The sequence below is a fragment of the Pseudomonas sp. 22526 genome (assembly GCF_052044735.1).
GTDB lineage: Bacteria > Pseudomonadota > Gammaproteobacteria > Pseudomonadales > Pseudomonadaceae > Aquipseudomonas > Aquipseudomonas piscium.
On sequence record NZ_JBQENK010000018.1, the window covers coordinates 30,290 to 129,226 of the forward strand.

The 98,937-nt window shown below is 63.6% G+C and carries 93 protein-coding genes, 1 tRNA gene and 1 pseudogene; 43 read left to right on the forward strand and 52 right to left on the reverse strand.

Annotation, left to right across the window (positions count from 1 at the left end):
• Window positions 1-27 precede the first annotated feature (27 nt).
• Window positions 28-720: a uracil-DNA glycosylase gene (gene ung, locus ACTJKT_RS23875; RefSeq protein ID WP_097302327.1), complete on the reverse strand. Its 693-nt coding sequence runs from the start codon at window positions 718-720 to the stop codon at window positions 28-30.
• Window positions 721-851: 131 nt separating this feature from the next.
• On the opposite strand from ung, the gene ACTJKT_RS23880 reads away from it, so the two are divergent.
• Entirely contained in the window at window positions 852-1,964 is a 1,113-nt protein-coding gene (locus ACTJKT_RS23880; RefSeq protein ID WP_440788800.1) for an enoyl-CoA hydratase/isomerase family protein, read from the forward strand.
• A gap of 54 nt (window positions 1,965-2,018) precedes the next feature.
• On the opposite strand, the gene ACTJKT_RS23885 is transcribed toward ACTJKT_RS23880, so the two are convergent.
• Entirely contained in the window at window positions 2,019-2,465 is a 447-nt protein-coding gene (locus tag ACTJKT_RS23885) for a hypothetical protein (RefSeq protein ID WP_440788801.1), read from the reverse strand.
• 272 nt (window positions 2,466-2,737) lie between these two features.
• On the opposite strand from ACTJKT_RS23885, the gene ACTJKT_RS23890 reads away from it, so the two are divergent.
• From ACTJKT_RS23890 to ACTJKT_RS23930, 9 genes and pseudogenes are all read left to right on the forward strand, one after another.
• Window positions 2,738-4,225, forward strand: coding sequence for a sensor domain-containing diguanylate cyclase (locus ACTJKT_RS23890; protein ID WP_440788802.1), 1,488 nt, complete (start codon window positions 2,738-2,740; stop codon window positions 4,223-4,225).
• Between the two features lie 7 nt (window positions 4,226-4,232).
• Complete coding sequence (locus ACTJKT_RS23895; RefSeq protein WP_440788864.1) at window positions 4,233-4,451, forward strand: cysteine-rich CWC family protein; 219 nt, start codon at window positions 4,233-4,235, stop codon at window positions 4,449-4,451.
• 33 nt (window positions 4,452-4,484) lie between these two features.
• Window positions 4,485-5,177, forward strand: a complete 693-nt coding sequence (locus tag ACTJKT_RS23900; RefSeq protein ID WP_440788803.1) for a pseudouridine synthase — start codon at window positions 4,485-4,487, stop codon at window positions 5,175-5,177.
• 351 nt (window positions 5,178-5,528) lie between these two features.
• Complete coding sequence (locus ACTJKT_RS23905; RefSeq protein WP_440788804.1) at window positions 5,529-6,413, forward strand: alpha/beta fold hydrolase; 885 nt, start codon at window positions 5,529-5,531, stop codon at window positions 6,411-6,413.
• Window positions 6,414-6,615: 202 nt separating this feature from the next.
• Window positions 6,616-6,689, forward strand: a tRNA-Gly gene (locus tag ACTJKT_RS23910).
• Window positions 6,690-7,132: 443 nt separating this feature from the next.
• Window positions 7,133-7,316, forward strand: a pseudogene (locus ACTJKT_RS23915) (type II toxin-antitoxin system HicA family toxin).
• Window positions 7,317-7,348: 32 nt separating this feature from the next.
• Window positions 7,349-7,756: a type II toxin-antitoxin system HicB family antitoxin gene (locus tag ACTJKT_RS23920; protein WP_063429381.1), complete on the forward strand. Its 408-nt coding sequence runs from the start codon at window positions 7,349-7,351 to the stop codon at window positions 7,754-7,756.
• A gap of 244 nt (window positions 7,757-8,000) precedes the next feature.
• On the forward strand, window positions 8,001-8,468 hold the full coding sequence (locus ACTJKT_RS23925) for a GAF domain-containing protein (protein ID WP_440788805.1): 468 nt from the start codon (window positions 8,001-8,003) through the stop codon (window positions 8,466-8,468).
• Window positions 8,469-8,597: 129 nt separating this feature from the next.
• Window positions 8,598-9,512, forward strand: coding sequence for an SGNH/GDSL hydrolase family protein (locus ACTJKT_RS23930; RefSeq protein ID WP_440788806.1), 915 nt, complete (start codon window positions 8,598-8,600; stop codon window positions 9,510-9,512).
• A gap of 33 nt (window positions 9,513-9,545) precedes the next feature.
• Here ACTJKT_RS23930 and ACTJKT_RS23935 read toward each other — a convergent pair whose 3' ends face one another.
• Window positions 9,546-11,324 (reverse strand): putative bifunctional diguanylate cyclase/phosphodiesterase, encoded by a 1,779-nt coding sequence (locus ACTJKT_RS23935; RefSeq protein WP_440788807.1) that lies wholly within the window; start codon window positions 11,322-11,324, stop codon window positions 9,546-9,548.
• 235 nt (window positions 11,325-11,559) lie between these two features.
• Window positions 11,560-12,453 (reverse strand): LysR family transcriptional regulator, encoded by an 894-nt coding sequence (locus ACTJKT_RS23940; RefSeq protein WP_440788808.1) that lies wholly within the window; start codon window positions 12,451-12,453, stop codon window positions 11,560-11,562.
• Window positions 12,454-12,552: 99 nt separating this feature from the next.
• Between ACTJKT_RS23940 and ACTJKT_RS23945 the strand changes: the two genes are divergently transcribed.
• On the forward strand, window positions 12,553-13,215 hold the full coding sequence (locus ACTJKT_RS23945; protein ID WP_440788809.1) for an NADPH-dependent F420 reductase: 663 nt from the start codon (window positions 12,553-12,555) through the stop codon (window positions 13,213-13,215).
• A gap of 163 nt (window positions 13,216-13,378) precedes the next feature.
• Here ACTJKT_RS23945 and ACTJKT_RS23950 read toward each other — a convergent pair whose 3' ends face one another.
• The 6 genes from ACTJKT_RS23950 to ACTJKT_RS23975 form a co-directional block, all read right to left on the reverse strand.
• Window positions 13,379-13,720: a YXWGXW repeat-containing protein gene (locus tag ACTJKT_RS23950; RefSeq protein ID WP_440788810.1), complete on the reverse strand. Its 342-nt coding sequence runs from the start codon at window positions 13,718-13,720 to the stop codon at window positions 13,379-13,381.
• Window positions 13,721-13,902: 182 nt separating this feature from the next.
• The gene (locus ACTJKT_RS23955) at window positions 13,903-14,433 is read right to left on the reverse strand and encodes a GNAT family N-acetyltransferase (RefSeq protein WP_440788865.1); all 531 of its coding nucleotides are present in this window, start codon (window positions 14,431-14,433) and stop codon (window positions 13,903-13,905) included.
• A 234-nt stretch (window positions 14,434-14,667) separates the two neighbouring features.
• Entirely contained in the window at window positions 14,668-15,684 is a 1,017-nt protein-coding gene (locus ACTJKT_RS23960) for an Ldh family oxidoreductase (RefSeq protein WP_440788811.1), read from the reverse strand.
• A 133-nt stretch (window positions 15,685-15,817) separates the two neighbouring features.
• Entirely contained in the window at window positions 15,818-17,392 is a 1,575-nt protein-coding gene (locus ACTJKT_RS23965; protein ID WP_440788812.1) for an aldehyde dehydrogenase (NADP(+)), read from the reverse strand.
• Window positions 17,393-17,427: 35 nt separating this feature from the next.
• Window positions 17,428-18,996 carry an APC family permease gene (locus ACTJKT_RS23970; RefSeq protein WP_440788813.1) on the reverse strand — a complete coding sequence of 523 codons (1,569 nt, stop codon included), beginning with the start codon at window positions 18,994-18,996 and terminating at the stop codon, window positions 17,428-17,430.
• A 151-nt stretch (window positions 18,997-19,147) separates the two neighbouring features.
• Window positions 19,148-20,068, reverse strand: a complete 921-nt coding sequence (locus ACTJKT_RS23975; protein WP_123410971.1) for a dihydrodipicolinate synthase family protein — start codon at window positions 20,066-20,068, stop codon at window positions 19,148-19,150.
• A gap of 495 nt (window positions 20,069-20,563) precedes the next feature.
• Between ACTJKT_RS23975 and ACTJKT_RS23980 the strand changes: the two genes are divergently transcribed.
• The 8 genes from ACTJKT_RS23980 to ACTJKT_RS24015 all read left to right on the forward strand — a co-directional run bounded on the left by ACTJKT_RS23980 (window position 20,564) and on the right by ACTJKT_RS24015 (window position 27,566).
• Window positions 20,564-21,496 carry a 4-hydroxyproline epimerase gene (locus tag ACTJKT_RS23980; RefSeq protein ID WP_440788814.1) on the forward strand — a complete coding sequence of 311 codons (933 nt, stop codon included), beginning with the start codon at window positions 20,564-20,566 and terminating at the stop codon, window positions 21,494-21,496.
• Window positions 21,493-22,626: an NAD(P)/FAD-dependent oxidoreductase gene (locus tag ACTJKT_RS23985; protein ID WP_440788815.1), complete on the forward strand. Its 1,134-nt coding sequence runs from the start codon at window positions 21,493-21,495 to the stop codon at window positions 22,624-22,626. The genes ACTJKT_RS23980 and ACTJKT_RS23985 overlap by 4 nt, the downstream gene beginning before the upstream one ends.
• Window positions 22,623-22,856, forward strand: a complete 234-nt coding sequence (locus tag ACTJKT_RS23990; RefSeq protein WP_440788816.1) for a 2Fe-2S iron-sulfur cluster-binding protein — start codon at window positions 22,623-22,625, stop codon at window positions 22,854-22,856. Before ACTJKT_RS23985 ends, ACTJKT_RS23990 begins: the two co-directional genes overlap by 4 nt.
• Window positions 22,853-24,118, forward strand: a complete 1,266-nt coding sequence (locus ACTJKT_RS23995; RefSeq protein ID WP_440788817.1) for an FAD-dependent oxidoreductase — start codon at window positions 22,853-22,855, stop codon at window positions 24,116-24,118. Before ACTJKT_RS23990 ends, ACTJKT_RS23995 begins: the two co-directional genes overlap by 4 nt.
• Window positions 24,119-24,235: 117 nt before the next feature.
• On the forward strand, window positions 24,236-25,012 hold the full coding sequence (locus ACTJKT_RS24000) for an AraC family transcriptional regulator (RefSeq protein ID WP_025803970.1): 777 nt from the start codon (window positions 24,236-24,238) through the stop codon (window positions 25,010-25,012).
• 222 nt (window positions 25,013-25,234) lie between these two features.
• A complete protein-coding gene (locus tag ACTJKT_RS24005) occupies window positions 25,235-26,134 on the forward strand; it encodes an AarF/UbiB family protein (RefSeq protein ID WP_440788818.1) in 900 nt (299 codons plus the stop codon).
• A 281-nt stretch (window positions 26,135-26,415) separates the two neighbouring features.
• Entirely contained in the window at window positions 26,416-26,919 is a 504-nt protein-coding gene (locus ACTJKT_RS24010; protein ID WP_025803965.1) for an inclusion body family protein, read from the forward strand.
• Window positions 26,920-27,038: 119 nt separating this feature from the next.
• Window positions 27,039-27,566, forward strand: a complete 528-nt coding sequence (locus ACTJKT_RS24015; protein WP_440788819.1) for an AidA/PixA family protein — start codon at window positions 27,039-27,041, stop codon at window positions 27,564-27,566.
• Window positions 27,567-27,628: 62 nt separating this feature from the next.
• Here the strand turns inward: ACTJKT_RS24015 and ACTJKT_RS24020 are convergent, their stop codons facing one another.
• The 8 genes from ACTJKT_RS24020 to yiaY all read right to left on the reverse strand — a co-directional run bounded on the left by ACTJKT_RS24020 (window position 27,629) and on the right by yiaY (window position 35,176).
• Window positions 27,629-28,714 carry a type I restriction endonuclease gene (locus tag ACTJKT_RS24020; RefSeq protein WP_440788820.1) on the reverse strand — a complete coding sequence of 362 codons (1,086 nt, stop codon included), beginning with the start codon at window positions 28,712-28,714 and terminating at the stop codon, window positions 27,629-27,631.
• 164 nt (window positions 28,715-28,878) lie between these two features.
• The gene (locus ACTJKT_RS24025; RefSeq protein WP_440788821.1) at window positions 28,879-29,403 is read right to left on the reverse strand and encodes a DUF4142 domain-containing protein; all 525 of its coding nucleotides are present in this window, start codon (window positions 29,401-29,403) and stop codon (window positions 28,879-28,881) included.
• A gap of 137 nt (window positions 29,404-29,540) precedes the next feature.
• A complete protein-coding gene (locus tag ACTJKT_RS24030) occupies window positions 29,541-30,890 on the reverse strand; it encodes a diguanylate cyclase domain-containing protein (protein ID WP_440788822.1) in 1,350 nt (449 codons plus the stop codon).
• 111 nt (window positions 30,891-31,001) lie between these two features.
• Complete coding sequence (locus ACTJKT_RS24035; protein ID WP_097302288.1) at window positions 31,002-31,640, reverse strand: LysE family translocator; 639 nt, start codon at window positions 31,638-31,640, stop codon at window positions 31,002-31,004.
• A 127-nt stretch (window positions 31,641-31,767) separates the two neighbouring features.
• Window positions 31,768-32,184, reverse strand: a complete 417-nt coding sequence (gene fos / locus ACTJKT_RS24040; protein ID WP_440788823.1) for a fosfomycin resistance glutathione transferase — start codon at window positions 32,182-32,184, stop codon at window positions 31,768-31,770.
• A gap of 183 nt (window positions 32,185-32,367) precedes the next feature.
• The gene (locus ACTJKT_RS24045) at window positions 32,368-33,039 is read right to left on the reverse strand and encodes an epimerase (protein WP_440788824.1); all 672 of its coding nucleotides are present in this window, start codon (window positions 33,037-33,039) and stop codon (window positions 32,368-32,370) included.
• Between the two features lie 218 nt (window positions 33,040-33,257).
• On the reverse strand, window positions 33,258-33,830 hold the full coding sequence (locus ACTJKT_RS24050) for a TetR/AcrR family transcriptional regulator (RefSeq protein ID WP_097302281.1): 573 nt from the start codon (window positions 33,828-33,830) through the stop codon (window positions 33,258-33,260).
• A gap of 197 nt (window positions 33,831-34,027) precedes the next feature.
• Window positions 34,028-35,176, reverse strand: a complete 1,149-nt coding sequence (yiaY, locus tag ACTJKT_RS24055; RefSeq protein WP_440788825.1) for an L-threonine dehydrogenase — start codon at window positions 35,174-35,176, stop codon at window positions 34,028-34,030.
• Between the two features lie 157 nt (window positions 35,177-35,333).
• Here yiaY and ACTJKT_RS24060 point away from each other — a divergent pair, with 157 nt between their 5' ends.
• Complete coding sequence (locus ACTJKT_RS24060) at window positions 35,334-36,353, forward strand: DUF4917 family protein (protein ID WP_440788826.1); 1,020 nt, start codon at window positions 35,334-35,336, stop codon at window positions 36,351-36,353.
• A 274-nt stretch (window positions 36,354-36,627) separates the two neighbouring features.
• Here ACTJKT_RS24060 and ACTJKT_RS24065 read toward each other — a convergent pair whose 3' ends face one another.
• The gene (locus ACTJKT_RS24065; RefSeq protein ID WP_097302275.1) at window positions 36,628-37,170 is read right to left on the reverse strand and encodes a helix-turn-helix domain-containing protein; all 543 of its coding nucleotides are present in this window, start codon (window positions 37,168-37,170) and stop codon (window positions 36,628-36,630) included.
• Between the two features lie 159 nt (window positions 37,171-37,329).
• On the opposite strand from ACTJKT_RS24065, the gene ACTJKT_RS24070 reads away from it, so the two are divergent.
• A complete protein-coding gene (locus ACTJKT_RS24070; protein WP_440788827.1) occupies window positions 37,330-38,112 on the forward strand; it encodes an aldolase in 783 nt (260 codons plus the stop codon).
• Window positions 38,113-38,142: 30 nt separating this feature from the next.
• On the forward strand, window positions 38,143-39,030 hold the full coding sequence (locus tag ACTJKT_RS24075; RefSeq protein WP_440788828.1) for a dihydrodipicolinate synthase family protein: 888 nt from the start codon (window positions 38,143-38,145) through the stop codon (window positions 39,028-39,030).
• A gap of 213 nt (window positions 39,031-39,243) precedes the next feature.
• Here the strand turns inward: ACTJKT_RS24075 and ACTJKT_RS24080 are convergent, their stop codons facing one another.
• A complete protein-coding gene (locus ACTJKT_RS24080) occupies window positions 39,244-39,579 on the reverse strand; it encodes a YegP family protein (protein WP_025803954.1) in 336 nt (111 codons plus the stop codon).
• 216 nt (window positions 39,580-39,795) lie between these two features.
• Between ACTJKT_RS24080 and ACTJKT_RS24085 the strand changes: the two genes are divergently transcribed.
• The 4 genes from ACTJKT_RS24085 (at window position 39,796) to ACTJKT_RS24100 (ending at window position 44,954) form a co-directional block, all read left to right on the forward strand.
• Entirely contained in the window at window positions 39,796-40,335 is a 540-nt protein-coding gene (locus ACTJKT_RS24085) for an RNA polymerase sigma factor (protein ID WP_097302271.1), read from the forward strand.
• Complete coding sequence (locus ACTJKT_RS24090; protein ID WP_440788829.1) at window positions 40,332-41,291, forward strand: FecR family protein; 960 nt, start codon at window positions 40,332-40,334, stop codon at window positions 41,289-41,291. Before ACTJKT_RS24085 ends, ACTJKT_RS24090 begins: the two co-directional genes overlap by 4 nt.
• A 119-nt stretch (window positions 41,292-41,410) precedes the next feature.
• Window positions 41,411-43,984 carry a TonB-dependent hemoglobin/transferrin/lactoferrin family receptor gene (locus ACTJKT_RS24095; protein WP_440788830.1) on the forward strand — a complete coding sequence of 858 codons (2,574 nt, stop codon included), beginning with the start codon at window positions 41,411-41,413 and terminating at the stop codon, window positions 43,982-43,984.
• A 616-nt stretch (window positions 43,985-44,600) separates the two neighbouring features.
• Complete coding sequence (locus ACTJKT_RS24100) at window positions 44,601-44,954, forward strand: DUF6124 family protein (RefSeq protein WP_440788831.1); 354 nt, start codon at window positions 44,601-44,603, stop codon at window positions 44,952-44,954.
• 220 nt (window positions 44,955-45,174) lie between these two features.
• On the opposite strand, the gene ACTJKT_RS24105 is transcribed toward ACTJKT_RS24100, so the two are convergent.
• Together ACTJKT_RS24105 and ACTJKT_RS24110 are read right to left on the reverse strand one after the other, a co-directional pair.
• On the reverse strand, window positions 45,175-45,480 hold the full coding sequence (locus ACTJKT_RS24105; protein WP_038581558.1) for a ribbon-helix-helix domain-containing protein: 306 nt from the start codon (window positions 45,478-45,480) through the stop codon (window positions 45,175-45,177).
• Between the two features lie 71 nt (window positions 45,481-45,551).
• Window positions 45,552-46,133: a DJ-1/PfpI family protein gene (locus ACTJKT_RS24110; RefSeq protein ID WP_009047437.1), complete on the reverse strand. Its 582-nt coding sequence runs from the start codon at window positions 46,131-46,133 to the stop codon at window positions 45,552-45,554.
• A 351-nt stretch (window positions 46,134-46,484) separates the two neighbouring features.
• On the opposite strand from ACTJKT_RS24110, the gene ACTJKT_RS24115 reads away from it, so the two are divergent.
• Window positions 46,485-47,378, forward strand: coding sequence for a DMT family transporter (locus tag ACTJKT_RS24115; RefSeq protein WP_124310513.1), 894 nt, complete (start codon window positions 46,485-46,487; stop codon window positions 47,376-47,378).
• A gap of 132 nt (window positions 47,379-47,510) precedes the next feature.
• Here ACTJKT_RS24115 and ACTJKT_RS24120 read toward each other — a convergent pair whose 3' ends face one another.
• From ACTJKT_RS24120 to ACTJKT_RS24135, 4 genes are all read right to left on the reverse strand, one after another.
• Entirely contained in the window at window positions 47,511-48,728 is a 1,218-nt protein-coding gene (locus tag ACTJKT_RS24120) for a class I SAM-dependent methyltransferase (RefSeq protein WP_440788832.1), read from the reverse strand.
• A 238-nt stretch (window positions 48,729-48,966) separates the two neighbouring features.
• Window positions 48,967-49,584 (reverse strand): TPM domain-containing protein, encoded by a 618-nt coding sequence (locus ACTJKT_RS24125; protein ID WP_025806785.1) that lies wholly within the window; start codon window positions 49,582-49,584, stop codon window positions 48,967-48,969.
• 29 nt (window positions 49,585-49,613) lie between these two features.
• Window positions 49,614-50,378: a TPM domain-containing protein gene (locus ACTJKT_RS24130; RefSeq protein ID WP_440788833.1), complete on the reverse strand. Its 765-nt coding sequence runs from the start codon at window positions 50,376-50,378 to the stop codon at window positions 49,614-49,616.
• 73 nt (window positions 50,379-50,451) lie between these two features.
• Entirely contained in the window at window positions 50,452-51,060 is a 609-nt protein-coding gene (locus tag ACTJKT_RS24135; RefSeq protein WP_440788834.1) for a LemA family protein, read from the reverse strand.
• 252 nt (window positions 51,061-51,312) lie between these two features.
• Here ACTJKT_RS24135 and bglX point away from each other — a divergent pair, with 252 nt between their 5' ends.
• Complete coding sequence (gene bglX, locus ACTJKT_RS24140) at window positions 51,313-53,634, forward strand: beta-glucosidase BglX (RefSeq protein WP_440788835.1); 2,322 nt, start codon at window positions 51,313-51,315, stop codon at window positions 53,632-53,634.
• A gap of 323 nt (window positions 53,635-53,957) precedes the next feature.
• Here the strand turns inward: bglX and ACTJKT_RS24145 are convergent, their stop codons facing one another.
• The 9 genes from ACTJKT_RS24145 to ACTJKT_RS24185 form a co-directional block, all read right to left on the reverse strand.
• Entirely contained in the window at window positions 53,958-55,115 is a 1,158-nt protein-coding gene (locus ACTJKT_RS24145) for a phospholipase D-like domain-containing protein (RefSeq protein ID WP_440788836.1), read from the reverse strand.
• Between the two features lies 1 nt (window position 55,116).
• Window positions 55,117-55,707 carry a YceI family protein gene (locus tag ACTJKT_RS24150; RefSeq protein ID WP_124304605.1) on the reverse strand — a complete coding sequence of 197 codons (591 nt, stop codon included), beginning with the start codon at window positions 55,705-55,707 and terminating at the stop codon, window positions 55,117-55,119.
• A gap of 230 nt (window positions 55,708-55,937) precedes the next feature.
• Complete coding sequence (locus tag ACTJKT_RS24155; protein WP_440788837.1) at window positions 55,938-56,708, reverse strand: IclR family transcriptional regulator; 771 nt, start codon at window positions 56,706-56,708, stop codon at window positions 55,938-55,940.
• Window positions 56,709-56,794: 86 nt separating this feature from the next.
• A complete protein-coding gene (locus ACTJKT_RS24160) occupies window positions 56,795-58,252 on the reverse strand; it encodes an amidase (protein ID WP_440788838.1) in 1,458 nt (485 codons plus the stop codon).
• The gene (locus tag ACTJKT_RS24165) at window positions 58,252-59,562 is read right to left on the reverse strand and encodes a citrate-proton symporter (RefSeq protein WP_440788839.1); all 1,311 of its coding nucleotides are present in this window, start codon (window positions 59,560-59,562) and stop codon (window positions 58,252-58,254) included. Before ACTJKT_RS24165 ends, ACTJKT_RS24160 begins: the two co-directional genes overlap by 1 nt.
• A 104-nt stretch (window positions 59,563-59,666) precedes the next feature.
• A complete protein-coding gene (locus ACTJKT_RS24170; protein WP_440788840.1) occupies window positions 59,667-60,842 on the reverse strand; it encodes a M20 aminoacylase family protein in 1,176 nt (391 codons plus the stop codon).
• A 212-nt stretch (window positions 60,843-61,054) separates the two neighbouring features.
• On the reverse strand, window positions 61,055-61,384 hold the full coding sequence (locus tag ACTJKT_RS24175) for an amidase (protein ID WP_440788841.1): 330 nt from the start codon (window positions 61,382-61,384) through the stop codon (window positions 61,055-61,057).
• Window positions 61,381-62,478, reverse strand: coding sequence for a serine hydrolase domain-containing protein (locus tag ACTJKT_RS24180; protein WP_440788842.1), 1,098 nt, complete (start codon window positions 62,476-62,478; stop codon window positions 61,381-61,383). The genes ACTJKT_RS24175 and ACTJKT_RS24180 overlap by 4 nt, the downstream gene beginning before the upstream one ends.
• A gap of 116 nt (window positions 62,479-62,594) precedes the next feature.
• Entirely contained in the window at window positions 62,595-63,470 is an 876-nt protein-coding gene (locus ACTJKT_RS24185) for an acyl-CoA dehydrogenase (RefSeq protein ID WP_440788843.1), read from the reverse strand.
• A gap of 140 nt (window positions 63,471-63,610) precedes the next feature.
• Here ACTJKT_RS24185 and olsB point away from each other — a divergent pair, with 140 nt between their 5' ends.
• Together olsB and ACTJKT_RS24195 are read left to right on the forward strand one after the other, a co-directional pair.
• Window positions 63,611-64,366, forward strand: coding sequence for an L-ornithine N(alpha)-acyltransferase (olsB, locus tag ACTJKT_RS24190; RefSeq protein ID WP_007926556.1), 756 nt, complete (start codon window positions 63,611-63,613; stop codon window positions 64,364-64,366).
• Window positions 64,366-65,160 (forward strand): lysophospholipid acyltransferase family protein, encoded by a 795-nt coding sequence (locus tag ACTJKT_RS24195; protein ID WP_440788844.1) that lies wholly within the window; start codon window positions 64,366-64,368, stop codon window positions 65,158-65,160. Before olsB ends, ACTJKT_RS24195 begins: the two co-directional genes overlap by 1 nt.
• An 87-nt stretch (window positions 65,161-65,247) precedes the next feature.
• Here the strand turns inward: ACTJKT_RS24195 and ACTJKT_RS24200 are convergent, their stop codons facing one another.
• Complete coding sequence (locus tag ACTJKT_RS24200) at window positions 65,248-65,829, reverse strand: ACP phosphodiesterase (protein ID WP_440788845.1); 582 nt, start codon at window positions 65,827-65,829, stop codon at window positions 65,248-65,250.
• A 153-nt stretch (window positions 65,830-65,982) separates the two neighbouring features.
• Here ACTJKT_RS24200 and ACTJKT_RS24205 point away from each other — a divergent pair, with 153 nt between their 5' ends.
• Genes ACTJKT_RS24205 through ACTJKT_RS24215 form a run of 3 tightly spaced genes read left to right on the forward strand, consistent with a single transcriptional unit; the run spans window position 65,983 to window position 68,557 of the window.
• Window positions 65,983-66,297 carry an ArsR/SmtB family transcription factor gene (locus tag ACTJKT_RS24205; RefSeq protein ID WP_169915185.1) on the forward strand — a complete coding sequence of 105 codons (315 nt, stop codon included), beginning with the start codon at window positions 65,983-65,985 and terminating at the stop codon, window positions 66,295-66,297.
• A 15-nt stretch (window positions 66,298-66,312) separates the two neighbouring features.
• On the forward strand, window positions 66,313-67,479 hold the full coding sequence (locus ACTJKT_RS24210; RefSeq protein ID WP_440788846.1) for an MFS transporter: 1,167 nt from the start codon (window positions 66,313-66,315) through the stop codon (window positions 67,477-67,479).
• Window positions 67,480-67,507: 28 nt separating this feature from the next.
• Complete coding sequence (locus tag ACTJKT_RS24215) at window positions 67,508-68,557, forward strand: alkene reductase (RefSeq protein ID WP_440788847.1); 1,050 nt, start codon at window positions 67,508-67,510, stop codon at window positions 68,555-68,557.
• A 166-nt stretch (window positions 68,558-68,723) separates the two neighbouring features.
• Here the strand turns inward: ACTJKT_RS24215 and ACTJKT_RS24220 are convergent, their stop codons facing one another.
• Both ACTJKT_RS24220 and emhR read right to left on the reverse strand, forming a co-directional pair.
• A complete protein-coding gene (locus tag ACTJKT_RS24220) occupies window positions 68,724-69,611 on the reverse strand; it encodes a DMT family transporter (protein ID WP_081362489.1) in 888 nt (295 codons plus the stop codon).
• A 162-nt stretch (window positions 69,612-69,773) separates the two neighbouring features.
• Window positions 69,774-70,406 carry an efflux system transcriptional repressor EmhR gene (gene emhR / locus ACTJKT_RS24225; RefSeq protein WP_025806766.1) on the reverse strand — a complete coding sequence of 211 codons (633 nt, stop codon included), beginning with the start codon at window positions 70,404-70,406 and terminating at the stop codon, window positions 69,774-69,776.
• A gap of 264 nt (window positions 70,407-70,670) precedes the next feature.
• On the opposite strand from emhR, the gene emhA reads away from it, so the two are divergent.
• From emhA to ACTJKT_RS24245, 4 genes are all read left to right on the forward strand, one after another.
• A complete protein-coding gene (gene emhA / locus ACTJKT_RS24230; RefSeq protein WP_440788848.1) occupies window positions 70,671-71,828 on the forward strand; it encodes an efflux RND transporter periplasmic adaptor subunit EmhA in 1,158 nt (385 codons plus the stop codon).
• Between the two features lie 3 nt (window positions 71,829-71,831).
• A complete protein-coding gene (gene emhB, locus ACTJKT_RS24235; RefSeq protein WP_169915186.1) occupies window positions 71,832-74,978 on the forward strand; it encodes an efflux RND transporter permease subunit EmhB in 3,147 nt (1,048 codons plus the stop codon).
• The gene (gene adeC, locus ACTJKT_RS24240; RefSeq protein ID WP_025806764.1) at window positions 74,975-76,435 is read left to right on the forward strand and encodes an AdeC/AdeK/OprM family multidrug efflux complex outer membrane factor; all 1,461 of its coding nucleotides are present in this window, start codon (window positions 74,975-74,977) and stop codon (window positions 76,433-76,435) included. Before emhB ends, adeC begins: the two co-directional genes overlap by 4 nt.
• A gap of 299 nt (window positions 76,436-76,734) precedes the next feature.
• Window positions 76,735-78,000: an OprD family porin gene (locus ACTJKT_RS24245; protein ID WP_440788849.1), complete on the forward strand. Its 1,266-nt coding sequence runs from the start codon at window positions 76,735-76,737 to the stop codon at window positions 77,998-78,000.
• 175 nt (window positions 78,001-78,175) lie between these two features.
• Here the strand turns inward: ACTJKT_RS24245 and pcaC are convergent, their stop codons facing one another.
• The 11 genes from pcaC to pcaR form a co-directional block, all read right to left on the reverse strand.
• A complete protein-coding gene (pcaC, locus tag ACTJKT_RS24250; protein WP_025806762.1) occupies window positions 78,176-78,568 on the reverse strand; it encodes a 4-carboxymuconolactone decarboxylase in 393 nt (130 codons plus the stop codon).
• A gap of 11 nt (window positions 78,569-78,579) precedes the next feature.
• Entirely contained in the window at window positions 78,580-79,380 is an 801-nt protein-coding gene (gene pcaD / locus ACTJKT_RS24255; RefSeq protein WP_440788850.1) for a 3-oxoadipate enol-lactonase, read from the reverse strand.
• A gap of 11 nt (window positions 79,381-79,391) precedes the next feature.
• Window positions 79,392-80,756, reverse strand: a complete 1,365-nt coding sequence (locus ACTJKT_RS24260; RefSeq protein WP_440788851.1) for a 3-carboxy-cis,cis-muconate cycloisomerase — start codon at window positions 80,754-80,756, stop codon at window positions 79,392-79,394.
• Window positions 80,757-80,803: 47 nt separating this feature from the next.
• Entirely contained in the window at window positions 80,804-82,099 is a 1,296-nt protein-coding gene (locus tag ACTJKT_RS24265; protein ID WP_440788852.1) for an MFS family transporter, read from the reverse strand.
• Between the two features lie 202 nt (window positions 82,100-82,301).
• Window positions 82,302-82,868, reverse strand: a complete 567-nt coding sequence (gene pcaG, locus ACTJKT_RS24270) for a protocatechuate 3,4-dioxygenase subunit alpha (RefSeq protein WP_440788853.1) — start codon at window positions 82,866-82,868, stop codon at window positions 82,302-82,304.
• Window position 82,869: 1 nt separating this feature from the next.
• Complete coding sequence (gene pcaH / locus ACTJKT_RS24275; protein WP_440788854.1) at window positions 82,870-83,574, reverse strand: protocatechuate 3,4-dioxygenase subunit beta; 705 nt, start codon at window positions 83,572-83,574, stop codon at window positions 82,870-82,872.
• A 29-nt stretch (window positions 83,575-83,603) separates the two neighbouring features.
• Window positions 83,604-84,809 carry a 3-oxoadipyl-CoA thiolase gene (pcaF, locus tag ACTJKT_RS24280; protein ID WP_440788866.1) on the reverse strand — a complete coding sequence of 402 codons (1,206 nt, stop codon included), beginning with the start codon at window positions 84,807-84,809 and terminating at the stop codon, window positions 83,604-83,606.
• Window positions 84,806-85,588, reverse strand: coding sequence for a CoA-transferase subunit beta (locus ACTJKT_RS24285; RefSeq protein WP_173678536.1), 783 nt, complete (start codon window positions 85,586-85,588; stop codon window positions 84,806-84,808). The genes pcaF and ACTJKT_RS24285 overlap by 4 nt, the downstream gene beginning before the upstream one ends.
• Window positions 85,585-86,442: a CoA transferase subunit A gene (locus ACTJKT_RS24290; protein ID WP_440788855.1), complete on the reverse strand. Its 858-nt coding sequence runs from the start codon at window positions 86,440-86,442 to the stop codon at window positions 85,585-85,587. The genes ACTJKT_RS24285 and ACTJKT_RS24290 overlap by 4 nt, the downstream gene beginning before the upstream one ends.
• A gap of 313 nt (window positions 86,443-86,755) precedes the next feature.
• Entirely contained in the window at window positions 86,756-88,102 is a 1,347-nt protein-coding gene (locus ACTJKT_RS24295; protein ID WP_440788856.1) for an MFS transporter, read from the reverse strand.
• 309 nt (window positions 88,103-88,411) lie between these two features.
• Complete coding sequence (pcaR, locus tag ACTJKT_RS24300) at window positions 88,412-89,254, reverse strand: pca regulon transcriptional regulator PcaR (RefSeq protein WP_009047398.1); 843 nt, start codon at window positions 89,252-89,254, stop codon at window positions 88,412-88,414.
• 641 nt (window positions 89,255-89,895) lie between these two features.
• On the opposite strand from pcaR, the gene ACTJKT_RS24305 reads away from it, so the two are divergent.
• Together ACTJKT_RS24305 and ACTJKT_RS24310 are read left to right on the forward strand one after the other, a co-directional pair.
• The gene (locus tag ACTJKT_RS24305) at window positions 89,896-90,096 is read left to right on the forward strand and encodes a hypothetical protein (protein WP_009047397.1); all 201 of its coding nucleotides are present in this window, start codon (window positions 89,896-89,898) and stop codon (window positions 90,094-90,096) included.
• A 353-nt stretch (window positions 90,097-90,449) separates the two neighbouring features.
• Window positions 90,450-91,925, forward strand: a complete 1,476-nt coding sequence (locus ACTJKT_RS24310) for an inorganic phosphate transporter (protein WP_440788857.1) — start codon at window positions 90,450-90,452, stop codon at window positions 91,923-91,925.
• A 267-nt stretch (window positions 91,926-92,192) separates the two neighbouring features.
• On the opposite strand, the gene ccoM is transcribed toward ACTJKT_RS24310, so the two are convergent.
• Both ccoM and ACTJKT_RS24320 read right to left on the reverse strand, forming a co-directional pair.
• Window positions 92,193-92,309, reverse strand: coding sequence for a cytochrome c oxidase subunit CcoM (gene ccoM, locus ACTJKT_RS24315; RefSeq protein ID WP_015634423.1), 117 nt, complete (start codon window positions 92,307-92,309; stop codon window positions 92,193-92,195).
• A gap of 145 nt (window positions 92,310-92,454) precedes the next feature.
• Window positions 92,455-92,613: a hypothetical protein gene (locus ACTJKT_RS24320; protein WP_097305301.1), complete on the reverse strand. Its 159-nt coding sequence runs from the start codon at window positions 92,611-92,613 to the stop codon at window positions 92,455-92,457.
• 208 nt (window positions 92,614-92,821) lie between these two features.
• Here ACTJKT_RS24320 and ACTJKT_RS24325 point away from each other — a divergent pair, with 208 nt between their 5' ends.
• The 3 genes from ACTJKT_RS24325 (at window position 92,822) to ACTJKT_RS24335 (ending at window position 95,456) form a co-directional block, all read left to right on the forward strand.
• Window positions 92,822-93,706 (forward strand): LysR substrate-binding domain-containing protein, encoded by an 885-nt coding sequence (locus ACTJKT_RS24325; RefSeq protein ID WP_440788858.1) that lies wholly within the window; start codon window positions 92,822-92,824, stop codon window positions 93,704-93,706.
• A gap of 89 nt (window positions 93,707-93,795) precedes the next feature.
• Complete coding sequence (locus ACTJKT_RS24330) at window positions 93,796-94,266, forward strand: RidA family protein (protein WP_440788859.1); 471 nt, start codon at window positions 93,796-93,798, stop codon at window positions 94,264-94,266.
• Window positions 94,263-95,456: an aminotransferase class V-fold PLP-dependent enzyme gene (locus ACTJKT_RS24335; protein ID WP_440788860.1), complete on the forward strand. Its 1,194-nt coding sequence runs from the start codon at window positions 94,263-94,265 to the stop codon at window positions 95,454-95,456. The genes ACTJKT_RS24330 and ACTJKT_RS24335 overlap by 4 nt, the downstream gene beginning before the upstream one ends.
• Here ACTJKT_RS24335 and ACTJKT_RS24340 read toward each other — a convergent pair.
• Window positions 95,453-95,800 (reverse strand): hypothetical protein, encoded by a 348-nt coding sequence (locus ACTJKT_RS24340; protein ID WP_025806750.1) that lies wholly within the window; start codon window positions 95,798-95,800, stop codon window positions 95,453-95,455. The genes ACTJKT_RS24335 and ACTJKT_RS24340 overlap by 4 nt on opposite strands.
• Before the next feature lie 219 nt (window positions 95,801-96,019).
• On the opposite strand from ACTJKT_RS24340, the gene rapA reads away from it, so the two are divergent.
• Complete coding sequence (rapA, locus tag ACTJKT_RS24345; protein ID WP_440788861.1) at window positions 96,020-98,866, forward strand: RNA polymerase-associated protein RapA; 2,847 nt, start codon at window positions 96,020-96,022, stop codon at window positions 98,864-98,866.
• Window positions 98,867-98,937: the final 71 nt, after the last annotated feature.

The window sequence follows — 98,937 nt, forward strand, 5'->3', positions numbered from 1 at the left end:
CCCGCGATGACGTTCCTCAAACCCCCATCAAACCGGCGGCAACCGCCATTCGATCGGCGTCTCGCCATTCTGCTCGAGGTATTTGTTGGTCCGGCTGAAATGCCCGCAACCGATAAAGCCGCGGTACGCCGACAGGGGCGACGGGTGCACCGAGGTCAGCACCAGGTGCTTGGTGGCATCGATCAGCTTCTGCTTGCTCTGGGCATGGGAGCCCCACAGCAGGAACACCAGATGCGGCTGGTGCTGGCTCACCACTTCGATGATCCGGTCGGTGAAATGCTGCCAGCCCCTGCCCGCGTGGGAAGCGGCGTTGGCTCGTTGCACGGTCATGGTGGTGTTGAGCATCAGCACACCCTGGTCGGCCCAGCTCTGCAGGTAACCGTGGTTGGGCATGTCGATGTTCAAGTCGCGCTTGAGCTCTTTATAGATGTTCACCAGAGACGGCGGCGCCGGTACGCCCGGCTGCACCGAGAAGCACAGGCCGTGGGCCTGGCCCGGGCCGTGGTAAGGGTCCTGGCCGAGGATCACCACCTTGACCTTGTCCAGCGGCGTGGAATTCAGCGCATTGAAAATCAACGGGCCCGGCGGGTAGATCTCCTTGCCAGAGGCATGTTCCTGACGCAGGAACTCGCGTAACTCCGCCATGTAAGGCTGGTCGAATTCGGCACGCAGTGCCTGCTTCCAGCTGGGTTCGAGTTTGATACGGTCGTCATCGGTCATGGTTGCACCCGGTAAAATCAATGGGCGCACCCTAGGAAAGCCCACCACGCTTGTCAATTGATCTGACGCAGAACCGCCACTTTCGCCTATAGCGATCATACTGAACGCTCAAATTCCCGATCGAGGTCACGATGAATCTGCACTTCGAAGAACTCACCGGCACCGACGGCGCGCGCATCGCAATTGCCAGCCTGGATGCCGAACAATCCCTCAACGCTTTGTCCCTGCCGATGATCCATCTGTTGAGCGACCGTTTGGAAGCCTGGGCCAGGGATCCACAAGTGGTCTGTGTGCTGTTGCGCGGCAACGGCGCCAAGGCCTTTTGCGCCGGCGGCGAAGTACGCAGCCTGGTCCAGGCCTGCCTGGCCAACCCCGGCGAAGTGCCGCCACTGGCCGCGCAATTCTTCGCCGCGGAATACCGTCTCGACTACCACCTGCACACCTACCCGAAACCGCTGATCTGCTGGGGCCACGGCTATGTGCTCGGTGGCGGCCTGGGCCTGCTGCAGGGCGCCAACATTCGTATCGTCACGCCGAGCAGCCGCCTGGCGATGCCGGAAATCAGCATCGGCCTGTACCCGGATGTCGGCGCCAGCTGGTTCCTCTCGCGCCTGCCGGGCAAGCTCGGGCTGTTCCTCGGCCTGACCGGCGCACATATGAACGGCCGCGATGCCATCGACCTGGACCTGGCCGACCGCTTCCTGCGGGACGACCAGCAGGAAGCGCTGATCGACGGGTTGCTGCAACTCAACTGGCAGGAACAGACGCCGATGCAGCTCAACAGCCTGCTCAAGGCCCTGCAACAGGAGGCCGTTGAGCAAATGCCCGCGGCCCAATGGCTGCCACGGCGCCAGCAGATCGACGAGTGGCTGGACGTCAGCGACGTACGCTGTGCCTGGCGAGCCATCAGCCAGCTGCACAATCACTCGGATGCCCTGCTGGCCCGGGCGGCGAAAACCCTCAGCGAAGGCTGCCCACTGACCGCCTGCCTGATCTGGGAACAGATCCAGCGGGCCCGGCACCTGTCCCTGGCCCAGGTGTTCCAGATGGAATACACCCTGAGCCTGAACTGCTGCCGGCATCCCGAATTCAGCGAAGGGGTGCGGGCGCGCTTGATCGACAAGGACCACAAACCCCGCTGGCACTGGCTGGACATCAACAGCATCCCCGACGCCGTGGTACAGGCGCATTTCCACAAGGCCTGGGAAGGCCGTCACCCCTTGGCCGATCTGTCGGACTTCTGAAAGCCGGCCATGAAAAAGCGGCGCTCCTGGCGCCGCTTGTTGGTTGTGGGCAGATCAGCGGTTGTGATGACGGTCACGACGGTGATCGTCGCGACCGCGATCGCTCCAGTCCCGATCGCCGCGCCGGCCATCATGGTCGCGGCGGCCGTCGTGGCGCCGGTAGTCGTTGTTCCAGCCCTGGCGGTGGCCATCCCAGCCACGGTTCGGGTAGGCGCGGTAAACGGCCCGCGGCGCCGACTGGTAGTAACGCGGTGCCGGTTGGTAATACCGCGGCTGGTAGTACCGGGGAGCTGGTTGGTAGTACCGAGGCGCAGATTGGTAATAACGCGGCGCGTAATAGCCGCGGCCGGAAGAATAATAGGAGCCGCCGTAATAGACCGGCGCCGGCGTCGTATAGACCTCAGAGCGGTAGTAAGTGGAACCTCCGTCGTAGTCGTAATAGGGAACGCAGGCAGAAAGAGCCAAACCCAGGAACGCAGTGAGAAGAATTCGACGATACATGGCGGCCTCCTGGACCGCTGATGGGCCATGCCAGCGACGCTGACCGGCGGCAGCCAAGGTTGTTCTGGCTGACGGAATATCTGACCGTGAAAACGGGGTCTGGTGCGTTTTTCGTTACACCTTGATACAAGTCGCCACGCAAGGATTTTGGATCCGAAAATGCCCGGTTTTCGCGGGCTGTGAGCCATTAGTGGCGAGCTATCAAATGACGCAGCTACTCACCGGCACTGCCACTAGAATGCTTGCATCGGGTCACTGCCACGGAGTCGCCCATGCCGCTTAGTTCCCCGCTGTATTCGCAACGCTGGTTGATCATCACGCTCATCGCGTTGCTGGGCTGCGGTTTTATGGCCACGTCCTTGCTCAGCTATTACGCCTCGCGGACCTCGATCCGCGACAACATCGTCAACACCGAGCTGCCGCTGACCTCCGACACCCTGTATTCGGAGATCCAGAAAGACCTGGTACGACCGATCCTGATTTCTTCGATGATGTCCCGCGATACCTTCATGCGCGACTGGGTGCTGGGGGGCGAACGCGACCCCGAGCAGATGACCCGCTACCTCAACGAGGTGATGACCCACTACGGCGCCTACACCGCCTTCTTCGTCTCCAACAGCACCTTGACCTACTACCACGCCAAGGGCGTGCTGAAGAAAATCAGTCCTGATACCCCCCTCGACGCCTGGTATTTTCGCGTCCGCGACATGGCCACCCCGTACGAGATCAACGTCGATCCGGACCAGGCCAACCAGAACAACCTGACGTTTTTCATCAACTACAAGGTCTACGACTACCAGGACAATTTCATCGGCGTCGCCGGTGTCGGCCTCAAGGTAGATACGGTGATCAAGCTGATCGACCGCTACCAGCAGCGTTATCAGCGCAGTGTGTATTTCGTCGATACCCAGGGCCGGATCGCCCTCACCGGGGCCGAAGGCGGTCCGCAGGGCGCGCGGGCCGGCCAGTCGCTGCTCGAACTGGAAAACCTGCACGACCTGCAGGCCAAGCTGCCCACCCCCCACAGCGGCAGCTATGAATACAACGCCCAGGGCCAGCGGCACTTTCTCAATGTGCGTTTCATTCCCGAGCTGAACTGGTACCTGTTCGTCGACAAGAACGAGGGCAGCGCCCTGGGCGATATCCGCCGCTCGCTGTACCTCAACCTGCTGATCTGCCTGGTGATCACCCTGATCGTACTGGCCCTGCTCAACGGCGTGATCAGGCGCTTCCAGCGCAAGATCGAAACCCAGGCCACCCTCGACAGCCTCACCGGCCTGCCCAACCGTCGCGGCTTCGACCTGCTGGCCCTCCAGGCCATGCATGAAGCCCAGCGCGAACCCAAGCCGCTGACCGCCCTGCTGCTGGACCTGGATCACTTCAAACGCCTCAACGACACCCACGGCCACCTCGCCGGCGACCAGGTGTTGAGCGGCTTCGCCCGGCACCTGGAAAGCTGCCTGCGCCAGTCCGATATCGTTTGCCGCTGGGGTGGCGAAGAGTTCATCGTGCTGCTCAAGGACACCGACAGCGCCACGGCGCTGAAGATTGCCGAGAAGATCCGCCTGCTGATCGAACAACAGAGCTATGCCTATGAGGGCAAGAATCTGCACCTGACCGTCAGTATCGGCGTGACCACGCTGCAGGCGGACGATACCCTGCACAGCCTGCTGTCGCGCGCCGACCATGCGATGTACCGTGCCAAGCAGAGCGGCCGTAACCGAACCTGCGTGGAAATGCCTCACTCCAGTTATGAATGAACCGACCCTGAACAGCCCCAGCCTCTGCCCGGCCTGCGGCGCCCGCAACGACTGCAGCCTGGCCAACCCGCGTACCGCCGACCAGGCCTGCTGGTGCTACAGCGTGAGCATCGACCCGGCGGTGCTCCAAGCCCTGCCGCCGGAGCTGCGCGATCGCGCCTGCCTGTGTCCGCGCTGCGCCCAGGTCGAGGCGCAACTGCAAGCGGCCGCCAGGCCGATCCCGTAAGATGCGCAGCCTTTTGCCAGCCTGCCGATAGCCATGCGCGTTGACCGTTTCCTCAGTAACCTGCCCCGCTTCAACCGCCAGCAGGTGCGCCTGTTGCTGGTGGCAAAGCGCATCCGTATCGACGGTCAGGTGGTCAACGATCCCCACGCCGAGGTGCGGGAATTCAGCCGGGTCGAACTCGACGACGAAGTGCTGCAGGCCGGCAAGCCGCCGCGCTATTTCATGCTGCACAAACCCATGGGCTGCGTCAGTGCCACCCGCGATCCCGAACACCGCACCGTGCTCGACCTGCTGGACGAACCGGACAAGCACGAGCTGCACATCGCCGGGCGCCTGGACTACAACACCACCGGCCTGCTGATCCTCACCAACGACGGCAGTTGGTCGCGGCGCCTGACCCAGCCGCAGACCAAACTGCCGAAGCGCTATTACGTCGAGACGGAACAGGACATAGGCCCGGAGTACGCCGAGACCTTCGCCCGGGGCCTGTACTTCGCTTTCGAGGACCTCACCACCCTGCCCGCCGAGTTGCAGATCCTCGGCCCCCGGTGCGCGCGGCTGAGCATCGTCGAAGGCCGCTATCACCAGGTCAAGCGCATGTTCGGCCATTTCGACAACAAGGTCTTGCGCCTGCACCGCGAACGCATGGGGCCGCTGGTTCTCGACGAAAACCTGGCGCCTGGCGAGTACCGACCGCTGACCGATGAAGAAATCCGCCTGATCTGATTGCCTGCAATTTCTCTAGCCGCTGTAAGCCATCGACGACGGTCGTCACCATTCAGCCGAAATTGTCGAACAATTTACCAAACGGCACTTGCGGGACGGCGTTCTCCCTGCTTGAATCAGTCCGTCGGCCGAAATGTGACCGATGAGTCACCAACATATTCTAAGAAATCCTTTGCCGTCCGAGCCGCCTGTGCTCATTCCTGTTGTCCGGCAAATTGCCCGCCTATAACAACACCCGTCGACCATCTGTGCGGATCGACATGGGCTAACAATTCCAGGCGAATGCCTACCTGTCACAAATCTCGTGCACCCTCGGTTGCGCGCATACCCGCTTGCCAGGAGTCTTATGACATGAGGCCAGAAATCGCTGTGCTGGATATACAAGGTCAGTATCGGGTTTACACGGAGTTCTATCGCGCAGATGCCGCAGAAAAGACCATCATTCTGGTCAACGGCTCAATGGCCACCACTGCGTCTTTTGCGCAGACCGTGAAGAATCTGCATCCGCAATTCAACGTGGTGCTCTACGACCAGCCCTACGCCGGTCGTTCGAAAGCCCACAACAGACACGAGAAAATGCTCACCAAGGAAGTCGAAGGGCAGATCCTGCTGGAGCTGATCGACCACTTTGCCGCCGAGCACGTGATGTCGTTCTCCTGGGGCGGCGCGCCAACGCTGGTCGCCCTGGCGCAGCGCCCGCGGCGCATCGAGAAGGCGGTGATCAGCTCGTTCTCGCCGGTGATCAACGAACCGATGCGAGACTACCTCGAACGCGGTGTCGATTACCTTGGCAACCTGGACCGCAACCGTGTCGGGCACCTGGTCAACGAGACCATCGGCAAGCACCTGCCGTCGCTGTTCAAGCGTTTCAACTATCGCCACGTCAGCACCCTGGCCGAGCATGAGTACGGGCAGATGCACTTCCACATCAGCCATGTCCTCAACAGCGACCGCCAGTGCTACCTGAAAGCGGCGAAGAACATCGACGTACCGGTGCTGTTCATGAACGGCGAATGGGACGAATACACCGCCGCCAATGACGCCCGGCTGTTCGGCAACCATGTCCGGCACTCGACGTTCAGCACCATCCAGGCCGCCGGGCACTTCCTCGACATGGAACACAAGGCCGCCTGCCGGGACAGCCGTAACGCGCTGATGGGGTTCCTCAAACCGACCCAGCACACCAGCCGTCCGCGTTATCACTATCTGCAGGACCACCATGCCCTGGCTATCTGAAGTGGCGTCATCGCGAGCAACTCGTCCCCTGCCGCAGGAGCGAGCTTGCCCGCGATAGACCACAAGACGCTCTTCGCCCCGTCGCCGCGATGACGGCGTAGAACCGTGCCTGCGTGCATCTCCCGCCGCCTCGCAAACACAGGCCCGGTAAAGAAAAACTTCAAATCCGCGCGCACTTCTGGTACAAAGTCAGCCGCTCCGAGCGGGTGTCGTATAATGGCATTACTCCAGCTTCCCAAGCTGATAACGAGGGTTCGATTCCCTTCACCCGCTCCACTTCATTCGAGTCCCTCGTCAGGCCCTGCCGACGAGAGATGCAGAAACAAAAAACCGGTCCTTGAGTGACCGGTTTTTTTATGGGCGCTTCATGGGTGCGCTATCCACCCATTGCCAGGACAAACGAGCGCGGAAATGGCAACGGCCCCGTGCTGTCCTCCAGCGCCTCGACCGGGTTCGCTCATCTTCAAGGAGGACGTATTCCGCTCATCGGGTATTCCTGTCGATCCTCAACGAAATCGGCTTGGTCAGCATTTCTGCAGATATCACGGTTCAGGAAGGATCCTGCAACACAGCCGGCGCTCTTATCCGCCACCTCCCAAACGCTATCTTTCTACACTTCAGCCTGCAGAGTGCCCCTGCCAACGACCGTCGGGCGGGCAAGGTGTTGATCACCTTTATTTGGTAGGTATAGTAACCACCAGACATCACAAGGAGGTGATGTGAACAGTCGGTATTTGATCGGCCAAATCGTCGCAGACGGTTGGTATCTGGTCAGGGTCAGAGGCAGTCACCACCATTTTCAGGCCCCCCAGTAAACCGGGGCTGGTGACAGTTCCACATCCCAAAAAGGACCTGCTGAGAAAAACCGCCATCAGCATTCTGAAACAGGCGCTGCTCATGTGAAGGTGATTCACCGCGCCCTGGAGGTTCCGCACATGCTTTACCCGATTGCAATTTCAATGGGCGATGACGAACACGCCTGGGGCGTGGAAGTCCCCGACATTCCTGGCTGTTTCTCGGCCGGCGACGACCTCGACGACGCCATGGCCATGGCCCGCGAAGCCATCGAAGGGCACTTCGAGATTCTCGCCGAAGACGGTGCCGCCATCCCGCCCGCCAACAAGGTCACCCTGCACGCGGCCAACCCTCAGTACGCAGGCTGCACCTGGGCACTGATCGACATCGATGTCACCAAGTACCTGGGCAAGGCGCAGAAGCTCAACATCACCCTGCCCGGCTACCTGCTGAACCGCATCGACGAATACGTGCTGCATCACCCGGAAGCAAAAAGCCGCTCGGGTTTTCTCGCTTCGGCTGCATTGAAAGTATTGCAGCAGGACTGAACACGCCGCTCTGGTCGAAGAGCGCGGGCGGCCAATGATGCGGTGGGTGGCCGCTCAAGGCTGAACCGGCTAGCGCTCGGGCAAAAGAAAAACCGGCCCGGCGTGGCCGATTTTTTATCCCCCTGCGATGCCCCGGCAAACGACCTGCAAACGAATATAAGCAAGGACCCATTCGGTATTTAAAACCGCCCTGCCCGTCCCGTTATAGTCGGCCCTCCCCAGGCTAAACAGACAGGAGGCCCAGGTGGCCAAATCTTCTCCATTGTTCGACTCGCTGCAGGCCGATATCGATGCCCTGGCCAGGCAGTTGGGCGTCAGTTCCATCCTGATCATGCGTTCGCTGCCCCAGCACATGCAGGTCGAGGCCTCGGGCGGGCGGCATGAGGATACTTATCCGATTGGCGCCCAGGGCCAGAAAAGCAGCCTCGCACACAACGGCCAGGCGCTGTATTGCGAGCAAGTGGTGGACAGCGGCCAGCCGCTGTACGTCAAGGATTCAAGGCTGGAAGCCGAGTGGGCGGGCAACGAGGACGAGGTGGAATTCGGCCTGAGCAACTACCTGGGTTACCCGGTACGCGATGCCGATGGCAAGGTGTTCGGCACCGTCTGCGCGCTGCATGAAAGCGCCAAGCAATACAGCGCCGAAGAACAGGCCGCGCTGGAGGCGTTTCGGCAAAAAGTCGAGGCCCTGCTCGCCCGTTCGTCGCGATGAAACTTTAGTCGTACAGGTCGTCCATAGGCACGTGCGGACGAGTACGGCTACGCCCAGGTCGCATCCGGTGCATCGGCAGCGCTCGAAACTTCTAGGATGAGCCCTCGCCTTTCACCCTAGAGACCGCCCATGCGCCAGATCCTGCTCGCTCCCTTGCTCGCACTTTCGTTGGCCGCCGGCAACTGCCTGGCCGGCCCTTCGTTCGATCATCTGTACGCCTTCGGCGACAGCTACTCCGACAACGGCGCCAGCGACCGCTTGACCCGGGACATGCTCGCCCGCCAGCTCAAGGATGCTCAGCAACTGCCCGGCGAGCTGTACTGGCAAGGCCGCTGGAGCAACGGCCCGACCGCCGTGGAAGTGCTCGCCAAAAGCCTGCGGCTGCCCCTCGCCGACCACGCCGTTGGCGGCGCGAAAAGCGGGCAGAACAACTACTACGCCTGGATGACCGCGTACCGCGACACAGGAGTGAGCGGGCAAATCGACGACTACCTGGCCAACGCCAAAGGCCAGGCCGACCCTCGCGCGCTGTACTTCATCTTCATCAGCGCCAACGACTTTTTCGAACACGCCGACTTCGGTCACAAGGAGCCGATCGACGAATTGGCCGCCAGCAGCATCGGCCATATCCAGAATGCCGTCGGCCGCCTGGCCAAGGCCGGCGCCAGGCATTTCCTGGTGGTCGGCAGCACCGACCTGCGCCATGCCCCGGCGGTGGTGGCCAGCAGGCAGAGCGAACCGGCGTTGCACTATCAACAGATACTTGAACGGCAACTGCCGTCGCTGCTGGTGGCCGAGAGCAAAAAGCTCGATGTGCAGATCACCTACTTCGACCACATCGCCTTCAGCGACCAACTGCGCCGCCAGCCTGCCAAACATGGCCTGGCCCAGCTCGACCAGCCGTGCCAGCCGACCTACCCCGAGGTGAAGCCGGCATGCGCCCATCCAGACGAATATTTCTATTGGGATGAATGGCACCCGACCCGCAAGGTCCATGCCCTGGCGGGCGAAGCCATGGCCAAGGCCCTCGGCCAGGCCCGCTAAGGCACAGCCTCGCCAGCGAGCAGCAGGCCTGTCCTAGATGCTGGGCTGCAACGGAAAGCGGTTCTCCCCGCTCCAGGCCAGGAAGCGCTCCTGCAGCATCGGCCTGGCAAGGAAATAACCCTGGGCTTCATCGCAGCCGAACGCGTACAGCATCTGCAGGCATTTGAAACTCTCGATGCCCTCAGCCACGGTGCGATAGCCCAGTTCGCGGGCGAGGCTGATGATCGAGCGGGTGATCTTCTGGTGCTGGGTGTTGCGCTCCAGGTCGGTGATCATCGACTTGTCGAGCTTCACCACGTTGGCCGGGATCTGATGCAGGTAGGCGAAGTTGCTGTAGCCGGTGCCGAAATCATCGATGGCCACGTCCATGCCCAGCTCGCGAATGCGCGTCAGTTGCGCCAGGACATTCGGGTTGGAACGCAGCCACTCGCCTTCGGTGATTTCCACTTCGAGGCGCCGCGGGTCGATGCGGTGCCGCTCACAGGCGCGGCGGATCAGCTCGGCGATATCCTGGTCCTCGAAATCCTTGGGCGACAGATTGATCGACAGCTTGCTGCTCTCGGGCAGGCCCCAACTGTGCAACTTGCTCAACACCGTGTCGATGACCCAGCGGGTCACCTGATGAATCAGGCCGTTGCGCTCCATCACCGGAATGAATTCGGCGGGCGAGATCGGCCCCAGCCACGGATGTTCCCAGCGCAGCAAGGCTTCGGCACTGACCTGGGCCCCATCGGGCAGGGCGAAGCGCGGCTGGAACATCAGGTAGATCTGGCCACTGCGCAAGGCATCGTTGAGGTCCGAGGCCAGGTTGAACGCACGGCGCTGGGCGTGATCGCGCCCGGCATCGTAATGCGCCCAGAAACTGCGTCTGGCCATGGCCAGCTCCAGGGCGAACATGGCCTTGCGCAAGGCATCGTCCACCGACTGGGTATCGACCTCGAATTCCACGGTCCCGGCGCAGACCGTGGGAATCATGGGAAACCCCAGCCCGGGCGGCTGGCGACGCAGGCGGCTGACCAGGGCATCGAGCAGCTTATCGAGCCCCTGGGCCGGCACCGGCAGCAGGAAGCCGAAGCGTTTGACCGACACGTGATAGACCCGCACATGCCGCCCCAGGTACTCCTGCAGGCGCAGCGCGAGAAACCGGATGATGGTCTCGAAGGGCGCCAGCCCCAAGGCCAGGGTCAGTTCGTGCGCCACTTTCATGTCCAGGGCATCGATCAGCACCAGCACGCGCTTTTCACCGAGGTGGTGCTCGGCCAGGTCCCGCAGGTCGCCCTGGAACTGCTCGCGATTGGCCAGGCCGCTGACCGGGTCGCGACGGCGCAGGCGCTGGCGCTGCTCGACCTGCTCCATGACCATCGCCGCCATGTCCCGCAACTGCTGGCGTTCGACGATGCTCAGCTGCTGCTCGACCTTGTCGATGATGCACAGGCTGCCGATGGCATAACCGGACGCGGTCAACAGCGGCGCCCCGGCGTAGAAGCGGATGCCCTGGTCCCGGGTCACCAAGGGGTTGTCGTGGAAGCGCGGATCGCGCGCCGCGTTGCGCACCTCCAGCACCTCGCGGCCTTGCACCGTGAAGGCACAGAACGACTGGCTGATGGGGGTCTGCGGCTCATCGAAGCCCACCCGCGACTTGAACCACTGGCGATCGCGATCCACCAGGCTGATCAAGGCGGTCGGCACCTTGAAGTACTCAGCCGCCATGCGGCAGATCCGGTCGAAGTTCTCGCAACTGGCGGTGTCCAGCAACTCCAGGGCATGCAGGGCGGCCAGGCGCCGCTCCTCGGCAATCGCCTTATCGGGCATACACAACCTCGGGCCGGGATAACGCGATCATCACAATAAACAACCTATTCGCAGGGAGGCTGGGGGACGCGACAGCCATGAATGCAGTAGTGGCACTAGGACATCTCGCCCACCAGAATGACTGACGGGCAGGCGCTTGCCAAACCCATCCGTCGGACGAACGGTATCGGTTACAAAAAAGCGTGGTTCTCAAGAGCTTTGGTCTAGAGCGCTGCGAGGGTTTCAGGCCGTGATTTCAGGCGCCAAAACGAGCGATAGCCGCATCGACGAAGTGCCGCAGCTTGGCGGTCATCTGCCGGTCCGGCCGGTACAACAGATGCATGGCACGACTCGGCGCCTCATAGCCGGGTAGCAACTGCACCAGCTCCCCCGCGGCCCGCGCCGGCTCGAGAAAATCCGCCGGCCCCAGCACTATGCCGAAGCCATCCACGGCCGCCGACAGCAGCGCCTTGCTCTCGTTGACCTGCAAGCGGCTGCGCACCTGAACCTCATGCACCTGGCCGTCGCGGCGGAACTGCCATTGGTTGTCCGCCGGCCGTGACCAGTAGGCGTACCCCAGGCACTCGTGCTGCTCGAGATCGGCCGGCACCCGTGGCGTGCCCCGGACAGCGAGGTAGGCAGGCGCCGCGCAGGCGATCAGCCGATAGGGCGCCAGCGGCCTGGCGGTGAGGCTGGAATCGGCCAGTGGTCCGATACGAAAGGCCGCCTCGTAGCCCTCCTCCACCAGGTCGATGTAGCGATCGGTGAGGTGCAGGTCTATTTCCACCTCCGGATGCTCGCGCAAAAAACCTGTCACGAAGGGCATGAGGCTGTAGGAACCGAAGGTGACCGGCGCGCTGATGCGCAACTTGCCCCGGGGCGTGGCGTTCATGATCTGCGCCAGGGAATCGGCGGCCCGGGCTTCGCCGAGGATGTGCTTGCAGCGCTCGAGGTAGGCACTGCCCAACTCGGTCAGGCTTTGCCGGCGCGTGGTGCGGTTGAGCAGGCGCGCCCCCAGCCGCAGCTCCAACGCCGCGACATGCTTGGCGACCATCTGCGGCGACAACCCCAGGCGAGTCGCCGCACGGGCATAGGAACCGCTTTCGGCGGCCGCGACAAAGGCTTCCATGCTGGTCAGGCGATCCACCATTCAACACTCCCAGTAACAAGACCAAGTACCAGACGCTTATTTATCGCAATCTGGTGGCGAATCATCATAGCCGCTCGATCCCTTCAACGGAGCATGGACATGCGTATCGGCATTATCGGAGCAGGTTTTATCGGGCGCGCCGTGGCGCAACTGGCCCTGGCGGCAGGACATGAGGTGATGCTCAGCAACTCCCGCGGCCCGCAGACCATGAGCAGCGTGGCCAGCGGCATTCGCGGCAGCCGCATCGGCACTGTGGAAGACGCCGTGCAGTTCGGCGAACGGGTGCTGGTGGCCATCCCGCTGGCCCATTACCGCAGCCTCCCCGCGACACTTTTGGCCGGCAAGACGGTGCTGGACGCCAACAACTATTACCCGGCCCGCGACGGCCATATCGAAGCCCTGGACCGCTTCGAAACCACCACCAGCCAACTGCTCGCCGAGCACCTCGAAGGCGCCAGGGTGGTGAAGGTGTTCAATGCCATCCTCGCCCAGGACCTGCTGACCGACGGCCGTCCCAACGGCGCCCCTGATCGTCGTGCCCTGCCGATTGCCGGCGACGATCCGCAGGCCAAGGCGCAGGTCGTGCAATTGCTCGACGAGCTGGGTTTCGACGCTGTCGATGGCGGCGGCCTGGCGGACAGCTGGCGCTTCGAACGGGCCAAACCGGCCTACTGCATCCCGCTGGATAAGCCGGGGCTGCGCGCGGCCCTGGCGGAGGCGCAACGGGAGGTCGAACTGCCCGAAGGTTCGTGGCGCTCCTGACGCCAGCAGCATTTGATGCCAATCAGTCAGAGAAAGGGTAGGAGCGAAGCTTGCTCGCGATGGAGGCTAACGATAACGCGCATCCATTGGGTAAACGCGGCGCTCTCAAGTCCATCGCGGGCAAGCCTCGCTCCTACAATGGATTATCTTCGCTTTTTCTCGCTCAACTGGCCCAGCCACCCGCATGCAGGTGCCGGCCATCGCCGCGAGGCTCCCAGAACGGGTGCACATAATGGTACCCGGGACGCAACGGCTCCCAGTGACCATGGACCGCCGCATACTGCCGGCCATCCCAGTGCCAGTAAGCCCGGGACCAGACATAACCCGGGCGATGCATGGGCTCGACTTCGATGACCCGCACCGGCGGTGGCTGCGGCGCAACCACCTCGGTGTACTCCACCGGCGCCGCGCGTTCGACCACCCGCCGCTCATGCACCACCCGTTCCTGCACACACCCGGAGGCCACTACGACCACCGCCACCAGAGCCGTGTAACGTAACAACATGCTGCCTCCCCGGCGCTTGACGCCGACGTTTGAACTGCTGACAACGCCCCCTGCAACTACCCGGCTCCTGCCAGGCGTACGGAGTGTTTTAGCAGCTCGAAACTGTCTGCTTGCTGAACCTGGTAGCGGCAGGCAGATAGCGACAGCGCAGTGGCGACAAACGGCCAGTCAGCGGCGGCAGATCAAGGTCGTCGAGCGTCGAAATCCGCCCGGGTCATCTCGAAAAACTTGCTCGGCAAGCCTTCGAACTCACCGTCGCGCACAAAACGAAAACCCAGCTTGCGCGCCACCGCCAGAGACGCTTCGTTCAAGGCATGGGCATCGGCCACGATGCGCTCGACTCCAGCGCCAAGAAACGCATGCTCGACAATGCGCCCCGCCGCCTCGGACGCAATCCCCTTGCCCCACGCCCGCCGCACCAGGCGCCAGCCCATTTCCAGCTCGGGGCCGACAGCCTCGTAGGGAATGAACGACACCCAGCCGAGAAACTCCTCCGGCGCGGACTTGGCAAAGATCGCCCAGTAACCGCAGGACTCGCCGAAATCGCCTTCTATCCGCGAACGCAAAAAGTCCCGGTGCCACTCACCACCGTCCCAAGGACCGGGGATGTAGCGGGTGACTTCCGGGTTCAGGTCCATGGCGATGCAGGCCTCGAAGTGTTCGAGGGTGCGTGGGCGCAGTAATAGATTGGGGGTTTCGAAGTGGAGGTTCATCAACTGGATATCCGTATTCGCCGATGGAAAGATGCCGCAGAGAAAGTAGCAGGTTGGCGTCGGCATCGCCGGATATCCGTAGCAGAACTTCCCCCTGACACGCAGACACCTGTAGGAGCGAAGCTTGCTCGCGATAAAGCCACCACAGGCACCCACCCTGTTCCAGGCAGCAACCTCTTTCTGAAGGCCACCGACGCTATCGCGGGCAAGCCTCGCTCCTACAGGGGACTGCGGCTATTGCTGCAACAGCGCCTGGATATCGTTGAACAGCGCGAGTGGGATCTGCACGCCATGTTGTTCGCTGCGCGCCCTGGCTTCGAAGCGCCGCTGCGACGGCAGCCGGGCACCCTGCCCCGTGATCGCTTCAAACAGCCCTTCGGCGCGTGCCAGGCCTTGCGGGTAGTCCTCGCCCAGGAACACTTTGGGGTCGAACGCGAGGACCAGTTCGCCATGGCAGGGCGCGGCGCCGACGCCGTCGTCGAGGGCCATGGACTCGGCGCTGGTGAGGTCGCCGATCAGCGCGCCGGCCAGCAGTTCGATCATCGCCGCCAGGGCTGAACCCTTGTGCCCGCCGAAGGTTTGCATGGCGCCTTGCAGGGCCGCCTTGGCATCTGTCGTGGGCAAGCCCTGGGCATCGATGGCCCAGTGTTCGGGAATGGCCTTGCCTTGGCGCGCGTGCAGTTCGATATCGCCGCGGGCGATGGCGCTGGTGGCGAAGTCGAACACGAACGGCTGGCCCGACGGCCGTGGCCAGGCAAAGGCCAAGGGGTTGGTGCCGAACACCGGTTTGCTGCCACCGGCTGGCGCCACCCAGCTGTGGCTGGGGTTCATGGCGATGCCCACCAGCCCCTCGGCGGCGATGGCTTCGACCTCCGGCCACAGCGCCGAGAAGTGGAAGCAGCGCTTGATCGCCATGGCCGCGAGCCCTTGGCTACGGGCCTTTTCCGCCAGCAATGGCAAGCCGGTCTGGAACGCCAGCAAGGAATAACCGTAGTGCGCATCCACCTCCAGCACGCCCGCGGAAATATGCCGCAGGCTCGGCTCGGCCAACGGGTCGACCTTGCCCTCGCGCACGGAGCGCACACAGCCCAGCAGGCGATACACCCCGTGGGAGTGGCACTCGTCGCGCTGCCCCTGGGTGATGACCTCGGCAATGGCCCGGGCATGGGCATCGGACAGGCCGTGGCAGGTCAGAACTTTGAGGGATAGTGCCTGGACTTCGGCAAGGGAAAGGGTAACGAGATCGGACATAGGGACTCCTGGTCCGGTGGCGATAGTCAAGGCCGGGGAAACCCGACCCTATTGGGTTGAGGGTAAGATCGCCGAAGGCCTGCGGCCTTATCGTCCGAACGCGGCCCGAACCTTCGGCAGCGGCTACAGACTTTCAACGCGGACGTTCACCGTTGAGGCGCTGCGGAACCTGCCAGGGGTTGTCGCTGCACAAGGCCTGCGGCAACAGCGCTTGCGGCACGTCCTGATAGGACACCGGGCGCAGGAAACGCTGGATCGCCAGGCTGCCCACCGAGGTGGTGCGCGTGTCCGAGGTGGCCGGGAATGGCCCGCCATGGACCATGGCATGGCCGACTTCGACACCGCTGCCAAAACCGTTGACCAGCAGGCGGCCGGCCTTGCGCTCCAGCAACGGCAGCAGTTCCCGGGCTTGCGGATGGTCGTCGTCACTCAGGTGCAGGGCGATGGTCAACTGACCTTCCAGGCTCGCCAGCAGCGCTTTCATCTGGGCGGCATCGGTGCAGCGCACGATCAACGAGGTCGGGCCGAAGACTTCTTCCCGCAACTCCGTCCTGGCCATAAAGGCCTCCGCCGAAGTGGCGAACAGCGCGGCGCGGGCCTGATAACGCTCGCCGTCGCCGCCCTGCCCCAGGGTCTCCACCTCGTCATGCCGCAGCAGCCGCTCGACACCCTGGCAATAGCTGGCGTGGATGCCTGGCGTCAGCATGGCCTGCGCGGGCGCGTCCTTGAGCACCTCTGCCGCCGCGGCTTCAAATGCCCGCAGCGCCGGGCTGTCGACGGCGAGAATCAACCCCGGGTTGGTGCAGAACTGGCCGGCACCCAGGGTCAGGGAACCGACAAAGGCCTTGGCGATGGCTTCGCCCCGCTCGGCCAGCGCATGGGTCAACAACAGCACCGGGTTGATCGAACTCATCTCGGCATAGACCGGGATCGGCTCCTCGCGGGCCGCGGCGATCTTCATCAGCGCCACACCGCCGCTGCGTGAGCCGGTAAAGCCCACTGCCTTGATCCGTCCATCCGCCACCAGCCCCTGGCCAATGCTACGGCCGGAATCGAACAACAGCGAGAACACCCCTTCCGGCAAGCCGTGACTGTGCACCGCCTGCTGGATCGTCTGCCCTACCAGTTCCGAGGTGCCGGGGTGCGCCGAATGTGCCTTGACCACCACCGGGCAACCGGCGGCCAACGCCGAGGCGGTGTCGCCACCAGCCACGGAAAACGCCAGGGGAAAGTTCGAGGCACCGAACACCGCCACCGGCCCGATGGCAATCTGGCGCAGGCGCAGGTCCACCTTGGGCAGAGGCTGGCGCTCCGACTGAGCCGGGTCGATGCGCGCCTCCAGGAAACTGCCGTCGCGCACCACCGCCGCGAACAAACGTAGTTGGCCCACCGTGCGCCCCCGCTCACCTTCCAGGCGGGCGCGAGGCAGGCCAGTCTCGCTCATGCAGCGCTCGATCAGCTCGTCGCCCAGGGCAAGGATGTTGCTGGCGATACTCTCCAGGAACGCCGCCCGTTGTTCCAGGCTGGTTTCCCGATAGCGGTCGAACGCCGCCTCGGCCAGGGCGCAGGCGCGCTCCAGGTCATGCGGGCCGGCACCGCCAAAACTCGGCACCAGAATCTCGCCGGTGGCGGCGACCAGCGCGTGCACTTCGCCGTGGCCGCCACGCACGCGGGATTGGCCGATCAGCAGTTGTCCTGTTACAGGCATGGGTTACCTCTCTTGATAAATGGCGGGAACAGCGGTCATTCGTCTTCCCCTTCCAGCACCAGCTTGCTGCCCGGCACCCCGGTGTTGGCGCCCCAGTAGTAGATGCACAGGGCCATGAGAGTGACGGCCAGGGTGTCGTAGGGGTGAATAAGCGTGCCGATACCGCCGAAGCTGCCCAGGTAGGAAATGACCATGGTCAAGGCGTAAAAGGCGATCAGCCACAGGGACGAGCGCACCTGTTCACTGAGGCTCAGGTGGTCGGTGGGCACCAGGCGCTTGCAGCCCAGATAGATGACGAACATCAGGATCTGCAGGCCCAGCAGCCAGGACACCGTGCTCCAGCCGGACCAGTAGACGATCAGCGCGGCGATGACAAAGGACACCGGCCCCAACAGGCCGAAGCCGCTGACCCGGAACGGCCGCGGCAGGTCCGGCGCGCTCTTGCGCAGCGCCGCCACGCTGATCGGGGCAATCGCATAACTCAGCACCAGGGCCGCCGACACCACATTGATCAGGGCTTCCCAGGACGGGAACGGCAAGGTCCAGAACACCGACAGGCCGAAGGTCAGCCACAGCGCCGGGCGCGGGATGCCGGACTGCTCGTCGATACGGGTGAAGATCTTGAAAAAGGTCCCGGTCTTCGCCCAGCCGTACACCACCCGTGGCGTGGCGTTCATGTAGATGTTGCCGCAGCCGCTGGGGGAGATGACCGCGTCCGCCACCACCAGATAAGCCAGCCAGCCGACGCCCAGGGTCAGGGCGATGTCGCGGTACGGCAGGGAGAATTCCTTGCTGATGCTGCTCCAGCCGTTGGCCAGCATGTCGGTGGGAATACTGCCGAGGAACGCCAGTTGCAACAGGCCGTAGATCAGGGTCGAGAGCAGGACCGAAAGGATCAGGGCGATGGGAATAGTGCGCTGTGGATTGCGCACTTCGCTGGCCACCGAAATGATCGGCGTCAGGCCCAGGTAGGCGAAGATGATGCCGCCGGCGGAGACCGCCATTTCGATGCCGGACAGACCGAAGGGGGCAAAGCCCTGGACGTGGAAATTATCCGGTTTGAAGAAGGTGAACAGCACGCCGATGACCAGCAGCGGCACGACGAACTTGAACAGGCTGATGAGGTTGTTGGACTTGGCGAAGGTCTTGACGCTGGAATAGTTGAGCCAGAAAAACAGGCACAACAGGGCGAACTGCACCAGCCAGCCGAGGATGGTCGGGTTGCTGTTGCCGGCATGGGTCAGCCCCGGAAACCAGGCCGCCGCGTATTGCCGCGCCGCTACCACTTCAATGGCCACCAGGCTGGAAAACGCGATCAGGGTGATGAAGCCCATCAGGTAACCCAGCAGCGGCCCGTGGGAAAACACCGGATAACGCACCACCCCGCCGGCCCGCGGCAAGGCCGCGCCCAGTTCGCAATAGACGATGCCCAGCAGCAGGACGGCAAAACCGCCGAGCAGCCAGGAGAAGATCCCCGCCGGCCCGGCGATGGCCGAGACATGGCTGGCGGCGAACAACCAGCCGGAACCGAAGATCGCCCCCAGGCCGATGAATGTGAGGTCAACCAGAGAGAGCTGTTTCTTGAATTTGCCTTGGCCTGACATAGGCGCGCCTTCTTATTGAGTTATTGGAATAGGCAGCTCGCGTCGGCCTCCTGCGCACAGGGCGCCGACGTGGTGAAACACGGTGATTGTTCTTCTCGTGGACCAGGACGCCCCCAACGACACAGGGAGCGGGAGCGTCCTGTCGGCTGGCTTACAGACCGACGTCGGGCAATTGCGGACGCTCGGCCAGGGCCTTGGCGACTATCGCCTTGACCTCGGCCAGGGTCTCGCCCTGCAGGGCCAGGCGCGGTGGGCGGGTGATCGAGGAACCGCGACCGACCAGTTCCTCGCAGAGCTTGATGCACTGCACCAGGTCGGGACGGGCATCCAGGTGCAGCAGCGGCATGAACCAGCGGTACAGCGCCAGGGCTTCCTCGAAGCGTTTTTCCTTGGCCAGGCGGAACAGGGTCTCGCCCTCTTTCGGGAAGGCGTTGGACATGCCGGAGACCCAGCCCTCGGCGCCGACGGCGATGCTTTCCACCACCACGTCATCCAGGCCGGCGAACAGCACGAAGCGGTCGCCCACGGCATTGCGCAGGTCGATGAAGCGTCGGGTATCGCCGGAGGAGTCCTTGAAGCAGACGATGTTTTCGCAATCCTGCAGAGCGATCAGCACATCCGGGGTGACGTCGTTTTTGTAGATCGGCGGGTTGTTGTAGACCATCACCGGCAGGTCGGTGCCGGTGGCAATGGCCCGAAAGTGCGCGGCGGTTTCATGGGACTTGGCCGAATACACCAGGGCCGGCATCACCATCACCCCATCGACCCCGACCTTGGCCGCTTCGCGCACGGTGTTGCGGGCGAACTCGGTGGTGAACTCGGCGATCCCGGCAATCACCGGCACGCGGCCGCCGGCAGCGTCCTTGGCGACCTCGATCACCGAGAGTTTTTCCGCGGTGCTCAGCGAGGTGTTTTCGCCCACGGTGCCGCACACCACCAGGCCCGACACACCGTCGGCCACCAGGTTGCGCATGACGCTGTGGGTGGCGTCCAGGTCCAGGGAAAAGTCAGCTTTGAACTGGGTGCTGACAGCAGGGAACACACCGCTCCAGTGGATGGCTTTACGGCTCATGGTCTTGTCCTTGTTAGTTGAGTCGGTCGGGGCCGACAGGCGTTGGAAACGAAAAACAGATTCCGCCTTTCGCCGCCTTGGAGCTTGAGACTTTTCCCGCCTAAGCAAGACGAAATCGGCATATTTGCCCAATCGCCTACAGACCTTTTCTGTCCATTGCGCCTGCGCACTACCCTCCTTCGACCCGCCTGAAATCCCCTGCGCCAGCAGCCGCACCGCACACCTGTAGCCGCTGCCGAGGCACGAGGCTGCGATCGGGTTGGGCGGCATTCCGACGAAGCGGCCGCCAGCCCTGTGTCCTCGGTCTCTCTGACAAACCGAGTTGCCGGGTTTACGACTGCTGCGCAGCCGATCGCAGCCTCGTGCCTCGGCAGCGGCTACAGGATTGGCGGAAAGCCCCACTGTGCCGATTTCGTCATCCGCCGCAGAGAAAACCCACAAGCGATACAGCCCTTTCCCGAGCCAATCTGTAGGCCTTTTCCGTCAGGTGATGCCATGAAAAAAATAACCGTCATCGATTCACATACGGGGGGCGAGCCGACTCGCCTGGTTGTCGACGGCTTTCCCGATCTGGGCAGCGGTTCGATGGCCGAACGGCTGGCGATCCTGCAAGAGCGCCACGATCGCTGGCGCACTGCCTGCGTGCTGGAACCGCGGGGCAGCGACGTGCTGGTGGGGGCCTTGCTGTGCGAACCCCAGGCGGCGGATGCCTGTGCCGGGGTGATCTTCTTCAACAACAGCGGCTACCTGGGCATGTGCGGCCACGGCACCATCGGCCTGGTGCGTTCCCTATATCACCTGGGCCGTATCGAACCCGGCGTGCACCGTATCGAAACCCCGGTGGGCACCGTCAGCGCCACCCTGCACGACGACCTCTCGGTCAGCGTGCGCAACGTGCCGGCCTACCGTTACCGCAGCGCCGTCGAGCTGCAGCTGCCCGGCCACGGCACCGTCCGCGGCGATATCGCCTGGGGCGGCAACTGGTTCTTCCTGATCAGCGAGCATGGCCAGCGCATCGCCCTGGACAACGTCGAAGCCCTGACCCACTACAGCAGGGCCGTGCGCGAAGCCTTGGAGGCTGCCGGCATCAGCGGTGCCGACGGCGGTGTGATCGACCATATCGAGCTGTTCGCCGACGACGAGAATGCTGACAGCCGCAACTTCGTGCTGTGCCCCGGCAAGGCCTACGACCGCTCCCCCTGCGGCACCGGTACCAGCGCCAAGCTGGCCTGCCTGGCCGCCGACGGCAAACTGGCGCCCGGGGCGACCTGGCGTCAGGCCAGCGTGATCGGCAGCCAGTTCAGCGCCCACTACGAGCAGGCGGGCGAGCAGATCATCCCGACCATTCGCGGCACCGCCCATATCAGCGCCGAAGCCAGCTTGCTGATCGAAGACAGCGATCCCTTCGCCTGGGGCATCCTCTCGTGAGCGAGCCGGCCGAAGCCGATGTACTGGTGATTGGCGGCGGCATAGTCGGGGCCGCCTGCGCCCACGAAATGGCTCGCCGTGGCCTGCGGGTGCGGGTGCTCGACAACGCCAGCGGCGGCGCCACCGGCGCGGGCATGGGCCACCTGGTGGCGATGGACGACAACCCCGCCGAACTGGCGCTGAGTCACTACTCCATCGGCCTGTGGAACCAGCTGCGCGCGCACCTGCCAGCCGCCTGTGCCTACCGCAATTGCGGCACCCTGTGGCTGGCCGCGGCCCCGGCGGAAATGGACCTGGCCCGGGCCAAGCAGGCGACCCTGGCCCAACACGGCGTGGCAGGCGAATTGCTCGACAGCACGACCCTGGCCGAACTCGAACCCATGTTGCGCAAAGGTCTTGGCGGCGCCCTGAAAATCCCCGGCGACGGCATTCTCTACGCCCCGGCCACGGCCCATTGGCTGTTGCACAACACACCGGGGATCAGCTGCGAGCGGGCCAGGGTCAGCGCCATCGCCGCCCAGCGCGTGGAGCTGGATGACGGACGTGTGCTGCGCGCCGAGTACCTGGTGCTGGCCAACGGTCTGGCGGCGCGGAACCTACTGCCGGAGTTGCCGCTGCGGCCGAAGAAGGGCCATCTGCTGATCACCGATCGTTACCCGCAACAGGTGTCCCACCAACTGGTGGAGCTGGGCTATGCCGCCAGCGCCCACGCCAGCAACGGCACCTCGGTGGCGTTCAATGTGCAGCCACGGCCGACCGGGCAATTGCTGATCGGCTCGTCCCGGCAGTTCGATACTCTCGACCCGGCCATCGAACCCGAGGTGCTGCGGCCGATGCTGCAACGGGCCGTGACCTATCTGCCGGGTCTGGCGCAACTGAATGGCATCCGCGCCTGGACCGGCTTTCGCGCTGCCACCCCGGACGGCCTGCCGATCCTTGGTGAACATCCACGATACAAAGGCCTGTGGCTGGCGGTCGGTCATGAAGGCCTGGGTGTCACCACCGCCCCCGGCAGCGGCCGTCTGCTGACCCATCTGATGCTCGGCGAACGGCCGGATATCGACGCCCAGGCCTATCGCCCCGAACGCTTCGCCGAGCTGACCGCCACCCCGACAGGAAGCGCCCCATGATCATCTACCTGGACCATCAGGCGCTGACCGTGGGCGATGGCCTCAGCGTCGCCGCCGCCATCGCCAACAGCGGCGACCCACGTACCCGAACCTCCTGCACCGGCCAGCCCCGGGCGCCCTTCTGCGGCATGGGCATCTGCCAGGAATGCCGCATGACCATCGACGGCCGGCGCCAACTGGCCTGCCAGACCCTGTGCCGCGAAGGCATGCACGTGGAGCGCACGCCATGAAGCAACAGCGCCTGAACTGCGACATCCTTATCGTCGGCAGTGGCCCGGCGGGCCTTGCTGCGGCCCGGGCGGCGAGCCGCAGCGAGCTCTACATCGTCCTGCTCGACGACAACCCGCGCCCCGGCGGCCAGATCTGGCGCAACGGGCCCGGCGTCACACTCAACGGTATCGCCCGCGAAGCCTTGCAGGTGCTGGAGCATCCACGGCTGCGCTATCTGCCCGGCACCCGAGTGGTGGCCGGCGCCGGTGCCAATGCCCTGCTGCTGGAAAATGCCGAGCAGGCTTTGCTCGTCCACTACCAGAGCCTGATTCTGTGCTGCGGCGCCCGCGAACTGCTGCTGCCCTTCCCCGGCTGGACCTTGCCCGGAGTGACAGGCGCCGGGGCCTTGCAGGCGCTACTGAAAAACGGCCTGGCCATGGCCGGCGAGCGGGTGGTCATCGCCGGCAGCGGGCCCTTGCTGCTGGCCAGCGCCGCCACCGCCCGCCAGGCCGGCGCCCGGGTCGAGGCGGTCCTGGAACAAGCCCCGCTGGCCGCGCTGGCGACATTCGCCGCCGGGCTCTGGCGCTGGCCGGCCAAGCTCGGCCAGGCCGCCGGGCTGGTCACCACGGCCTATCGCTACAACGCCCATGTGCTCGAAGCCCTGGGCGACGATCGCCTGGAAGCGGTGCGCATCCAACAGGGCGAGCAGGTTCGGGAAATATCCTGCGAGCGCCTCGCCTGCGGTTTCGGCCTGGTGCCCAACACCACCCTGGCCAGCCACCTGGGTTGCCAGCTACAGGCCAACGCCATCGCGGTGGACCGTTACCAGACCACCAGCCTCGCCCAGGTGTACGCGGCCGGCGAATGCACCGGGGTCGGCGGCAGCGAACTGGCGAGGGTCGAAGGCGAGATCGCCGGGCTGGCCGCCAGCGGGCAGACCCAGGAGGCCATGGCGCTGATCCAGCGTCGGGCCCATTGGCAGGCGTTCGCCGAGCGAGTGAGTGAAACCTTCGCTCTGCAACCCGCGCTTCTGCGCCTGGCACGACCTGATACGCTGCTGTGCCGCTGCGAGGATGTGCCTTACGCCGCCGTGGCTGGCGAAGCGGGCTGGAGCGAGGCCAAACTGCACAGTCGCTGCGGCATGGGCGCCTGCCAGGGACGGGTCTGCGCCACGGCGGCACAGGCCCTGTTCGGCTGGGCCGCGCCGACACCACGATCGCCCCTGGTGCCGGCGCGGATCGAGACCTTGCTGATGGAGTCATCGACGCCCGGCGTGAAGTGAACAGCAGACCCTTGCCGCAGGCCGCACACCAGCGGCCAAGACGCCTCGGGATTCAAGGATGAGCCAGTAGACCCAAAGTCGCGGGGCGCGCCCCGCCCCTAACAAGAGCAGCCCTTGATGATCGACACCGCTCAGCTGCACCGTCTGCCCGAAGCCATCGCCAGCCAGGCGCCCGAGGATATTCACAGCCTCCTGGGCAGCATGGCCCTGGTGATCCCGCTGCTCGACACCCTGCCCAACGCGGTGTTTTTCATCAAGGACCTGCAAGCCCGCTACCTCACCGCCAACCTGACCCTGGCCCAGCGTTGCGGTTTCAAGAACGTCGCGCCGCTACTGGGCAAGACCTCGGCCGAGGTGTTTCCCGCCGTGCTCGGCCCGGTCTATACCGAGCAGGACCAGCGCGTGCTGCGCCAGGGCATCACCATCAAGGGCCAACTGGAACTGCACCTGTACGGCAGCCGCGAACCCGGCTGGTGCCTGACCCACAAGCTGCCGCTGCACGGGCGCGACGGGCGGATCATCGGCATGGCCGGCATCTCCCTCGACCTGCAGGCCGCCCGTGACGCGCACCCGGCCTACGAACGCCTGGCCGCGGTGGACCGGCATATCCGCGAGCACTACAACGAAGCCATCCGCCTCGACGACCTGACCCACATCGCCGACCTGTCCATCGCCCAACTGGAGCGCTACTGCAAACGCATCTTCCACCTCACCCCGCGGCAGATGATCCACAAAGTGCGCCTGGAACACGCCTCGCGCCTGCTGCTCGGCGAACTGCCGATCACCGACGTCGCCCTGCAATGCGGCTACACCGACCACAGCGCCTTCAGCCGCCAGTTCAAGGCCCTGACCGGCGTCAGCCCACGGCAGTTCCGGCAGAACGCCGCGCACTGAAGCATTCCACGAGCCGACTCAACCCCAGCCAACACAATCTGCGGTCGGACAAATCGTTGCATGGTTTTTTCCATCGCCAGGGCATACAAGGCCGCAGAACCCGGATGAATTTCGTGAACGCCAGGACCTGCGATGAATTATGATGCGCGCCCTTTCGGCTCGCGTATCAGCGCAGGCTCACAGCGCCACCCCTCGTTCGCCATCCAAGGCCAGGAACCCTACATGCTTCACCTCAGGAGCTTCACCCGAACGCTGCATCGGCAGCAGATCAATGGCGTGACCTTCCATTTCGATCCATCCCATAGGCACGAACTGGACAGGCTGATACGGCGTTTTTTTGCCAAGCCTGAGCAGTACCTCACGCTGGATATTCCGGAAGACACCCGGGGCGTCTTCCTGCTCGAAGGCGAACGCCAATGGGTGCTCAAGCGCAACCGCCTGACTCACTGGAAAAAGCAGCTGCAGAACTTCCTCGGGCTCAAGCGCAGCTTCGGCCTGCACGACCTGACCAATGAATTCATCAACCTGTCGGTGGTGTCGGGCAAATCCGCCCTCTCGCCCCAGGTCTCGGCGTTTGGCTACAAGGGGCGTTTTCCGTTCCTGCGCGAAGAGTACTTGCTGGTGGGTTTCTGGGCGGATCATTGCAGTGTCGACGACCGCCTGCTGGCCCATCCCGAGCAGGCCGAAACCCTGTTGCCGGCGATCTTCCGGTTGTTCGGCCAGATGCTCGACGACGACTTCGTGCACATGGACCCCCACCCGAAAAACATTCTGGTCGCCGCCGATGGCCGACTGCGCCTGATCGACTTCGAGTGCTGCGCCCACTCGGTACTCGACCGCGACTTCAGCCTGGGTTTCCTGCTGGGTTACTTCTACCGCTTCTGGTTCCGACGCTTCATCTCACAGCAGGATTACGACCGGCTTTGCGAGGCCTACCTGAACGCGGCGCAACCCAACCTGGATCGCGCCATCTTCCAGCCGGTGTACCAGCGCTTCCGTGACCAAAACGTCTCACGCAGCACGCGTTACCGCATCCTTACCTGTGCCCGGGCACAAGCGGCGTTCCAGCGTGAAATCGGCGGCCCCCGAGGCCAATCCGCTACCCCGCTCAAGCGCTCTTGATAAGCGTTTTTTTATCGCCAAGTAGCAGGTGCTTAGTCCAAAAACAACCGTCCGTCGCCATCAAGGCTGTCCTTTTTGACAGCCCCTTTGGTGGTTCTATAGTGCAGACGCGGCCTGTTGGAAGGAACCCGGGTCGTCAGACAGTAGGCAGGGAGCCAGGCCAGCTCGTATCCGTGACAGACGGGTTCCGCAAAGAAGTGCGCACGTACAACGGCCGCAAGGCATTCAACGTTGTGGTCTCTGGCAAGCGCCAGACACTTACTCTGAAAAGGAGCTTCACCATGTCTCGAGTCACGGATATTCTCGTTTCGATCGACACCGAAACCATCCTGAAAAACTACCCGAACATCAGCAAGAACCCGGCTGCGCCGACGATGATCGACGTCAACCACGTCTATATGGTGACCAACCAGAACAACGTCGTCAGCGGCCAGGCTGGTGGTGAGCTCAACCTCAAGGCCCAGGTCGGCGACCTGATCCGCTGGCGCGAAACCAGCCTGTCGCAGAGTTTCGAAACCGCGGTGGTGTTCTACAAGTTCATCGGCAACCAGGGCAACGACCTGATCTCCACCCCGACCCCGCGCAAGGCCACCGCCTGCGTGGCGGTCCCCAACACCAGCAACCCGTCGGTGCCAAGCTGTCAGAAAGTGGACAACTACTACTGGTCTTCCGAAACCCTGGCCTGCGGCAGTGTCACCTACCACTTCAACTTCCTGATCGTGGATCGCAGCTGCCAGATCGTCGGCTGCTGCTCGTGGGATCCGTTCATTACCATTCGCAACTGATGCAAGCGGCCCCTTGGCGACAAGGGGCCAACCTGCCCCGCGACCGCTCCGACTGAAACAGGATGTCTCGCCCAAGCCGGAGCCGTTGCTGCTCGTCAACATCATGAAAGGAAAACGTGATGTCTACCGACACTTCAGTTTCTGCCCTCGACGCGGCCCATCTGTTGCTCATCGTCGACGCCGAAACGCTGCTCTCGCGCTACCCGCAACCGAGCCAGGACCCCGACGATCCGACCGCCATCGACCAGGGCTTCATGTTCACCCTCGGCGGTGCCCACCTGCCGAATGGCAGCGGCACCGACGATGCCCTTAACCTGATCGCCAGCATCGGCCAGGTCTTTCATCTCCGTGGCCGGACCATCGCCCTGCGCGCCGAGCACAGCGTGCTGATCTACAAGATTGCCATTAGCGGCGCCGGCGTGCTGTCGCAGCCGGAACTGCTGGTCAAGCCGGACCAGGACATCCCGGCCCTCGACCTGGAGAATCCCGACCAGCCGATCTGCCACCAGGCCGACGACCACTTCTGGCGCGTTACCCATCTCAAGCCCGGCGTCGAAACCTGCGAGATCAGCTTCATGCTCGTCGACACCCAGTGCCAGGTGCTGGGGTATTTCAAGCGGGAAATCGGGGTGACGCTGACGGAATGAGTCAGACAAAAAAGAACCGGCGTAGCCCACCGGTTCTTTAACCCGTACCAACTGCAGATTTTCTAGTCGTAATACCCGACGGTTTTTTTCAGGTGATCGGAGTACTCGTAGATCTCATCGACAGAGCTGATCGGATGACGGGTCTCATTCTTTTCCTCGTCAAAAATCCCGATGTACTTCTGTGAACGGTTGAAGTGCAGGCGGCAAATCGGTTTTCGGTTGTTGTCGTCGAGCAAGATACCGAAGTAACTCTGAGTGTCCCTTTGGACGATACGCTTGGCATCGACCACGGAGCGAACCACCGCACGGACGATGTGATAGCCCTCAAGCTCCTCCAACGTCGTCAGCACCTTATCGTCCGCTGTCTCTGCATCATCGTTATCGGCACTCCCCGCTCCGGAGGCGGAGGCAACCGAAAGAGACGGCTGGATAGCGCCACTCATTGCAGACTTGAGACGATCATTGATTTGATCATTGAGAAATTGCCCCACCGCTTTTCGAGTCAGCTCATAAAACTGCTCCCGGACTTTTTGGGTAATCACTCCGTCGTATACCCGCGATGCAAAGACTTTGACGAAGTCATCGTCTGGCTTACTAACCTGAGAAGCGATGACTTTTTTGATCTGGCTAACGTACTTCAGCTCACCTGCCGCGCTGATAATCGACTCCACATCAAAAGACGACTTGGTCAGCTTGGTCAGCTCTGGTACCGAATACTCGTCGATATCGAGCAGGTCCAGTTCAAGGAAGGGTTTCTCATCCATTTTGTTGGGAGCATCCAGGTCGGTGAAAAACTTATAAACCTGGCCATTGGTAAGGATGGAAATCCGCGCACTGGTGACATGGAAGTAACGAAACAATTGCGACGCATGATTGATATGCAAGGGTTCGCCGATCTTCTTGCACTCGATGAGGATCTGAACCTCCCCATCTTTCATAATCGCGTAATCGATCTTCTCGCCCTTCTTGGTTCCTACATCACAGACAAATTCTGGCGTCACCTCCGTCGGATCGAATACGTCATAGCCCAACACCGTGCTGATGAAGGGCATGACAAAAGCATTTTTTGTCGCTTCCTCCGTCTGAATGGCTGCTCCCTGCAGACGTACCTTGGCAGCAAGACTGGTTAACTTCTCGAAAAATTCCATGAGTGGCCTCTTACCTGTTTCGATCCGTGTTTTAGCGTGATGGCAAATCGACTACCACTTGATACTAGACACAAACCGCTACAAAGAAAGACGCCCCCACTCTAGAGAGAATGCCGGGATGGGCTGGTTCTCAAGCGGCTGGAGAAACCGCTGCAAGACGGCAATCAACCATCCAACTGATCCAAAGCCCGACCAGCCTTGAGGGCCTTGGCCATTTGCAGGTGGTTTTGCAGTTTCGGCAGGGTCTCTTCGGCGAAGGCCTTGAGCTCGGGGACCTCGGTGATTTCGGCCTGTTGCTGGATCTGCTCGATGGCCTCTTCGGTGGCCTTGACCTGGCTCTCGGCATAGGCGGCATCGAAGGCTTCGCCTTCCGGAACCTCGGGGATCAGCGCCTTGGCCTTGCTGATCACTGCTTCCCGTGGCGCCACGGGCAGGTCGAGTTTCCTGGCGATTTTCGCCAGGTGCTGGTTGGCGGTGGTGCGGTCGTTGATGACCAGGATGGTGTAGTCCTTGATCGCCTTGGAGGACGTCTTCTGGTGGGCCAGGCGACTGGCCTCGATGTCGGCCATGCCCTTGGCCGAGGCGTCGTCGATAAACTCCGCGGGGGATTGGGCGAACGCCGCGCTGGCGCTCAGGCCAAGCAGCAACGCGAAGCCGGTGCGGGACAGATGGGTGGCCATGAAGCTCATGGTGTCGGCCTCCTTTGATCAGGTGGCGGCGCACGGCGCCTGCACAGAGTGAGAGTTTTCAGGCCATCGAAGGTTTGAAAAAGTTGCATCGGCCACGACGAACGGTTGCCAAAAAACCATCGGATCCGCGGCTTCTTTCAGGCCCGGGACGGGCTCCGCTGGGCGCGCTTGGCGGCGTACATCGCCTCGTCGGCGTGCTTGAACAGCTGCTTTTCGTCATGGCCGTGTTCGGGAAACAGGCCGATGCCGATGCTCGGCAGAATACTCAGCTGATGGCCGTCCAGGCGCAGAGGCTCGTTGAGCGCCTGGCGAATCTTGCCGGCGACGATGCCGGCATCTTCCGCATGCTGGATACAGCCGAGCAGCACCACGAACTCATCGCCACCGATCCGCGCCACGGTATCGCTCTCGCGCACGCAAGCCTTGAGCCGGTTGGCCACCGCCTGCAACAGCATGTCGCCCACGGCATGGCCGAAGGTGTCGTTGACCTGCTTGAACCGGTCCAAATCGACATAGAGCAAAGCCATGCGCCCGGACTCGCGACGGGCTCGGGCCAGAGCGCTGCGCAGGCGTTCACGCAGCAATTCGCGGTTGGGCAGCAGGGTCAACTGGTCGTACTGGGCCATGTACTGCAGGCGCGCATGCAGCTGCTTGCGCTCGATGGCGGTGGCGAGCTGAGCGCAGACGTACTGCAGCAGCTCCTTGTCCTGCTCGGTGTATCGCTCGTCGCCCGGCGCGCTCTTGACAATCAGCGCGCCGATGGTGCCCTTCTGCGAGTTCAGCGGTACACCTAGCCAACAGGGTGAGTGCTGGTCGGCGACGGCATCCGGCAGCGCTGGCAACGGCCCGTAATTGCCGGGGGTCAGCAGCAACGGCTGGCCACTGCGGATCACCTCGGCACACAGGCTGCCGGTCACCGTACCCGGTTGCTCCGGGCAACGCTCACGGTCGTCGACGTGATAGGGAAAGCTCAGCGCCTGGCATTGCTCGTCGAACAGCGCGACAGAGAAATTCAGCGCCGGCAGCCATTCACCGATGATCCGGTGCACGCGCCCGAACAGCGCCAGCAGGTCCTCGGCGGCATGGGCCGCTTCGGAGATCGCATACAGCGCCGCCTGCCGCGACTCGGCCTGCTTGCGTTCGGTGATGTCGCGGGCCACGGCGATGCGCAGCTGGTCGACCTCGGACCAGCGCGCCGACCAGAGGATATGGGCGACCTGCCCGTCCTTGCGCAGGTAGCGGTTCTCGAAGTTGGGCATGGGTTCGCCGGCCATGATCCGGTCGGCGGCCTGCAGGGTGCGCGCACGGTCCGCGGGGTGCACCAGCTCGATCATGCGCCGGCCCACCAGTTCGTCCGGCGTGTAGCCGAAAATGCGTTCGCAGGCGGCGCTGACGAAAACGAAACGACCCTCGACATCCACTGCACAGACGGCGTCCAGCAGAAGGTCGATGAAACTGGCCAAGGGCTCGGAGTTGTTGGTTGCCATCAGGGAACGACACTGCCTGTGAAGATAAAGCGCCGAGTATCAATCCCTGGGTTCCGGCAGCTGCGCAAAGCCGCTGCTTGTCCGTGACTGTCGCAACCTTGCGGACAGCCTTTATGCCTTGTTCGCCAGCAACCCCGGAACGGCATGCAGCAAAGCGTTGATGGCAAACCCGATGAACATCACGCCGCAAAGCCGGGTGATCGCCAGTTCATGGCGCTGATACAGGGTCCGTACCCGCCGCGCACCGACGATGCCAATGAGAATAGCGTATGCGCCGATACCGCCGAGGAAACTGAGGAAGATCAGCCAGGGCAGCATCGACCAGTTGAGCAGCTCGGCGCGACTGGACAGCAGCGCGGTGAAAGTCGCCACCGCCACCGGGTACGCCTTGGGGTTGGTCAGGCCGAACAGGATGCCGTGCCAGAACGGCTGGCGCGCCGGGCCCTGGGGTTCCTGCGCGCTGCCGCGCTGGCTGCGGATCGCCCGCAGGCCAAGCCAGAACAGATACAGGCCGCTGAGCACGCCGAGCACATCGAAGGCGCTGCTGCCGATCTCCCGCGCACCGACAATGGCGATCAGCGCGGTGCTGCACCAGACCACATCGCCCAGCAGATGCCCGCAGAGAAAGCCGGCCCCGGCCCGTCGCCCTCGCGCGGCGCCGATGCCGAATACCGCCAGCACGCCGGGCCCGGGAGTAATGCCGTAGATAAAGCCCGAGGCGAGGACAGCCAGTAACAGCGAAGAAGTCATGCCACACTCCGAAGCGCCGAAGGTGGCGCGGTTTTGATCGCAGGATTCTGCCGGCTTGTGCGCCCCCGCACCACCCCACAATGGTCGTCACAGCGACAATCAGGCGTCTTGAAACGGCGGCAGCCGGTCATTCGTCGGTAAAGATCGTCATCCCTGCATAGGGCTGCTGCCGGCAGGCGCGCAAGCGCGAGGCCAGATCGCCGACATGGGCTTCCAGCTGGTGGCCGTCGGGGTCGAGAAAATAGAACGAGGCGCCTTCGCTGCGGTTGTCGCGCCACTCCCGCACGCCGGCAGCACGCAGGCGCTGAGCGAACGCCACGAAATGCCCGGCCTCGATGCTGAAGGCGTAATGGGTGTAGTCCGGTACTTCCGCCGGGCGGCGCGACGGGTCCAGCGACAGGCACAGCCACAGGCCCGGCAGCGACAGATAGGCGCCGCTGTCCCAGCTGGCGTCCAGGCGCAGGCCCAGCAGGTCGCGGTAGAACCCCAGGCTGCGGTTCAGATCAGTAACGGCGAGGGTCAGGTGGTTGAGGCCGGTCAGCATGCAAAGTCCTTGTAGGAAGAAAGTCCTGATCGTGGATGCAATGCAAGAGTATCTGACCGGCCAGGCCTGGCAAGCCGACAAACTCGGCAAAGCCTTGGCAGAGACAGGCGACTTCACAAGCCCGGCGACAGGAACGAGCCCGCTCGCGAATCAGGCTCGAAGAGGACGCAGGATATTGCCCTTTCAGCGCCCGGACGCAAGCCGGTTGATCGCCTCCCCTTCGATGATCGCCGTGGGCGCGCCATGCCGGGCCACTGTGAGCATGGCCTTGCCGACCTCCTCGGTGCTGGTCACCGCGTTGGGCCAGCGCCGCCGGGCCCAGGACAGCAAGGGCCCGAACACGCTGTAGAACATCTGGTAGAAGGCCGTTTTCGACCGGATGCCGTGCAACGGCTGGATAGCCGCCGGGCGGAACAGGTAGACCGCCTTGAACGGCAAGCGCTGCACGGCGTTTTCCGTGCGGCCCTTGACTCGCGCCCACATGACTCGCCCCTGCTCGCTGCTGTCGGTACCGGCGCCGGAAACATAGACAAAGGTCATCTGCGGATTGAGCCGCGCCAGGATAGTGGCGGCGTCCAGGGTCAGGTCGTAGGTCAGCCGGCTGTACTCCGCTTCCGCCATGCCCACGGCGGACACACCCAGGCAGAAGAAGCAGGTGTCGAAGCCCTGCAATTGGGTCTCCAGTTGGCGGTAGTCGAACATATCGCGGTGCTGCAACTGACGCAGTTTTTCATGTGTGCGGCTCAACGGCGTACGACCGATGGCCAGCACTTCCTGCACGTCGGGGGCCAGCAGACACTCACGCAAGACGCCCTGCCCGACCATGCCGGTGGCGCCGAATAGCAGAACTCTCATGGCAATACCTATTGGTTATTGAGCGGGAAAGACCCGCAGCCCATCGACGGCGGCAAAGTCGCCAGCACCGCCTCGGCAATATCGCGTCCCAGGCCACTCGCACTTCCCGTAATCCACCAGACTCTGGACATGACTCACTCCTGCTGCACGCTAAGGTCAATTTAATGAGTGATTACTCACTCATATTCCACGTAAGAAAAAAGCGCGAAGGTTGCGCCTTATTTCCTGGCAATCGCATTCCACAGCGCCTCGAACCCTGCCTCGCTGTACTGCTCTTTCTGCGCAGGTTCGCGAATGATGAAGTCCACGGTGGTGTCCGCCATGGCCCCCAGGATCGCCGCGACAAAGGCCGGCGGCTCGGCGCGAAACATCTCGGACACCATGCTCTCCCGGATCAGGTCATTGACCTCGGCGAAGTCCTGCATGCCCCTCAGCTTGCTTTGCTCGGTGACTTGCCCGCTCAGGCCGAGCAGGGTCATGACCTTGCGCTTCTGCGGCTCGGCCACGCCCCAGTCGATGTAAGCCTGCCAGACATGATGCAGACGGTTCTTCACCGTCTCGCCGCGGGGATAATCGGGCATCATCACATCCCGCAGCTCGCTCTTGAGGTCCAGATAAAGCTGGTTGAGCAGATCGTCCTTGGTGGCGAAGTAGTTGAACAGCGTCCCTTCGGCGACCCCCGCGGCCTTGGCGATTTTCAACGCAGGCGAAGCCAGGCCCTGCTCGGCGAACACCTCGATGGCGGCACTGAGAATGGCGTTACGTTTGTCTGCGCTTTTGGGACGGGCCATGGGGAAGGATGTGCCTGGCGATAAATGAGTGATTACTCAGTTAAACACCTGAGGCATTTTTTTGGCAAGCCCCATTTGTGCCCTTCCTGAAGGAGCGAGCTTGCCCGCGATCGATCGCGTCAGCGATCAAGACAATGTTCTGCGTTGTCTTGACGGACATCGCGAGCAAGCTCGCTCCTATAGGGAATGGGGATGGGTCAGAACGCGCTGCGGAAGATTTCTTCGATCTGGCGCTGGTCGGCGCTGCGTGGGTTGGTCAGGCCGCAGGCGTCTTTCAGGGCGTTGGCGGCCAGGACCGGAATGTCCGTCAGCTTGGCGCCCAGGTCACGCAAACCGTTGGGGATCTCCACATCCCGGGCCAGACCGCGAATGGCGCTGATGGCCGCCTGCGCGCCCTCCTCCGGGCTGAAGCCACGGATGTCTGCGCCCATGGCGTGGGCCACGTCGGTCAGGCGTTCGGCGCAGACCATGGCGTTGAAGCTCTGCACATGGGGCAGCAGCACCGCGTTGCATACACCGTGGGGCAAGTCGTAGAAGCCGCCCAACTGGTGCGCCATGGCATGCACGAAACCCAGCGACGCATTGTTGAAGGCCATGCCGGCGAGGAACTGGGCGTAAGCCATGTTTTCCCGGGCCATCAGGTCGCTGCCATCGTGCACCGCCTGGCGCAGGTTCTGGCTAATCATGGTCATGGCTTTCAACGCGCAGGCATCGGTGATCGGGTTGGCCGCGGTGGACACATAGGCTTCGATCGCGTGGGTCAGCGCGTCCATGCCGGTGGCGGCGGTCAGGCCCTTGGGCATGGCGACCATCAGCGCCGGGTCGTTGACCGACAGCAGCGGCGTGACATTACGGTCGACGATGGCCATTTTCACATGGCGCTGCTCGTCGGTGATGATGCAGAAACGGGTCATTTCGCTGGCGGTGCCGGCGGTGGTGTTGATGGCGATCAACGGCAGCTGTGGTTTGGTCGAACGGTCGACGCCCTCGTAGTCGCTGATATGCCCGCCGTTGGTGGCGCACAGGGCAATGCCCTTGGCGCAGTCATGGGGCGAACCGCCACCGAGGGAAACCACGAAATCGCAGCCGCTCTGCTGCAATTGCGCCAGGCCCTTCTCGACGTTGTCGATGCTCGGGTTGGGCTTGGCGCCATCGAAGACCACCGAATCTATGTCCTGCATCGCCAGCTTCTCGGCAATCATCCCAGCCACCCCGGCCTTGGCCAGGCCAGCGTCGGTGACGATCAGCACCTTGCGAAAACCGTAGTTGCGAATCGCGACCATGGCCTCGTCGAGGCAGTCGATACCCATGATGTTCACGGCGGGAATGAAAAAAGTGCTGCTCATGGCGCGTCCTCCAGGCTAGGGGCGGATCAGCCGTGCCGATCCGGCAAATGCCCACAGGATCGACCCATCGGTCACGCGCGTTGTTGATCTGGCTCAAGGGTCGGTCGTGATAAAGTCGGCGCCCTGTACACCTTCTGCCTTGAGACGACGAACCGCGATGATGGATTTCCAGGAATTTGATACCGACCTTGAAGACTGGACCGCCTTGCGCGCCAGCACGCCGATCGCCGGCCTGCTGATTGGCAACGGCGCCAGCCGAGCGGTGTGGGAAGACTTCGCCTACGACTCGCTGTTCGAGAATGCCCGCACCGTCGAGGAAAAGCCCCTGAGCCAATCCGAGCTGAGCGTGTTCGACGCCCTGCAGACCCGCAGTTTCGAGCAGGTGCTGGGCGCGCTGAAGACCACCAGCCGGGTCAACAAGGCCCTGGCCGTCAGCTCCGCGGCGCCGCGCAATCGCTACTACGCGATCAAGGAAGCGCTGATCAATACCGTGCATGCGGTGCACATTCCGTGGCGCCTGGTGCAGCCGGCGACGCTTTCGCAGATCAACCAGGAACTGCGCCGCTACCGCACGGTGTTCACCAGCAACTACGACCTGCTCAACTACTGGGCGATCCAGCACGATGCCCAGGGCATCGACGACCTGTTCCAGGGCGCCGACCCGAGCTTCGACATCTGCCAGACCGCCAGCCAACAGACCCGCGTGCTGTACCTGCACGGCGGCCTGCACCTGGTGCGCAACCAGGACGGCACCGCGCGCAAGCTGGGCTCCACCGAAGGCACCCTGCTGGGCAACTTCGCCATCAACAACACCCTGAAGACCCTCGACGATGTGCCGCTGTTCGTCAGCGAGGGGCCGGTGGCGGACAAGCTCAAGACCATTCGCAGCAGCGACTACCTGTCGTTCTGCTACCAGCAGTTGCTCAACCACAGCGATGCGCTGTGTATCTTCGGCCACGACCTCGGCCCCCAGGACAGCCACCTGGTGCAGGCAATCCGTCAGGCCGGGGTGCGGACCCTGGCGATCTCGATCCAGCCGCGCAGCAAAGCCTTTATCCAGAACCAGAAACGGCGCTACGCCAAGCTGTTCGAGGGGATGGAGGTGACGCTGCGCTTCTTCGATTCGAAGAGCCATGCCCTGGGCGCGCCTGCGCTGTCGGTGCCGGTCGAGCGCTGAAAGCTACCCACTATCCGTAGGAGCGAGACTTGCCCGTGATCCAGACACCGCGGTCTGTCTGTATGGACGCCATCGCGAGCAAGCTTCGCTCCTACAGTTTTCGTGCTGGTACTCCACCTGTAGCCGCTGCCGAGCACAGCGAGGCTGCGGCTACGCAAATGCATGAACAACCCACAATCCGTAGGAGCGAGGCTTGCCCGCGATCCAGGCATCGCGGTCTGTCTGTATGGACGCCATCGCGAGCAAGCTTCGCTCCTACAGATGCGGGGGCGGCTCAGTCTTCGCCGCTGTGCACCACCACCAGCAACTGCGCCTGCACCTCGCCCACCGAGCGCAGGCGGTGGGGTTTCTGCGCGTTGAAGTGCAATGCGTCGCCACGGTTGAGGATCACCCGCTCGTTCATGAAATCCACTTCCACCTGCCCTTCGTGGACAAACAGGAACTCTTCCCCCAGGTGTTCCTTGAAGCTCTTGTCGGTGAACTCCCTGGGCGGGTAGATGATGAACGGCAGCAGGCTGCGCTCGCTGACCTGATGCGCCAGCACCGCGTAACCCGGCGCCTGGTCGTTGGCCGCCAGCGACTGGCGTTCGTCACTGCGCACCAGGCTGTAGCTGTCCAGGCTGACCTTGTCTTCGGCGAACAGCTCCTCGACGTTCACGTTCAACGCCTTGGCCAGTTTCAACGCCGCGGCAATCGAGGGCGTGTTCAGGCCCCGTTCGACTTTCGACAGGTAACTCTTGGTCATGCCGGATTTCTCGGCCAGCGCCTCAAGCGTCACGCCAAGTTTTTTTCTCAATAATTTCAAACGGATAGACATGCGGAACGGTTAACCCATCAAGGAGGCGATGATTTTTCCTTGCCAATGACACAATGTGTCATATAGCCTCTTTAGTGTCATTTGCTTTCACCCAACGACCTTGCGAGCAGCGGGAGCTGGCAAATCCGACGTCCATTGAAACGACCAAAGGACACCGATATGGCCAAGACACTAGCATTACCCAAAGAGCAACTGGTCAAGCAAGCCTTGACCCAGATGCAAAACACCCTGGCGGATAATACGTGGACCGACCGGCAAAAGCTGGCGCTGACTTGCCGCATCCTGTTCGAGAACGGCCACGACTCCGGCCTGGCCGGGCAGATCACCGCCCGCGGCCCGCAGCCGGGCACCTACTACACCCAGCAACTGGGCCTGGGTTTCGATGAAATCACCGCGGGCAACCTGCTGCTGGTCAACGAAGACCTGGAGGTGCTCGAAGGCCACGGCATGCCCAACCCGGCCAACCGTTTCCACAGCTGGGTGTACCGCGCCCGCCCCGACGTGAACTGCATCATCCACACCCACCCGACCCACGTCGCCGCGTTGTCGATGATCGAAGTGCCGCTGGAAATCTCCCACATGGACCTGTGCCCGCTGTACGACGACTGCGCCTTTCTCGAGGCCTGGCCGGGCGTGCCGGTGGGTAACGAAGAAGGCGAGATCATCTCCGCGGCCCTGGGCGACAAGCGCGCCATCCTGCTGTCGCACCACGGCCAGCTGTCCACCGGCGCCAGCATCGAGGAAGCCTGTGTGATCGCCCAGTTGATCGAGCGCGCCGCCAAGCTGCAATTGCTGGCCATGGCCGCCGGCACCGTCAAGCCAATCCAGCCGGAGCTCGGTCGCGAGGCCCATGACTGGATCTCCAAGCCCAAGCGTCACGCCGCCGCCTTCAACTACTACGCTCGGCAGAACCTCAAGCAACACGCCGATTGCCTGAACTGAAACCACCCCATTCGCTAAAGGAGCGTCGCCATGTCGAACGCCAACATTCACGGCATCATCGGCTACACCATCACCCCGTTCACCGCCAAGGGTGAGCAACTGGACCTGGACACCCTCGGCCGTTCCATCGATCGCCTGATCGACAGCGGCGTGCATGCCATCGCGCCCCTGGGCAGCACCGGCGAAGGCGCTTACCTGAGCGACGCCGAGTGGGACCAGGTCGCCGAGTTCAGCATCCGCCACATCGCCAAGCGCGTGCCGACCATCGTCAGCGTTTCCGACCTGACCACCGCCAAGGCCGTGCGCCGCGCGCGGTTCGCTGAGGCCAAGGGCGCCGATGCGGTGATGGTGCTGCCGGCTTCCTACTGGAAACTCAGCGAAGCCGAGATCCTCGGCCACTACCAGGCCATCGGCGACAGCATCGGAGTGCCGATCATGCTCTACAACAATCCGGCCACCAGCGGCACCGACATGTCGGTGGAGCTGATCCTGCGGATCTTCAACGCCGTGGAAAACGTGACCATGGTCAAGGAGAGCACCGGCGACATCCAGCGCATGCACAAGCTGCAACTGCTGGGCGAAGGCCAGGTGCCGTTCTACAACGGTTGCAACCCGCTGGCCCTGGAGGCCTTCGCCGCCGGCGCCAAGGGCTGGTGCACCGCCGCGGCGAACCTGATCCCGCAGCTCAACCTGGACCTCTACCATGCCGTGCTGGACAACAACCTGGACCTCGCGCGCGCGCTGTTCTACCGCCAGTTGCCGGTGCTCGACTTCATCCTCAAGGGTGGCCTGCCGACCACCATCAAGGCCGGGTTGAACATGACCGGGCTGCAGGTCGGCGACCCGCGTCTGCCGGTGTTCCCGCTGGGTGAGGCTGGGCGTAATCAATTGCAGGCCATGTTGAACGTAGTCCGCTGATCGGGCCCTGGCTGTAGGGGCGATCTTGCGGGCCTCATCGCCGGCAAGCCTGGCTCCTACAGAAGCCAGGGCGCCACCGACCTGTAGGAGCGAGGCTTGCCCGCGATAGCGGTACATCAGGCACAACACCTTGCCTGGCTCCAACATAAAGCGCCGCCCAACAAAAAGCCCGACAGGTTGTCCTGTCGGGCCTTTTCGTTTCAGGGCAGAAAATTAAACGGTCTTGTCCTTGATGGTGGTAGTCGGACCGTTGGTCTTGACGCTTTCAATCCCGCCGTCGCGCGCCGCCTCGGACGAATAGCGCTGGCTACTGCCGATGATCTGGTGGTTCGCCGCCTTGAGGTTGAAATAAGGCTTGCCGTCCTTGGAGACTTCCTTGGCGTAGCGGGCCTCGGTGGGGCTATTGGTCTGCACCGAAGCGATGCCGTTTTCGGCGGCGCTGCGGGAGGAATACAGCTCACTCGTCAAAATGGTTTCAGCGTTGCCAGCCTTGAGGACGAAGCGGAACTGCCCGTCACTGCTTTTGCTCAATTCATACCATCCAGCCATGGTCCTGCTCCTGAGTGTCCGAAGATGCGAATGCACTTCGGAGTAAAGCCTGTCTTTGCCGGTTTACCAGCGTTTTGGGGTGTGTTGCTGAGGCACGCAGCATCTGACAGGAAAAACCGCATCCGGTTCATGACACGAAACTCATGCAGACAAATAGTAATAATTCTCGATATCATTCGCGACTTTTCTGCCCGGCAGTACTTGCGAAGGATTTTCATGTCTCGCTTCAAGCCCGACCCCACCTCGGCGGACACCGTCCGCGGGTTCTATGCGGACATCCTGCATTACCTGCGTAAACGCACGGACAACGCCAGCGATGCGGCGGACATGACCCAGGACGTCTTCACCCAATGGCTCGATTACCGCGACCGGGCCAAGGTCGAACAACCCCGCGCCTTTCTGTTCCAGATGGCGCGCAACCTGCTGCGCGATCACTGGCGCCGGCAGAAGGTCAGGCACAAGGTGCACCACGAACCGCATGCAACAGAACCCGAGCCGCTGGCCGACGAACACCAGGAGCCACTGCCCGCGGCCCAGCGCCTGCAACGCCTGGAGCGCTTGAAGAGCGTGCTCGCCGAACTCTCGCCGCGCCGCCGCGAAGCCCTTATGCTGCACCGCTTCGAAGGCCTGAGTCAGGCGCAGATCGCCGAACGCATGGGCATATCCCTGAGCATGGTGGAAAAACACATCGCCTTTGCCCTGCTGCACTGCAAGCAGCGCCTGGAACAGGAACACGGCAAGGAGCAAGCACAATGACCCGCCCCCGCGACACCGAGCACGAGATCGACAGCATCGATGCCCAGGCGGCCGGCTGGTTCACCCGCAATCGCGAGGACCACAGCCAGGCCACCCGCGACGCCTTCGCGGCCTGGTCCAGCGAACCGGCCCATGCCCGGGCCTACGCCGAGTTCGAGCGTTTGTGGGCCGACCTGGCCGAACTCGAACAACTGAACCGACCGACGCCGCTGCCGGTGCGCCAAAAGCCGCGTTGGCGCCCGGCCCTGGCGGTCGCTGCCGCGCTGGTCTGCGCACTACTGGCCATCGAACTGGGCGCCCCGCCGGCGATCTATTCGCAACAGATCGCCGCCCAGAACCAGGGCATGCGCAGCTTCAACCTGCCCGACGGCAGCACCCTGTACGTCAACGCTAACACCCGCCTGCGCATCGACTTCACGGCTCAGCAACGCAACCTCTATCTGGACCAGGGCCAGTTGTACCTGGAAGTCGCCGCCGACAAGGAACGACCGCTGTGGGTGCATTCCGGCGCGGCCCGGGTGCGGGTGGTCGGCACCGGCTTCGATGTGCGACGCGGCGAGAAACAACTGGTGGTCAGCGTCGCCCATGGCCAGGTGGCCTTCGTTCCCGACGAACAGAAGCCCGATTCGCTGCTGCTCGGCGCCCGCCAGCGCGGGATCTATGACTACGCCAGCGGCACCTTGCGGGAACAAGCGGTGAACGTCGACGAGGTCGCCGACTGGCGCGGCGGCCACCTAGCCTTTCGCAATCGCGACCTGGCCAGCCTGGTGGACGAGTTGAACCTCTATCGCCGCCAGCCGGTGCTACTGGCCGACGGCGCCCTGGGCAATTTCAAGGTCTCGGGCAACCTCGATGTGCAGGATCCGGACGCTCTGATCAAGGCCCTGCCAGCCCTGATTCCGGTGAAAACCCTGGCCCTGGCCGACGGCCGCGTGCGCATCGAAGCCCGGCGCTGAACCCATATGCGAATATTTTGCATTCGCATATGAGGTTTTATTTTACTGACGCGTCTTCCTCCGGTCTGCGTTGTTTACGCACACCTTTTCTGGCCTTTGTCGCCGCTCCGGGGGATTTCATGTTTCGCGCGTCTTATCACTTGCAGCTCATCTGTTCGCGTCCGACCTTGCTCGCCGCCTGCCTGGCATTCAGCCTGCAGGCCCAGGCGCAAATCCAGGCAGAGCAGCTCAACTTCGCCCTGCCCGCCCAGCCGCTGGCGGCCTCGCTGAGCCAGGTGGCGCAACAGGCGAAGATCCAGCTGCTGTTCGACGAAGAGTTGCTGCGCAACGTGAAGGCCCCGGCGCTGAAGGGCGATTTCAGCCCCGAGGCGGCCATCCAGCAGCTGCTGGGCGGCAGCGAGTTCAGCCTGGTCAAGGTCGACAAGACCTACGTGGTGCGCCCCGCGGAAAACAGCAGCACCCGCAGTTCGGCGCTGCAGCTGGGCGCCATGAGCGTCATCGGTAGCGGCCTGGAAGTGGACTCCGCCACGGTCGGCCGCTCGACCCTGAACCAGGCCGAAATCGATCGCCACCAGGCCACCAACATTCCCAGCCTGATCGCCACCCTGCCCGGCGTCAGCCTCGGCGGCTCGCTCAAGCCCGGCGGCCAGACCATCAACATCTGGGGCCTGGGCGATGCCGAAGACGTGCCGATGAGCGTCGACGGCGCAACCAAGAGCGGCTTCGAACGCTACCAGCAGGGCTCGATCTTCATCGAGCCGGAACTGATCAAGCGCATCGAAGTGGAAAAGGGCCCGCACTCGCCCGAGACCGGCAACGGCGGTTTCGGCGGCACCGTGCACATGGAGACCAAGGACGCCCCGGACCTGCTGCTGGAAGGCCGCGACACCGGCGCCATGCTCAAGTACGGCTACAGCAGCAACAGCCATGAGCAGGCCTACACCGGCGCGGTGTACGGCCGCACCGAGGACCGCCGTTTCGATGCCCTGGCCTACTGGACCAAACGCGACGGCGACGACATGAAGCTGGCCAGCGCCCAGCCGGACCCGCGCAACGCCTACCCGATCAACCCCAAGCGCCTGCCCAACACCGCCCAGGACCTGGACGGCGAACTGTTCAAGCTGAACATGCAACTGACCGACGAACACCGCCTCGGCTTGAGTTACATGCGTTCCAACAGCGATATCTGGGCGCCCTTCTCGGCCAAGAGCTACCCGACGCCACCGACCCAGAGCGATATCGACAAGTACGGCTACGACGGCGCCACCCGGCGCTTCCTGGCCCAGCGCAATACCATCGACACCACCTGGCAGGCCAAATACCAGTACACACCGCTGGACAACCCGTGGATCGACTTCGAGGCCAAGTATTCCGACTCCAAGACCGACCAGACCGACGAGCGCGGCCCGAACGCCTACGCCCAGCCCGCCTCCGGTGGCCGCAAGATCACCGTGGGTTACGAGGACAAGATCCTCTCGCTGAAAAACACCAGCCGCTTCAGCACCGGCCCGCTGGAACATGCCCTGACCCAGGGCATCCAGATCCGCAAGCACAACCGCGAAGTGGACATGTGGATGCCGGGCAAGACCTATGAGGTGCCCAAGTACAACTACGGGCATTACCAGCCGGGCTTCATGCCCCATGGCAAGGTCGACAACAACGCCTTCTATATCCAGGACGCCATCACCCTGGGCAACTTCACCCTGACCCCGTCTCTGCGCTACGACCATGTGCGCAACCGCGGGCAGAAAAACGACGCGCCGGCCTACAACAGCCCCAACCCGGTGGTCGGTCACGATTACGGCGACAAGACCTACACCGGCTGGTCGCCACGGCTGTCGGCGTTCTGGACGGTCACCCCGCAATTCGCCCTGTTCGCCGACTACAGCAAGACCTGGCGCGCGCCGGTGATCGACGAGCAGTACGAAGTCCAGGCGGCCGGCACCACCCGCTCCTCCACCAGCCGCGACCTCGACCCGGAGCGCATCACCGCGTTGCGCGCCGGTAACATCACCAGCTTCTCCAATGTGTTCAGCGATGCCGATACCGTGCAGATCCGCACCACGGTGTTCCGCAATGAGATCAAAGACGAAATCATGAAGAACCTGGGGATCGGCTGCCCCGAGCAACTGAGCAGCGGCAAGAACATCGGCCAGGTGTGTAACCAGCCGACCATCGGGGTCTACCGCAATATCGGCGACCTGACCATCAAGGGCTTCGAGGTCGAGAGCTTCTACGATTCGACCTACCTGTTCGGCTCGCTGTCCTACTCCTGGATCACCGGCAAGCATGAAGGCGCCTACACCAACCCCTGGGGGCCGAATGTCTGGGCCCGGGACATCCCGCCACGCAAGTGGGTCGCCACCCTGGGAGTGAAAATCCCGCAGTGGGACGCGCAAGTGGGCTGGCAGGGCCAGTGGGTACGCCAGACCGACCGGGTGCCGAGCGACATCTACCCGAGCGGCCCGGCCAGCGCCTCGGGCGATTCCTACTGGGACCAGTACGAGAACAAGCGATACAACGTGCAAGGCCTGTTCGCCAACTGGAAACCGCAGCAGCCGTACCTCAAGGGCACCGAGGTCAACTTCACCCTGGACAACATGTTCAACCGCGATTACCGCCCCCCCCTGAGCGGCGAAAACGCCTCGAGCCTGGGGCGCAACGCCAAGATCAGCGTGACGCGGTTCTTCTGAACCGGCGTTACCCGATCGATCGCCATCGCGAGCAAGCTCGCTNCCCTGTAGGAGCGAGCTTGCTCGCGATAGCAGTACGTCAGATACACCGCGTTGCCCCAATCGCCGGCAAGCCTGGCTCCTACACAAACCAAGATCGCCACGGACCTGTAGGAGCGAGGCTTGCCCGCGATGACATTCTCACAGCCGCAGGAGGTCCTGCGACCAGCGTGGCCCGGACCATCGCAGCCTCGCTAAGGCTCGGCAGCGGCTACAGGTATTTGTCAGGGAGAGGTGTTGAGTGGCAAAGAGGTTTCGCTTTGTTTTGTAGGGTATTTCCGAGAAAATCCCCAACGCCTTTGAGCGCCTTGTACCCCTCAGATCGATCAGGCAGTCTGCCTGGGTCGCTGCAAAATCAGCGGCCCGGATGTGGAAGTCTGGTCCTGAGTAAGCATGAGCGCTCGTAAGCAGGCGTCGACGTATTTTCGTCGACGGCGCCTTTTATGGCGGTTGTGCGCGGGACACCTTCGGGTGTGCCGGGTTACTCAGTCCCGGTCTTCCACACCTTCGCACAACTGCCACCCCTCATGTGGAAGTGAGCTTGGCAGTCCTAGGAACTACTGAGTGAGTGACACACATGAAAAAGCTCGTCCCCGATCCGCCCCTGCAATCCCCTCGCAAGCTACGCGACCCGGAACTGGATCGCGCCAACGCCAGCCTGATCGCCACCCTGCAAGCCACTCGCCGCCGCCCCTTTGGCCTGCGCGATGGCCAGCACAACTCGCTGTTCGCCGTGCAACCCGGCGTCAATGCCGAAGACGCGCTGATGCACGTTTCCCTGCTGCTCAAATGCGCCGAGGAGGTTTCCGATGAAATCACCGAACGCGCCAGCGGCATCGAGCGTGGGCTGATCTGGTCCATGGTGCATTCGGTGGAAATGGCCCGGGCGGTGGTGGATGCCCTGCTCGATGGCACGCGCCCCGCCGACTGACCCAACTGACCTGGCTGACCCAACTAACCCAACTAACCCAACTGACCCGGCTGACCCGATGTAGCCGCTGCCGAGCCCTGGCGAGGCTGCGATCGACCGCGCAGCGGGCGCTAAGCCAGACAACACCACACACCAGGCCCACCGCGTCGCCAGGTTTTGCGGGGCTGCGCCCCGATCGCAGCCTCGCTGGGGCTCGGCAGCGGCTACAGGGATGGTGTGGTTATTTGGTGGCGCTGCGCACCACGCTGAGTTCCGGAGTGGTGCTGCGGCGTTGGCTCAGGTAGCGGGTGCAGCTGACCCGCAGGAAGGAGGCGAAATTCACCACTTCGCCGCGGTAGTCCATGACCTCTTCGTAGAGCTTGGCGATCAGCTGGTTGGTGGTCATGCCATCGACCTCGGCGATTTCGCTGAGGATGTCCCAGAACTGGTTCTCCAGGCGCAGGGTGGTGACCACCCCGCAGATGCGCAGCGAGCGGGAGCGGGACTCGTAGAGGATCGGGTCGGCTTTGACGTAGAGCTCGCACATGGGGGGCGTTCTCCCTGTTAAAGGTAAGGCGCTGCTTCCTGACAGCAAAGCAGCGCCGGTGAGTCATCCGCTTACAGCGTGATTTTGGTGCCCAGCAAACCGAGGAAACCGGCCAGCCAGCTGGGGTGCGCCGGCCAGGCCGGGGCGGTCGCCAGATTGCCTTGAACGTGGCTGTCCGTCACCGGGATATCGATGTAGGTACCGCCGGCCAGGCGCACTTCCGGGGCACAGGCCGGGTAGGCGCTGCACTCGCGGCCTTCGAGAATGCCCGCCGCGGCCAGCAGTTGCGCGCCGTGGCAGACCGCGGCAATCGGCTTGCCGGCCTTATCGAAGGCTTGCACCAGTTGCAGGACTTTTTCGTTCAACCGCAGGTATTCCGGAGCCCGCCCGCCAGGGATCAGCAGCGCGTCGTAATCAGCGGCCTCGACCTTGGCGAAGTCGAAGTTCAGGGCGAACTGATGGCCTGGTTTTTCGCTGTAGGTCTGGTCGCCTTCGAAGTCGTGGATCGCGGTGCGCACGGTCTGGCCGGCCTTTTTGTCCGGGCACACCGCATGCACGGTGTGGCCGACCATCAGCAGCGCCTGGAACGGCACCATCACTTCGTAGTCCTCGACGTAATCGCCGACCAGCATAAGGATTTTTTTCGCGGCCATGGAGATGACTCCTCTTCAAGGGGAAACGGGAGTGTTCAAGGTAGTCCTTATCTGCGGGGCCGGGTAATAACCCGGTACTACGCCCCATCCCGGAAACGCCTAAATACCCCGCCCCCGTAGGAGCGGCCGGTCGACGCTCGATTGCCCGCGATAAAGGCGACACAGATTGCCTGATACACCGCGTCATCGTTCATCGCGAGCAAGCTGCGCTCCTACAGAAAAGCATGCCCTCCACCGCCCCGTGGGAGCCGAACTGTACGGACAACTCTGCGTACAGCTGTAACAGGGGGCTGCGGCGGGTTTATGGCTAGATAACGCATCTGCCCTTCCCTATAAAAAACGGTTGTCATCATGTCTTCCCGCGAAAACACCGGCATGGCCCTGGGCCTGCTCGGCGTGGTTATTTTCAGCCTGACCCTGCCCTTCACCCGCATCGTGGTGCAGGAACTGCATCCGCTGCTCAACGGCCTGGGACGGGCGCTGTTCGCGGCGATCCCGGCGGCGCTGCTGTTGCTCTGGCGCCGGGAAAAGTGGCCGACCTGGCATCAGATCAAGGGCCTGAGCCTGGTGATCGCCGGGGTGATCCTGGGGTTTCCGGTGCTGTCGGCCTGGGCCATGCAGACCCTGCCGGCATCCCACGGTGCGCTGGTCAACGGCCTGCAACCCTTGTGCGTGGCGCTGTACGCGGCGTGGCTGTCCCATGAGCGGCCGTCGAAAGCCTTCTGGGGCTGTGCCGCGCTGGGCAGCGCCCTGGTCCTGGGCTACGCGCTGATCAGCGGCGCCGGCAGCATCCAGGCCGGCGATTTGCTGATGCTCGGGGCGATTGCGGTCGGCGGCCTGGGTTATGCCGAAGGTGGCCGATTAGCCAGGGAGATGGGTGGCTGGCAGGTGATCTGCTGGGCGCTGGTGCTGTCGACGCCGCTGTTGATCGGTCCGGTCTGGTATCTGGCGGCGCAGCATCAAGGGGCGGTTTCGGCGAAGACCTGGTGGGCCTTCGGCTACGTGGCGCTGTTCTCGCAGTTCATCGGCTTTTTTGCCTGGTACGCCGGGCTGGCCATGGGTGGCATCGCCCGGGTCAGCCAGATCCAACTGCTGCAGATCTTCTTCACCATCGCCTTCTCGGCGCTGTTCTTCGGCGAGCAGGTGGAACCGGTCACCTGGCTGTTCGCCGTCGGCGTGATCCTCACCGTGATGCTCGGGCGCAAGACCGCTGTGCGCCAAGCAGCCCCAGCCCGCGCCCTGTAGCCGCTGCCGCAGGCTGCGATCGACGGCGCAGCCGGCGCAAGGGAGGTATCCCGGGCCCCGTCAGATATACCGCGTCGCCTGGTTTTGCGGCCCCTGCGGTGCCGAGCGCAGCCTGCGGCAGCGGCTACAGGATCAGCTCAGGTAGCCGTCGGCCCGCAGCAAGGTTTCCAGGCAGTGCTCGCTGATGTGATAGAAGGCCTTCAAATCGCCGATCTTCGCCAGCAGTTGGCTCGGGTCCTGGGGCTCGGCGCGTTTGACCGCGAGGATCATCTTGTTCTTGTTGGTGTGTTCCAGGGAGATGAACTCGAAGACCTTGGTCTCGTAGCCGCAGGCTTCGAGGAACAGCGCGCGCAGGCTGTCGGTGACCATCTCCGCCTGCTGGCCCAGGTGCAGGCCGTATTGCAGCATCGGCTTGAGCAGCGCCGGGCTCTGCATCTGCGGGCGGATCTGCTTGTGGCAGCACGGCGAGCACATGATGATCGACGCGCCGGAACGAATGCCGGTATGGATCGCGTAGTCGGTGGCGATATCGCAGGCATGCAGGGCGATCATCACGTCCAGCTCGCTCGGCGCCACGCTGCGCACGTCGCCGCATTTGAACTCCAGGCCCTGATGGTCCAGGCGCGCCGCCGCGGCGTTGCACAGGGTCACCATGTCTTCCCGAAGTTCGACACCAGTCACCTGCCCTTGCGCCTGCAAGGTGTTGCACAGGTAGTCGTGGATGGCGAAGGTCAGGTAGCCCTTGCCGGAGCCGAAGTCGGCCACCCGCACCGGCTGCTGCAGATCGATCGGCGACGAACTCAGCGCATGGCTGAACACCTCGATGAACTTGTTGATCTGCTTCCACTTGCGCGACATCGCCGGGATCAGCTCGTGCTGCTTGTTGGTCACCCCCAGGTCGGTGAGGAAGGGCCGGCTCAATTCCAGGTAGCGATTCTTCTCGCGGTTGTGCTCGGCGGACGGCACTTCGCGCTGCTGCTGGGCCTTGCCCTTGAACAGCGAGCTTTTGCCCTTCTTGCTGTATTCGAGCTGCACTTCATCGGTGAGCGACAGCAGGTGCGCGTTCTTGAACGAGGCCGGCAGCAGCCCGGCGATCAGCGCCACGCCTTCGCCGAGGGGGAAGTTCTTGGTGATGTCGCGGGTCTTGTAGCGGTAGACGAAGGACAGGCACGGCTGCTCCTTGACCGTCACTTGCTTGATGATGATCCGCTGCAGGTCCGCCTCGGCCCCCACATGCTTGGCCAGCACCAGTTTGATAAAGGCGTTCTGCGCCAGGCTGGTTTCCAGCAGTTCGAGAAACTGGGCGTGATGATCCGGCGCGAGGCTGGCGGGGGTTGCGGTTGCAGACATGGAAAAAGGCGCCTCGGGCGGTGCGGGTGTGAATCGGGGAATGGCGGGTATTTTAGGGGGGATGGCCCGCCGGGGCACGGAGTTATTTACCCGGCGGCGCAGAATTCCAAGAGATTGGGCTTCCTGTAGCCGCTGCCGAAGGCTGCGCAAGGTCCGCAGGACCTCCAGCGATCTTGCGGACGCCACGGCCTTTCGGCCGATCGCAGCCTGCGGCAGCGGCTACAGGAGCGGGGGGAAATCAGGCGAGGACCACCAGGCGGTTGGGCAGTTCGTTGCGCACGTGGGTCACCGGCACATGCACCTTGAGCAGTTCGCCGCAGGCCTCGATGCAGTTGATAAAGCCTTGCAGGGTCTGCCCCTGCTTCACCTGCTGGGTGAAGGCCTGGACGATGGCGTCCCAGGTCTTGTCGTCGAGGCGCTTGGAAATGCCCTCGTCCACCAGGATCTCCACATAGCGCTCGGCTTCGCAGACGAAGATCAGCATCCCGGTGCTGCCGACGGTGTGGTGCAGGTTCTGTTCGAGAAACTGGCGGCGGGCCAGGTTCGAGGCGCGCCAGTGGCGTACCGAGCGTGGAATCAGGCGAGTGGTGATCCGTGGAATGCGGAACACCAGGCAGAGCAGGATAAAGGTCGCCCACTGCACCAGCAGCAACAGGTGCATGCTCATCCAGCCGGTGGCGTAATGCACCACGCCCGGCACGATCAGCGCCAGCAGGCTGGCCCAGAGCAAGGGGATATAGGCGTAGTCGTCGGCGCGGGCGGCCAGCACGGTGACCAGCTCGGCATCGGTCTGCTGTTCGACCCGGGCGATCGCCTCGGCGACCTGCCGTTGTTCGTACTCACTCAGTAGTGCCATGTCTTCCCATACTCATTAATTATTTTTAGTCACCAGCCGCCCGACGATCCGCCGCCGCCAAAGCTACCACCGCCCCCACTGAAGCCCCCGCCGCCTCCGCCGCCAAAGCCTCCGCCACCAAAACCGCCCCCGCCAAAGCCCCCGGAGCCGCCACGCCCGCCGCCACCGCAGGGCAGGATGCCAAGCAACTGGCAGACGAAGATCGTCACGATAAACAGCAGCACCAAAAACACCAGGGCACCGGGATGCCGATCGAAAAACTCACCGCCGCGCTCGCCGCCACCCTCATAGGCGGCGCTCGGCTCGTCCAGCGGGTTGCCACCCAGCACCAGCAGCATGGCCGACACGCCGTCGCTGATGCCCTTGCTGAAATTGCCGGTCTTGAAGGCCGGGGTGATCACCTGGTTGATGATCACCGAACTTTGCGCGTCGGTCAGGCGGTCTTCCAGGCCGTAACCGACTTCGATGCGCAGCTTGCGATCATCGCGGGCGACGATCAACAAGGCGCCGTTGTTCTTGTCCTTCTGGCCGATGCCCCAGTAGCGCCCCAGTTGATAGCCGAAGTCCTCGATGCTGGTGCCTTGCAGGTCCGGCAGAGTCACGACCACCACCTGCTCGCCGGTGGACTGCTCGTGGGAGGCCAGCTCCTGGGTCAACTGCTGGCGCACCGCCGGCTCGATCATCTGGGCGTTGTCCACCACCCGCCCGCTCAGCGCCGGGAACTTCAGCTCGGCCTGGGCCGTTATCGCAAACACCCAGAGCAACAGCACCAGGCCAACTCTCAACACGCGCATTGGAACCTCATCCATGGTAACGCCGGGTCGGATCCCGCGGCCGCTCGCGCGATCCGCGGGCAGCCGCTGCTGATCAGAACTTCACTTCTGGCGCTTTGTCGGCGTCGGGGCTGGTGGCCTCGAAGGTCTCGCGCACCGGCAGGTCGCTGTACATCAGGCTGTGCCACAGGCGGCCGGGGAAGGTACGGATCTCGGTGTTGTACTTCTGCACCGCGAGGATGAAATCGCGACGGGCCACGGCGATGCGGTTCTCGGTGCCTTCGAGCTGCGACTGCAGGGCCAGGAAGTTCTGGTTGGCCTTGAGGTCCGGATAACGCTCGGACACCACCATCAGCCGGCTCAGGGCGCCGGTCAGCTGGTCCTGGGCCTGCTGGAACTGCTTGAGTCTTTCCGGGTTGTCCAGGGTGCTGGCGTCGACCTGGATCGAGGTGGCCTTGGCCCGCGCCTCGATCACCGCGGTCAGGGTCTCCTGCTCATGTTTGGCGTAGCCCTTGACCGTTTCCACCAGGTTAGGGATCAGGTCGGCGCGCCGCTGGTACTGGTTCTGTACCTGGCCCCAGGCCGCCTTGGCCTGTTCGTCGAGGGTCGGGATGTTGTTGATCCCGCAGCCGCTGAGCAGGCTGCTGAGCAGCAGCAATGCCATCACGGGCCAGCTTGAGCGCAGGCTCTGTCGTACGTTCATGGTGGTGACGCTCCTTGCAACCTAGGGGATGGAACCTGTAACCCTTTGAATCGAGTGCATCGACATAATCTGCCGCCACCACTGGATTGCATCGGGCCAATCGGCTAAAAGATGCCCAGCGCGAAAAAGAGTTCAGAAGTGTGCTGCATTTATCCGAACAACAATAGTCGTTCCTTATTAGCCGCTCTCCCCATTTTCGGCCGCTCGACGCGTACTGATCGCGTCTGTTTTAGGCCCTAGAGAACAATATTCATGAAGAAGCTGTGTTTGCTGGGTTTGCTGGTCAGCCTGGCCAGTCACCCTGCCCTGGCCGCCGCCACACCGGTATCGGCCCAGGAAAAACCCTTTTCCGATGCGGTCCTGCAGAACAAGGACGCCTTCATCGACAACCTGCTCAAGCAGATGACCCTCGATGAAAAGATCGGCCAACTGCGCCTGATCAGCATCGGTCCGGAAATGCCCCGCGAGATGATCCGCAAGGAAATCGCCGCCGGCCGCATCGGCGGTACCTTCAACTCCATCTCCCGCCCGGAAAACCGGCCGATGCAGGACGCGGCCATGCGCAGCCGGCTGAAGATCCCGATGTTCTTCGCCTATGACGTGATCCACGGCCACCGCACGATTTTCCCGATCCCCCTGGCCCTGGCGTCGAGCTGGGACATGGACGCCATCGGCCGCTCCGGGCGCGTCGCCGCCCAGGAAGCCAGCGCCGACAGCCTGGACATCACCTTCGCGCCGATGGTCGACATCTCCCGCGACCCGCGCTGGGGCCGCACCTCCGAAGGTTTCGGCGAAGACACCTACCTGGTCTCGCGCATCGCCAAGGTGATGGTCAAGGCCTACCAGGGCGACAGCCCGAAGAACGCCGACAGCATCATGGCCAGCGTCAAGCACTTCGCCCTGTACGGCGCGGTGGAAGGCGGTCGCGACTACAACGTCGTCGACATGAGCCCGGTGAAGATGTACCAGGACTACCTGCCGCCCTACCGCGCCGCGATCGACGCCGGTGCCGGCGGGGTGATGGTGGCGTTGAACTCGATCAACGGCGTGCCGGCCACCTCCAACACCTGGCTGATGAACGACCTGCTGCGCAAGGAGTGGGGCTTCAAGGGCCTGGCGGTGAGCGACCACGGTGCCATCGTCGAGCTGATGCGCCACGGCGTCGCCAAGGACGGCCGCGAAGCCGCCAAGCTGGCGATCAAGGCCGGCATCGACATGAGCATGAACGACTCGCTGTACGCCAAGGAACTGCCGGGGCTGATCAAGTCCGGCGACGTCAGCCAGCGCGACCTGGACAACGCCGTGCGCGAAGTGCTGGCCGCCAAGTACGACATGGGCCTGTTCGCCAACCCCTACCTGCGCATCGGCAAGGCCGAGGAAGACCCGGCCGACACCAACGCCGAAAGCCGCCTGCACCGCAGCGATGCCCGCGATGTGGCGCGCCGCAGCCTGGTGCTGCTGAAGAACGCCAACGACACCCTGCCGCTGAAAAAGGCCGGCAAGATCGCCCTGGTCGGCCCGCTGGCCAAGGCGCCGATCGACATGATGGGCAGTTGGGCCGCCGCCGGCGTGCCGGCGCAGTCGGTCACCCTGTTCGACGGCATGAGCCGTGCCCTGGGCGATAAAGCACAACTGATCTACGCCCGTGGCTCGAACATCACCGCCGACAAGGCAGTGGTCGACTACCTGAACTTCCTCAACTTCGATGCCCCGGAAGTGGTGGACGATCCACGCCCGGCCCAGCAGTTGATCGACGAAGCGGTGAAGGCCGCGCAGCAGGCTGATGTAGTGGTGGCCGCGGTGGGCGAATCGCGAGGCATGTCCCACGAATCCTCAAGCCGTACCGACCTGCACATCCCGGCCAGCCAGCGCGAGCTGATCAAGGCCCTCAAGGCCACCGGCAAGCCGCTGGTGCTGGTGTTGATGAACGGCCGTCCGCTGGCGCTGCTCGACGAGAACGAACAGGCCGACGCGATCCTGGAAACCTGGTTCAGCGGTACCGAAGGCGGCAATGCCATCGCCGACGTGCTGTTCGGCGACTACAACCCGTCCGGCAAGCTGCCGATCACCTTCCCCCGTTCGGTGGGGCAGATCCCGACCTACTACAACCACCTGACCATTGGCCGGCCGTTCACTCCGGGCAAACCAGGCAACTACACCTCGCAGTACTTCGACGACATCACCGGTCCCCTGTTTCCGTTCGGTTATGGCCTGAGCTACACCAGCTTCAGCCTGTCGGACATGGCCCTGTCGTCGACCACCCTGAACAAGAGCGGCAAGCTCGAGGCCAGCGTGACCCTGAAAAACACCGGCAAGCGCGATGGCGAAACCGTGGTGCAGCTGTATATCCAGGACGTCGCCGGCTCCATGATCCGCCCGATCAAGGAACTCAAGGACTTCCAGAAAGTGCAGCTCAAGGCCGGCGAGCAGAAGGTGATCCGCTTCAGCATCAGCGAAGACGACCTGAAGTTCTACAACGCCCAGCTCAAGTACGCCGCGGAACCGGGCGAATTCAAGGTCGAGATCGGCCTGGACTCCCGGGACGTCAAGCAACAGAGCTTCGAACTGCTGTAACCCTCCCCCTCAACCTCGCTCCTGCCCATGTAGGAGCGAGGCTTGCCCGCGATAGCGATTCCCTTGACCCACCGCGCTGCCCGCATCGCCAGCAAGCTTGGCTCCTACAAAAGCACAAGCCGCGCCAGGCCTCGCGATAGCGATTTCCCTGACACCTCCCATCGCGAGCAAGCTCGCTCCTACAGAAAAGCGCCGCTGTTCATACCGATCATGTAGGAGCGAGGCTTGCCCGCGATAGCGATTCTCCTGACCCACCGCGTTGCCCATATCGCCAGCAAGCTTGGCTCCTACAGAAGCGGAAGCTGCTTCGGGACAAGACAGGTTCAGTCGCGGCGATTGAGCAGGTTCACCACCAGCCGGTCCACCCAGCCCCAGATCCGCTGCTTGATCCGCCGCCACAGCGGGCGCTTCTTCCAGGCTTCGAGGCTGACTTCCTGGCTCTGCTCGAAGTCGGCGAGGAAGCTCGCGGTCACCGCCTCGGTCAGCGGCAGGTCGAGGGCTTCGAGGTTGGCCTCAAGGTTGAAACGCAGGTTCCAGTGATCGAAGTTGCATGAGCCGATGCTCACCCAATCGTCGATCAGCACCATCTTCAGGTGCAGGAACCGTGGCTGGTATTCGAAGATCTTCACCCCGGCCCGCAGCAGGCGCGGGTAATAACGATGCCCGGCATAACGCACCGACGGGTGATCGGTGCGCGGCCCGGTCAGCAGCAGGCGCACATCCACCCCGCGTCCCGCCGCGCGGCGCAGGGAGCGCCGGACCTTCCAGGTCGGCAGGAAATACGGGGTCGCCAGCCAGATCCGCCGTTGCCCGCTGTTCAGTGCGCGCACCAGCGATTGCAGAATGTCCCGGTGTTGCCGGGCGTCGGCATAGGCCACCCGGCCCATGCCTTCACCCTGGGCCGGCACCCGCGGCAGGCGTGGCAGACCGAAGTTCGACGCCGGCTTCCAGGCGGTGCGATAGCGGTTGGCGATCCACTGCCGATCGAACAGCATCTGCCAGTCGAGCACCAGCGGGCCGCTGATTTCCACCATGACCTCATGCCAGTCGCAGCTGTCCTGCAGCGGGTTCCAGAATTCATCGGTCACCCCGGTGCCGCCGACCACCGCCAGTTCCTGATCCACCAGCAGCAACTTGCGATGATCGCGATACAGGTTGCGCAGCCCGCGGTGCCAGCTCAGGCGATTGTAGAAACGCAGTTCGACCCCGGCGCCCATCAGGCGCTGACGCAGGCCCAGGGTGAAGGCCAGGCTGCCGTAGTCATCGAACAGACAACGCACCCGCACCCCGCGCTCGGCGGCCTGGGTCAGGGCCTGGACCATGGCCTCGGCGCAGGCGCCCGCCTCCACCAGGTACAGCTCCAGTTCCACCTGCTCACGGGCACGGGCAATCGCCACCAGCATCCGCGGGAAAAAACTCGGACCGTCGATCAGCAACTCGAAGCGATTGCCTTCACGCCAGGGAAAGACCGCGCCCGCCATATCAGCGCGCCGTGAAGATCAGCACCGCACCCACCGGCACCGACAGACTGATCGCCGACAGACCGGCCGCCTTGCGCAGGGTTTCGAGCCCCGGCACCAGGTCGAAATCGGCGGCGTTGAGCACCAGCGGCTCCAGGGTCACTACCTGGAAGCGACGGTCGTCCAGGCGCGTGGCCAGGAGTTCGGCGGTGTATTCGTGCTGCTTGCCGTGCAGGGTGACGTTGACCGGCAGACGCAGTTCGATCTGCGCGCCGGGCGCCAGGTCGTTGATCGGCCGCAGGTTGATCTGCGCGTTGATCAGGGCATCGGGATGCCGGTCGATCTCGAACAGCTCCTTGCGCATGCGCTCGTCACGCAGCGGAATCCCGCTGTTGATCGAGTCCAGCTCGACTTCCAGCTGCGCCATGCCCTTGGCGTCGACCTTGCCGTGCAGGACCAGGAAGCGCTGGACTTCGGAGACATTGGCATTCTTGGTGGTGACGAAAGACAGGCGCGAGGACTCGTTGTCCAGGTACCAGTTGGCCTGGGCCGGCCAGGCCGCGCAGGCCAGCAGCAAAGCGGCCAGGGCTTTGGGGAAAGAGGCGTTGAACATGGAAGACTCATGGGGTCGAGAAATCTGAGCCGAACCTTAACCGGCCCGCGTGCGCTTGCAAACAGCGACAGGGCCCTGAACGGCGAATACTCGGAGTGCATAAAGACGAAAAAGATCCCTGTAGCCGCTGCCGCAGGCTGCGATGGGCCTGGCGGCATTCCAACGCAGCGGGCCCAAACAGGGCAACCGGTGTTCCAGATACGCCGCAATGCCAAGCCGAGCGGCTGAGTCTAGATCAAGCTGCGCTCGACACCCTGGACAGTCGCCTCAAGGCTGGCCAAGTGCAAGCTCAGCACCCGCTCCACCGGTGCCTGGTCCATCGGCCAGTGCAGGGCCATGCTGCCCACCAGCCGGCCCTGGTCGCGAATCGGCAAGGCCACGGCGCGGATCAGGAACGGCAGCCGCACCGGGTACTCCCAATAACCCTCGGTGCGCTGGCCGAAACCCTGATGCTGGGATTGCTCGCAGGCGCGGTACTGGTCCTCCTGGGGCACCTGCTCGCGGACCGCCAGGCGCTGGACCTGCTCGTGATCCAGCTCGGCCAGGCACGCCTTGCCCATCGCCGAATGGAACAGGCTCGAATAATGGCCGACGATCTGGCAGTTATGTGGGTAACGCTTGCGCAGCACCGCCGGGATCGAGCTTTCCATGACCTCCAGGCGCTCGCCGTCGAAACACGACAGGTCGACCACCAACCCGGTGCGCTCGCTCAACGCCTGCAACCAGGGCGCGGCGCGCTCCACCAGCTGCCGTTTGAAGCGTTGCTGCTGGTCGCCGAACAGCCGCCTGGCGCACAGCCGATAGCGTCGGTCGCTCAGGCCGCGATAGATCCAGCCCTGCTCCTGCAATGTCAGGAGCATGCGCGACACCGTAGCCTTGGGTAGCGCCGTCAGGTAGTGCAGTTCTTCCAGGCCCAGGGCCTGGTGCTGGCTCAGCAGTTCGACGATCGCCAACGCCCGTTCGACCGAACGCACACTGCCGGTTTCTACCTTGCTGGCCATATGCCGACCTCCCTGATAAGCGGATGGATGAGCGTTTTACGCAGCAAGATGCGGGCCCGATAAACCCGCACACCCCGGTTCGAGGGTTACAACGGATGACCAGGCGGCCGGCGCCTGACCCACTGCGTCAGCTGTTCATGAGCATAGCCAAGCTGCAACACCGCCCGGTCGGCCTGGGCCGGACCGATGATCTGCATGCCCATGGGCAAGCCCGCCGGGTTGAAGCCGACCGGCACGCTGAGGCTCGGCAGGCCGGCCAGGGTCGGGCCTATCACCACCTCCATCCAGCGATGGTAGGTGTCCATCTCCCGCCCTCCGACAAAGCGTGGCCACGGCACCCCTGCATCGAAAGGGAACACCTGGGCGCTGGGCAACAGCAGGAAATCGTAACGTTCGAACAGGCGCTCCAGGGCCCGGTACCAGTCGCTGCGAATCTGCGAGGCACGGTAGACATCCGCCGCGCTCAGGCCCAGCCCGCCCTCGACCTCCCACTGCGCCTCGGGTTTGAGCAGATGGCGCTTCTGCGGGTCGGCATACAGCGGCCCCAGGTTGCCCTGGACCAGCCAATGCCGGTGCACCAGCCAGCACTGCCACAGCGCGGCCATGGAAAATTCCGGCTGGCAGGCCTCGACCTCGCAGCCCAGTTGGCGAAAGTCCCCCAGCGCCGACTCGCACAGCGCCAGCACGCCATCGTCCATCGCCAGGTAGCCATCGAAGTCCCCCAGCCAGCCCAAACGCGCGCCGCGAAAATCCCGCTGCAAGGGCTCGTTGAAGATCGCCGGATCCTCCTTGAGCGACAAGGGTACCCGCGAGTCGTACCCGGCCTGGGTGGCCAGCAGGCGGGCGATATCGGCCACGCTGCGGCCCATCGGCCCTTCAGTGGCCAGTTGCTGGACGAACAGCTCCGGTGCCGGGCCGTGGGGTACCCGGCCCTGGGACGGGCGCAGGCCAAAGACATTGTTGAAGGCCGCCGGGTTGCGCAACGACCCCATCATGTCGCTGCCATCGGCCACCGGCAGCATGCGCAGCGCCAGGGCCACCGCCGCCCCGCCACTGCTGCCGCCGGCATTCAGCCTCGGGTCATAGGCGTTGCCGGTGGTGCCGAACACCTTGTTGTAGGTCTGCGAGCCCAGGCCGAACTCCGGCACGTTGCTCTTGCCGACGATGATCGCCCCGCTGGCCCGGACCCGCTCCACGCAGATGGCGTCGTGGGCCGGTATCTGTTCGGCGAACAGCGGCGAGCCCAGGGTGGTACGCAGCCCGGCGGTGGCCGCCAGGTCCTTGATCGCCTGGGGCATGCCGTGCATCCAGCCCAGGGATTGGCCCCGGTCCAGCTGGCGATCACGCTCCTCGGCCTCGGCCAGCAATACCTGGCGCTCGCGCAGGGACACCAGGGCATTGACCCGGGGGTTGCAGCGCTCGATCCGGTCCAGGTAGGCCGACATCACTTCGCGACAGGAAAACCTGCGGGCGTGGATCGCCCGGGACAGTTCGACGGCGCCCAGCTCAACGATGGGGCCAAAGTCTTGTGCTGCGATATCCATCAAGGTTTCACCCCGAAATTCAGTTCACTCGGTTTCTTCTCCCTGGGTGCCTCATGCAGGCAATAAGTGCCCAGCAGCGTCAGCACGCAGGCAAACAATACATAAAACGCCGGGGCCACCGGGGTGCCCAGCACCTTGCTGAGCCAGGTCACGATCAGCGGGGCAAAGCCGCCGAAGACCATGACCGCCACGTTGTAGGCCACCGATACTCCGGTGGAGCGCACCTGCACCGGGAACTGTTCGGCCAGCGCTGTCGGTGCCGGGCCGAAGAAACCGCCGATGGCGCTGCACAGCAGCACCTGCATCACCAGCAGCCGCTCGATCGAGGGCGCCGCGGCCACCCAGACGTACAGCGGGTACACCATGACAAAAAACGCCAGGGTGAAGGCCAGCAACACCGGACGCCGCCCCAGCCGGTCCGACAGGGCGCCGGACAACGGAATCACCACCGTCATCAGCGCCACCGCGAACATCTGCACCAGCAACACCTGGTCCAGCGGCAAGCCGAGGTTCTTGTGGGCGAAGGTCGGCATGTTCACCAGCACCACGTAGAAGGACACCGTCGCGCCACAGGCCAGGCCCATGGACACCAGGATGCTGCGCCGGTGCTCGCGTAGCACCTGCATCAGGCCCGGGCCGTTGCCGCGCACCTGCTTGCGGGCCTCGACGAAGGCTTCCGGCTCTTCCATGTATTTGCGGATCCACAGGCCCACCGGACCAATCAGCAAGCCGATGACGAACGGCAGGCGCCAGCCCCACAGATCGAGGTTCTCGGGCGAGAACAGATGGGTGACCAACGCCACCATCGCCGCCCCGGAGAACACCGCCAGGCATTGCCCGACCAGTTGCCAGGAGCCGTACAGACCCTTGCGGTGCGCCGGCGCGCTTTCCACCAGGAAGGCCGTGGCGCTGGCGTATTCGCCACCAGTGGCGAAGCCCTGCAGCATCCGCGCGACGACGATCATCAGCGGCGCGCCCATGCCGATGGCCGCGTAGTTGGGGGCAAAGGCGATCAGGGCGATGGAGACCGTCATCAGGCGGATGATCAGTTGCATGGCGGCCTTGCGGCCTTTGCGGTCCGAATACATGCCCAGCAGGACGCCGCCCACCGGGCGCATGAAAAAGCCCACGCCGAAGGTGGCCAGGGCCATCAACAGCGAGGCGTACTCGTCGTCGGAGGGGAAAAACTGTCGGGCGATGATGCTGGCCAGAAAGCCGTAGACGATGAAGTCGTACCACTCCAAGGCGTTGCCGATCACGGCGGCGACCACTTGCCGGGTACGCGAAACACTGGATCTCGGGGTATGCATGAGCGCTGTCCTTCTATTCTTGTCTGGCCTCTCGGGTAACGAGTCGAGCCTTTATGGGAAGTGCCGGGCGNGCGCCCGATTCAGCGGCAGAAGAAAGGGAAAACTCAGGCCGGCTCGAGCCAGCTCTCGGCCAGCGCGGCCCAATAGGCGGCGCCGGTCAGCAGGATGTCGTCGTTGAAGTCGTAGCCGGGGTTGTGGACCATCGGCCGGGACAGGCCGTTGCCGATGAACAGGTAGCTGCCGGGGCAACGCTGCAGCATCCAGGCGAAGTCTTCGCTGCCCATTAGCTTGCGGGTGTTGCCGTCGACCGCCTGCTCGCCCAGCAGCGCCACCCCGACCTGACGGGCAAATTCGGTCTGCTCCGGGCTGTTGACCAGCACCGGATAGGCCGGGCGATGTTCGATGCTGGCCGAGCAACCGAAGCTCTGGGCCTGGGTGTGAATGATCGCCTTGACCCGTTCGAGCATCTGCTCGCGCACCGGCGCGTTCAGCGCCCGCAGGCTCAGGCGCAGCAGCGCCTGTTGCGGAATGACGTTGGCTGCCTCGCCGGCCTGCAGCGCACCGACCGTCACCACCGCCGCCTCCTGGGCATCGATGTTGCGCGCCACCACGGTCTGCAAAGCCATCACCACACTGGCCGCAGCCACCAGCGGATCGACCGTCAGGTGCGGCATCGAACCGTGCCCGCCCACGCCTTCGAGGGTCACGGTGAGCAGGTCCTGGGAGGCCATCATCGGCCCTTCGCGAAAGCCCAGGTGACCGGCCGGCAGCCCCGGCATGTTGTGCATGCCGAACAGCGCATCGCAGGGGAAACGCTCCAGCAGGCCGTCGGCGAGCATCGCTTCGGCGCCGCCCTGGCCTTCTTCGGCCGGCTGGAAAATCAGGGTCAGGGTGCCGTCGAACTGGCGTGTGGCCGCCAGGTAGCGCGCCGCGCCAAGGAGCATGGCGGTGTGGCCGTCGTGCCCGCAGGCATGCATGCACCCGCTGTGGCGGCTGCTGTAGGCCACGCCGCTGTTCTCGATGATCGGCAAGGCGTCCATATCAGCGCGCAGGCCGAGCCTGCGGAGGCTGCTACCGTTGCGCAGCACACCGACCACGCCGGTCTTGCCGATACCGCTATGCACTTCGTAGCCCCACTCCTGCAGGGAACGGGCGACCAGCGCCGAGGTGCGGTTCTCCTCGAAGCCGAGTTCGGGATGGGCGTGGATGTCCTGGCGCACGGCGCGCAGGTCGCTGGCGACGTCGTCGAGCCAGGCAAAGATATGCGGGAATCGGGTCATGACGTATCTCCTTGGCCGGGTGTAATCCCGTTCTTTTTTTCGGAGCGTCTCACGGTGCAACAAGGCGTGATCGCGGCGTGCCCTCAGATAACCGCGAGCCGTCGCCTGCGACAATCGAATGTGGTTCCACAGGGTGGAACCTTGTGCGGGAAGCCAGTAAACATGGGGCTGACAGCCCCGGGAAAGGATTACCGATCGTTGCGTGGCGCCGTTCAGGGCTCCAGTCGACAGCCCTGGCGCTCACTCAGCCAGACAGCGCTGTGGCTGCGCCCCAGGCCGCTGGCGCTGACCCGCTTGTGCTCGGCATCGTCCTGCAGGCTTTTGAGCGGCAGGTACTGCTGCACATAAGCTTCGCAGTACTCGGCCTCGTTGTGCATCACGTAGCGGCAGGAGCAGTACTCCTTGGCGCTGTAGGCGCTGAGGATGTCCGGGAAGGCCCGCAGGGCGACCCGCTCGCTCCAGCCCCAGCCGAACAGGGCCAGCAGCGCCAGCAACAGCAGGCTGGCGAAGGGATGGCGCACGACCCACGGACGCCGGCTCATGGCTGCACCAGCGGGGCGAAGGCCGCCTGGGCCAGTTTGAGCAACTGGTTGTGGCTATAGCTGCCGTCGCGGTCGTCGGCATAACGTACGATCACCAGCCCGGCGCTGGGGATCACGTACAACGCCTGCCCCCAATGGCCCAGCGCCGCGAAGGTATCGGCCGGCGCATCCGGCCAGGGCGATGGGGCGCCGTCGACGGCGCGATTGAGCCACCAGTGGCCGCCGGGCACCAGCTCGTCCTGGTTCGCCTGATAACCGGCGAACGGCGTGCGACTGAATTCGACCCAGTCCTTGGGCAACAGCTGGCGCTCGCCCCAGCGCCCATCGCGCAGCATCAACAGGCCAACCCGTGCCAGGTCCCGTGCGGTGAGGTAGGCATAGGACGAACCGACGAAGGTGCCGCTGGCGTCGCTTTCCCACACGGCGTGGCTAATGCCCAGGGGCTCGAACAGCGCCTGCCAGGGATAGTCGGCATAACGCTGGGCTCCCAGCATGCCTTTCAGGGCCGCCGACAGCAGATTGGTGTCGCCGCTGGAATAACGAAACACCTGCCCCGGCGCGCTGAAGGCCGGGTGCTCGGCGGTAAAGGTCGCCATATCGCCGTGGCCACGGGTGTAGAGCATGGCCACCACCGAGGATTTGAGTGGCGCGTACTCGTAGTCCTCCTGCCAATCCAGGCCCGAGGCCCAGTGCAGCAGGTCGGCCAGGCTGATCTGCGGATGCTGTTGCAACGCTGGAAGGAAGCGGGCGGCCTTGTCCTGCAACTGGAAACGCCCTTCGCCATAGGCCACGCCCAGCACCGCGGCCAACAGGCTTTTGCTGACGGACCAGGTCAGGTGCGGGGTATCGGCGCTGGTCGGGCCGGCATAACGCTCATAGATCAACTGGCCGTCGCGGATCACCAGCAAGGCATCGCTACGGATACCCAGGCGGGTCGCGTCGTTGCGGGGGGCGAAGGCGTAGGCCTCCAGCGCCTCGAGGGCCGGGCCGCTGGCTGCGGGGCCCTTGCTCCATTGCGCGCCGGGCCAGTTCTCGGCCCAGGCCGGTGGGAGCGTGAATAGCAGCGCGAGCAGCAGGGTCGAGCCTTTGAGCATGGCGGGAACTCGGGCAAGGGAACCCGCTGAGGGTAGACCAGGGAGATGACAGTTTTTTGCCACCCGCGGCCCTTTGGGCCTATCGCGNCGCGATGGGCCCCGCAGCGGCCCCTCCTTTATAAGGCCAGCGCCTTGGCCAGGCGTTTGCTCCGCGCCCCCGCCGCCAGGTCCAGCACCGCCCGATCGCGTTTCCACAATTCGGCCCACTGCGCCGGGCCATCGGCAAAGGCCTGCTCGATGGCCGGCTTGAGCCCGTCGAACTGGGCGAACAGCCCGCCCAGCAACACATGCCCGCTGCCCAGCGACGGGTTCTGCCGGCTGACTTCCGCGCAACCGGCGAGCAAGGCCAGCAATTGCAGGAGCAGGGTCTGCGGCCAGTCGTTGTCCTGGCCGACGCCATACAGCCAGGCCGTCATGGCGCTGAGCACATAGATGTCTTCCAGGGTGCGGAAGGGTTTGACGTAGGCATCCCAGCCGTCGCCCGCCAGCAGTTCGCACAGGGCGTTATCCAGTTGCAGGCGGCCGTGGCTGATGTCCGGCATCAGCGGGATCGCCGGCAGCTTGTCGACCTTGACCCCGGGCTCGCCGGCGTAGACCACCGCCAGGCTCAGGCGCGGCGATTCGCCTTGCGCTTCGCAGCGGGCGGCGATCAGCAGCCAGTCGGCGGCATCGCCGGCGGTGACGAAGTCCTTGCGCCCGCTCAGGTGCAGGTCCTGCAGCCGGGTCTGCATGTCGGCCGGGCGCAGGCTGCGCTGCTCGGTGGCGCACAGGGCGCCCAGGCTCAGCGGCGCACTAGGCCAAAGCATGCGCAAGGCCGCCTGGTAGCCCACCAGGAAGGCCAGCCCCGGGGTGGCCATCAAGCGCCCGCCGCGCACCGCCAGCTCGAAGGGCGTCACCGGCCCCAATTCCTGTAACAACGCGGCATAACCTTCGGCCAGGTCCGGGTGGGCGGGCAGTCGGCGACGGCTGTGCAGCAGGGCTTGCCAGGGCATAAGCGGGTCCTCAGGGGCTGTCATATAAGCATCACCAAAGCTTCATGGCGATGACACCGGGGCTACATAGCCTGACTTTGCACAACAAAGTCGATCGGCTGCAACCCAAGGCGGGTCAGTGGCCCGCACGGAGATTCACAATGACTCAGATCGCCCGCATCAGCGACACCGGCAATGAACGCCGCCTGCAAGCCGAGCGCCTGGTTGGCGCCGCGGCCCTGCAAGAAGCCCAGGCCCTGCGCTTCAACGTCTTCAGCGGCGAGTTCAACGCCAAACTGAAAGGCGCGGAGCTGGGTCTGGACATGGATGACTATGATGTCCACTGCAGCCACATCGGCGTGCGTGACTTGAACAGCGGCCGCCTGGTCGCCACCACCCGCCTGCTCGACCACCAGGCCGCCAGCAGCCTGGGGCGTTTCTACAGCGAAGAAGAATTCAGCCTGCACGGCCTGGTCCAGCTCAAGGGGCCGATCCTGGAGATCGGCCGCACCTGCGTCGACCCGGCCTACCGCAACGGCGGCACCATCGCCGTGCTCTGGGGCGAGTTGGCCGAAGTGCTCAACCAGGGCGGCTACAGCTACCTGATGGGCTGCGCCAGCATCCCGATGCAGGACGGCGGCGTGCAGGCCCACGCGATCATGCAGCGCCTGCGCGAACGCTACCTGTGCACCGAACACCTGCGCGCCGAACCGAAGAACCCGCTGCCGAACCTCGACATTCCGTCCAACGTCATCGCCGAGATGCCGCCGCTGCTCAAGGCCTACATGCGCCTGGGCGCGAAGATCTGCGGCGAGCCGTGCTGGGACCAGGACTTCCAGGTGGCCGACGTGTTCATCCTGCTCAAGCGCGATGAGCTGTGCCCGCGCTACGCCCGCCACTTCAAGGCGGCCGTGTGATGCGCCGGCTACGGGTCTACGGGCGCATCGCCCGCGTGCTGCTGGTGGTGGCGCTGGGCCTGAGCATGGCCTGCGTGTTCGGCGTGTTCGAGCGCCTGGGCATCGCCAATTCCATGGTCCGGCGCCAGCGCTGGTCGCGCTTTTTCATGGCGCGCCTGAGCAACGCCCTGCCCTTCGGTGTGACGGTGCACGGCGAGTTGCCGAAACAGCCGATGCTCTGGGTCAGCAATCATGTGTCCTGGACCGATATCCCATTGCTCGGCGCGCTGACGCCGCTGTCGTTCCTGTCCAAGGCCGAGGTGCGCACCTGGCCGGTCGCCGGCTGGCTGGCCGCCAAGGCTGGCAGCCTGTTTATCCGCCGTGGTTCGGGCGACAGCCAGTTGATCCGCAAACAGATGACCCGCCATCTGCAGCAGACCCACCCGCTGCTGATGTTCCCCGAAGGCACCACCACCGACGGTCGCAGCCTGCGCACCTTCCACGGTCGCCTGCTGGCCAGCGCCATCGAGGCCGACGTGGCCTTGCAGCCGGTGGCCATTCGTTACCTGCGCGATGGCGATATCGATCCGCTGGCGCCCTTCGTTGGCGACGACGACCTGCTGTCGCACCTGATGCGTTTGTTCGCCAACGACCAGGGCCGGGTGGAAATCCATCTGCTCAAGCCGATTGCCTGCCAGGGCCAGGAGCGCGCTGCGTTGGCGTTCCAGGCGCAACAGGCGGTGCAGAAGGTCCTGTTTGGCGATATCGCCCAGCCAGCCGAACCACAGCGTGCCGGCGACCTGATCGCTGCCTGAACCCTGTACCTGTAGGAGCGAGCTTGCTCGCGATGAGGCCCTTGAGTACGGCTCAAGACTCAAGTTCTTTCGCGAGCAAGCTCGCTCCTACACGGGATGCATGTGTTGCGCGGCGAACGCCTGCAACTGCGGGTAGAACACCCGGAAGTCCTCGCTCAACGGCTGATACAGCCGCTCCAGCTCGCCCATCGCCGCCGCCAGTTCTTCCGGGCGTGACAGGCGCCGGGCAATCCCCCGCAACACCTGCTCCAGCACCTCGAACTCGCGGTAGGAACCCAGCCAGTCATGGGCGGCCATATGCGGCGCGATCTGCGCCAGGCGCCCAGGCAACCGGGGTTCGGCCGCCAGCACCCGGTACACGTCCGAGGTGAACAGTTCCAAAGGACGATCGGCATACAGCACCCAGTCCCGGGCCAGGCAGTGGTCGAAAAACACGTCCAGCACGATGCCCGCGTAACGCCGGCGGGTCAGGGAAAAACGCGACAGCGACTCACCCACCAGCGGATGGCGGTCGGTAAAGATATCGATGCTGCGATGCAGCTGGATGGCCGCCTCGATTTCCGGATCGAACTGGCCCTGCAGGCGCCCTTTGACGAAGTCGCCATACAAACTGCCGAGTAATTGACCGGGGCGCTGGCCGCCGAGGTGCAGATGTGCGAGATAATTCATTCGCGCAGCTTAACACCGCGCCTCACATATCGTTATAACCCGATATACCGATTAACACTGATCTCAGATCAAAATCATATTGGTATATCGCGAAATAGCGATTTAAAGTTCGCCTCATCGCGATATAACGTTTTACGGAAAACGAGCACCGCCATGTCCATCGACCTCGACGAAATAATAAAAGCCCTGGCGCACCCAGTACGACGAGACATCCTTATCTGGCTCAAGGACCCGAAGGTCCAGTTCCCCGATCAGACCCACAACCACGAGTACGGCATCTGCGCCGGACAGATCGACCAACGCTGCGGCCTGTCGCAGTCGACCGTTTCCGCGCACCTGGCGACCTTGCAGCGGGCGGGCCTGATCAGCAGCCAGAAAGCCGGCCAATGGCACTTTTTCAAACGCAACGAGGATGTGATCCAAGCCTTCCTCGAAGCGCTCACCCAAGAACTCAGCGGCAGACGCTGACACAAGGACCCGACAATGCCCCTCTCGCTCCTCATCCTGGCCTTGAGCGCCTTCGCCATCGGCACCACCGAGTTCGTCATCATGGGCCTGCTGCCCGATGTGGCGAACGACCTGGGTGTGTCGATCCCCGGCGCCGGCTGGCTGGTGACCGGCTACGCCCTGGGCGTGGCCATCGGCGCGCCCTTCATGGCCCTGGCTACCGCCAGGCTGCCGCGCAAGGCCGCCCTGGTAGCGCTGATGGGGATTTTCATCGTCGGCAACCTGCTGTGTGCGCTGGCCAGTGACTACGACGTGCTGATGTTCGCCCGTGTAGTCACCGCCCTGTGCCATGGCGCCTTCTTTGGTATAGGTTCGGTGGTCGCGGCAGGCCTGGTGCCCGCCAACAAGCGTGCCTCCGCCGTGGCCCTGATGTTCACCGGCCTGACCCTGGCCAACGTGCTCGGCGTACCGCTGGGCACCGCCCTGGGCCAACAGGCCGGCTGGCGTTCGACCTTCTGGGCAGTGACTGTGATCGGCGTGATTGCCCTGATCGGCCTGATCCGCTTCCTGCCGGCCAAGCGCGACGAAGAGAAGCTCGACATGCGCTCGGAACTGGTCGCCCTCAAGGGTGCCGGAATCTGGCTGTCGCTGAGCATGACCGCGCTGTTCTCCGCCTCGGTGTTCACCCTGTTCACCTATGTCGCCCCGCTGCTGGGCGAGGTGACCGGCGTCTCGCCCCAGGGCGTGACCTGGACCCTGGTGCTGATCGGCCTGGGCCTGACCCTGGGCAACATCATTGGCGGCAAGATGGCCGACAAAAGCCTGTCGGGAACCCTGGTCGGCGTGCTGATCGCCATGGCCGTGACCAGCTCCGTGCTGACCTGGACCAGCGTCGCGTTGATCCCCACCGAAGTCACCCTGTTCCTCTGGGCCACCGCCTGCTTCGCCGCAGTGCCAGCCCTGCAGGTCAACGTGGTGACCTTCGGCAAGGCCGCGCCGAACCTGGTGTCCACGCTGAACATCGGCGCCTTCAACATCGGCAACGCCCTGGGCGCCTGGGTCGGGGGCAGCGTCATCGCCCACGGCTACGGCCTGGTCAACGTGCCGCTGGCCGCCGCCGCGCTGGCGGTCCTGGCCCTGCTGGTGACGCTGATTACCTTTCGTCAGGGCGGCAATGCCGAACTGGCTCCTGCGACCAACTGATAGGTTCATCTAAAGAAGGGTGTATTTCATGACGACTATTTTCGATCCGATCAAACTCGGCGACCTCGAGCTGGCCAACCGCATCATCATGGCGCCGCTGACCCGCTGCCGCGCCGACGAAGGCCGGGTACCGAACGCGCTGATGGCCGAGTACTACGTGCAACGCGCCTCCGCCGGCCTGATCCTCAGCGAGGCCACCTCGGTGACCCCGCTGGGCGTGGGCTACCCGGACACCCCGGGCATCTGGTCCAACGACCAGGTGCGTGGCTGGAGCAACGTGACCAAGGCCGTTCACGGCGCGGGCGGTAAGATCTTCCTGCAACTGTGGCACGTGGGCCGGATTTCCCACCCGAGCTACCTGAACGGCGAAGCGCCGGTCGCGCCAAGCGCCATCCAGCCCAAGGGCCACGTCAGCCTGGTACGCCCGCTGGCCGACTTCCCGACCCCGCGTGCCCTGGAAACCGCTGAGATCGCCGATATCGTCGACGCCTACCGCGTCGGCGCCGAGAACGCCAAGGCCGCCGGCTTCGACGGCGTGGAAATCCATGGCGCCAACGGCTACCTGCTGGACCAGTTCCTGCAAAGCTCCACCAACCAGCGCACCGACCAATACGGCGGCTCCCTGGAAAACCGTGCACGGCTGATGCTGGAAGTGACTGACGCAGCGATCGAGGTCTGGGGCGCTGGCCGCGTGGGCGTGCACTTGTCGCCCCGTGCCGACCTGCACGACATGGGTGATGAGGACCTCTCGGAAACCTTCACCTACCTCGCTCGCGAGCTGGGCAAACGCGGTATCGCCTTTATCTGCTCCCGCGAGAAAGAAGGCGCCGACAGCCTCGGCCCACAACTGAAAGAAGCCTTCGGCGGCCCCTACATCGCCAACGAACGTTTCACCAAGGACAGCGCCAACGCCTGGCTGGCCAGCGGCAAGGCCGATGCCGTGGCCTTCGGTGTACCCTTCATCGCCAACCCGGACCTGCCGGCCCGCCTGAAGGCCGATGCGCCGCTGAACGACGCGCGCCCCGAGCTGTTCTACGCCAAGGGCCCGGTCGGCTATATCGACTACCCGACGCTGTAAGGCGCTGCAATTAAAAAGCCCCGGACTCGCAAGAGCCGGGGCTTTTTCATGCGCGTTCACTTGTAGGAGCGAAGCTTGCTCGCGATAGACCCANAGCTTCAGGCACACCGCGTTATCCTTGACCAGCATCGCGAGCAAGCTTCGCTCCTACAAAGGCGGGGCGCGATCAGCCGCGTTTGCGCTGGCCCCAGGCCACGGCCAGGCCGCTGAGGCAGATTACCGCGATCCCGACTATGGCGAAGCTGTCCGGGGTGTGATCGAAAATCAGGTAGCCGTACATGCCGGCGAACAGGATCTGCCCGTAGCTGAACGGCGCCAGCATCGCCGGCGCGGCATGGCGGAAAGCCTGGGTCAGCAACAGGTGGCCGAGCATGCCGCAGGTGCCGAGGCCGATCATGAACAGAGCGTGCCACAGGGTCGGCGTACTCCAGAAAAACGGCAATGCCGCGCTCATGATCAGGCTGTTGAGAATCCCGGTAAGGAAGTTGCTGGTGGTGGGGCTGTCGACACCGCTGAGCTTGCGGGTAAGCAATTGGTAGAAACCGAAACACAAGGCCGAGCACAACGGCAGCAGGATCGCCGGGGTGAACAAGGCGCCGCCCGGACGAATCACGATCAAGACCCCGACAAAACCGGCCAGCACCGCCAGCCACTGGCCGCGGGTCACCCGTTCGCCCAGCAGCGGCACGGACAGCGCGGTGACCAGCAAGGGCGCGAGAAAGTTGACCGCGGTGGCCTCGGCCAGGGGGATATAACGCAGGCCGGTGGTGAAAAACAGGCTGGTGCCGATCAGGCACAAGGCGCGCAACAGTTGCAGGCCTGGCCGCTTGGTACGGACCACGGCGGAAAAACCGCTGCGCGGCACGAACACCACCAGCATCAACAGCGTGTGCACCACATACCGGGCCCAGACCACCATGACGATGGGGTAGAACCCGGACAGGTATTTGGACAGGGTGTCATGACTGGCAAACAACAAAACCGCCAGGCAAATCAGTGCTATACCTTTTACCGGCTGCTCGGCGCCCTTGTATGCCGCGGTACTCACACTCATTCACATACTCGCAACAATTTCCCTACAAAATACGTAGCTCGCTATCTATCAAGATAAAGTCGGCACGTATATAAAGGCATCCCGGTGAGCCGTGACGAATGAAACATCGCGTTTTATAACGCGCAAACGTTGACATCTGCAGACGTAATTCCGCATTTTGTCTCAATTACGCAGGCTGGGACTCAGGCGCAGCATGTCCAATCCAGTATCGATCCAGCGCTCCGCTTCCTTATGGAGTTCGAAACTGTCCGGCGCCAACAGCCACTGATAAAGAATGCCATCAATATAGGCGTGGATACTGATGGCCGCCCGGGCAGTGTCGAGATTCTCGGGGAGCTGCCCCCGCTTCACGGCATTGCGCAACCCCAGCTCGATATGCACGTTGCAATCCAGGCTGGCCGCGCGACGCTGGCGCCGCAAGTCGCACATTTCATCGGTGAATTCGCACTTGTGAAACAAAATCTCATTAATGCGTCGGGTTTTCGGGTCCAGGGCAATTTGATGAAACAAATGAATCAGCAGCTTGCGCATGCATCCCAGCGGATCGACTTCCTCTTCGCTCTCACTCGCCTTGGCCATTTCATCCAGCGGCTCGCGCAAGGTGTCGAGCATGGCCTGCACCAGATCCGCCTTGTTACTGAAGTGCCAGTAAATAGCTCCACGCGTGACACCGGCCAACGCCGCGATATCGGCCAGGGTGGTACGCGCCACACCGCGCTCGTAGAAGGCTTTTTCGGCCGCCTCGAGTATCTGTTTGCGGGTTTCTTGAGCTTCCTCTTTGGTACGACGGACCATGGCAGTAAACCTCGATCAGGATGCTTCAGCGATGCATGAAGCTCATCTGAATAAATATGGAACGGCATCTCGGGTGCCGTTTTCCCAACCTACAATTCGACACTTGCAACGACTTTTGTAACCGAATGGGTACGTCGCCAAGGTATTTACAAACAACCATGAACGTAAGTATATTCCTTAGCAAGCTACTTATCCACTCAGCACTCGTTTTTTACCCTTCCACTTTTCGAGTGCGCATTTTGCGCGCCTGACCCGAGGATCTTCATGCAACTCAAGCCAGCTGTTACCGCTCTGGTCACTGCCGTCGCCCTGGCATCGCTGCTCAGCGGATGTAAAAAGGAAGAGGCGGCTCCCGCCCCACAAGCCCCTCAGGTCGGCGTAGTCACCCTGCAACCTCAAGCCTTTACCCTGACGTCCGAGCTTCCAGGACGCACCACTGCGTTCCGGATCGCCGAGGTCCGTCCTCAGGTCAATGGCATCATTCTCAAGCGTCTGTTCAAGGAAGGCGGCGACGTCAAGGAAGGTCAGCAGCTCTACCAGATCGATCCGTCGGTCTATGAGTCGACCCTCAAGAGCGCCCAGGCCAACCTGCAATCGACCAAGTCGATCTCCGATCGCTACAAGCAACTGGTCGACGAACAAGCCGTAAGCCGCCAGGAATACGACACCGCCGTCGCCAACCGCCTGCAATCGGAAGCCGCGCTGCAGAGCGCCCAGATCGACCTGCGCTACACCAAGGTGCTGTCGCCGATCTCCGGGCGTATCGGCCGCTCTTCGGTCACCGAAGGCGCATTGGTCAGCAACGGTCAATCCTCCGCCATGGCAACCATCCAGCAACTCGACCCGATCTACGTCGACGTCACCCAGTCGTCGGTGGAACTGCTGGAGCTGCGCCGTGAGCTGGAAAGCGGTCGCCTGCAGAAGGCCGGCGACAACGCCGCCAAGGTCAAGCTGACCCTGGAAGACGGCAGCCAGTACAAGCTCGACGGCAAGCTGGAGTTCTCCGAAGTGTCGGTCGACGAAACCACCGGTTCCGTGACCCTGCGCGCGGTGTTCCCGAACCCGGAACACACCCTGCTGCCAGGCATGTTCGTGCACGCGCAACTGCAGGCCGGCGTGAATGCCGCGGCGATCCTCGCCCCGCAACAAGGCGTGACCCGCGACCTCAAGGGCACACCGACCGCGCTGGTGGTTGGCCCGGACAACAAGGTTGAACTGCGTCAGCTCAAGGCCAGCCGCACCGTCGGCAACCAGTGGCTGATCGAGGACGGCCTGAAGGCCGGTGATCGCCTGATCACCGAAGGGCTGCAATTCGTCCGACCTGGCGTCGAAGTCAAAGCCAGCGAAGCGACCAACGTTCCAGCGAAAAACCCGGCCACTGCACAGGCAACTGACAAAGCTGCAGGCGGCAAAGGGGAGTAAACCATGTCGAAATTTTTTATCGACCGTCCGATTTTCGCCTGGGTAATCGCCCTGGTGATCATGCTGGTCGGGGCTCTATCGATCCTCAAATTGCCGATCAACCAATACCCGAGCATCGCGCCACCAGCGATCGCCATTTCCGTGACCTACCCAGGCGCTTCCGCACAGACCGTGCAGGACACCGTGGTGCAGGTCATCGAGCAGCAGCTCAACGGTATCGACAACCTGCGTTATGTGTCCTCGGAAAGTAACTCCGACGGCAGCATGACCATTACCGCGACCTTCGAGCAGGGCACCAACTCGGACACCGCGCAGGTCCAGGTGCAGAACAAGCTGAACCTGGCCACCCCGCTGCTGCCGCAAGAAGTGCAGCAACAGGGTATCCGCGTGACCAAGGCGGTGAAGAACTTCCTGTTGGTGATCGGTGTGGTTTCCGAGGACGGCAGCATGTCCAAGGACGACCTCTCGAACTACATCGTGTCCAACATGCAGGACCCGATCTCGCGGACCGCGGGCGTGGGTGACTTCCAGGTGTTCGGTGCCCAGTACGCCATGCGTATCTGGCTCGACCCGGCCAAGCTGAACAACTTCAACCTGACTCCGGTCGACGTGAAAACCGCCGTAGCGGCGCAGAACGTCCAGGTGTCGTCCGGCCAGATCGGTGGTTTGCCAGCCCTGCCAGGCCAGCAACTGAACGCCACCATCATCGGCAAGACCCGCCTGCAGACTGCCGAGCAGTTCAAGGCCATCCTGCTGAAGGTCAACGCGGACGGCTCGCAAGTGCGCCTGGGTGATGTCGCCGATGTCGCCCTGGGGGGTGAAAACTACTCCGTCAGTGCCCAGTTCAACGGTGCCCCGGCTTCCGGCCTGGCCGTGAAACTGGCCAACGGCGCCAACGCCCTGGACACCGCCAAGGCCCTGCGCAAGACCATCAGCGACCTGGAGCCGTTCTTCCCGGAAGGGATGAAAGTGGTATTCCCTTACGACACCACCCCGGTGGTGACCGAGTCGATCAAGGGTGTGGTCGAGACCCTGGTCGAAGCGATCGTGCTGGTGTTCCTGGTGATGTTCCTGTTCCTGCAGAACTTCCGCGCCACCGTCATCACCACCATGACCGTTCCGGTGGTGTTGCTGGGTACCTTCGGCATCCTCGCGGCCGCCGGGTTCAGCATCAACACCCTGACCATGTTCGGCATGGTGCTGGCCATCGGCTTGCTGGTGGACGACGCCATCGTCGTGGTGGAAAACGTCGAGCGGGTGATGGCCGAGGAAGGCCTGTCGCCCAAGGAAGCGACCAAGAAGTCCATGGGCCAGATCCAGGGCGCCCTGGTCGGTATTGCCCTGGTACTGTCGGCGGTACTGCTGCCGATGGCGTTCTTCAGCGGTTCCACCGGTGTGATCTACAAGCAGTTCTCGATCACCGTGGTCTCGGCCATGGCCCTGTCGGTACTGGTTGCCCTGATCTTCACCCCGGCCCTGTGCGCCACCATGCTCAAGGCCATTCCCCACGGCGAACACGCCGCGCCGAAACGCGGCTTCTTCGGCTGGTTCAACCGTACCTTCGACCGCAGCGTCAAAAGCTACGAGCGTGGCGTGGGCAACATCCTGCGGCACAAGGCGCCTTACCTGCTGGCCTACGCGCTGATCGTGGTCGGCATGATCTGGCTGTTCGCCCGTATCCCGACTGCCTTCCTTCCGGAAGAAGACCAGGGCGTACTGTTCGCCCAAGTACAGACCCCGGCCGGTTCCAGTTCCGAGCGGACCCAGGTGGTAGTCGATGAAATGCGCGCCTACCTGCTGGACAAGGAAAAGGACACCGTGGCCTCGGTCTTCACCGTGAACGGCTTCAACTTCGCCGGTCGCGGCCAGAGTTCGGGCATGGCGTTCATCATGCTCAAGCCATGGGACGAACGCTCTGCCGAAAACAATGTGTTCAACCTGGCGGCCCGCGCCCAGCAGCACTTCTTCACCTTCCGCGATGCGATGGTGTTCGCCTTCGCCCCGCCGGCGGTACTGGAGTTGGGTAACGCCACCGGTTTCGACGTGTTCCTGCAGGACCGCGCCGGTATCGGCCACGAGAAACTGATGGAAGCGCGCAACCAGTTCCTCGGCATGGCAGCGCAGAGCAAGGTCCTGTCCCAGGTGCGTCCGAACGGCCTGAACGACGAACCGCAGTACCAGCTGGAAATCGATGACGAGAAGGCCAGCGCCCTGGGCGTGACCATCTCCGACATCAACAACACCTTGTCGATTGCCCTGGGCAGTAGCTACGTCAACGACTTCATCGACCGCGGTCGGGTGAAGAAGGTGTACATCCAGGGTCAGCCTAACGCGCGCATGAGCCCCGAGGACCTGAAGAAGTGGTACGTGCGCAACAGCGCCGGGACCATGGTGCCGTTCGCCTCCTTCGCCAAGGGCACGTGGATCTACGGTTCGCCGAAACTGGCCCGTTACAACGGCGTGGAAGCGGTGGAAGTCCTGGGTGCCCCGGCGCCGGGCTACAGTACCGGTGAAGCCATGGCCGAAGTCGAAGCCATCGCCAAGAAGCTGCCGGCCGGTGTCGGTATCTCCTGGACCGGTCTGTCCTACGAGGAACGTCTGTCGGGCTCGCAAGCGCCTGCGCTATACGCCTTGTCGCTGCTGATGGTGTTCCTGTGTCTGGCGGCGCTGTATGAAAGCTGGTCGATTCCGATCGCGGTCATGCTGGTGGTGCCGCTGGGGATCATCGGTGCGCTGATGGCGACCAGCCTGCGCGGCCTGTCCAACGACGTGTACTTCCAGGTGGGGCTGTTGGTGACCATCGGCCTGGCGGCGAAAAACGCCATTCTGATCGTCGAGTTCGCCAAGGAACTGCACGAACAGGGCCGCAGCCTGGTGGACGCGGCGATCGAAGCCTGCCGCATGCGTCTGCGTCCGATCGTCATGACCTCCCTGGCCTTCGTGCTCGGTGTGGTACCGCTGGCCATCTCCACCGGCGCCGGCTCGGGTAGCCAGCATGCGATCGGTACCGGGGTAATTGGCGGTATGCTCACCGCGACTGTCCTGGCGATATTCTGGGTACCTTTGTTCTTCGTCACCGTGTCCAAGATGGGCCGCCGCAAGGCAGACGAAGCGGAAACTACTGAAACTCCTGAAGAGGCTGGCCAATGAGCAAGTCGCTACTCTCCCTCGCAATCACCGCCGCCGTGCTGAGTGGTTGCTCGCTGATACCGGATTATCAGCAGCCGCAAGCGCCGGTCGCGGCGCAATACCCGCAAGGGCCGGCCTATTCGCCTGCGGAGGCTGCCAACCAGGCAGCCGCCGAACAGGGCTGGCGGCAGTTCTTCCATGACCCTGCCCTGCAGCAGCTGATCCAGACCGCGCTGGTGAACAACCGCGACCTGCGGGTCGCGGCGCTGAACATCGACGCCTACGCCGCGCAGTACCAGATCCAGCGCGCGGACCTGTTCCCGGCGATTTCGGCCACCGGCAGCGGTAGTCGTCAACGTACCCCGGCACGGATGTCGCAGACCGGTGAAGCGGCCATCTCCAGCCAGTACTCGGCCACCTTGGGTGTCAGCGCCTATGAGCTGGACCTGTTCGGTCGCGTTCGCAGCTTGAGCGAGCAGGCCTTGCAGACCTACTTCTCCAGCGAAGAAGCCCGGCGCAGCACGCAGATCAGCCTGGTGGCCAGCGTGGCCAACGCCTACCTGACCTGGCAGGCCGACAAGGAACTGCTGAAGCTGACCCAGGACACCCTGGCGGCCTACGAGGAGAGCTACCGCCTCACCTCGCGCAGCAACGAAGTCGGCGTGGCCTCGGCCCTGGACCTGAGCCAGGCGCGGACCTCGGTGGAAAACGCCCGAGTGCAACTGGCGCGTTATACCCGCCAGGTGGCCCAGGACGAAAACAGCCTGACCCTGCTGCTGGGTACTTCGATCCCGGCCAACCTGCCGAGCGCGCAGCCGTTGTCGGCCGACCTGCTCAGCGAGTTGCCGGCCGGCCTGCCGTCGGAACTGCTGCAACGCCGTCCGGACATCCTCGCCGCCGAGCACAACCTGAAAGCTGCCAACGCCAGTATTGGCGCGGCACGTGCGGCGTTCTTCCCGAGCATCAGCCTGACGGCCAATGCCGGGACCTTGAGCCCGGACATGGGCGGCCTGTTCAAGGGCGGCTCGGGCACCTGGTCGTTCGCGCCGCAGATCAATATCCCGATCTTCAACGCCGGCAGCCTGCGCGCCAGCCTGGATTACTCGAAAATCCAGAAAGACATCAACGTGGCGCAGTACGAGAAGTCCATCCAGACCGCCTTCCAGGAAGTCTCCGATGGCCTGGCCGCACGTCAGACCTACAACCAGCAGTTGCAGGCCCAGCGTGACTTCGTCAACGCCAACCAGGACTACTACCGTCTGGCCGAGCGTCGCTACCGCATCGGTGTCGACAGCAACCTGACCTTCCTCGACGCCCAGCGCTCGCTGTTCAGCGCGCAGCAGGCGTTGATCACCGACCGGCTTGCGCAGCTGACCAGCGAGGTCAACCTGTACAAAGCCCTGGGTGGCGGTTGGAACGAGCAAGGTTCGCAGAAAGCGGAAGTGAGCAAAGAGGCACCGCCACTGAAGCTGTTCTGAGTGCATGACGCTTGAAAAAAGCCCACCTTTCGGTGGGCTTTTTTATGGGCCGAAGACGGCCGTCACTTGTGTTCGTTAATCGCCCAAAACCCGCCAAGGCCAATTGAACAGGGCCGTTGATCCAACGCACCATTCCCCGCACCTACAAAAACCAATAACAACAGGTTCGTCACCATGACCCCGCGCCCTGCCCGCTCCGGCTGATTCCGCTCCATCCACCCTCCCGGTTTCAACCTTGTCTGCAACCTGACGTTGCGGCAGCGCCCTGCCTCACCCCTAACAATTAGAGAGCCCGATCCATGAAGCCATCCATTCGCACTCCCTACTCCCTGCTGCCCAGCCTGCTGGCCGTCAGCATCGCCGGCACGGCCCTGCCGGTCATGGCCGCGGAGTCCGGCTTTCTCGAAGATGCCAAGGTCAACCTGAACCTGCGCAACTTCTACATCAACCGCAACTTCACCAACCCGGGCAAGAGCCAGGGCAAGGCTGAAGAATGGACCCAGAGCTTCATCCTCGACGCCAAGTCCGGCTTCACTCAGGGCACCCTCGGGTTCGGCATGGACGTGCTGGGGCTGTACTCGCTGAAGCTCGATGGCGGCAAGGGCACCGGCGGCACCCAACTGCTGCCCCTGGATCACGACGGGCGTCCGGCCGACCACTTCGGCCGCACAGGCGTGGCGTTCAAGGCGCGCCTGTCGCAGACCGAGGTCAAGGTTGGCGAATGGATGCCGGTGCTGCCGATCCTGCGCTCGGACGACGGTCGCTCCCTGCCCCAGACCTTCCGCGGCGGCCAGATCACTTCGAAGGAAATTGACGGCCTGACCCTCTACGGCGGCCAGTTCCGCGCCAACAGCCCGCGTGACGACAGCAGCATGAGCGACATGTCGATGACCGGCAAAGCGGCCTTCACCTCCGACCGTTTCAACTTCCAGGGCGGCGAATACAGCTTCAACGACAAGCGCACCCAGGTCGGCGTGTGGAACGCCCAGCTCAAGGACATCTACAGCCAGCAATACCTCAACCTGATCCACAGCCAGCCGCTGGGCGACTGGACCCTGGGCGCCAACATCGGCTTCTTCTACGGCAAGGAGGATGGCAGCGCCCGCGCCGGCGACCTGGACAACAAGACCTGGTCGGGCCTGTTCTCGGCCAAGTACGGCGGCCACACCTTCTATGTCGGCCTGCAGAAACTCACCGGCGACAACGCCTGGATGCGCGTCAACGGCACCAGCGGCGGCACCCTGGCCAACGACAGCTACAACGCCAGCTACGACAACGCCCAGGAAAGGTCCTGGCAACTGCGTCATGATTACAACTTCGTCGCTGTCGGCATACCCGGCCTGACCCTGATGAACCGCTACATCAAGGGCGATAATGTGCACACCGGCACCATCACCGATGGCAAGGAATGGGGACGCGAGAGCGAGCTGGCCTACACCGTGCAAAGCGGCACGCTGAAGAACCTCAACGTCAAATGGCGCAACTCGACCATGCGCCGCGACTTCAGCACCAATGAGTTCGACGAGAACCGCCTGATCATCAGCTACCCGATCAGCCTGCTGTAAACACGGCCTTGCTTCTGTAGGAGCGAAGCTTGCTCGCGATGATCGTCAACGATGACGCGTTCTTGCTGGCTAAACGCGGCGCTCTCAGGTTCATCGCGAGCAAGCTCGCTCCTACAGGGAAAACGCAGCGGCGCCGAACTGCTCGGCGCCGCGTTTCTTTACAGGTCGAGGGTTATCAGCCGCGGGATTCGACGCCCAGTTCGTCCCACACCGACTCGGCCAGGTGGAAGGTCGCGTTGGCCGCCGGAATGCCGCAGTAGATCGCGCTCTGCATGATCACTTCCTTGATCTCGGCGCGGCTCACGCCGTTGTTGGCGGCGGCACGCAGGTGCAGCTTGAGCTCTTCGTTGCGGTTCATGCCGATCAGCATGGCGATGGTGATCAGGCTGCGGGTGTGGCGCGGCAGGCCCGGACGGGTCCAGATATCGCCCCAGGCGTGCCGGGTGATCATTTCCTGGAACTCCGAGTTGAACTCGGTCAGGGTGTTCAGGCTGCGATCGACATGGGCGTCGCCCAGCACCGCGCGACGCACTTGCATACCTTCGGCGTAACGTTGTTTCTCGTCCATCGGGGGCTTCCTCAAATGTTCTGGTCAGCCAGCAGAAAGGCCACGACCCGCTCGCTGAACGCCGCGCCGGCCTGGACGTTGGACAGGTGCGCCGCATGGAACTCGGTGTATTCGGCGCCGCGCACGCGCTCCTGAATGAAATGCCCGCCCGATGGCGGCGTGACCGCATCTTCAGTGCCGGACACCACCAGGGTCGGCGCTTCGATCGCCGACAGTTGATCGCGGAAATCCGCATCACGCACCGCCGCGCAGTTGGCGGCATAACCCTGGGGCGAGGTGGCCGCCAGCATGTCGGTGATCAGCTTGGCCTGGTCCGGGTGCGCCGCGGCGAAGTCCGGGGTGAACCAGCGGGCGATCGAGGCATCGCGCAATGCGACCATGGCCGCCTGGCCATCGCGCAGCACGGTTTCAATGCGCGGGTTCCACACCGAGGGGTCGCCGATCTTCGCCGCAGTGTTGCACACCACCAGTTTGTTCAGGCGCTCGCCGGCATTGATGCCCAGCCACTGGCCAATCAGCCCGCCCATGGACAGACCGCAGAAATGCGCGCGCTGGATATGCAGCGCATCCAGCAGCGCCAGCACGTCGCGCCCCAACTGCTCGATGCTGTAGGGGCCTGCGGTGACCAGGGATTTGCCATGGCCACGGGTGTCGAAACGCAGCACCCGGAAGTGCTTGGTAAAAGCCGGAATCTGGATATCCCACATATGCAGGTCGGTACCCAGGGAGTTGGACAGGACCAGCACCGGCGCATCGGCCGGGCCATCCAGTTGGTAATGCAGTTCGCCATCGGCGAGTTGTACGAATGCCACGGCAGTCTCCTTCAGGCGTTCAAGGCTAAATGTTCGGCCACGGCGCGCTCGACCCAGGCTTGCGCCTGGCCGAGGTAATGCGCCGGGTCCAGCAGGCGATCCAGTTCTTCCGCCGACAGCTCGGCGGTCACTTGCGGCTCATCCCCCAGCACCGCGCGCAGATGCCGCTGTTCGGCCACCGCGCGCTTGCAGCATTGCTCCAGCAGATGGTGCGCGGTCTCGCGGCCCAGGCGCTGGGCCAGGGCGATGCTCACGGCTTCCGCCAGTACCAGCCCCTGGGTCAGGTCGAGGTTCCTGGCCATGCGCGCGGCGTCGACTTCCAGCCCGTCGGCCACCAGCAGCGCCTGTTGCAAGGCGCCGGACACCAGGCAGCAGATCTCCGGCAGGGTTTCCCATTCGGCGTGCCACAGGCCCAGACTGCGTTCGTGCTCCTGGGGCATGGCGCTGAACAGAGTCGCCAGCAGCCCGGGAACCCGGGTCGCCGCGCCGATCAACACCGCCGCTCCTACCGGGTTGCGTTTGTGCGGCATGGTCGAGGAGCCACCCTTGCCCGGCGCCGACGGCTCGAAGACTTCCGCCGCCTCGGTCTGCATCAGCAGGCTGATGTCACGGCCGAGCTTGCCGAGGCTGCCGGCGATCAGACCGAGCACCGAAGCGAACTCCACCAACCGGTCGCGCTGGGTATGCCAGGGCTGTTCCGGCAGGCTCAGTTGCAACTCCTCGGCCAGGGCTTGGGCAATGGGCAGCGCCTGCTCGCCCAGGGCTGCGAGAGTGCCGGAGGCCCCCCCGAACTGCAGCACCAGCAAGCGCGGCTTGAGCTGCGCCAGACGCTCGCGGCTGCGGGTCAGCGCCCCCAGCCAACCGGCGATCTTCATGCCGAGGGTGACCGGCGTGGCATGTTGCAGCCAGGTCCGGCCGGCCATCGGGGTGGCGGCATAACGCTGGGCCTGGGCGGCCAGGATGCCGCCCAGGCGCGCCAGGTCGTTGTCGATCAGGCTCAGCGCCCGCCGCAGTTGTAGGACCAGCCCGCTGTCCATCACATCCTGGCTGGTGGCGCCCAGATGCACATGACGCTCGGCGCTGGCATCGCTCTTGGCGATCTGTTTGCCCAGGGCCTTGACCAGCGGAATCGCCGAGTTGCCCGCGGTGGCTATGGCCTGGCCCAGGGCGGCAAAATCATAGAGCCCGGCCCGGCAGGCCGCCTCGATCGGCGCTACCGCCTCGGCCGGGATCACCCCGACCCGAGCCTCGGCCCGGGCCAGCGCGGCCTCGAAGTCGAGCATGGCCTGGACCCGGCCCTGGTCGCAGAACACCGCGCGCATATCGCGGGTGGTGAAGTAGGCATCGAACAGTTGGTTGCTCGCCGGTGTACTCATAAACAATCCTTTGGGGCGTGCGTCCGCGACGGACGCACGCGGACAGGTCAAAGATCGTGGTGCAGGTACGCCGCCTGTTTAGGCAGACGCAGGCTGAACAGGAAGGCAATCGCCATCATCGCCGTCACGTACCAGTAGAAGGTGTTTTCCATGCCCAGGGATTTCAGGCCCAGGGCCACGTATTCCGCCGAACCGCCGAACAGTGCGTTGGCCACCGCATAGGCCAGGCCTACCCCCAGCGCCCGCACTTGCGGCGGGAACATCTCGGCTTTTACCAGGCCGCTGATGGAGGTGTAGAAACTGACGATCGCCAGGGCCAGGGTGATCAGCACAAAGGCCAGGAACGGGCTGCTGACGGTTTTCAGGGTCAGCAGGATAGGCACGGTGCACAGCGTGCCCAGCGCGCCGAACCAGAGCATCGAATTACGCCGGCCGATCTTGTCCGCCAGCATGCCAAACAGCGGCTGCATGCACATATACAGGAACAGCGCGCCGGTCATGATGTAGCTGGCGGTCTTGGCGTGCATGCCGGCGGTGTTCACCAGGTACTTCTGCATATAGGTGGTGAAGGTGTAGAAAATCAGCGAGCCGCCGGCGGTGTAGCCGAGCACGGTGACAAAGGCTTTCGAGTGATGCTTGAACAGCGCGGCCACACTGCCGGCGTCCTTGTCTTCACGCATTGCCTTGCTGCTGGTTTCTTTCAGCGAACGCCGCAGCAGCAGGGAGATCAGGGCCGCGATGGCGCCGATCACGAACGGAATCCGCCAGCCCCAGGCCTTGAGCTGCGCTTCGTCGAGAAACTGTTGCAGGATCACCACCACCAGCACCGCCAGCAATTGCCCGCCGATCAGGGTCACGTACTGGAAGGAGGCGAAGAACCCGCGCTGGCCCTTGAGCGCAACTTCGCTCATGTAGGTCGCGGTGGTGCCGTATTCCCCCCCCACCGACAGGCCCTGGAACAGCCGCGCCATCAGCAGCAGCGCCGGCGCCCAGGCACCGATGCTGGCGTAGGTCGGCAGGAAGGCGATGACCAAGGAGCCTGCGCACATCATCAGCACCGAAATCATCATGGAATTCTTGCGCCCGTGCTTGTCGGCCACCCGGCCGAACAGCCAGCCGCCGATAGGACGCATCAGGAACCCGGCGGCGAACACGCCGGCGGTATTGAGCAGTTGCACCGTGGGGTCGTCGGAGGGGAAAAACGCCGGGGCGAAGTAGATCGCGCAAAAGGCGTAGACGTAGAAGTCGAACCATTCGACCAGGTTGCCGGAGGAGGCGCCGACGATCGCGAAGATCCTCTTGCTGCGTTCCTCGGTCGTGTAGTGACTGGTTAACGTTGTCATGGATTTTCACTCTTTGGGGACGTGGTGAGTCTAGACATACTTTGTAACAGTCCCGTTCCGCAAGACGACCTTGGGGGGGAGCGGCCTATTCGGCCTTATCGCGAGCAAGCTCGCTCCTACAGGATGNGTGGGTCGGTCACGATGCCGTGATTCAACTGTGGTCATGTAGGAGCGAGCTTGCTCGCGATGCCCCCAGGCACACTCAATAATCGAAGAACACGGTTTCCGCGTCGGTACCCTGCAGGATCACGTTCCACTGGTAGTGACCCGGCGCATCCGCCTTGGCCAGCAAGGTGGCGCGACGCTCTGCGGGCACGCAGGCCAGCAGCGGATCGGTGGCGTTGGCCGGTTCGCCGTCGAAGTAGATGCGGGTCAGCAGGTGCTTGACCAGGCCCCGGGCAAACACCAGCACCACCAGGTGCGGCGCCTGGGTCGAACCCTGCAGGCCAGGCACTGTGCCCGGCTTGATGGTGGTGAAGCGGAAACGCCCTTCCCCATCCACCGGCACCCGGCCGAAGCCCTGGAAGTTCGGGTCCAGGGCCTTGGCCTGATCGTCTTCCGGGTGGTCGTACTTGCCGGCCGCGTTGGCCTGCCAGATTTCCAGCATGGCGTCGTTGACGAAATCGCCGTTGCCATCCACCACCTGGCCGCTGATCGCCACCCGCTCGCCGAGGGTCTCGGCCTGGGTCAGGTCTTCGCGGTTCAGCCAGGTCAGGCCGATGTGGTAGTAGGGGCCGACGGTGTGGGACGTGGTCGCAGTCAGCGTCATCTTATTTCTCCATCGGCGTGGCATCGCGGCCGCGCAAGACGATGTCCCAACGGTAGCCGAGGGCGTAGGACGGAATGGTTTTCTCCAGGTCGAAGCTGGCGATCAGGCGTTCCTTGGCACTGGTGTCCGGCACGCAGTTGTAGATCGGGTCGTAGGCCAGCAGCGGGTCGCCGGGGAAATACATCTGGGTCACCAGGCGCGTGAGGATGCTCGGCCCGAACAGCGAGAAGTGGATATGCGCCGGACGCCAGGCATTGTGGTGGTTACCCCAGGGGTAGGCACCGGGCTTGATGGTCTGGAACTGGTACCAGCCATCGGCATCGGTGACGGTACGCCCGGTACCGGTGAAGTTCGGGTCCAGCGGCGCATCGTGCAGGTCACGCTCGTGGTTGTAGCGACCGGCGGCGTTGGCCTGCCAGATCTCCACCAGGATCCCCGGCACCGGCAGGCCGTTCTCGTCCAGCACCCGGCCGTGGATGATGATGCGTTCGCCCTGGGGCTCGCCGGCATGCTGGGCGGTCAGGTCGTTATCCTTGTCCTGCAGGTAATCGGCGCCGATGGTCGGGCCGGTGATTTCCGACAGCGAATGGGGCAGGAACACCAGCGGCTTGGACGGCGAGCGGGTGTTGGTGGATTTGTAGGCCGGGTGCAGGTACTCAGGCTGAGTCCCTGGTTGCGGGCGCCGGTAACCGGGCTTGTCGGTCATGCTCGATCCTCGTTCTTATAAAAAGCGCGTCAGACGCGCTCGATGGCCAATGCCAGGCCCTGGCCGACACCCACGCACATGGTTGCCAGGCCTTTCTTGCCACCGGTCTTTTCCAGGTGGTGCAGCGCGGTCAATACCAGGCGCGCGCCGCTCATGCCCAGCGGATGGCCAAGGGCGATGGCGCCGCCGTTGGGGTTGACCTGGGGCGCGTCGTCCGCCAGGCCCAGTTCGCGCAACACCGCCAGGCCCTGGCTGGCGAAGGCTTCGTTGAGTTCGATCACATCAAAATCGCTGACCGCCACGCCCAGGCGCTCGATCAACTTGCGCACCGCCGGCACCGGGCCGATGCCCATCACCCGTGGCGCAACGCCGGCGCTGGCCATGCCCAGCACCCGGGCACGGGCGGTCAGGCCGTGCTTTTTCACCGCCTCGGCCGACGCCAGGATCAGCGCCGCCGCCCCGTCGTTGACGCCCGAGGCGTTGCCGGCGGTGACGGTCTTGTCCGGGCCGTTGACCGGCTTGAGTTTGCTCAGGGTTTCCAGCGAGGTATCGGCCCGCGGATGTTCGTCCTGTTCTACAACGGTCTCGCCCTTCTTGTGGACGATGCGCACCGGGACGATTTCCTCGGCGAAGAACCCGGCGGCCTGCGCCGTGGCGGTGCGTTGCTGGCTGCGCAGGGCGAAGGCATCCTGGTCGGCGCGCGACACCTGATAATCGTCGGCGACGTTGTCGGCGGTCTGCGGCATGGCATCCACGCCGTACTGGGTCTTCATCAGCGGGTTGATGAAGCGCCAGCCGATGGTGGTGTCTTCCAGCTTCATGTTGCGCGAAAAGGCGGTGTCGGCCTTGCCCATGACAAAGGGCGCGCGGGACATCGACTCGACGCCGCCAGCAATGGCCAGCTCCATCTCGCCGCTGGCGATGGCACGGAAGGCGGTGCCGATGGCATCCATGCCCGAAGCGCACAGGCGGTTGAGGGTCACGCCCGGAATGGTTTCCGGCAGCCCGGCCAGCAGCAGCGCCATGCGCGCCACGTTGCGATTGTCTTCGCCGGCCTGGTTGGCGCAGCCGAGGAACACCTCGTCCACCGCGTTCCAGTCCACCGACGGGTTGCGCTCGATCAGCGCCTTGATAGGCACCGCTGCCAGATCGTCGGCCCGCACCGTCGACAGGCCGCCACCAAAGCGACCGATGGGGGTACGAATGGCGTCACAGATAAACACTTCACGCATCAGGCTTCTCCCGGGGTTTGGCCGTGGGCCGCGGCGGTGCGGGCTTCCAGGTCACGCAGGGCGGTCAATTCGATCTCGGTCGGCGCGGCGGTTTCCGCGACCTGCTCGGCGAAACGGATCGCCCAGCCGGTGGCGGCGACCACCTGCTCGCGGGTCACGCCCGGGTGCAGCGAGGTGACCACGAACTCATGGGTGCCGGCTTCCGGCTCCATGATGCACAGGTCGGTGATGATCCCCACCGGCCCGGCACCTGGCAGGCCCAGGCGTTTGCGCGAATCGCCGCCTTCGCCGTGACCGACCGAGGTGATGAAGTCGAGCTTGTCGACAAAGGAGCGCGACGACTGCTTGAGGATGATCAGCACGCTCTTGGCGGAACCGGCGATCTCCGGCGCACCGCCGGCACCCGGTAGGCGGACTTTCGGCTGGTGGTAGTCGCCGACCACCGTGGTGTTGATGTTGCCGAAACGGTCGACCTGGGCGGCGCCGAGGAAACCGACGTCGATACGCCCGCCTTGCAGCCAGTAGCGGAAGATCTCGCCGGTCGGCACCACGGTGTCCGCGGTCTCGGCCAGTTCGCCGTCACCAATGGACAGCGGCAGCACGCTCGGCTTGGCGCCAATCGGACCAGATTCGTAGATCAGCACCACGTCCGGCGACGAGGTCAGGCGCGCCAGGTTGGCGGCCTTGGACGGCAGGCCGATCCCGACAAAACACACCGAGCCGTTCTGCAGGCGGCGGGCGGCGGCCACGGTCATCATTTCATTGGTGGAGTAAGTCATTATTTGGCCCCCGTTGCTGCGGCCAGCTTGGCCTGGAATTCGCTGAAGTCGGCGCTGCCGCGGATGTATTCGTTGATCCAGGCGGTGAAGGCTTCACGGTCGCGGGCGATCGGGTCCCAGGCCTGGTAGAAGATGTTGTCGCGCTCGGTGTAACCGTGGGCGTAGGACGGATGGGCGCCGCCCGGCACATGGCAGACCGCACTCAGGGCCCAGGTCGGCAGCACGCAGGCGTTCATCGGTGCGTTCAGGTCGTCGACGATTTCTTCCACGGTGACGATGCAGCGCTTGGCGGCCAGGGCGGCTTCCTTCTGCACGCCGAGAATGCCCCACAGCAGCACGTTGCCCTTGCGGTCGGCTTTTTGCGCGTGGATCACGGTGACGTCGGGGCGTACCGATGGCACCGCCGCCAGCACTTCACCGGTGAATGGGCAGGTCACGCTCTTGATCAGCGGGTTGACCTTCGGCAGGTCGGAGCCGGCATAAGCACGCAACACCGCGAATGGCAGGCCCGAGGCGCCCGCCACATAGGCGTTGGCCAGGTCGGCGTGGCTGTGTTCTTCGATTTCCAGGGCATGGGGCCATTGCTTCTCGACCGCGTCCCGCAGGCGATGCAGGGAGCCCACGCCCGGGTTGCCGCCCCAGGAGAAAATCAGCTTGCGGGCACAACCGGCACCGATCAACTGGTCGTAGATCAGGTCAGGGGTCATCCGTACCAGGGTCAGGTCTTTTTTGTCCTGGCGAATGATTTCGTGACCCGCGGCCGTAGGGATCAGGTGGGTGAAGCCTTCGAGCGCGACGGTATCGCCGTCGTTGACGAACTGCTTCACCGCGTCGTGCAGCGAAAGGATTTCAGCCATGGTGGGATCTCCCGATTGTTATTGAGCGACTGGAAGAAAAAGGCGCAAGGGATGCGACCTGAGTGACTGAAGATTAAGCTGGGGGAAACACCCAAACAATCCGATAATCGACTGAGCGTTCGTTTATCGAACAGATTGTTGTCTGACTATCGATTGCGCTGTAGCCGCTGCCGAAGGCTGCGATAAGGCCGAAGGCCTTCAGCGATCCTGAGATCTTCGCGACCGTTCTCCGAACGCGGCCCGGGTCGATCGCAGCCTGCGGCAGCGGCTACAGATATTCAGCGCTCCCTTCAGGAGCGCTTTGCCCATTCGATCAGGTGGCATCCGCATGGCTGACCATGCCCTTGATCACCACCGCCGTGGTCGCCAGCGCCGCCGGGATCACCAGCGCGGTCAGTACCTGCTCGAAGTTCCAGCCCAGCCCCAAGAGCGTGGCGCCCATCCAGGCCCCGAGGATTGCCCCGAAGCGACCGATGCCGAGCATCCACGACACGCCGGTGGCGCGGCCCTGGGTCGGATAGAAGCGCGCGGCCAGGGACGGCATCGCCGATTGCGCACCGTTGACGCACATGCCGGCGACCAGCACCAGGGTCGCCAGCAAGGTGATGTTGCCCAGGCTTTGCCCGACCGCGTAGGCGAAGACCCCGGCCAGCAGGTAGAAGATGCCGATGACCTTGTGCGGGTTGAAGCGGTCCATGGCCCAGCCCACCGCCACGGCGCTGAGCACCCCACCGAACTGGAACAACGCGCCGATAAAGGCCGCCTGCTCCATGCTCGCGCCGCTGTCGCGCATCAGGGTCGGCAGCCAGCTGGTCAGCAGGTAGACGATCACCAGCCCCATGAAATAGGTCAGCCACAACAGCAAGGTGCCGACGCTGTAGGTGCCGGAGAAAATCACCGCGAACACGTTGCGCGCCTTCACGGTCTTCTGTTCCGGCACGCTGAAGCTCGCGGCCTGACCCACCGTGCCCGGCTCGATCGGCGCCAGGGCCTTGCGTACCTTGTCGGTGCCGCGATTGCGCACCACCAGGTAACGCGCTGACTCTGGCAACCAGGCCAGCAGCACCACTGCCAGGATCAGCGGCAGGACCCCGCCGATCAGCAGCAGGCTGTGCCAGCCGAACGCCGGAATCAGCTTGGCGGAAATGAAACCGCCGCCGGCCATGCCCAGGTTGAAACCACAGAACATACTGGTCACCAGCAACGACTTGTGGCGCTCGGGGGTGTACTCGGAGAGCAGTGTGGTGGCATTCGGCATGCCGGCGCCCAGGCCCAGGCCGGTGAGGAAACGCAGTACCAGCAACTGGTCGACATTGGTGCTGTAGGCCGACGCCAGGCTGAAGGCACCGAACAGCAATACCGCCCCCACCAGTACCACTTTGCGCCCGAAGCGGTCAGCCAGCGGGCCGGAGCCCAGCGCGCCGAAGACCATGCCGATCAGCGCCGCACTCATCACAGGGCCGAGGCTGGCGCGATCGATGCCCCAGTCCTGGGACAGCGCCGGCGCGATAAAACCCATGGCCGCGGTATCGAGGCCATCGAGGAAGACAATCAGGAAACACAGGATCACCACCCGCCACTGATAGCGCGACAGCGGCTGGGCATTGATAAAGGACTGCACATCGAGGCAGTTCCCTACAGCGGATTGAGGCTGGTTCATTATTTTTATTCCACGCGAAAAACGCAGGCGAACAGGTGCCAGCCAGGGCTGGTCGGTTCAGATCGAAAAGGGTCTTGCGGGATCAGGCCATCGGCAGGCGAAGGCAGGATAAAGGGGCGCGGCTGGGCGCGCGGGCGATGCTCATGGGGGTTGGCCTCTTCATTATTATGGGGTCGCCACGCGGCCATTGGAGAGGCAGAGCTCCAGTGGCCGGATGACGCTGCCGCGACATTAATGAGGCAAGGGAAAGAGCGTCAATTCAGCAAGCGCGTATCTGTGCGTTTATCGAACAGCTTAAGCAGGCAGCCCTCAAGCGAACAGTTGGGCGCTGAGGTCGCGACTAGCGCTGAGCAGGCCCGGCAAGAAGCGCTGCTCCAGCTCGGCGCGGCTGACGCGGCCGGCATGGGTACTGACGTTGAGCGCGGCCAGCACCTGGCCCGAAGCGTCGTACACCGGTACGGCGATGGAGCGCAGGCCTTGCTCCAGTTCCTGATCGACGATGCACCAGCCCTGCTGCCGAACCTGTTGCAGGCATTCGAGCAGCGCCTCCGGCGTGTGCAGGGTACGACTGGTCTTGGCTTGCAGGTCGGCATGCTCGAGGTATTCGCGCAACGAGGCGTCATCCAGCGCCGCCAGCAGGATCCGGCCCATGGATGTGCAGTAGGCCGGCAGGCGTCCACCGACCGAGAGATCGACCGAGATCAGGCGCTGGGTAGTGGCCGAACGGGCGATGTACAGAATGTCGTCGCCTTCCAGGGTGGCCATGTTGCAGGCTTCGTGCAGTTGCTCGCTCATGCGGTCCAGATAAGGCTGGGCCGACACCGCCAGCGGCGTGGAAGACAGATAGGCGTGCCCCAGCGTCAGCACCTTGGGCAGCAACGAATAGGTACGGCCATCGGTGGTGGCGTAACCGAGCTTGATCAAGGTGTGCAGGCAGCGGCGCACGGCGGCACGGGGAATCTCCGTGCGGTGGCTGATCTGGGCGATGGTCAGATGGCGCTTGCGCTCCTGAAAGGCCTGGACCACCGCCAGGCCGCGAGCCAGAGAGGTCATGAAATCCGGATCACCCGTCAGCGCCTGAATCCGCTTGGCCGGCGAAGCGACAATCGGTGGCGCGGCGGAAGCGAAGGAATTACGCAATTGATCGTTCATTTCAGGTTCTCTGCGACGGAGGTCTGGCTTATTACAAGCCGTACTGGAAAGGATGCACAAGCCTGCACGGCCAACATTGGGCGATTATCGAACCGTCGACCGGTAATCGCAATCCATCCCGACAGCGCTGCCTGCCCGACGCGACTTTTTTCCGCCGCCAATAAAACTCTCATGCCTTGTGTTAGTTCGTGCAACTTGTCAGGCCTTGTTACAGAACTGCTGGATGACCACTCTCGTCATACGGATTAAAACTTTCGTGTAACAAAACCCTGATATCAAGTTGATGATTTTTAACTTATTGCCGATAGAGTTATTCATGGCCGCCGCTATAATGAGTAAAGTGATCACCGACGCTTTTCTGCATTCGGCAGTATCATCAGGTGCGTCCAGGTAAGTGACGCTTCCTGCAGCAAGCGCTTGACGCTCATCCCAATATGCCCGGCCAATGCGTTTGCAAAAAAGAAACTGTTGCTACGACAGCTGTTCTTATCCGGTGGCGTGGCCGCATGCAACAAGAAGCGGTTTAGCGACCCCCATCGCACTCCTGGCTCCGTTAATCGAGGCGGGTACGAGGCGGTTTGATAAACCCGATCGAGGCAATGCGTATCGCCGGAATTATCTCAACTCAATTAGGTAACACTGTGACGAAAGACGAACTGCGCGCGGAACTTGAGCGCCAGGAACAACGTTACAAGGAAGTTTACGGAGGCGAAGTCACCACCTACGCCGCCCAGCCTGAACCGGAACGCAAACCTTGGCGCAAGCGCGCCAGCATTCTCGACCAGGCATTTACCCAAGAACTGCAAAAGATGGAAAAAGAGCTCAAGGCAGAACAGCCGTGATGCTGTTCGCCTGAAGCTTTCGCATTGCTCGGTGCCCTTGCGGATCAATGCCGATCGCAAGGCCGGGCAGGTGCCAGGCGCATGGCAGCGGATGGGCCTCAAGGACTCAAAAAGTGTCATGGAACTGAAATTTCATACAAGCGTTTGAGACGTTTGGCTGAGCGTTGCGCCCCTGACCTTTAGGATGAGCCCCAGTAAAATCAATGGCTTGCCCATGCCTCGAAAAAAGGCATGGCCATTGGCCTGCCTCCGGCTTTTTCGTTGAAGAATGTTACCAACCAGCACCTAGTGCATCGATTACCAGGGTTTTCTGGCATAATCGCGCCCCCTTATGACCGGGTCAGAAAACCTTCATGATCGATTTATTCAGCGGACTGGATGCTTGGGTGCTTGTGAGCCTCTTGCTCGCCCTGGCTTTTGTCCTCGCCTACGAGTTCATCAACGGCTTTCATGACACCGCAAATGCGGTTGCCACTGTTATCTACACCAAAGCCATGCCGCCGCACCTGGCCGTATTCTTTTCCGGTGTATTCAATTTCCTCGGCGTGCTGCTGGGCGGCGTCGGCGTGGCCTATGCCATCGTCCATCTGCTGCCGGTCGAGCTGCTGATCAATGTCAACACCGGCCACGGCCTGGCCATGGTCTTCTCGTTGCTGGCCGCAGCCATCACCTGGAACCTGGGCACCTGGTACTTCGGTATTCCCGCCTCCAGCTCCCACACCCTGATCGGTTCGATCCTCGGCGTCGGCCTGGCCAATGCCCTGCTCAGCGACATCCCCCTGGGCGATGGCGTGAACTGGCAGAAGGCGATCGACATCGGTGCTTCCCTGGTGTTCTCGCCAATGGCCGGCTTCCTGATCGCCGCCCTGGTGCTGATCGGCCTGAAGTGGTGGCGCCCGATCTCGAAGATGCACAAGACCCCGGAAGACCGCCGCAAGATCGACGACAAGAAACACCCGCCCTTCTGGAATCGCCTGGTCCTGGTGATCTCGGCCATGGCCGTGAGCTTCGTCCACGGTTCCAACGACGGCCAGAAAGGCATCGGCCTGATCATGCTGGTACTGATAGGTATCGTGCCTGCGCAGTTCGTGCTCGACCTGAACAGCACCACCTACCAGATCGAACGTACCCGCGACGCCACCCTGCACCTGAGCCAGTTCTATCAGCGCAACCAGGACTCCCTGGGCGAGTTCCTGGCCCTGGGCAAAAGCGTGAAAGACGACCTGCCAGGCAAGTTCCGCTGCAACCCGCAGCAGACCGAACCGACCATCGAGGCGCTGCTGGGCACCCTCAAGGGCGTTGCCGACTATCACTCGCTGCCGGCCGAAAGCCGCATCGAAGTGCGTCGTTACCTGCTCTGCCTGGATGACACCGCGAAGAAAGTCGGCAAGCTGCCGCACCTTCCGGCCCGTGAAAAGGCTGACCTGGACAAGTTGCGCAAAGACCTGACCGCCACCACCGAGTACGCGCCGTTCTGGGTGATCCTGGCCGTGGCCCTGGCCCTTGGCCTGGGGACCATGATCGGCTGGAAACGTGTGGTACAGACCATCGGCGAGAAGATCGGCAAGCAAGGCATGACCTATGCCCAGGGCATGTCGGCGCAGATCACCGCCGCCGGCCTGATCGGCATGGCCAACATCTTCAGCCTGCCGGTATCGACCACCCACGTGCTGTCTTCGGGTGTGGCCGGGACCATGGTCGCCAACAAAAGCGGCCTGCAAAGCGGCACCGTGCGCACCATCCTGCTGGCCTGGGTGCTGACCCTGCCGGCGACCGTGGCGCTGTCGGCCGGTCTGTTCTGGCTGGCCTCGAAAGCCCTCGGGACCTGATTCGCTCAGTCCGCGACAAAAAAGGTGCGCCCCTCGGGTCGCACCTTTTTTTATGCCTGAAAGAAATGATCGGCTTCTGTAGGAGCGAAGCTTGCTCGCGATGGGCTGCAAGGCAGCCCTGAAACCTGGTTTCGCGTTTTACCTGGAGACCTGTATCGCACAAACGGACGCTATCGCGGGCAAGCCTCGCTCCTACAAAACACGCAGGCAAAAAAAAGGGCAACCGAAGTTGCCCAAAATGCCTTGCGTGCTCGTTACCGGAAAGACTTAAGGTTTTTTGCGTTTATTCGCATCTTTCCAGATGAAAAATCCAAACCCAGCGAAAAACAGAACCATGAGGCCGACAGTCAGCACTCCGGCGATCACCACATTGTCGAAAAACATGACTGGCCTCCTGCTCTTGCCCTGTTGCGATGGGGCTAAGTTAACCAAAGAGGCGGCGGGGAAAATTGACCGGGGTCAATGGTCGCCCACGACAGGACGACAGGGAGGGGAAATAACTGACTTACATCAACAGATCGCGCCCGGTTCAGCGCTTTTTCGGCTTTTTCGGCTTCTTCTTCGGCTTGCCCAGGGGCATTGCCTGCTCGAATGCCTGGCGCACTTCATTCAGGCGCTTTTCCTTCAGGTCATGCACACGCTTGCTACGTTCGGCGTTCAGGTCGATCAGATTGTCGTCTTGGCTCATGGCGTTGGCTTGCATCATTCAGGTCAATGTCGACCGGAGCCTCTATATATAGATAGCGCGGCTGCGGCCCTTGCGGGTTTGCCAATAATGCGGCGTGACGCGGCGGCTGACCAGCGCTCAGCACTCGTCCAGCACGATAAAGTCGGTGCCTTGGCGATTTTTTCCCCGCAGAATCGGCACTTTCAGCGTTCGGCAAAGGATGTATGACGTGGAACTGCACAAGGCCCTCCCTCCCCTCCTGGCACTGCGTGCGTTCGAGGCCGTGGCCCGTCATCTCAGCTTCGTCAAGGCGGCCCAGGAACTGTCGGTGACCCAGAGCGCGGTCAGCCATCAGGTGCACAAGCTCGAACACTACCTGGACAAACGCCTGTTCATCCGCCGGACCCGGGCCATCGACCTGACCGCAGACGGCAACGCCTACTACCAACAGATTCGCCCGGCCCTGGAACGGATCGCCCAGGCCACCCATGAGCTGCGCGACGCCAGCCGGCAGCACAGCGTCTTGCGGATCGGCCTGCTGGCCTCGTTCGCCACGCTGTGGCTGGCTCCACGGCTGGCCGCTTTCACCCGCCTGCACCCAGAGATTCACGTCGAACTGCTGCCGGCCATCGGCCTGGCGGATGTCGCCGGCGCCGAAGTCGACCTGGCCATCCGCTACGGCAAAGGCGGCTGGCCGAACGTCCAGGCCAGGCGCTTCATGGCGGAACGCCTCACCCCGGTGTGCAGCCCCGAATTCAAGGCCCGCGGGGTGACCCAGGGCCCTCTGCTCATGGCCAGGTCGCACCAGCCGTTCGAGTGGCACGATTGGAGCAGACACCATCACATCGACCTCAGCCGCTACACCAGCCTGATGTTGCACGACTACAACATCGTGGTCGAAGCCGCCATCGCCGGCCAGGGCATCGCCATGGGTCGCCATCGACTGATCCACCGTCGCTTGGCCGAAGGCAGCCTGGTACCGGCCTTCGACCTGCCGCCCCTGGAAAACGACATCGGTTACTGGCTGGTGACCGCCGAGGGCCCGCTCAGCCCTGCGGTTGCCGCCTTCATCGACTGGCTGGACCGCGAGTCCGCCGGCCACCCCGACGAGTGAGAAATTTCGATACGTCGGATTAGATCTATCCGTTTGTCCGGCGCCTCACTGCTGAACATGCTGAAGGCCTTCATCCAGAGGACTCAAGCATGCATCACTCCCTCAGCCAACGTGTTCGACAACTGGGCTTCGAGCTGCCCGTCCCGAGCCAACCGATCGCCAACTATGTCAATCACGTCAGCAGCCAGAACCTGCTGTTTATCTCCGGGCAGATCCCCCTGCACGGCGACCAGCCTGCTTATATAGGACGCCTGGGCGAAACCTTGTCCGAAGAAGAAGGTGCCAGGGCCGCCGAGCTGGCGGCCCTGGGGCTGCTCGCACAATTGAGCGATGCGCTGAATGACGACCTCTCGCGCCTGGTGCGTATCGTCCGTCTCGGCGTATTCATTGCCGCCAGCGCCGACTTCCAGCGCCAGGGCGCGGTGGCCAACGGCGCTTCCAACCTGCTGGTCGACGCCCTCGGCGAAAAAGGCCGGCATGCCCGCACCGCCGTGGGCGTCGCCAGCCTGCCGGGCGGCGTGGCGGTGGAGATCGATGCGATCTTCGAGCTGCAGCCATGAACACCCTGAGCCCGGAACACATCCGCCAGCTGCGCGCGGCCACTCCGGGCTGTGCCCAGGTCATCCACTTCAACCATGCCGGAGCGTCGCTGCCCAGCCAGGCGAGCCTCGACGCCATGCTCGAACAGTTGCACCGTGAAGCCACGGAGGGCCCCATGGAGGCCGCGAGCCAGGGCGCCCTGCTTCAGGAGAGAGCACGCCAGGCCGCCGCCCGGCTGCTCAATACCAGTAGCTCGGCCATCGCCTTTGCCAGCAGCGGCTCCGCGGCCTGGGGCATGGCCTTCAATGCCTTGGGGCCGTGGCAAGCGGGGGACAGGATTCTGGTCGGGCGCCATGAATGGGGCGGCAACCTGGCCTGCATGGCCCCCGCCATCGCCGCCGGCGCCCGGCTGGAAGTGATCCCCTGCGATACCCAGGGCGCGGTCTCGGTCGCGGCCCTGGAACGGATGCTCGATGCGCGGGTGCGCCTGATTGCCCTGACCTGGCTGCCGGCCAACGGCGGTCTGATCAACCCGGCCGCCGCCATCGGCGCACTGGCCCGGGCCCGGCAGATTCCCTACTTCATCGACGCCGGCCAGGCCCTGGGGCAATTGCCCTGCGATGTGCAGGCCTTGCAGTGCGATGTGCTCAAGGGCGCCGGGCGCAAATACCTGCGGGGGCCGCGCGGTACCGCCCTGCTGTATGTCCGTCCGGAGTTCGTGCAACGCCTGCATCCGGGGCAGCGGGATGTGCTGTCGGCGCCCTGGGATGGCCAGGCTTTCACCCTGCGCGAGGATGCCCGGCGCTTTGAAACCAGCGAAGTGTCCCTAGTACTGCTGGCTGGGCTGGAAGCCGCCTTGAACCAGCTGAACAGCATCGGTATCGACGCCATACGCCAGCGCATCGATGGCCTGAGCCGCAGCATTCGCCTCGGGCTCGACACTATCCCGGGCCTGCAACGTCAGGATCTGGGGTACGAGCAGCAACAATCGGGGCTGATTGCTTTCACGCTGAAGGGATGGGACGGGTTCGAGCTGAAACAACGACTGGCGCGGCAAGGCATCAATATCGGCGCCAACGGCATTGCCTACACGCCCCTGGACATGCAGGCCCGCAGCTTGACCAGCATCGCGCGGATCGCCGTGAGTTACCTGAATACCCAAGAAGAAGCAGACCTGCTGTTGCAGGCGCTGCGAGAACTGGCTGTCTAAACCTCGACGTCAACCCACAGCCCCTGGCGTGGCGCGTCTTCGATCAGCGGCACCACCGGCACGGTGTTGTCGGCATTCAACTCGTCCCCGGGCACCGCCAGGTGCAGTTCGGGATCGTTCTCTGCCTCGGCTTCGCGCTGGCGTTTGTGCTTTTGCTGCTGGCGCTGCTGTTCTTCGCGCAGCAGCAGCGCCGACTGTTCGGCATCGCGCTTTTGCAGGTCGATGGTGCTTTCGTTGGAACTCTGTTGCACCGGCACCACCGGTGGGATGTCCGGGCGCGGCCGGATCGGATCCTGCTGGGAGGTCACGGGCACGGCACTCAAGGGCAGCATCGGGGGCAGCATATAATTGGTCTCCTGTCGGCAGGCTGTCGGCTGCTGCGGGGGCGACTTGAGCCATCGGTCGCAAACTTGTGACCCAGTCGTCACCCGATAGTGCCCCGAGCCCCGGCAAATGCGCCCGATACGCTACCTTCCAGCGTAGTTGTTTTTGTGAGAGTCCTTTGGCCTGAGGGCGCCGATCCGTTAACATAGTCGGCTTTTTCAAGGCGGGAGTCAGGCAGCATGGCGCAGCAGTATCAACCGGGGCAACGCTGGATTAGTGACAGCGAAGCCGAGCTAGGTCTAGGCACCGTTCTGGCACAGGACGGCCGCTTGCTGACCGTGCTCTATCCGGCCACTGGCGACACTCGCCAGTATGCGCTACGGAATGCGCCCCTCACTCGCGTGAGGTTTTCCCCGGGTGACACCATCACCCATTTCGAAGGCTGGAAAATGACCGTGCGCGAAGTCGACGACGTCGACGGCCTGCTGGTCTACCACGGCCTCAACGGGCAGAACGAAGTCGTCACCCTGCCGGAAACCCAACTCTCGAACTTCATCCAGTTCCGTCTGGCCAGCGACCGTCTGTTCGCCGGGCAGATCGACCCGCTGGCCTGGTTCTCCCTGCGTTACCACACCCTGGAACACACCAGCCGCCAGCTGCAATCGTCGCTGTGGGGCCTGGGTGGCGTACGCGCCCAGCCTATCGCCCACCAGCTGCACATTGCCCGTGAAGTCGCCGACCGTATCGCGCCGCGGGTTCTCCTGGCGGACGAAGTGGGCCTGGGCAAGACCATCGAAGCCGGCCTGGTGATCCATCGCCAGCTGCTGTCGGGCCGCGCCAGCCGCGTGCTGATCCTGGTCCCGGAGAACCTGCAGCACCAGTGGCTGGTGGAAATGCGCCGGCGCTTCAACCTGCAGGTCGCGCTGTTCGACGAAGAACGTTTTATCGAAAGCGATGCCGCCAACCCCTTCGAGGACACCCAGCTCGCCCTGGTGGCCCTGGAATGGCTGGTGGACGACGAGAAGGCCCAGGACGCGCTGTTCGCCGCCGGCTGGGACCTGATGGTGGTCGACGAAGCCCACCACCTGGTGTGGCACGAAGACCAGGTCAGCCCGGAATACGCGCTGGTGGAACAGCTGGCCGAGGTGATCCCGGGCGTCCTGCTGCTCACCGCCACCCCGGAACAGCTGGGCCAGGACAGCCACTTCGCCCGTCTGCGCCTGCTCGACCCGAACCGTTTCCACGACCTGGCCGCCTTCCGCGCCGAGAGCGAAAACTATCGCCCGGTGGCCGAAGCCGTGCAGGAGCTGCTGGATAAAGGTCGCCTGTCGCCAGAAGCGCACAAGACCATCCACGGTTTCCTCGGCAACGAAGGCGAAGCCCTGCTCGCCGCCGTCAACGAGGGCGACAGCGAGGCCAGCGCGCGCCTGGTGCGCGAGCTGCTGGACCGCCACGGCACCGGCCGCGTGCTGTTCCGCAACACCCGCGCCGCGGTGCAAGGCTTCCCCGAGCGCAAACTGCACCCGTACCCGCTGCCGTGCCCGGACGAGTACCTGGAACTGCCGCTGGGCGAACACGCCGAGCTGTACCCGGAAGTCAGCTTCCAGGCCCAGCCGGACGCCAGCGAAGAAGAGCGCTGGTGGAAATTCGACCCGCGCGTCGAGTGGCTGATCGACCAGCTGAAGATGCTCAAGCGCACCAAGGTCCTGGTGATCTGCGCCCACGCGGAAACCGCCATGGACCTGGAAGACGCCCTGCGCGTGCGTTCCGGCATCCCGGCCACGGTATTCCACGAAGGCATGAACATCCTCGAGCGCGACCGCGCCGCCGCCTACTTCGCCGACGAAGAGTTCGGCGCCCAGGTGCTGATCTGCTCGGAAATCGGCAGTGAAGGTCGCAACTTCCAGTTCGCCCACCACCTGGTGCTGTTCGATCTGCCGTCGCACCCGGACCTGCTGGAGCAGCGGATCGGCCGTCTCGACCGGATCGGCCAGAAACACGTGATCGAACTGCATGTGCCATACCTGGAAACCAGCCCGCAAGAGCGTCTGTTCCAGTGGTACCACGAAGCGCTGAACGCCTTCCTCAATACCTGCCCGACCGGCAACGCCCTGCAGCATCAGTTCGGCCCGCGCCTGCTGCCGCTGCTGGAAGAAGCCGACGACGGCGAGTGGCAAGCGCTGATCGACGAAGCGCGCACCGAGCGCGAGCGTCTGGAAGACGAGCTGCACACCGGTCGCGACCGTCTGCTGGAACTCAACTCCGGCGGCGCTGGCGAAGGCGATACTCTGGTGGAAGCGATCCTCGAACAGGACGACCAGTTCGCCCTGCCGATCTACATGGAAACCCTGTTCGACGCCTTCGGCATCGACAGCGAAGACCATTCGGACAACGCGCTGATCCTCAAGCCGAGCGAAAAAATGCTCGACGCCAGCTTCCCCCTGGGCGATGACGAAGGCGTGACCATCACCTACGACCGCAACCAGGCGCTGTCTCGCGAAGACATGCAGTTCATCACCTGGGAACACCCGATGGTGCAAGGCGGCATGGACCTGGTGCTGTCCGGCTCCATGGGCAACACCGCCGTGGCGCTGATCAAGAACAAGGCGCTGAAACCCGGCACCGTGTTGCTGGAACTGCTGTACGTCAGCGAGGTGGTAGCACCGCGTTCGCTGCAGCTGGGCCGCTACCTGCCACCGGCTGCCCTGCGCTGCCTGCTGGACGCCAACGGCAACGACCTGTCGGCGCGCGTCGCCTTCGAGACCCTCAACGACCAGCTGGAAAGCGTGCCACGGGCCAGCGCCAACAAGTTCATCCAGGCCCAGCGCGACCAGCTGACGCCGAAGATCAACGCCGGCGAAGCGAAGATCGCCCCGCGTCACGCCGAGCGCGTGGCCGAGGCGCAACGTCGCCTGGCCGCCGACACCGACGAAGAACTGGCGCGCCTGACCGCGTTGCAAGCGGTCAACCCGACCGTGCGCGACAGCGAGCTGGTGGCCCTGCGCCAACAACGCGAACAAGGCCTGGCCATGCTTGAAAAAGCCGCGCTGCGCCTGGAAGCGATCCGGGTACTGGTAGCGGGCTGATCCCCTGCTCTCCCGGTAAATGAAAAAGGCCCGCACAATGCGGGCCTTTTTTATCGGCTTCTGTAGGAGCG

What these genes read in the sequence shown, in the direction of transcription:
- ACTJKT_RS24175 (WP_440788841.1), bottom strand. Translation starts at nt 61,384, where the DNA reads ATGAGCCGGCGTCCGTGGGTCGTGCGCCATCCCTTCGCCAGCCTGCTG.
- ACTJKT_RS24195 (WP_440788844.1), top strand. Translation starts at nt 64,366, where the DNA reads ATGCGCCGGCTACGGGTCTACGGGCGCATCGCCCGCGTGCTGCTGGTG.
- ACTJKT_RS24210 (WP_440788846.1), top strand. Translation starts at nt 66,313, where the DNA reads ATGCCCCTCTCGCTCCTCATCCTGGCCTTGAGCGCCTTCGCCATCGGC.
- ACTJKT_RS23995 (WP_440788817.1), top strand. Translation starts at nt 22,853, where the DNA reads ATGAAGCAACAGCGCCTGAACTGCGACATCCTTATCGTCGGCAGTGGC.
- ACTJKT_RS24245 (WP_440788849.1), top strand. Translation starts at nt 76,735, where the DNA reads ATGAAGCCATCCATTCGCACTCCCTACTCCCTGCTGCCCAGCCTGCTG.
- ACTJKT_RS24090 (WP_440788829.1), top strand. Translation starts at nt 40,332, where the DNA reads ATGACCCGCCCCCGCGACACCGAGCACGAGATCGACAGCATCGATGCC.
- ACTJKT_RS23930 (WP_440788806.1), top strand. Translation starts at nt 8,598, where the DNA reads ATGCGCCAGATCCTGCTCGCTCCCTTGCTCGCACTTTCGTTGGCCGCC.
- ACTJKT_RS24135 (WP_440788834.1), bottom strand. Translation starts at nt 51,060, where the DNA reads ATGAACGTACGACAGAGCCTGCGCTCAAGCTGGCCCGTGATGGCATTG.
- ACTJKT_RS23960 (WP_440788811.1), bottom strand. Translation starts at nt 15,684, where the DNA reads ATGTCCGATCTCGTTACCCTTTCCCTTGCCGAAGTCCAGGCACTATCC.
- pcaR (WP_009047398.1), bottom strand. Translation starts at nt 89,254, where the DNA reads ATGAACGATCAATTGCGTAATTCCTTCGCTTCCGCCGCGCCACCGATT.
- ACTJKT_RS24205 (WP_169915185.1), top strand. Translation starts at nt 65,983, where the DNA reads ATGTCCATCGACCTCGACGAAATAATAAAAGCCCTGGCGCACCCAGTA.
- ACTJKT_RS23965 (WP_440788812.1), bottom strand. Translation starts at nt 17,392, where the DNA reads ATGCCTGTAACAGGACAACTGCTGATCGGCCAATCCCGCGTGCGTGGC.
- ACTJKT_RS24335 (WP_440788860.1), top strand. Translation starts at nt 94,263, where the DNA reads ATGAACACCCTGAGCCCGGAACACATCCGCCAGCTGCGCGCGGCCACT.
- ACTJKT_RS24030 (WP_440788822.1), bottom strand. Translation starts at nt 30,890, where the DNA reads ATGGCAACCAACAACTCCGAGCCCTTGGCCAGTTTCATCGACCTTCTG.
- ACTJKT_RS24110 (WP_009047437.1), bottom strand. Translation starts at nt 46,133, where the DNA reads ATGGCCGCGAAAAAAATCCTTATGCTGGTCGGCGATTACGTCGAGGAC.
- ACTJKT_RS24185 (WP_440788843.1), bottom strand. Translation starts at nt 63,470, where the DNA reads ATGCCCTGGCAAGCCCTGCTGCACAGCCGTCGCCGACTGCCCGCCCAC.
- ACTJKT_RS24015 (WP_440788819.1), top strand. Translation starts at nt 27,039, where the DNA reads ATGTCTACCGACACTTCAGTTTCTGCCCTCGACGCGGCCCATCTGTTG.
- ACTJKT_RS23885 (WP_440788801.1), bottom strand. Translation starts at nt 2,465, where the DNA reads ATGTATCGTCGAATTCTTCTCACTGCGTTCCTGGGTTTGGCTCTTTCT.
- ACTJKT_RS24200 (WP_440788845.1), bottom strand. Translation starts at nt 65,829, where the DNA reads ATGAATTATCTCGCACATCTGCACCTCGGCGGCCAGCGCCCCGGTCAA.
- ACTJKT_RS24095 (WP_440788830.1), top strand. Translation starts at nt 41,411, where the DNA reads ATGTTTCGCGCGTCTTATCACTTGCAGCTCATCTGTTCGCGTCCGACC.
- ACTJKT_RS23970 (WP_440788813.1), bottom strand. Translation starts at nt 18,996, where the DNA reads ATGTCAGGCCAAGGCAAATTCAAGAAACAGCTCTCTCTGGTTGACCTC.
- ACTJKT_RS23920 (WP_063429381.1), top strand. Translation starts at nt 7,349, where the DNA reads ATGCTTTACCCGATTGCAATTTCAATGGGCGATGACGAACACGCCTGG.
- ACTJKT_RS24005 (WP_440788818.1), top strand. Translation starts at nt 25,235, where the DNA reads ATGCTTCACCTCAGGAGCTTCACCCGAACGCTGCATCGGCAGCAGATC.
- ACTJKT_RS23900 (WP_440788803.1), top strand. Translation starts at nt 4,485, where the DNA reads ATGCGCGTTGACCGTTTCCTCAGTAACCTGCCCCGCTTCAACCGCCAG.
- ACTJKT_RS23980 (WP_440788814.1), top strand. Translation starts at nt 20,564, where the DNA reads ATGAAAAAAATAACCGTCATCGATTCACATACGGGGGGCGAGCCGACT.
- ACTJKT_RS23940 (WP_440788808.1), bottom strand. Translation starts at nt 12,453, where the DNA reads ATGGTGGATCGCCTGACCAGCATGGAAGCCTTTGTCGCGGCCGCCGAA.
- ACTJKT_RS24000 (WP_025803970.1), top strand. Translation starts at nt 24,236, where the DNA reads ATGATCGACACCGCTCAGCTGCACCGTCTGCCCGAAGCCATCGCCAGC.
- ACTJKT_RS23880 (WP_440788800.1), top strand. Translation starts at nt 852, where the DNA reads ATGAATCTGCACTTCGAAGAACTCACCGGCACCGACGGCGCGCGCATC.
- ACTJKT_RS23905 (WP_440788804.1), top strand. Translation starts at nt 5,529, where the DNA reads ATGAGGCCAGAAATCGCTGTGCTGGATATACAAGGTCAGTATCGGGTT.
- ACTJKT_RS24120 (WP_440788832.1), bottom strand. Translation starts at nt 48,728, where the DNA reads ATGTCTGCAACCGCAACCCCCGCCAGCCTCGCGCCGGATCATCACGCC.
- yiaY (WP_440788825.1), bottom strand. Translation starts at nt 35,176, where the DNA reads ATGAGCAGCACTTTTTTCATTCCCGCCGTGAACATCATGGGTATCGAC.
- ACTJKT_RS24025 (WP_440788821.1), bottom strand. Translation starts at nt 29,403, where the DNA reads ATGAGCTTCATGGCCACCCATCTGTCCCGCACCGGCTTCGCGTTGCTG.
- ACTJKT_RS24220 (WP_081362489.1), bottom strand. Translation starts at nt 69,611, where the DNA reads ATGAGTGTGAGTACCGCGGCATACAAGGGCGCCGAGCAGCCGGTAAAA.
- ACTJKT_RS24320 (WP_097305301.1), bottom strand. Translation starts at nt 92,613, where the DNA reads ATGAGCCAAGACGACAATCTGATCGACCTGAACGCCGAACGTAGCAAG.
- ACTJKT_RS24160 (WP_440788838.1), bottom strand. Translation starts at nt 58,252, where the DNA reads ATGGATATCGCAGCACAAGACTTTGGCCCCATCGTTGAGCTGGGCGCC.
- ACTJKT_RS24100 (WP_440788831.1), top strand. Translation starts at nt 44,601, where the DNA reads ATGAAAAAGCTCGTCCCCGATCCGCCCCTGCAATCCCCTCGCAAGCTA.
- ACTJKT_RS24085 (WP_097302271.1), top strand. Translation starts at nt 39,796, where the DNA reads ATGTCTCGCTTCAAGCCCGACCCCACCTCGGCGGACACCGTCCGCGGG.
- ACTJKT_RS23950 (WP_440788810.1), bottom strand. Translation starts at nt 13,720, where the DNA reads ATGTTGTTACGTTACACGGCTCTGGTGGCGGTGGTCGTAGTGGCCTCC.
- ACTJKT_RS24150 (WP_124304605.1), bottom strand. Translation starts at nt 55,707, where the DNA reads ATGTTCAACGCCTCTTTCCCCAAAGCCCTGGCCGCTTTGCTGCTGGCC.
- ACTJKT_RS24155 (WP_440788837.1), bottom strand. Translation starts at nt 56,708, where the DNA reads ATGGCCAGCAAGGTAGAAACCGGCAGTGTGCGTTCGGTCGAACGGGCG.
- ACTJKT_RS24070 (WP_440788827.1), top strand. Translation starts at nt 37,330, where the DNA reads ATGGCCAAGACACTAGCATTACCCAAAGAGCAACTGGTCAAGCAAGCC.
- ACTJKT_RS24265 (WP_440788852.1), bottom strand. Translation starts at nt 82,099, where the DNA reads ATGACAACGTTAACCAGTCACTACACGACCGAGGAACGCAGCAAGAGG.
- ACTJKT_RS24125 (WP_025806785.1), bottom strand. Translation starts at nt 49,584, where the DNA reads ATGGCACTACTGAGTGAGTACGAACAACGGCAGGTCGCCGAGGCGATC.
- olsB (WP_007926556.1), top strand. Translation starts at nt 63,611, where the DNA reads ATGACTCAGATCGCCCGCATCAGCGACACCGGCAATGAACGCCGCCTG.
- adeC (WP_025806764.1), top strand. Translation starts at nt 74,975, where the DNA reads ATGAGCAAGTCGCTACTCTCCCTCGCAATCACCGCCGCCGTGCTGAGT.
- ACTJKT_RS23955 (WP_440788865.1), bottom strand. Translation starts at nt 14,433, where the DNA reads ATGAACCTCCACTTCGAAACCCCCAATCTATTACTGCGCCCACGCACC.
- ACTJKT_RS24105 (WP_038581558.1), bottom strand. Translation starts at nt 45,480, where the DNA reads ATGTGCGAGCTCTACGTCAAAGCCGACCCGATCCTCTACGAGTCCCGC.
- pcaC (WP_025806762.1), bottom strand. Translation starts at nt 78,568, where the DNA reads ATGGACGAGAAACAACGTTACGCCGAAGGTATGCAAGTGCGTCGCGCG.
- ACTJKT_RS23945 (WP_440788809.1), top strand. Translation starts at nt 12,553, where the DNA reads ATGCGTATCGGCATTATCGGAGCAGGTTTTATCGGGCGCGCCGTGGCG.
- ACTJKT_RS23935 (WP_440788807.1), bottom strand. Translation starts at nt 11,324, where the DNA reads ATGCCCGATAAGGCGATTGCCGAGGAGCGGCGCCTGGCCGCCCTGCAT.
- ACTJKT_RS24180 (WP_440788842.1), bottom strand. Translation starts at nt 62,478, where the DNA reads ATGCTCAAAGGCTCGACCCTGCTGCTCGCGCTGCTATTCACGCTCCCA.
- fos (WP_440788823.1), bottom strand. Translation starts at nt 32,184, where the DNA reads ATGCTGACCGGCCTCAACCACCTGACCCTCGCCGTTACTGATCTGAAC.
- ACTJKT_RS23890 (WP_440788802.1), top strand. Translation starts at nt 2,738, where the DNA reads ATGCCGCTTAGTTCCCCGCTGTATTCGCAACGCTGGTTGATCATCACG.
- ACTJKT_RS24340 (WP_025806750.1), bottom strand. Translation starts at nt 95,800, where the DNA reads ATGCTGCCCCCGATGCTGCCCTTGAGTGCCGTGCCCGTGACCTCCCAG.
- ccoM (WP_015634423.1), bottom strand. Translation starts at nt 92,309, where the DNA reads ATGTTTTTCGACAATGTGGTGATCGCCGGAGTGCTGACTGTCGGCCTC.
- ACTJKT_RS24145 (WP_440788836.1), bottom strand. Translation starts at nt 55,115, where the DNA reads ATGGCGGGCGCGGTCTTTCCCTGGCGTGAAGGCAATCGCTTCGAGTTG.
- ACTJKT_RS24170 (WP_440788840.1), bottom strand. Translation starts at nt 60,842, where the DNA reads ATGACCCGATTCCCGCATATCTTTGCCTGGCTCGACGACGTCGCCAGC.
- rapA (WP_440788861.1), top strand. Translation starts at nt 96,020, where the DNA reads ATGGCGCAGCAGTATCAACCGGGGCAACGCTGGATTAGTGACAGCGAA.
- ACTJKT_RS24330 (WP_440788859.1), top strand. Translation starts at nt 93,796, where the DNA reads ATGCATCACTCCCTCAGCCAACGTGTTCGACAACTGGGCTTCGAGCTG.
- emhR (WP_025806766.1), bottom strand. Translation starts at nt 70,406, where the DNA reads ATGGTCCGTCGTACCAAAGAGGAAGCTCAAGAAACCCGCAAACAGATA.
- ACTJKT_RS24075 (WP_440788828.1), top strand. Translation starts at nt 38,143, where the DNA reads ATGTCGAACGCCAACATTCACGGCATCATCGGCTACACCATCACCCCG.
- ACTJKT_RS24290 (WP_440788855.1), bottom strand. Translation starts at nt 86,442, where the DNA reads ATGGCTGAAATCCTTTCGCTGCACGACGCGGTGAAGCAGTTCGTCAAC.
- pcaG (WP_440788853.1), bottom strand. Translation starts at nt 82,868, where the DNA reads ATGACGCTGACTGCGACCACGTCCCACACCGTCGGCCCCTACTACCAC.
- ACTJKT_RS24010 (WP_025803965.1), top strand. Translation starts at nt 26,416, where the DNA reads ATGTCTCGAGTCACGGATATTCTCGTTTCGATCGACACCGAAACCATC.
- ACTJKT_RS23990 (WP_440788816.1), top strand. Translation starts at nt 22,623, where the DNA reads ATGATCATCTACCTGGACCATCAGGCGCTGACCGTGGGCGATGGCCTC.
- ACTJKT_RS24050 (WP_097302281.1), bottom strand. Translation starts at nt 33,830, where the DNA reads ATGGCCCGTCCCAAAAGCGCAGACAAACGTAACGCCATTCTCAGTGCC.
- ACTJKT_RS24045 (WP_440788824.1), bottom strand. Translation starts at nt 33,039, where the DNA reads ATGAGAGTTCTGCTATTCGGCGCCACCGGCATGGTCGGGCAGGGCGTC.
- ACTJKT_RS24260 (WP_440788851.1), bottom strand. Translation starts at nt 80,756, where the DNA reads ATGAGTACACCGGCGAGCAACCAACTGTTCGATGCCTACTTCACCACC.
- ACTJKT_RS24165 (WP_440788839.1), bottom strand. Translation starts at nt 59,562, where the DNA reads ATGCATACCCCGAGATCCAGTGTTTCGCGTACCCGGCAAGTGGTCGCC.
- ACTJKT_RS24215 (WP_440788847.1), top strand. Translation starts at nt 67,508, where the DNA reads ATGACGACTATTTTCGATCCGATCAAACTCGGCGACCTCGAGCTGGCC.
- pcaH (WP_440788854.1), bottom strand. Translation starts at nt 83,574, where the DNA reads ATGACCGACAAGCCCGGTTACCGGCGCCCGCAACCAGGGACTCAGCCT.
- ACTJKT_RS24115 (WP_124310513.1), top strand. Translation starts at nt 46,485, where the DNA reads ATGTCTTCCCGCGAAAACACCGGCATGGCCCTGGGCCTGCTCGGCGTG.
- emhA (WP_440788848.1), top strand. Translation starts at nt 70,671, where the DNA reads ATGCAACTCAAGCCAGCTGTTACCGCTCTGGTCACTGCCGTCGCCCTG.
- ung (WP_097302327.1), bottom strand. Translation starts at nt 720, where the DNA reads ATGACCGATGACGACCGTATCAAACTCGAACCCAGCTGGAAGCAGGCA.
- ACTJKT_RS24060 (WP_440788826.1), top strand. Translation starts at nt 35,334, where the DNA reads ATGATGGATTTCCAGGAATTTGATACCGACCTTGAAGACTGGACCGCC.
- bglX (WP_440788835.1), top strand. Translation starts at nt 51,313, where the DNA reads ATGAAGAAGCTGTGTTTGCTGGGTTTGCTGGTCAGCCTGGCCAGTCAC.
- ACTJKT_RS24065 (WP_097302275.1), bottom strand. Translation starts at nt 37,170, where the DNA reads ATGTCTATCCGTTTGAAATTATTGAGAAAAAAACTTGGCGTGACGCTT.
- emhB (WP_169915186.1), top strand. Translation starts at nt 71,832, where the DNA reads ATGTCGAAATTTTTTATCGACCGTCCGATTTTCGCCTGGGTAATCGCC.
- ACTJKT_RS24035 (WP_097302288.1), bottom strand. Translation starts at nt 31,640, where the DNA reads ATGACTTCTTCGCTGTTACTGGCTGTCCTCGCCTCGGGCTTTATCTAC.
- ACTJKT_RS23975 (WP_123410971.1), bottom strand. Translation starts at nt 20,068, where the DNA reads ATGAGCCGTAAAGCCATCCACTGGAGCGGTGTGTTCCCTGCTGTCAGC.
- ACTJKT_RS24295 (WP_440788856.1), bottom strand. Translation starts at nt 88,102, where the DNA reads ATGAACCAGCCTCAATCCGCTGTAGGGAACTGCCTCGATGTGCAGTCC.
- ACTJKT_RS24080 (WP_025803954.1), bottom strand. Translation starts at nt 39,579, where the DNA reads ATGGCTGGATGGTATGAATTGAGCAAAAGCAGTGACGGGCAGTTCCGC.
- ACTJKT_RS24020 (WP_440788820.1), bottom strand. Translation starts at nt 28,714, where the DNA reads ATGGAATTTTTCGAGAAGTTAACCAGTCTTGCTGCCAAGGTACGTCTG.
- ACTJKT_RS24130 (WP_440788833.1), bottom strand. Translation starts at nt 50,378, where the DNA reads ATGCGCGTGTTGAGAGTTGGCCTGGTGCTGTTGCTCTGGGTGTTTGCG.
- ACTJKT_RS24310 (WP_440788857.1), top strand. Translation starts at nt 90,450, where the DNA reads ATGATCGATTTATTCAGCGGACTGGATGCTTGGGTGCTTGTGAGCCTC.